114 protein-coding genes, 1 other RNA gene, 1 pseudogene and 1 riboswitch (1 of these 117 running past the window's edge) are annotated in these 115,343 nt (G+C 40.1%); of the genes and pseudogenes, 26 read left to right on the top strand and 90 right to left on the bottom strand.

The features are described from left to right. Window positions 1-605, bottom strand: the 5' end (the start) of a protein-coding gene (locus H7U01_RS06105) for a glycoside hydrolase family 68 protein (RefSeq protein WP_201041285.1). The gene continues 2,311 nt to the left of window position 1, outside the view; the window shows 605 of its 2,916 coding nt (coding positions 1-605); it begins with the start codon at window positions 603-605; its stop codon lies beyond the left edge, outside the window. Between the two features lie 160 nt (window positions 606-765). Here H7U01_RS06105 and H7U01_RS06100 point away from each other — a divergent pair, with 160 nt between their 5' ends. Continuing rightward, on the top strand, window positions 766-2,487 hold the full coding sequence (locus H7U01_RS06100; RefSeq protein WP_201041284.1) for a glycoside hydrolase family 32 protein: 1,722 nt from the start codon (window positions 766-768) through the stop codon (window positions 2,485-2,487). A 35-nt stretch (window positions 2,488-2,522) separates the two neighbouring features. Here H7U01_RS06100 and H7U01_RS06095 read toward each other — a convergent pair whose 3' ends face one another. The 4 genes from H7U01_RS06095 to H7U01_RS06080 all read right to left on the bottom strand — a co-directional run bounded on the left by H7U01_RS06095 (window position 2,523) and on the right by H7U01_RS06080 (window position 9,612). Next, window positions 2,523-3,686: a MalY/PatB family protein gene (locus H7U01_RS06095; protein WP_201041283.1), complete on the bottom strand. Its 1,164-nt coding sequence runs from the start codon at window positions 3,684-3,686 to the stop codon at window positions 2,523-2,525. A gap of 10 nt (window positions 3,687-3,696) precedes the next feature. Beyond that, window positions 3,697-4,791 (bottom strand): cystathionine gamma-synthase, encoded by a 1,095-nt coding sequence (locus tag H7U01_RS06090; RefSeq protein WP_002890005.1) that lies wholly within the window; start codon window positions 4,789-4,791, stop codon window positions 3,697-3,699. A 293-nt stretch (window positions 4,792-5,084) separates the two neighbouring features. Then, window positions 5,085-7,865, bottom strand: a complete 2,781-nt coding sequence (locus H7U01_RS06085) for a cation-translocating P-type ATPase (protein WP_201041282.1) — start codon at window positions 7,863-7,865, stop codon at window positions 5,085-5,087. A gap of 115 nt (window positions 7,866-7,980) precedes the next feature. Next, window positions 7,981-9,612 carry a polysaccharide biosynthesis protein gene (locus H7U01_RS06080; protein ID WP_037610593.1) on the bottom strand — a complete coding sequence of 544 codons (1,632 nt, stop codon included), beginning with the start codon at window positions 9,610-9,612 and terminating at the stop codon, window positions 7,981-7,983. A 94-nt stretch (window positions 9,613-9,706) separates the two neighbouring features. Here H7U01_RS06080 and H7U01_RS06075 point away from each other — a divergent pair, with 94 nt between their 5' ends. Further along, window positions 9,707-11,152 (top strand): UDP-N-acetylmuramoyl-L-alanyl-D-glutamate--L-lysine ligase, encoded by a 1,446-nt coding sequence (locus H7U01_RS06075; protein WP_107372545.1) that lies wholly within the window; start codon window positions 9,707-9,709, stop codon window positions 11,150-11,152. A gap of 61 nt (window positions 11,153-11,213) precedes the next feature. Here H7U01_RS06075 and H7U01_RS06070 read toward each other — a convergent pair whose 3' ends face one another. The 12 genes from H7U01_RS06070 to H7U01_RS06015 all read right to left on the bottom strand — a co-directional run bounded on the left by H7U01_RS06070 (window position 11,214) and on the right by H7U01_RS06015 (window position 23,076). After that, window positions 11,214-12,446 carry a lipid II:glycine glycyltransferase FemX gene (locus H7U01_RS06070; protein WP_139724628.1) on the bottom strand — a complete coding sequence of 411 codons (1,233 nt, stop codon included), beginning with the start codon at window positions 12,444-12,446 and terminating at the stop codon, window positions 11,214-11,216. Window positions 12,447-12,748: 302 nt separating this feature from the next. Next, the gene (locus H7U01_RS06065; protein ID WP_107372543.1) at window positions 12,749-13,312 is read right to left on the bottom strand and encodes a TIGR00730 family Rossman fold protein; all 564 of its coding nucleotides are present in this window, start codon (window positions 13,310-13,312) and stop codon (window positions 12,749-12,751) included. Window positions 13,313-13,376: 64 nt separating this feature from the next. Continuing rightward, entirely contained in the window at window positions 13,377-13,730 is a 354-nt protein-coding gene (gene rbfA, locus H7U01_RS06060; protein ID WP_002883798.1) for a 30S ribosome-binding factor RbfA, read from the bottom strand. A 93-nt stretch (window positions 13,731-13,823) separates the two neighbouring features. Further along, window positions 13,824-16,640: a translation initiation factor IF-2 gene (gene infB, locus H7U01_RS06055; RefSeq protein ID WP_201041281.1), complete on the bottom strand. Its 2,817-nt coding sequence runs from the start codon at window positions 16,638-16,640 to the stop codon at window positions 13,824-13,826. An 18-nt stretch (window positions 16,641-16,658) separates the two neighbouring features. Further along, on the bottom strand, window positions 16,659-16,961 hold the full coding sequence (locus tag H7U01_RS06050) for a YlxQ-related RNA-binding protein (RefSeq protein ID WP_002947460.1): 303 nt from the start codon (window positions 16,959-16,961) through the stop codon (window positions 16,659-16,661). After that, on the bottom strand, window positions 16,954-17,250 hold the full coding sequence (gene rnpM, locus H7U01_RS06045; RefSeq protein ID WP_014633911.1) for an RNase P modulator RnpM: 297 nt from the start codon (window positions 17,248-17,250) through the stop codon (window positions 16,954-16,956). The genes H7U01_RS06050 and rnpM overlap by 8 nt, the downstream gene beginning before the upstream one ends. A 20-nt stretch (window positions 17,251-17,270) precedes the next feature. Further along, window positions 17,271-18,470, bottom strand: coding sequence for a transcription termination factor NusA (nusA, locus tag H7U01_RS06040; RefSeq protein ID WP_002883755.1), 1,200 nt, complete (start codon window positions 18,468-18,470; stop codon window positions 17,271-17,273). A 65-nt stretch (window positions 18,471-18,535) separates the two neighbouring features. Next, a complete protein-coding gene (rimP, locus tag H7U01_RS06035; RefSeq protein ID WP_002883745.1) occupies window positions 18,536-19,009 on the bottom strand; it encodes a ribosome maturation factor RimP in 474 nt (157 codons plus the stop codon). Window positions 19,010-19,161: 152 nt separating this feature from the next. Then, window positions 19,162-20,415, bottom strand: coding sequence for a biofilm formation/cell division transcriptional regulator BrpA (gene brpA / locus H7U01_RS06030; protein WP_014633909.1), 1,254 nt, complete (start codon window positions 20,413-20,415; stop codon window positions 19,162-19,164). A gap of 8 nt (window positions 20,416-20,423) precedes the next feature. Continuing rightward, window positions 20,424-20,945 (bottom strand): GNAT family N-acetyltransferase, encoded by a 522-nt coding sequence (locus H7U01_RS06025; protein ID WP_021143570.1) that lies wholly within the window; start codon window positions 20,943-20,945, stop codon window positions 20,424-20,426. Next, window positions 20,938-21,381 carry a tRNA (adenosine(37)-N6)-threonylcarbamoyltransferase complex ATPase subunit type 1 TsaE gene (gene tsaE / locus H7U01_RS06020; RefSeq protein WP_002889989.1) on the bottom strand — a complete coding sequence of 148 codons (444 nt, stop codon included), beginning with the start codon at window positions 21,379-21,381 and terminating at the stop codon, window positions 20,938-20,940. Before tsaE ends, H7U01_RS06025 begins: the two co-directional genes overlap by 8 nt. A gap of 273 nt (window positions 21,382-21,654) precedes the next feature. Further along, the gene (locus H7U01_RS06015) at window positions 21,655-23,076 is read right to left on the bottom strand and encodes an NCS2 family permease (RefSeq protein ID WP_002883789.1); all 1,422 of its coding nucleotides are present in this window, start codon (window positions 23,074-23,076) and stop codon (window positions 21,655-21,657) included. Between the two features lie 208 nt (window positions 23,077-23,284). Here H7U01_RS06015 and H7U01_RS06010 point away from each other — a divergent pair, with 208 nt between their 5' ends. Beyond that, on the top strand, window positions 23,285-24,097 hold the full coding sequence (locus H7U01_RS06010) for a Cof-type HAD-IIB family hydrolase (protein WP_014633905.1): 813 nt from the start codon (window positions 23,285-23,287) through the stop codon (window positions 24,095-24,097). Window positions 24,098-24,141: 44 nt separating this feature from the next. Here the strand turns inward: H7U01_RS06010 and H7U01_RS06005 are convergent, their stop codons facing one another. Next, window positions 24,142-24,873, bottom strand: a complete 732-nt coding sequence (locus H7U01_RS06005) for a cyclase family protein (RefSeq protein WP_110980904.1) — start codon at window positions 24,871-24,873, stop codon at window positions 24,142-24,144. 378 nt (window positions 24,874-25,251) lie between these two features. On the opposite strand from H7U01_RS06005, the gene H7U01_RS06000 reads away from it, so the two are divergent. The 9 genes from H7U01_RS06000 (at window position 25,252) to serS (ending at window position 33,414) form a co-directional block, all read left to right on the top strand. Next, entirely contained in the window at window positions 25,252-26,259 is a 1,008-nt protein-coding gene (locus tag H7U01_RS06000; protein ID WP_021143568.1) for a PTS sugar transporter subunit IIB, read from the top strand. Window positions 26,260-26,276: 17 nt separating this feature from the next. Continuing rightward, a complete protein-coding gene (locus H7U01_RS05995) occupies window positions 26,277-27,077 on the top strand; it encodes a PTS mannose/fructose/sorbose transporter subunit IIC (protein WP_002886606.1) in 801 nt (266 codons plus the stop codon). A gap of 15 nt (window positions 27,078-27,092) precedes the next feature. Continuing rightward, the gene (locus H7U01_RS05990; protein ID WP_002889984.1) at window positions 27,093-28,007 is read left to right on the top strand and encodes a PTS system mannose/fructose/sorbose family transporter subunit IID; all 915 of its coding nucleotides are present in this window, start codon (window positions 27,093-27,095) and stop codon (window positions 28,005-28,007) included. A gap of 12 nt (window positions 28,008-28,019) precedes the next feature. After that, window positions 28,020-28,406 carry a DUF956 family protein gene (locus H7U01_RS05985; RefSeq protein ID WP_201041280.1) on the top strand — a complete coding sequence of 129 codons (387 nt, stop codon included), beginning with the start codon at window positions 28,020-28,022 and terminating at the stop codon, window positions 28,404-28,406. Window positions 28,407-28,672: 266 nt separating this feature from the next. After that, the gene (locus tag H7U01_RS05980; RefSeq protein ID WP_201041279.1) at window positions 28,673-29,665 is read left to right on the top strand and encodes a PTS sugar transporter subunit IIB; all 993 of its coding nucleotides are present in this window, start codon (window positions 28,673-28,675) and stop codon (window positions 29,663-29,665) included. Between the two features lie 67 nt (window positions 29,666-29,732). Further along, on the top strand, window positions 29,733-30,548 hold the full coding sequence (locus H7U01_RS05975; RefSeq protein WP_107372540.1) for a PTS mannose/fructose/sorbose transporter subunit IIC: 816 nt from the start codon (window positions 29,733-29,735) through the stop codon (window positions 30,546-30,548). Window positions 30,549-30,562: 14 nt separating this feature from the next. After that, a complete protein-coding gene (locus tag H7U01_RS05970; RefSeq protein ID WP_107372538.1) occupies window positions 30,563-31,474 on the top strand; it encodes a PTS system mannose/fructose/sorbose family transporter subunit IID in 912 nt (303 codons plus the stop codon). A gap of 78 nt (window positions 31,475-31,552) precedes the next feature. Further along, window positions 31,553-31,927 (top strand): DUF956 family protein, encoded by a 375-nt coding sequence (locus H7U01_RS05965; RefSeq protein WP_107372536.1) that lies wholly within the window; start codon window positions 31,553-31,555, stop codon window positions 31,925-31,927. Window positions 31,928-32,136: 209 nt separating this feature from the next. Then, a complete protein-coding gene (gene serS, locus H7U01_RS05960; RefSeq protein WP_021143565.1) occupies window positions 32,137-33,414 on the top strand; it encodes a serine--tRNA ligase in 1,278 nt (425 codons plus the stop codon). Between the two features lie 34 nt (window positions 33,415-33,448). Here serS and H7U01_RS05955 read toward each other — a convergent pair whose 3' ends face one another. From H7U01_RS05955 to H7U01_RS05920, 8 genes are all read right to left on the bottom strand, one after another. After that, window positions 33,449-34,078 carry a hypothetical protein gene (locus H7U01_RS05955; RefSeq protein ID WP_021143564.1) on the bottom strand — a complete coding sequence of 210 codons (630 nt, stop codon included), beginning with the start codon at window positions 34,076-34,078 and terminating at the stop codon, window positions 33,449-33,451. Between the two features lie 64 nt (window positions 34,079-34,142). Next, complete coding sequence (gene der / locus H7U01_RS05950) at window positions 34,143-35,453, bottom strand: ribosome biogenesis GTPase Der (RefSeq protein ID WP_002886596.1); 1,311 nt, start codon at window positions 35,451-35,453, stop codon at window positions 34,143-34,145. 104 nt (window positions 35,454-35,557) lie between these two features. Next, window positions 35,558-36,460 carry a primosomal protein DnaI gene (gene dnaI / locus H7U01_RS05945; protein WP_002883792.1) on the bottom strand — a complete coding sequence of 301 codons (903 nt, stop codon included), beginning with the start codon at window positions 36,458-36,460 and terminating at the stop codon, window positions 35,558-35,560. Window positions 36,461-36,463: 3 nt separating this feature from the next. Further along, complete coding sequence (locus H7U01_RS05940; RefSeq protein WP_045771723.1) at window positions 36,464-37,639, bottom strand: DnaD domain protein; 1,176 nt, start codon at window positions 37,637-37,639, stop codon at window positions 36,464-36,466. After that, complete coding sequence (nrdR, locus tag H7U01_RS05935) at window positions 37,636-38,115, bottom strand: transcriptional regulator NrdR (RefSeq protein WP_002883820.1); 480 nt, start codon at window positions 38,113-38,115, stop codon at window positions 37,636-37,638. The genes H7U01_RS05940 and nrdR overlap by 4 nt, the downstream gene beginning before the upstream one ends. Before the next feature lie 133 nt (window positions 38,116-38,248). After that, complete coding sequence (locus H7U01_RS05930; protein WP_201041278.1) at window positions 38,249-39,766, bottom strand: HAMP domain-containing histidine kinase; 1,518 nt, start codon at window positions 39,764-39,766, stop codon at window positions 38,249-38,251. After that, window positions 39,763-40,452 (bottom strand): response regulator transcription factor, encoded by a 690-nt coding sequence (locus H7U01_RS05925; protein WP_002883757.1) that lies wholly within the window; start codon window positions 40,450-40,452, stop codon window positions 39,763-39,765. Before H7U01_RS05925 ends, H7U01_RS05930 begins: the two co-directional genes overlap by 4 nt. A 155-nt stretch (window positions 40,453-40,607) precedes the next feature. Beyond that, on the bottom strand, window positions 40,608-41,144 hold the full coding sequence (locus H7U01_RS05920; protein WP_201041277.1) for a DUF177 domain-containing protein: 537 nt from the start codon (window positions 41,142-41,144) through the stop codon (window positions 40,608-40,610). 298 nt (window positions 41,145-41,442) lie between these two features. Between H7U01_RS05920 and rsmG the strand changes: the two genes are divergently transcribed. From rsmG to H7U01_RS05905, 3 genes are all read left to right on the top strand, one after another. Further along, window positions 41,443-42,156, top strand: coding sequence for a 16S rRNA (guanine(527)-N(7))-methyltransferase RsmG (gene rsmG / locus H7U01_RS05915; RefSeq protein WP_037599017.1), 714 nt, complete (start codon window positions 41,443-41,445; stop codon window positions 42,154-42,156). Window positions 42,157-42,224: 68 nt separating this feature from the next. Further along, window positions 42,225-43,589 (top strand): TrkH family potassium uptake protein, encoded by a 1,365-nt coding sequence (locus H7U01_RS05910; protein WP_104020637.1) that lies wholly within the window; start codon window positions 42,225-42,227, stop codon window positions 43,587-43,589. Between the two features lie 39 nt (window positions 43,590-43,628). Then, window positions 43,629-44,300: a potassium channel family protein gene (locus H7U01_RS05905; protein ID WP_073688679.1), complete on the top strand. Its 672-nt coding sequence runs from the start codon at window positions 43,629-43,631 to the stop codon at window positions 44,298-44,300. A gap of 88 nt (window positions 44,301-44,388) precedes the next feature. Here H7U01_RS05905 and H7U01_RS05900 read toward each other — a convergent pair whose 3' ends face one another. The 21 genes from H7U01_RS05900 to H7U01_RS05800 all read right to left on the bottom strand — a co-directional run bounded on the left by H7U01_RS05900 (window position 44,389) and on the right by H7U01_RS05800 (window position 63,258). Continuing rightward, window positions 44,389-45,219, bottom strand: coding sequence for an energy-coupling factor transporter transmembrane component T family protein (locus tag H7U01_RS05900; protein WP_064524920.1), 831 nt, complete (start codon window positions 45,217-45,219; stop codon window positions 44,389-44,391). Then, a complete protein-coding gene (locus H7U01_RS05895; RefSeq protein ID WP_201041276.1) occupies window positions 45,212-46,888 on the bottom strand; it encodes an ABC transporter ATP-binding protein in 1,677 nt (558 codons plus the stop codon). Before H7U01_RS05895 ends, H7U01_RS05900 begins: the two co-directional genes overlap by 8 nt. 65 nt (window positions 46,889-46,953) lie before the next feature. Continuing rightward, window positions 46,954-47,499: an ECF-type riboflavin transporter substrate-binding protein gene (locus tag H7U01_RS05890; protein ID WP_013990055.1), complete on the bottom strand. Its 546-nt coding sequence runs from the start codon at window positions 47,497-47,499 to the stop codon at window positions 46,954-46,956. A gap of 9 nt (window positions 47,500-47,508) precedes the next feature. Further along, window positions 47,509-48,357 (bottom strand): S-adenosyl-l-methionine hydroxide adenosyltransferase family protein, encoded by an 849-nt coding sequence (locus tag H7U01_RS05885; RefSeq protein WP_201041275.1) that lies wholly within the window; start codon window positions 48,355-48,357, stop codon window positions 47,509-47,511. 150 nt (window positions 48,358-48,507) lie between these two features. Continuing rightward, entirely contained in the window at window positions 48,508-49,716 is a 1,209-nt protein-coding gene (sstT, locus tag H7U01_RS05880) for a serine/threonine transporter SstT (RefSeq protein WP_084870043.1), read from the bottom strand. A 123-nt stretch (window positions 49,717-49,839) separates the two neighbouring features. After that, the gene (locus H7U01_RS05875; RefSeq protein ID WP_002883771.1) at window positions 49,840-50,532 is read right to left on the bottom strand and encodes a methionine ABC transporter permease; all 693 of its coding nucleotides are present in this window, start codon (window positions 50,530-50,532) and stop codon (window positions 49,840-49,842) included. Then, window positions 50,532-51,599 carry a methionine ABC transporter ATP-binding protein gene (locus tag H7U01_RS05870; protein ID WP_013990051.1) on the bottom strand — a complete coding sequence of 356 codons (1,068 nt, stop codon included), beginning with the start codon at window positions 51,597-51,599 and terminating at the stop codon, window positions 50,532-50,534. Before H7U01_RS05870 ends, H7U01_RS05875 begins: the two co-directional genes overlap by 1 nt. After that, window positions 51,592-52,965, bottom strand: coding sequence for a M20/M25/M40 family metallo-hydrolase (locus tag H7U01_RS05865; RefSeq protein WP_002883790.1), 1,374 nt, complete (start codon window positions 52,963-52,965; stop codon window positions 51,592-51,594). The genes H7U01_RS05870 and H7U01_RS05865 overlap by 8 nt, the downstream gene beginning before the upstream one ends. Before the next feature lie 60 nt (window positions 52,966-53,025). Next, on the bottom strand, window positions 53,026-53,928 hold the full coding sequence (locus H7U01_RS05860; RefSeq protein ID WP_014633605.1) for a MetQ/NlpA family ABC transporter substrate-binding protein: 903 nt from the start codon (window positions 53,926-53,928) through the stop codon (window positions 53,026-53,028). Between the two features lie 159 nt (window positions 53,929-54,087). Next, the gene (locus H7U01_RS05855; protein ID WP_014633886.1) at window positions 54,088-54,936 is read right to left on the bottom strand and encodes an amino acid ABC transporter substrate-binding protein; all 849 of its coding nucleotides are present in this window, start codon (window positions 54,934-54,936) and stop codon (window positions 54,088-54,090) included. 166 nt (window positions 54,937-55,102) lie between these two features. Further along, complete coding sequence (locus H7U01_RS05850; RefSeq protein WP_014633885.1) at window positions 55,103-55,819, bottom strand: ABC transporter ATP-binding protein; 717 nt, start codon at window positions 55,817-55,819, stop codon at window positions 55,103-55,105. A gap of 1 nt (window position 55,820) precedes the next feature. Then, the gene (locus H7U01_RS05845; protein ID WP_014633884.1) at window positions 55,821-56,600 is read right to left on the bottom strand and encodes an energy-coupling factor transporter transmembrane component T; all 780 of its coding nucleotides are present in this window, start codon (window positions 56,598-56,600) and stop codon (window positions 55,821-55,823) included. Then, window positions 56,597-57,574: a cobalt transporter CbiM gene (cbiM, locus tag H7U01_RS05840; RefSeq protein ID WP_014633883.1), complete on the bottom strand. Its 978-nt coding sequence runs from the start codon at window positions 57,572-57,574 to the stop codon at window positions 56,597-56,599. Before cbiM ends, H7U01_RS05845 begins: the two co-directional genes overlap by 4 nt. 3 nt (window positions 57,575-57,577) lie before the next feature. Next, the gene (locus H7U01_RS05835) at window positions 57,578-58,417 is read right to left on the bottom strand and encodes an urease accessory protein UreD (protein ID WP_014633882.1); all 840 of its coding nucleotides are present in this window, start codon (window positions 58,415-58,417) and stop codon (window positions 57,578-57,580) included. A gap of 1 nt (window position 58,418) precedes the next feature. Continuing rightward, the gene (gene ureG, locus H7U01_RS05830) at window positions 58,419-59,033 is read right to left on the bottom strand and encodes an urease accessory protein UreG (RefSeq protein WP_002889928.1); all 615 of its coding nucleotides are present in this window, start codon (window positions 59,031-59,033) and stop codon (window positions 58,419-58,421) included. A 29-nt stretch (window positions 59,034-59,062) separates the two neighbouring features. Next, complete coding sequence (locus tag H7U01_RS05825; protein WP_002886562.1) at window positions 59,063-59,776, bottom strand: urease accessory protein UreF; 714 nt, start codon at window positions 59,774-59,776, stop codon at window positions 59,063-59,065. Continuing rightward, window positions 59,766-60,218 carry an urease accessory protein UreE gene (ureE, locus tag H7U01_RS05820; RefSeq protein WP_002949549.1) on the bottom strand — a complete coding sequence of 151 codons (453 nt, stop codon included), beginning with the start codon at window positions 60,216-60,218 and terminating at the stop codon, window positions 59,766-59,768. Before ureE ends, H7U01_RS05825 begins: the two co-directional genes overlap by 11 nt. 140 nt (window positions 60,219-60,358) lie before the next feature. Continuing rightward, window positions 60,359-62,077 carry an urease subunit alpha gene (gene ureC, locus H7U01_RS05815; RefSeq protein ID WP_002886560.1) on the bottom strand — a complete coding sequence of 573 codons (1,719 nt, stop codon included), beginning with the start codon at window positions 62,075-62,077 and terminating at the stop codon, window positions 60,359-60,361. A 15-nt stretch (window positions 62,078-62,092) separates the two neighbouring features. Next, complete coding sequence (locus tag H7U01_RS05810; RefSeq protein WP_002886559.1) at window positions 62,093-62,404, bottom strand: urease subunit beta; 312 nt, start codon at window positions 62,402-62,404, stop codon at window positions 62,093-62,095. A gap of 11 nt (window positions 62,405-62,415) precedes the next feature. Next, a complete protein-coding gene (locus H7U01_RS05805; RefSeq protein ID WP_002886558.1) occupies window positions 62,416-62,718 on the bottom strand; it encodes an urease subunit gamma in 303 nt (100 codons plus the stop codon). A gap of 24 nt (window positions 62,719-62,742) precedes the next feature. After that, window positions 62,743-63,258, bottom strand: coding sequence for an AmiS/UreI family transporter (locus H7U01_RS05800; RefSeq protein ID WP_002886548.1), 516 nt, complete (start codon window positions 63,256-63,258; stop codon window positions 62,743-62,745). Window positions 63,259-63,663: 405 nt separating this feature from the next. Between H7U01_RS05800 and H7U01_RS05795 the strand changes: the two genes are divergently transcribed. Continuing rightward, window positions 63,664-65,058: a DUF4153 domain-containing protein gene (locus tag H7U01_RS05795; protein ID WP_260318082.1), complete on the top strand. Its 1,395-nt coding sequence runs from the start codon at window positions 63,664-63,666 to the stop codon at window positions 65,056-65,058. A gap of 51 nt (window positions 65,059-65,109) precedes the next feature. Here H7U01_RS05795 and H7U01_RS05790 read toward each other — a convergent pair whose 3' ends face one another. The 6 genes from H7U01_RS05790 to H7U01_RS05765 all read right to left on the bottom strand — a co-directional run bounded on the left by H7U01_RS05790 (window position 65,110) and on the right by H7U01_RS05765 (window position 70,930). Further along, window positions 65,110-65,442 (bottom strand): DUF805 domain-containing protein, encoded by a 333-nt coding sequence (locus tag H7U01_RS05790; protein WP_195187434.1) that lies wholly within the window; start codon window positions 65,440-65,442, stop codon window positions 65,110-65,112. 109 nt (window positions 65,443-65,551) lie between these two features. Continuing rightward, complete coding sequence (locus H7U01_RS05785) at window positions 65,552-67,648, bottom strand: peptide cleavage/export ABC transporter (protein WP_201041274.1); 2,097 nt, start codon at window positions 67,646-67,648, stop codon at window positions 65,552-65,554. Window positions 67,649-67,822: 174 nt separating this feature from the next. Continuing rightward, window positions 67,823-68,722 carry an XRE family transcriptional regulator gene (locus H7U01_RS05780; RefSeq protein WP_201041273.1) on the bottom strand — a complete coding sequence of 300 codons (900 nt, stop codon included), beginning with the start codon at window positions 68,720-68,722 and terminating at the stop codon, window positions 67,823-67,825. A 177-nt stretch (window positions 68,723-68,899) separates the two neighbouring features. Further along, window positions 68,900-69,550 carry a phosphatase PAP2 family protein gene (locus H7U01_RS05775; RefSeq protein ID WP_037598982.1) on the bottom strand — a complete coding sequence of 217 codons (651 nt, stop codon included), beginning with the start codon at window positions 69,548-69,550 and terminating at the stop codon, window positions 68,900-68,902. A gap of 2 nt (window positions 69,551-69,552) precedes the next feature. Further along, window positions 69,553-70,110 (bottom strand): ECF transporter S component, encoded by a 558-nt coding sequence (locus H7U01_RS05770; RefSeq protein ID WP_201041272.1) that lies wholly within the window; start codon window positions 70,108-70,110, stop codon window positions 69,553-69,555. A gap of 81 nt (window positions 70,111-70,191) precedes the next feature. Next, a riboswitch (FMN riboswitch) is annotated at window positions 70,192-70,314 on the bottom strand. Between the two features lie 106 nt (window positions 70,315-70,420). Further along, on the bottom strand, window positions 70,421-70,930 hold the full coding sequence (locus H7U01_RS05765; RefSeq protein WP_021143543.1) for a tRNA (cytidine(34)-2'-O)-methyltransferase: 510 nt from the start codon (window positions 70,928-70,930) through the stop codon (window positions 70,421-70,423). A 277-nt stretch (window positions 70,931-71,207) separates the two neighbouring features. On the opposite strand from H7U01_RS05765, the gene trkA reads away from it, so the two are divergent. After that, the gene (gene trkA, locus H7U01_RS05760) at window positions 71,208-72,557 is read left to right on the top strand and encodes a Trk system potassium transporter TrkA (RefSeq protein WP_201041271.1); all 1,350 of its coding nucleotides are present in this window, start codon (window positions 71,208-71,210) and stop codon (window positions 72,555-72,557) included. A gap of 6 nt (window positions 72,558-72,563) precedes the next feature. Next, window positions 72,564-74,003 (top strand): TrkH family potassium uptake protein, encoded by a 1,440-nt coding sequence (locus H7U01_RS05755; protein ID WP_201041270.1) that lies wholly within the window; start codon window positions 72,564-72,566, stop codon window positions 74,001-74,003. A gap of 22 nt (window positions 74,004-74,025) precedes the next feature. Here H7U01_RS05755 and yidD read toward each other — a convergent pair whose 3' ends face one another. The 10 genes from yidD to H7U01_RS05705 all read right to left on the bottom strand — a co-directional run bounded on the left by yidD (window position 74,026) and on the right by H7U01_RS05705 (window position 80,172). Continuing rightward, complete coding sequence (yidD, locus tag H7U01_RS05750) at window positions 74,026-74,274, bottom strand: membrane protein insertion efficiency factor YidD (protein WP_002886534.1); 249 nt, start codon at window positions 74,272-74,274, stop codon at window positions 74,026-74,028. Further along, entirely contained in the window at window positions 74,274-74,999 is a 726-nt protein-coding gene (locus tag H7U01_RS05745) for a pseudouridine synthase (RefSeq protein WP_002883686.1), read from the bottom strand. The genes yidD and H7U01_RS05745 overlap by 1 nt, the downstream gene beginning before the upstream one ends. A gap of 91 nt (window positions 75,000-75,090) precedes the next feature. Beyond that, window positions 75,091-75,672 carry an SMC-Scp complex subunit ScpB gene (gene scpB / locus H7U01_RS05740; protein ID WP_155198343.1) on the bottom strand — a complete coding sequence of 194 codons (582 nt, stop codon included), beginning with the start codon at window positions 75,670-75,672 and terminating at the stop codon, window positions 75,091-75,093. Further along, window positions 75,665-76,378, bottom strand: coding sequence for a segregation/condensation protein A (locus H7U01_RS05735; RefSeq protein WP_064525555.1), 714 nt, complete (start codon window positions 76,376-76,378; stop codon window positions 75,665-75,667). Before H7U01_RS05735 ends, scpB begins: the two co-directional genes overlap by 8 nt. Beyond that, the gene (xerD, locus tag H7U01_RS05730) at window positions 76,378-77,139 is read right to left on the bottom strand and encodes a site-specific tyrosine recombinase XerD (RefSeq protein WP_179969298.1); all 762 of its coding nucleotides are present in this window, start codon (window positions 77,137-77,139) and stop codon (window positions 76,378-76,380) included. The genes H7U01_RS05735 and xerD overlap by 1 nt, the downstream gene beginning before the upstream one ends. Further along, entirely contained in the window at window positions 77,093-77,575 is a 483-nt protein-coding gene (cbpB, locus tag H7U01_RS05725) for a cyclic-di-AMP-binding protein CbpB (RefSeq protein ID WP_037600258.1), read from the bottom strand. The genes xerD and cbpB overlap by 47 nt, the downstream gene beginning before the upstream one ends. Further along, on the bottom strand, window positions 77,572-78,093 hold the full coding sequence (locus H7U01_RS05720) for a metallophosphoesterase (RefSeq protein WP_064525548.1): 522 nt from the start codon (window positions 78,091-78,093) through the stop codon (window positions 77,572-77,574). The genes cbpB and H7U01_RS05720 overlap by 4 nt, the downstream gene beginning before the upstream one ends. Next, on the bottom strand, window positions 78,075-79,049 hold the full coding sequence (locus H7U01_RS05715; RefSeq protein WP_037598970.1) for a nucleoside-triphosphate diphosphatase: 975 nt from the start codon (window positions 79,047-79,049) through the stop codon (window positions 78,075-78,077). Before H7U01_RS05715 ends, H7U01_RS05720 begins: the two co-directional genes overlap by 19 nt. Continuing rightward, complete coding sequence (gene racE / locus H7U01_RS05710) at window positions 79,042-79,857, bottom strand: glutamate racemase (RefSeq protein ID WP_037598968.1); 816 nt, start codon at window positions 79,855-79,857, stop codon at window positions 79,042-79,044. Before racE ends, H7U01_RS05715 begins: the two co-directional genes overlap by 8 nt. A 63-nt stretch (window positions 79,858-79,920) precedes the next feature. Beyond that, window positions 79,921-80,172, bottom strand: coding sequence for a YneF family protein (locus H7U01_RS05705; RefSeq protein ID WP_201041269.1), 252 nt, complete (start codon window positions 80,170-80,172; stop codon window positions 79,921-79,923). Window positions 80,173-80,417: 245 nt separating this feature from the next. Between H7U01_RS05705 and H7U01_RS05700 the strand changes: the two genes are divergently transcribed. After that, window positions 80,418-80,960 carry a TetR/AcrR family transcriptional regulator gene (locus tag H7U01_RS05700; RefSeq protein WP_037598967.1) on the top strand — a complete coding sequence of 181 codons (543 nt, stop codon included), beginning with the start codon at window positions 80,418-80,420 and terminating at the stop codon, window positions 80,958-80,960. 32 nt (window positions 80,961-80,992) lie between these two features. On the opposite strand, the gene H7U01_RS05695 is transcribed toward H7U01_RS05700, so the two are convergent. After that, the gene (locus tag H7U01_RS05695) at window positions 80,993-82,246 is read right to left on the bottom strand and encodes a diaminopimelate decarboxylase (protein WP_037598966.1); all 1,254 of its coding nucleotides are present in this window, start codon (window positions 82,244-82,246) and stop codon (window positions 80,993-80,995) included. Window positions 82,247-82,383: 137 nt separating this feature from the next. On the opposite strand from H7U01_RS05695, the gene H7U01_RS05690 reads away from it, so the two are divergent. Further along, the gene (locus tag H7U01_RS05690; protein WP_051411988.1) at window positions 82,384-83,520 is read left to right on the top strand and encodes a DUF5105 domain-containing protein; all 1,137 of its coding nucleotides are present in this window, start codon (window positions 82,384-82,386) and stop codon (window positions 83,518-83,520) included. Between the two features lie 37 nt (window positions 83,521-83,557). On the opposite strand, the gene H7U01_RS05685 is transcribed toward H7U01_RS05690, so the two are convergent. The 3 genes from H7U01_RS05685 to H7U01_RS05675 form a co-directional block, all read right to left on the bottom strand. Next, on the bottom strand, window positions 83,558-84,247 hold the full coding sequence (locus H7U01_RS05685) for a Bax inhibitor-1/YccA family protein (RefSeq protein WP_037598964.1): 690 nt from the start codon (window positions 84,245-84,247) through the stop codon (window positions 83,558-83,560). Window positions 84,248-84,270: 23 nt separating this feature from the next. Next, window positions 84,271-84,774 (bottom strand): HD domain-containing protein, encoded by a 504-nt coding sequence (locus H7U01_RS05680; protein WP_002883682.1) that lies wholly within the window; start codon window positions 84,772-84,774, stop codon window positions 84,271-84,273. Window positions 84,775-84,875: 101 nt separating this feature from the next. Beyond that, entirely contained in the window at window positions 84,876-85,613 is a 738-nt protein-coding gene (locus H7U01_RS05675; protein ID WP_037598963.1) for a TrmH family RNA methyltransferase, read from the bottom strand. 102 nt (window positions 85,614-85,715) lie between these two features. On the opposite strand from H7U01_RS05675, the gene H7U01_RS05670 reads away from it, so the two are divergent. Both H7U01_RS05670 and yidC read left to right on the top strand, forming a co-directional pair. Then, window positions 85,716-85,994 (top strand): acylphosphatase, encoded by a 279-nt coding sequence (locus H7U01_RS05670; RefSeq protein ID WP_037597401.1) that lies wholly within the window; start codon window positions 85,716-85,718, stop codon window positions 85,992-85,994. A gap of 86 nt (window positions 85,995-86,080) precedes the next feature. Next, window positions 86,081-86,998, top strand: a complete 918-nt coding sequence (gene yidC, locus H7U01_RS05665) for a membrane protein insertase YidC (RefSeq protein WP_037598962.1) — start codon at window positions 86,081-86,083, stop codon at window positions 86,996-86,998. Window positions 86,999-87,165: 167 nt separating this feature from the next. Here the strand turns inward: yidC and greA are convergent, their stop codons facing one another. The 11 genes from greA to H7U01_RS05610 form a co-directional block, all read right to left on the bottom strand. Further along, a complete protein-coding gene (gene greA / locus H7U01_RS05660; RefSeq protein WP_002883697.1) occupies window positions 87,166-87,648 on the bottom strand; it encodes a transcription elongation factor GreA in 483 nt (160 codons plus the stop codon). An 84-nt stretch (window positions 87,649-87,732) separates the two neighbouring features. Next, window positions 87,733-89,709 carry an endolytic transglycosylase MltG gene (gene mltG, locus H7U01_RS05655; protein WP_049545703.1) on the bottom strand — a complete coding sequence of 659 codons (1,977 nt, stop codon included), beginning with the start codon at window positions 89,707-89,709 and terminating at the stop codon, window positions 87,733-87,735. Window positions 89,710-89,805: 96 nt separating this feature from the next. Continuing rightward, window positions 89,806-90,300, bottom strand: coding sequence for a GNAT family N-acetyltransferase (locus H7U01_RS05650; protein ID WP_014633862.1), 495 nt, complete (start codon window positions 90,298-90,300; stop codon window positions 89,806-89,808). A gap of 59 nt (window positions 90,301-90,359) precedes the next feature. Then, window positions 90,360-91,688: a UDP-N-acetylmuramate--L-alanine ligase gene (gene murC, locus H7U01_RS05645; protein ID WP_022496367.1), complete on the bottom strand. Its 1,329-nt coding sequence runs from the start codon at window positions 91,686-91,688 to the stop codon at window positions 90,360-90,362. A 26-nt stretch (window positions 91,689-91,714) separates the two neighbouring features. After that, window positions 91,715-92,431 carry a hypothetical protein gene (locus H7U01_RS05640; RefSeq protein ID WP_084869990.1) on the bottom strand — a complete coding sequence of 239 codons (717 nt, stop codon included), beginning with the start codon at window positions 92,429-92,431 and terminating at the stop codon, window positions 91,715-91,717. 155 nt (window positions 92,432-92,586) lie between these two features. Beyond that, window positions 92,587-95,682 carry a DEAD/DEAH box helicase gene (locus H7U01_RS05635; protein ID WP_201041268.1) on the bottom strand — a complete coding sequence of 1,032 codons (3,096 nt, stop codon included), beginning with the start codon at window positions 95,680-95,682 and terminating at the stop codon, window positions 92,587-92,589. 108 nt (window positions 95,683-95,790) lie between these two features. Next, window positions 95,791-97,791 (bottom strand): cell division site-positioning protein MapZ family protein, encoded by a 2,001-nt coding sequence (locus H7U01_RS05630; protein ID WP_201041267.1) that lies wholly within the window; start codon window positions 97,789-97,791, stop codon window positions 95,791-95,793. A gap of 2 nt (window positions 97,792-97,793) precedes the next feature. After that, a complete protein-coding gene (locus H7U01_RS05625) occupies window positions 97,794-98,960 on the bottom strand; it encodes a THUMP domain-containing class I SAM-dependent RNA methyltransferase (protein WP_201041266.1) in 1,167 nt (388 codons plus the stop codon). Between the two features lie 145 nt (window positions 98,961-99,105). Beyond that, window positions 99,106-99,473: RNase P RNA component class B (gene rnpB, locus H7U01_RS05620), an RNA gene on the bottom strand. A gap of 15 nt (window positions 99,474-99,488) precedes the next feature. Continuing rightward, the gene (gene gpsB, locus H7U01_RS05615; protein ID WP_021143525.1) at window positions 99,489-99,821 is read right to left on the bottom strand and encodes a cell division regulator GpsB; all 333 of its coding nucleotides are present in this window, start codon (window positions 99,819-99,821) and stop codon (window positions 99,489-99,491) included. Window positions 99,822-99,929: 108 nt separating this feature from the next. Continuing rightward, a complete protein-coding gene (locus tag H7U01_RS05610) occupies window positions 99,930-100,445 on the bottom strand; it encodes a DUF1273 domain-containing protein (RefSeq protein WP_021143524.1) in 516 nt (171 codons plus the stop codon). A 76-nt stretch (window positions 100,446-100,521) separates the two neighbouring features. Here H7U01_RS05610 and recU point away from each other — a divergent pair, with 76 nt between their 5' ends. Next, window positions 100,522-101,118 carry a Holliday junction resolvase RecU gene (recU, locus tag H7U01_RS05605; RefSeq protein WP_002886506.1) on the top strand — a complete coding sequence of 199 codons (597 nt, stop codon included), beginning with the start codon at window positions 100,522-100,524 and terminating at the stop codon, window positions 101,116-101,118. Continuing rightward, window positions 101,118-103,409, top strand: a complete 2,292-nt coding sequence (gene pbp1a / locus H7U01_RS05600) for a penicillin-binding protein PBP1A (RefSeq protein ID WP_201041265.1) — start codon at window positions 101,118-101,120, stop codon at window positions 103,407-103,409. The genes recU and pbp1a overlap by 1 nt, the downstream gene beginning before the upstream one ends. Before the next feature lie 103 nt (window positions 103,410-103,512). Here the strand turns inward: pbp1a and pepC are convergent, their stop codons facing one another. The 11 genes from pepC to H7U01_RS05545 all read right to left on the bottom strand — a co-directional run bounded on the left by pepC (window position 103,513) and on the right by H7U01_RS05545 (window position 113,466). Beyond that, on the bottom strand, window positions 103,513-104,850 hold the full coding sequence (pepC, locus tag H7U01_RS05595) for an aminopeptidase C (protein WP_201041264.1): 1,338 nt from the start codon (window positions 104,848-104,850) through the stop codon (window positions 103,513-103,515). 101 nt (window positions 104,851-104,951) lie between these two features. Continuing rightward, window positions 104,952-105,395: a DUF805 domain-containing protein gene (locus H7U01_RS05590; RefSeq protein ID WP_060973143.1), complete on the bottom strand. Its 444-nt coding sequence runs from the start codon at window positions 105,393-105,395 to the stop codon at window positions 104,952-104,954. Between the two features lie 15 nt (window positions 105,396-105,410). Further along, window positions 105,411-106,232, bottom strand: a complete 822-nt coding sequence (gene nadE, locus H7U01_RS05585) for an ammonia-dependent NAD(+) synthetase (RefSeq protein ID WP_201041263.1) — start codon at window positions 106,230-106,232, stop codon at window positions 105,411-105,413. 11 nt (window positions 106,233-106,243) lie between these two features. Then, window positions 106,244-107,698 (bottom strand): nicotinate phosphoribosyltransferase, encoded by a 1,455-nt coding sequence (locus tag H7U01_RS05580; RefSeq protein WP_201041262.1) that lies wholly within the window; start codon window positions 107,696-107,698, stop codon window positions 106,244-106,246. 183 nt (window positions 107,699-107,881) lie between these two features. Beyond that, on the bottom strand, window positions 107,882-109,183 hold the full coding sequence (locus H7U01_RS05575; RefSeq protein ID WP_201041261.1) for an ABC transporter permease: 1,302 nt from the start codon (window positions 109,181-109,183) through the stop codon (window positions 107,882-107,884). After that, complete coding sequence (locus tag H7U01_RS05570; protein ID WP_022496577.1) at window positions 109,152-109,835, bottom strand: ABC transporter ATP-binding protein; 684 nt, start codon at window positions 109,833-109,835, stop codon at window positions 109,152-109,154. Before H7U01_RS05570 ends, H7U01_RS05575 begins: the two co-directional genes overlap by 32 nt. A gap of 211 nt (window positions 109,836-110,046) precedes the next feature. Next, the gene (locus H7U01_RS05565; protein ID WP_201041260.1) at window positions 110,047-110,757 is read right to left on the bottom strand and encodes a MerR family transcriptional regulator; all 711 of its coding nucleotides are present in this window, start codon (window positions 110,755-110,757) and stop codon (window positions 110,047-110,049) included. A 91-nt stretch (window positions 110,758-110,848) separates the two neighbouring features. Continuing rightward, window positions 110,849-111,274, bottom strand: coding sequence for a DUF3021 family protein (locus H7U01_RS05560; protein ID WP_201041259.1), 426 nt, complete (start codon window positions 111,272-111,274; stop codon window positions 110,849-110,851). A 9-nt stretch (window positions 111,275-111,283) separates the two neighbouring features. Continuing rightward, on the bottom strand, window positions 111,284-111,739 hold the full coding sequence (locus tag H7U01_RS05555) for a LytTR family DNA-binding domain-containing protein (protein WP_002886486.1): 456 nt from the start codon (window positions 111,737-111,739) through the stop codon (window positions 111,284-111,286). A gap of 18 nt (window positions 111,740-111,757) precedes the next feature. Further along, window positions 111,758-112,600: an ABC transporter permease gene (locus tag H7U01_RS05550; RefSeq protein WP_201041258.1), complete on the bottom strand. Its 843-nt coding sequence runs from the start codon at window positions 112,598-112,600 to the stop codon at window positions 111,758-111,760. After that, window positions 112,600-113,466 (bottom strand): ATP-binding cassette domain-containing protein, encoded by an 867-nt coding sequence (locus H7U01_RS05545; RefSeq protein WP_129852180.1) that lies wholly within the window; start codon window positions 113,464-113,466, stop codon window positions 112,600-112,602. The genes H7U01_RS05550 and H7U01_RS05545 overlap by 1 nt, the downstream gene beginning before the upstream one ends. Before the next feature lie 101 nt (window positions 113,467-113,567). Between H7U01_RS05545 and H7U01_RS10055 the strand changes: the two are divergent. Then, window positions 113,568-113,720: pseudogene (locus tag H7U01_RS10055) on the top strand (GTP cyclohydrolase); the annotation flags it as partial. Between the two features lie 93 nt (window positions 113,721-113,813). Here the strand turns inward: H7U01_RS10055 and H7U01_RS05540 are convergent. After that, window positions 113,814-114,227: a YjdF family protein gene (locus tag H7U01_RS05540; RefSeq protein ID WP_201041257.1), complete on the bottom strand. Its 414-nt coding sequence runs from the start codon at window positions 114,225-114,227 to the stop codon at window positions 113,814-113,816. 262 nt (window positions 114,228-114,489) lie between these two features. Between H7U01_RS05540 and H7U01_RS05535 the strand changes: the two genes are divergently transcribed. Beyond that, the coding region (locus H7U01_RS05535; protein WP_201041256.1) for an ISL3 family transposase at window positions 114,490-115,343 on the top strand (854 nt) is incomplete at its 3' end.

Below are 115,343 nucleotides of genomic sequence, written 5' to 3'. Positions count from 1 at the left end.
ATATTATCTTCAACAATAGACTTGATACGACCATTAAGTTTGCTAAGGTTTGCATTAGCAGCGCTGTTTTCAGTAGGTTTAAGGGCTACTTCAGTGTGTGTATCAGCTGTTTCTGAGCTTGCTGTTGAAGTTGGTGCTTCTACTGCAGCCTCTGATGTATGAGCTGGAGCAGAAACCGCAGCAACTGTTGATGAAGGTGTTGTTGCATCTGATGAAGATGTCACTACTGTGCTAGACGCCTTTTCTTCGACTACTGATGGAGTTGTGTTGCTTGGTTGTGTCTCTGTAACTGGTGTAGTTGCAACCTCTGAATGTGCAACTGAAGATTCAACTGCTTCTGAAGTTGCCACACTTGTTGCTGTTTCACTGGCTACCGTTAGAGATGCTGTGCTTGTTTCTGGTGTTGCTGTCGCAGTAGCTACCGCTGGTGCTGTTTCTGTAACTTGATCAGCTTTTACCTGAGTGGCACCCAAAAATGCCAAGGTACCAACGAGCGCTGATGTTGCCCCTACTGTGGCAACCTTACGGATGCTATAACGCATCTTTTTGCACTCTGCTTGCTTTGGTGCTACTGTATTTGACTGTGAATTAACTGTACTATCCATATTAAACTCTCCTTTTAGGTTTTCACATGTTTTATTCTATCATTTTTTAATCTAAATTCCAATCTTTTTTTAATGACAAATTTATATTTTTTGTAAAAAACTATTTTTTTGTTAAAATAATAACTACAAAATAAGTAATTTTATCAGGAAATATCACTATATGGAATCAAAATATTCACCTCTAATTTTAGCTCTCGTTTTTTTAATCTTATTTTTTGTTTTTATAATAAAAAATGAGAGCGTTAACAATTCTTCCCCGAAAACAAATAAGGCTTCTGTGAGTCAAAACTTTCATCTAGCATCTCATAAAGGATGGTCTAACGACCTACAGACTATTGTGTGGAATCAAGAAGGAAACTACTATGATATCTATTTTCTACATTCTGTAGATGGGGCTACTGATCCTTTTGGACCTAACGGTCAAGATTGGACACATACAACGACTAAAGATTTTATCACCTATAGTAAACAAGAGACTGCTATACCAGCAAAGGGTGGTGACTCCAAAGAAGGATGGCATTCTGCTTGGACAGGGAGTGTAGTCACAGATAGTCAGGGGATTTCTGGTATCCAAAACGAAGAACCTGTCGCCTATTTTACTGGACTCATGGATGATGGAAGCCAGGCAATCTATGCTAGTGAGTCAAACGACAAGGGAGCTAGCTTTACTAAAGCTTTAAAAGATGGTAAACCTTTATTGACAAAGGAACACTCCTATAACGGTAAAGATTTCCGCGATCCTTATGTCTTCCACTTCAAAGACAAATTACTCATGTATGTCGCTGAAGGTGACGCCTTAGGTGTTTATCAATCTCAAGATGGTATCAACTGGACCAAAGCAGATAGCAAGGGAGACTCCAAAATCCTACCCGAAACATTTTTTAAGGGGCGTAACTGGCAGGACAACGCTCCTATCGAGTGTCCCATTCTCAAAACAATGACAACAACTGACGGTCAGGAAAAGCAAGTTCTCTTTTTTGGAGCTAAGGATACAGCTTCAGGCGAAACAACTGGAACCTACTATACTGTAGGGCATTTAGATGGTAACGGCTTATTTATTGTAGATACAGAAACAAAACGCTTAGATCAAGGCTCAGACTATTATGGCGCTAACTTCACTGGAAGCGATCGAATTGAAGAAAGCAACCATAACCTTATCAGTCTTGGCTGGGTTGGTAATTGGAACTACTTCACGTCAGGCATTCACAGTGACCAAGAGGCCAAGAGTGATTTTCTAAAAACTATCGGATTTTACGCTACACCCAGAAAGCTACAACTGGATAAAGACGGTATTATTCAGTCCGCCCCCCTCTATAAAAATGAACAATTAACCCTCAAAAATCAAAACGGCAACATTTCGAGTCAAAGGCCACTCACCAGTGACAATAGAAAACCTTGGATTGATAAAAGTCACAATCAGAATGCTAATGGCCTTCTTGATCTTGCTGGAAAAAATAGTGCAGGATATTACCAACTGCATTTTTCAAATATTAAGAAAGAAGGAGGCTATATCTACATTGATATCTGGCAAGGCTCTGATTACGTTAAAATCGCCTACCAAATAACAAGTGGTACCTATCAGGTCTCTGCTTATGCTGCTGAACTGAACAACAGCATGGATGGTAGCCAAACTGCCTCTTCTTACTATTACGATGGACTCTTGGGAAATGGTCAAGGTTATCAAGCTGACAGTCGCTATAAGGAAACTGATAATATTACTATAACGCTTATTACAGACAATCGTAGCTTGGAAATCTTCTTTCCAAATGGCCAAACCTACACTCTAGCTAGGTTTAATACTTCTGGCAAACAGGATGTCAAGGTCTTCTCCACTCAGAAAGACCTTCTACTAAACTTGAAAATCTACGATGTGCACTCATAAGAATAAGAAAAGTGATGCTATTTGCATCACTTTTCTTATTTTCCAAAGACAGAAACGAGGCGTTTCACCCCTTCTGCAACAACTGTAGTTGGCGTAGCTACGTTAAAGCGGAAATGTTTTTCTCCTTCAGAACCAAAAGTAATACCGTCATTTAGCACTACCTTGGCTTCTTCTTTAAGCAAACGCCCAAGTTCATTATGGTCTTGATCATAGGCTGAAAAATCAAGCCAAACCAAGTAAGTTCCCTCAGGTTTCATGACCTTGATATTGGTCTTTTCACTAAGTTCCTTGGTCAAAAGGTCAATATTAGTTTCAAAGACAGTTTTCAATTCCTCTAACCAAGGTTTCCCGTAGGTCAGAGCTACTTGGGTTGTAATCAAACCAATGGTTGGAATTTCATGTTGATTATTTGCCAATTGCTTTTGTTTAAAGGCTTTACGTAAGTCTTCATTTTCAATGATAGTAAAACTGTTTTTGGTACCAGCAATATTAAAGGTTTTAGTAGCCGAACTAAGCACCAAGGTAAAGTCCTTGTAAGCATCTGAAATGGTATTCATAGAGATGTGCTTATTTCCATATAGGGCTAAGTCTTGGTGGATTTCATCAGATACCAAGAGGACACCATGTTTCTGGCACAAATCTGCTACCTTAGTCAATTCTTCTTTGGTCCAGACACGCCCACCTGGGTTATGTGGACTACAGAAAACATAAAGTTTAACATCATTCTCGACGATATCACGTTCCAATTGTTCAAAATCAATTTCGAAATGGCCATTAACCTTAACAAGACTATTTTCAATCAACTGACGATTATTCAAACGGACAGAACGAGCAAAAGGCGGATAAACTGGTGTGTTGATGAGAACAGCATCGCCTTCTTTGGTAAAGGCTTGAATAGCTGTTGAAATGGCTGGGACAACACCTTCAATGAGAACAATACTCTCTTTATCAACGACGTAACCGTGTTGATTTTTTTCCCAATTAATGATGGACTGATAAAGCTCTTCACTTGGATAAGGATAACCAAAAATATGTGTCTCAGCATAGTTGATAACTGCATCCCTAATCTCAGGAACAGGTAGGAAGTCCATATCGGCAACCCAAAGCTCAAGTAGTTCTGGATTACTTTCGGCTTCGTGCCATTTCATGGTATTTTGATCCAAGCGATTTGGTTGTGTTGTAAAATCATAACGTGTCATAGATAACTCCTTAAAGACTAAGGGCATTTTCCAAGTCAGCAATCAAATCTTGTGCTGCTTCAATACCAATTGAAAGACGAAGCAAGTCGTCTGTCAAACCATAGGAAGCACGCACATCACCTGGAATATCTGCGTGGGTTTGTGTCGTTGGGTAGGTAATCAAGCTTTCGACACCACCTAGACTCTCCGCAAAGGTAAAGACCTTTAGGGAATTGATAATGGTAGGAATCTTGTCTTGATTAGCCACTTTGAAGGAAATCATACCACCCTTGCCTGGATAGAGAACTTCCTTAACAGCTGGTGACTTCTCTAAGAAAGCTACAACTTCTTGAGCATTAGCTGTTGATGCCTCCATACGAAGTTTTAAGGTCTTAAGACCACGCATAAGCATATAGCTATCAAATGGTGACAAGGTAGGACCAGTAGTATTGAGGTTATAATAGAGTTTATCGTAGAATTCTTGGTTACTAGTCACAACAACACCAGCCAAAACATCATTATGCCCTGATAGGTATTTAGTAGCTGAATGTACAACGATATCAGCACCTTGAGTAATCGGGGTTTGATAGATTGGGCTATAGAAAGTATTATCAACAATAACCACCGCACCCTTGTCATGAGCAATTTTTGCCACTTTTTCAATATCAAACTCAATCATAAGTGGGTTTGTCGGTGTTTCGATGTAAACAATATCGGTATCTTCTGTAATAGCCGCAATCATCTCGTCTTCTGTATTAGTGTATTCAAAAAAGAAACGCCCTTCTTTTTCCTTGTCATTAAACCAACGGAAAGAACCTCCGTAAAGGTCACGCGCAGCTACAACCTTACTGCCTACTGGGAAAATTTCAAAGGCCAAAACAATGGCGCTCATCCCTGAACTTGTCGCAATAGCATAATCTGCCTTTTCAATAGCTGCAAGTGTTTTTTCCACTGTTGCGCGTGTTGGATTTTTAGTTCGTGTATAGTCAAAACCAGTAGAATGGCCAAATTCTGGATGTTGGTAGGTTGTTGAAAAATGAATCGGTGAAGCCAAGGCTCCTGTTGCTTCATCTGAATTGATTCCTGCGTGTGCCAAAATGGTTTCTAATTGATATTCTTGTGTCATAATGTGCCCTTTCTACATGGTAAAGTGGATATACTCCATATCTATGACCTCTATTTTATCACTATTTTCTGAAAATAATGGTAAGTTCATCATACGGATTCTTGATAGTTAGTTATAGTTTATTTCTATAACCTGAAAATACAGATAGATGCTGTCTATAATTTAAAATAAGCCCAATTTTTGAGAATGTCGAAAATAAGTTTTCAAACGTCAAAAAGTGCCTAAAACATTATAGTTTCAAGCACTAAGAAATGATTTAAAAGTCTTGCTTCAATCTGAGCTTAGCCACTGACTTACTTTTTATCAAATAAGCGATATCTAATTTCTTCCAAAGCCATAATAACAAACGGACAAGCAAGTAAATAGAGCCAATCATCGAGTCCAATAGGCGCAGTGTTAAATAGCGTGTGGAAGAGAGGCATGTAAGACAGGATGATAAAGAGAACAATTTCTAAAACAATCCCTAAGCTAATAATCCGATTAGCAAATGGTTTAAGTTGGAAAATAGATCCCCTACCCTTACGGCTATTCATAGCCATACCAATTTGGGTAAAGATAATAGCACCTAAGGTCATTGTGGTTGCCTCTCGGTAGAGAGGACCTGAGCTAGCCAAATGGTTTAAGTTACCTTGATTAACCCAATAATTAAGGAAGAAAGCCCCCATAGCTAAGGCTGCTTCAATCAGTCCATACCAGACAAAAGCTTTAATCAATAGTTGGCGATTGAGTAAGCGGTCTGATAAACGTCTTGGTGGCTTATCCATCACTCCTTCTTCAGGTGGTTCAACCCCCAATCCCAAAGCAGGTACCATATCTGTCCCCAAGTCAATAGCTAGGATTTGCATAACCGTTAAGGGAAGAGGTATGCGTCCCAAAGAGAACAAGAAGAAAGCAGAGGGTACAGCTTCAGGTGTATTGGAATTAAAAATATAAGTCAGGAATTTTTGAATATTTCTATAAACCGCACGACCTTCTTCAACAGCATGTACAATCGAAACAAAATGATCATCTGTTAAAATCATATCCGCAGATTCCTTGGCAACATCGGTTCCCGATACCCCCATAGCTACACCGATATCGGCTTTTTTAAGGGCAGGGGCATCATTAACACCATCACCAGTAACAGCGACAACCTCACCAAGTTCCTGAAGTGCATTGACCACACGGTATTTCTGTTCAGGCGCTACACGAGCAAAAACAATTTCCCCTTTAAGCGCTTCTTTGAGCTGGTCGTCATCCATGGCAGCTAGTTCAAGTCCCGAAACAACACGCGCATCATCACCTTGTACAATTCCGATTTTCTTAGCAATACTAAGAGCTGTCAAACCATAGTCCCCTGTCACCATGATAATACGAATACTAGCTCTATGGCATTTTTCAATAGCCTCTCGCACCCCCTGACGTGGCGGATCACTCATGGCAACCAAGCCTAGAAAGACCATATTGTCCTCCAGGGTCTGCATGTCCCACCGGTCTTCTCCAATATGCTCGCTATCTAAAGGTCTATAGGCCACAGCTAAAACACGTAGACCATCACGGGCAAACTTATCGTTAGCCGCAAGGATAGCCTGACGCTCAGTAGCTGTCAATGATTTAATCATCCCTTGATTATCAAAGTAATCTGAGCAAAGCTCCATCACTTCTTTTGGAGCACCTTTGGTGATAGATATATGATAACTACCATCCAATCCTGACTCAAGCTTATGCACTGTTGTCATCCGTTTACGATCAGAATCAAAGGGAATTTCCTTGATGCGAGGGGCCCAAGTATGATTGTCATTTAAATTAATTCCTGCTTTTTCAGCGAGAACATTAAGACAAGCCTCCGTCGGATCACCTAAAATCGTATAATTGGGATTATCAGCACTAGGAGCTACAACTTGAGCATTGCTAGCCAAATGTGAGAATCTGACCAAACGATTAAGGAGCTCATTTTCTTCAAGAGAAACAGGTTGTCCTTCCTGCTCAATCTGCCCTTCCGGTGCGTAACCTAGCCCAGTTACCCCATAACTGTCTGACAAGGTCCACAGGTGGTTAACCGTCATAGCATTTTGCGTCAAAGTCCCTGTTTTATCCGAACAAATAACAGAAGTTGCTCCTAGTGTCTCTACCGAAGACAACTTCTTAACCAAAGCATGATCCTTAGCCATACGCTGAACTGCCATGGCTAGAGAGAGAGTAACTGTGGGAAGAAGTCCCTCTGGAATAAAGGCCACAATCATCCCCAATGCAAAAATAAAGGCTTGAGACAAAGGCTGATGGACAAATAGGGTCGCTGCCACCATAAAGAAGAGACCTACAGATACTGCGATGACCGAAATCTGTTTGGTCAAATGATCTAATTCTTTCTGAAGGGGACTCTTTTCCTGAGCTAGGTTTTGCGTCAAGTCTGCAATTTGTCCGAACTCAGTTTTCATACCGATAGCAGATACTATAAAATGTCCAGAACCAGAAGAGACTGTCGTCCCTGCAAATACCATATTGTCATATTCTAACTCAGTCTTATCGGGAGTCAAATCTGCTTGATCTGACTTATAAATGGGATTAGACTCACCAGTGAGGGCCGATTGATTAACCTGCAAATCTGTCACAGCGACCAAGCGTCCGTCTGCAGAAATACGGTCTCCTTCTTCAATGAAAACCAAGTCACCTGGCACCAAGTCTTGAGCTAGAATCTTGTCCTCCTTACCATCACGAAGAACTCGCGCATAGGATGGAAGAAGCTTGCTAAGAGCTGCCGTAGCCTGACTTGCTCTATATTCTTGAATAAAGCTAAAGAGACCATTAATAATGTTGACCAACCAAATTGCAATCCCCAACTCCAAGCTATGAGAGAGCATAGCGATAAAGCCACCAGCCCACAATAAGAGAGCCATGAGACTAGTAAAATGTCTGAAAAAGGTCAGCCAAATAGGCTCCGTCTTACTTTCCTTCAATTGGTTAGGGCCATACGTCGCCTGCCTCTCCTTAACCTCTTGTGAGCTCAAACCTTGATGGCTTGTCTGCAAGACTTGGTAAACTTGTTCAGGAGGATAGGTCCCTAATTTTATATTTTCTTGTCTAGAATCAGTCATAGTCCTTTCCTCGATTCTAAATCATTAAAACGATTTCATTTTTTCACCCCTATTATACTCCTTTTTCAGAAAATGTTGAAAAGAAAAAACCAAGCCACACGACTTGGTTTAAATCTTATTTGATATGTAATTTAGCACGTAGGCTAGCTGCTCGGGTGCCAAGCAATTGATCAGCCATACGAGTTACAAGAGCAAGAACGCCATAGACACCAATTCCAAGGCCTCCTCCAATGATCAAGTAAATCACACTGCCCACACGGCTTGTTGGTGAAAGTACAAACTGGAACACCCCATAGAAGACTGCAACTGGAATAGCCATGAGCACTGTAAGGATACAGATGAGTAAGGCTTTTCTAAACACTGTCTTACGACTAAAGTGCGTAACAGTGTGGAGGCGATTATACATCAGAGCAATTGGAACACCTAAGCCGATGGCTGTTGAAATAACTGGTCCAAGAGCTCCTAGGAAAATAATCAATGGTAACTGTAAGATTCCCTTAACTAAAACCCCAATCGCAAAATAATTGATAGCTTTACGGGTCTCAAATATGGCCTGAAGCATAGGTGCTAAAACGCTATACAAGGCCAAGAAAATAACTTGAATTAGACTGGCTACAAAGAGCAAGTGGGCCTGGCTATCTGGTGCCCCATAAAAAACTGTGTAGAGTGGTTTAGCCAGAATCACTGATCCTGCAATGGCAGGTACAATAAAGAGCAAGAGTAACTGAAGATTATTGATAATCAGTTTAGCCGCTCCCCTAAGATCCTTCTTAACCATATTTTCTGTCAAGAGGGGAATCCCAACTCCAGCAATAGAAATAGCTACGGCAATCAAAATCATAGTAATCTTACTTGGGTTTGAAGACAAGTAAGCATAGAGAACCTGAAGCTGACTGTTACTATAGCTTGTAAACTTCTCCATAGTACGGATAAAGGTCCATTGATCAATCAACTGAAACAGTTGAACCGCTGACCCAGTGATAATGAAAGGAATGGCTTCCTTAAAGGTTTCAATAACAATTGCAGTCGGATTGATATCTGGATGAACAGCCTGCTTGCCAAAAAGACTCTTGAGCTTGCCCTCCTTCCAAAGGTAGAAGAAAAGCACCCCATAACTAGCCAACATACCGATGAAAGCGGCAAAAGTCGATTGGACAACTGCTGTCACATAATCGCCTGTCCCAATTTTCATGATGAAGAAGGTCGCCAACAGCATCCAAATAACACGGATAATCTGCTCCGCAATCTGACTTAAAGCATAAGGCTTCATGTTGTTAAAGCCTTGGAAAAAGCCTCGTAAAACAGACATAGATGGGAAAATAACAACTGCCCAAGAAAGACTACGCATTACGCGAACCAGATCCTCGTCTCCCCCAGAAAGGTAAGACATCCACGGCGAAGCAAAGTACATGAAAACGCCAAAGATCAGTCCGAGACCAATCATGTAATACAAGATACGCTTGAGTAAGAAGAAACTCGTCTCCATCTTTCCAAGAGTGTTGTATTTAGACACCTGTTTGGCAATTGCGACTGGAATCCCTGCTGTAGAAATCAAAAGGAAAAGGGCATAAATGTTATACCCTTGACCAAAGAGGGCATTGGCTTGGTCGCCCTGTTTACCCATCCAAGCATACCAAGGAATAATGTAAAGTGCCCCTAATAGACGACTGATAATATTGGATGCTGTCATCCACGCCGTCCCTCTTAGCATCTGCTGCTGCTGTGTGTCAGTTTTAGTTTCAGTCATAACTTTCTTTCTAGAGAATAAAATATAATCTAGTTTATTATAAACTTTTGGCTGTGACTTGTAAAACAAGAACATTAAGGCTAAAATAGGAACTATGATTACTATTGAACAAGTTCTAGAGGTTCTCAAAAAGGACCGTAATTTTCGAGATATTATTGACCAAGACAACTACTACTATTCATGGACTGGAGTGACTTTTGATCATCTTTCTTACGACAGTCGTGATGTCACACCATCTTCCCTCTTTTTTGCCAAAGGGGCTGCCTTTAAGCCTGAATTTTTAGAGAATGCTGTCAAAGCTGGCTTGAGTTTCTACGTGGCTGAAAAAGATTATCAAGTGGGAATTCCTGTCATTATCGTAACAGATATCAAGCAGGCTATGAGCCTCGTTGCTCAGGCCTTCTACCAATACCCCCAAGACAAACTAAAATTGCTGGCTTTTACTGGGACAAAAGGGAAAACAACAGCAGCCTACTTTGCCTTCAATATTCTCAAGCAAAGTCATAAACCTGCTATGCTTTCAACCATGAACACGACACTAGACGGAAAAACTTTCTTCAAGTCTACCTTAACAACACCTGAGAGTTTGGACCTTTTCCGTATGATGGCTGAAGCTGTTGATAATGGCATGACCCATCTGATTATGGAAGTCTCAAGTCAAGCCTATCTGACTAAGCGTGTCTATGGACTGACTTTTGATGTAGGTGTCTTTCTTAACATCAGCCCAGACCATATTGGACCTATTGAACATCCAACCTTTGAAGACTACTTCTACCATAAGCGTCTTCTCTTGGAAAACAGTCGAGTTGTTATCGTCAATAGCGGTATGGATCACTTTGCTTTTGTCGCTGAGGAAGTTGCGGATAAAGAGCATGACTTCTATGGTAAAAACTCCGACAATGCTGTTAAACATGGCTCAGGTTTTAGCTTTAAGGCAAGTGGGAAATTAGCCGGCGACTATGATATCCAACTTATCGGTGATTTTAACCAGGACAATGCTATGGCTGCAGGTCTAGCCTGCCTACGTCTTGGAGCTAGCCTTCAAGACATCAAAGAAGGGATTGCTCAGACCTCTGTTCCAGGGCGTATGGAAGTTCTTACACAAACTAAAGGAGCCAAGGTTTTTGTGGACTATGCTCACAATGGAGATAGCCTAGATAAGCTCTTACAAGTCGTAACCAGCCATCAAGATGGCCATATTAGCCTAATTCTAGGGGCTCCTGGAAATAAAGGTGAAAGTCGTCGTAAAGACTTCGGACATGTCCTCAATACCTACCCTGATGTTGATGTCTTCCTAACAGCCGACGATCCTAACAAGGAGGATCCTCTTGCTATCTGTCAAGAAATTGCCAGTCACATCAACCGTGAGGTACGTATCATTGTTGATCGAGAAGAAGCAATCAAAACAGCAATGTCTGAGACTACAGACTCCAAAGACGCTGTGGTTATTGCCGGTAAAGGTGCTGATGCTTTCCAAATCGTAAATGGGAAACGTGATAACTATGCTGGCGATATTGAAGTCGCTAAGAAATATTTGTAAACAACAAAAAGTCAATTGAGGTATTACAATTAGCCTCAATTGACTTTTTTCTATATAGAAACTAGTCCTTACCTAGTGTTTTCTTAAAAATATCATAGAAAGGATTTAGGGTCTTATCAAAAGAGCCAACAAGTGTTTCTAACTGCCCTCCAAATTGACGTTTGAAATGGAAGTTCCCTTTTCCAGTACTAGCTGCTTCAGTTTCGATTGTCCCATAAAAATTAAACCGCTCTTTACCCTTACGCATAGCATATTGTAGCATTTCCCAATGGAGAAGAACTGCCCCACCAAAATTAAGGTAGGCTTCATCATTCCCGCCGTAAAAGCTGACGACTTCTGATCCATAATCCATAAAAAGATAAGCCGATAGAGGTAATTTGTCACCAGTGTTTTGATAGGTCTTAAATTGCTCTAAACGTTTATAGTAGCTTCTAAGCTGATCTTGGGCATCCGCAATCTGACCCTTGGTTCGTTTTTTCTGAGGACCATCTTTTAAAGCCTGAATCTTAGTTTCAAAAGATTTAATGTTCTCATCAAGATAAGCCAAATAAGCTGGGCAATCCAAATAAGCTAACATAAACTTTGCAGATTTTCCAAAGTTCCTCTTCAAATCTTGGAAATAGGTTAATGGATGAACTGAAAATCCTTTTCTCTCTGCTGTCCGAACTAGGATGTCATAAAACTGATCGAGATTATCCTCACTTAGCTCTTCAACTTTGACATTCAAAGCGGTAAATTTTTTTAAATCTCGCTTCAAGGATGGTGAGAAAGCTGCGAGCATCTCGTCAGAAGTAGTAAAGGTATCAATGGGTTTGACAAACATCTGATTAACAACTAGAGCCTGTTCTGGATCTAAATACTGCTCAAAACCTAATTTTTCAAATACCTTGGAGACTTCATCAGCCTTATCTTCTTTAAGGATTTCAAGTTCTTCATTCCTAATAAGATTGGTAAGATAGGGATGAATAGAAAGTGATGCAATATTTTTCTTTTTTAAATAGAGTATCAAGGCCTCAAGAAGGTCTGGCAAATCAGTTATAGAATTGTAATCTAGCAAGGGGCCATGCAATAAGAGTGCTTTCCTAAAGATACGAAAACTCCTCCTGTAAACGATAATGGTTTGCCCCACTATCAGGCCATCCCTTTCAAAAACCAGAGCCTCTACTTCACCGATATGATTACGGCTTAACTGAAGCTTAGCCATCTCAGCTGACTGTAAAAAATTAGTATCCTTATAGCTTGTCTGTGTCTTTTGATAATCATCAAAATTGACACTTTTAACCATAATAGACATTACTATCATCCCTTTCGTCTATCCTAAATCCCACATTTGCTGCTAAACGTTAAATTAGTCTAACGATTAGCAAAGTTTCCAGACCAAGAGGGGTATTAAGTATTCATGGATATTACTCACAGATGATGAGGAAAATTTGGTAAACGATTAAATTTACAAACACTATTATATACAAATTATTCATTTTTGTTAAGGGATTTTTAGTTAATTTTCTGAAATTTATAAGAAATACTAATTACTATCGTCTCTTCATCAAAAAAACTCTCCTCGTTTAAACTTAGAGAGCTGATCTATCATAAAAATTAGCGATAACGTCTCAATTGAGGAGGCGTGTAAGACTGGACGAAAGCTTCAATTTCTGAAAAATCATCTGTAAAGAGGAATTTTGCTGCTGTTTCAGCCTCTAAAAAGTCATGAGTAACCATGGTATCCAACATTGTTTTCATAGCATCATAATAGCCATTGAGATTGAAGAAAACACAGGGTTTGTCCAGCTTACCGACGCGAGCCGCTGCAATAGCTTCAGAAATTTCTTCCAGTGTTCCTAGACCTCCTGGAAGGGCGATAAAGAGGTCTCCTTGCTCTAGCATGGCAGTCTTTCGTTCTGCCATGGTTTCTACTATGGTCATTGAAGTCAATCCCTCATAAGCTATCTCCCTATCTTTGAGGAATTGCGGCATAATTCCATGAGCCTCTCCCCCATTTTCCAAAACAGTATCACCAAGAACTCCCATCAGCCCCATCTTACTACCACCATAGACTAGAGTATGCCCATTTTTAGCAATCCACTGGCCCAAGGCAATCGTTGCTTTCTTAAAGCTAGGATTGTCACCCATATTAGCTCCCAAATAGACTGTTACTTTCATTGAAGTCCTCCTTTTTATTCTATTATAACGCAAAATTCCTGCCATAACTGACAGGAATTTTTTCTTAGTCTTTACGCTCCAAATTACGAAGCATTTCATCAATTTTATTACCGTATTCGATAGATTCATCCTTAATGAAGGTTAAATCTGGAATCTTATACATGGTCAATTTTTTACCAAGTTCACGCTTGATTGTCCCAGTAGCCTTTTCAAGCCCAGTTTGTGCTTTTTGGTTATCTGAGGCCAAGGTTGAATGAATAGTGTAAAAAATCTTAGCAGCCGACAAATCACCTAGCATTTGTACATCTGTGATAGTGACATCTTGCACGCGTGGATCACGAACTTTCTTTTGAAGAATTTCATTGACCTCACGTTTGATTTCCATACCAACACGGTCTACACGAAATGAATTTCCCATAGTCTTATCCTTTCTCTCTTATTATGATGGAACAAAAGCCAGGCCAGATGACCTAGCTTTATCTCCTAAGTAAGCTTTTTAAAGCTAATAAAATTAACGTTTAATTTCTTCCATAATGTAAGCTTCGATAACGTCATCAACTTTAATATCGTTGTAGTTTTCAATCATCAAACCACCCTCTTGAGCGTTTCCGACTTCTTTAACGTCATCTTTAAAGTGTTTCAAGCTTGCCAATTTACCATCAAAAATAACGACACCATCACGAATGACACGGGCACTTGAATCACGAGTGATTTTACCACTAGTAACCATGAACCCACCGATTGTTCCGACTTTAGAAACTTTGAAGGTTTCACGGATAATAGCTTCACCAATGACTTTTTCTTCAAACTCAGGATCAAGCATCCCTTTCATGGCATCTTCGATTTCTTCGATAACCTTGTAGATGATGCTGTGAAGACGAATTTCAACTTCATCAGTTTCCGCTTGTTGACGTGCTTGTGGTGTAGGACGAACGTTAAATCCGATGACAACGGCATCTGAAGCTTCCGCAAGAGTAATATCAGATTCGTTGATAGCACCTACTGCTGAGTGAACAACATTAACGCGAACACCCTCAACATCAATCTTAAGAAGTGACGCTGCCAAGGCTTCAACAGAACCTTGTACATCGGCCTTGATGATAACATTAACAGTCTTCAATTCACCGGCTTTAAGGGTGTCAAAGAGGTTGTCAAGGCTAACACGATGTGTTTGTTGACGTTGTTTCATAAGGGCACGTTTGGCACGTTCTTCACCGGCTGCGCGAGCTGCTTTTTCATCTTCATAAACGGCAAAGTGGTCACCCGCCATAGGCGCTTCGTTCAAACCAGTAATTGAAACTGGTGTTGATGGTGCTGCAGTCTTAATACGACGACCAAGGTCATTGGTCATAGCACGGACACGTCCGAAGGTATTACCAACAACGATTGGGTCTTGAACATGCAAGGTACCTTGTTGAACAAGGAGGGTTGCGACCGCACCTTTACCTTTATCCAAACGAGCTTCAATAACGGTACCGATGGCACGAACACTTGGATCTGCTTTAAGCTCTTCCACTTCAGCCACAAGAAGAACCGTTTCAAGCAACTCTTCAATATTTTGACCAAATTTAGCTGAGATTTCAACGAATTCACTATCGCCACCCCATGCTGTTGAAATGACTCCATGCTCAGCCAATTCACCGATAACACGTTCTGGGTTAGCGCCTGGTTTATCAATCTTGTTAATCGCAACAATGATTGGAACACCCGCAGCCTTAGAGTGGTTGATGGCTTCAATAGTTTGTGGCATTACACCGTCATCCGCAGCTACAATCAAGATAGTAATATCTGTAACAGAAGCACCACGGGCGCGCATAGATGTAAAGGCCGCGTGTCCAGGAGTATCAAGGAAGGTAATTTTCTTACCACCCTCTTCAATTTGGTAGGCACCAATATGCTGTGTGATACCACCAGCTTCTCCAGTCGCAACACGTGAGTTACGAAGGGTATCAAGAAGGGTTGTTTTACCATGGTCAACGTGTCCCATGATAGTAACAACTGGTGCACGTTCTACCATAGCATCTTTGTTAAGGTAATCTTCGTCAACAAAGAAACGTTCGATATCAGCATTATCGACTTCTTCTTTCTTGGTTGCCTCAATACCATAGTCAACCATCAACAACTCAATGGTATCCCCGTCAAGAGATTGGTTTTGAGTTGCCATAACGCCCATCATGAAGAGTTTCTTAACGATTTCAGCTGGTTCGCGTTTAATACGTTTTGCGATTTCTGCAACCGTCATGCCTTCAGTGTATTCAAATTCTTTTGGTAATTCATGGAATTTACGCTCTGTTACTGGTTTTGGAGCTGAATTACCACGGTTATTTTTACCTTTTTTATTTTTGTTTTTGTTCCAGTTACTATTTCGTTGATTTCTCACTTGGTTTTGATTATTCCACTTATTATTTCTTGTTTGCTTAGGTCCATCTTCATTCTCGCGACGATTATCACGTGATTTATCTGGACGTGCCTTTTTACGACGTGTATCTTGTGCTTGTGCAGCCGGTGCTGGTTTTGGAGCTGGCTTAGCTTCAGCAACTGCTTTTTGAGCAGCGACTTCAGCCTGTTGTTTTTCTTTTCTTGCCTTTTCCTGCTCTTTCGCTCGGCGTTGCTCTGCAGCTTTTTCTTCACGGAAGCGTGTTTCACTTTGACGTGAATATTCTGCATTTTGCTCTGCTTTCAAGGCTGCTGCACGCGCTTTAAAGTCAATACGTGGACCTGCCTGATTGTTGCGGGCAGCATCGTTACGTTTATTTCGACCTTGATCATTGCGCTGTTTACCTTGGAAATTACGGTCACGATTACTATTGTTACCGCGGTTCCCATTATTACGGTTGCCTTGACCATTTCCATTTTGGTTGCGACGATCATTATTCTGACGTTTACCTTGATCGTTCCCTTGTTGATTTCGGTTACGATTACGGTTGTCACGGCCTCCGCCGTTTTGACGACGCTCTGCTTCTGCCTTGGCACGTGCTTCACGTTCTGCCTTAAAATTACGGCTTTGTGGTTTTTTCGGAGTCGCAGGGGCTTCTTTGACTTCAGCCTTTGATGTTTCTTTAGCTGGAGCTGATTTGGCAACAGGTACCTTATCAACCTTAGGCGCTACCTTTTCCTCTTTAGGAGTTGGTGTCGCTTTAGGAGCTGGCTTGCTTTCAGCCTTAGCTGTTCCCCCTTTTAAACTTGAAGTGATACGATTAGCATCAGCTTCTTCAACTGATGAGGAATGGCTCTTCACAGAAAGACCAAGTTCTTGAGCTTTTGCAACAACAACCTTGCTTTCTACACCAACCTCTTTTGCGATTTCATATAATCGTTTCTTTGACACGTGATGTCCTCCTATTCTTTATTCCATAAGAGTCCTCATTTTCTTTGAAAATCCAGCATCAACTACAGCAACCGTTTTTCTTGGTTTACCAATAGCCATGCTTAATTCCAGTGCGTTAAACACTGTGGAGACTTCTATATTATAGTAGTTACATTTATCAGTCGTCTTTTTAGTCACGTTACTACCAGCATCATTGGCAAGAAAAACTAGTCTCGCCTGCCCTGATTGAACTGCCTTGATGACAAGTTCTTCGCCAGAAATAAGTTTTCCAGCTCTTTGTGCCAGTCCTAACATATTTGACAATTTTTCTGTGTTATTCAAGACCTAACTCTCTTCTTTTGACCTTGTGATCCACATAAGCAATGAGTTCATCATAAAAACTTTCAGGAACATCCATTGAGAAACTATGGTTAAAAGCACGTTTCTTTTTGGCTTGGAGAGCTTCTTCATTATCTAGTTTAATGTAAGCACCTCTGCCATTTTGCTTTCCTGTTGGATCAATGAAAATCTCACCATCTTTAGTTTTTACGATGCGGAGCAAATCACGTTTATCAATGATTTCTCCTGAGACAACTGATTTGCGTAAAGGTATTTTTCGTGTTTTAGCCATCAAACACCTCTATGTTCTTCTTATTCTGCTTCTGTTGTTTCAATTACTTCTTCTGTTGTGACTTCAACAGGTGTAGCATCTTCTGCAACAATCTCGTCAACAACTTCCTCAGTAGCAGCCTCAGCTTTTTCAGCTTCGAGTGCTTCATATTCAGAAGCTGACTTGATGTCAATACGGTAACCAGTCAAATGAGCTGCCAAACGAACGTTTTGTCCACGACGACCAATTGCAAGAGATAATTTGTTATCTGGTACAACTACTGTCGCACGTTTGCTATCATCTTCGTCAAAGAGAACATAGTCCACTTCAGCCGGTGCAATAGCATTGTAGATAAATTCAGCTGGATCTTCAACCCATTGAATAACATCAATATTTTCCTCAACAGGAACTTCAATTCCTGTCTTAGCATCCAAACGTGTTGGGTGGAAACGGCTGACAACTTTCTTGATGTTACTTCCACCACGACCAACGATAGTACCAATAGCATCAACGTTAGGGTTATGACTGCGAACAGCAACTTTGGTACGATCACCAGCTTCACGAGACACGCTCATGATTTCTACAGTTCCATCAAATACTTCAGGAATTTCTTGTTCCATGATACGTTTGATGAATTCTGGATGGCTACGGCTTACAAAGACGTTAACACCCTTAGGGTTGTTTTCAACTTTATAAACATAAACATCGATGACGTCGTGTGACTTAAAGCTTTCGCCAGGAATTTGGTCTTGGCGTGACAATTGAGCTTCGAGCGTTCCAAGATTGACATAAATGAAACGTTGGTCAAAGCGTTCAACTGTTCCTTGCATGATTTCACCTTCATGTTGCTTATAGTCATTATAAGTGATTTCACGCATCTGCTTGCGCATCTTTTCCATAATGGTTTGTTTGGCAGATTGCGCTGCAACACGGCCAAATTCATCAACTGACTCTTCAAAACGAATCTTATCGCCAAGTTCGTAAGCAGAGCTGATAGCAAGGGCATCTTTCAAGCTAATTTCCAAACGACTATCAAAGACTTCGTCTACAACTTCACGAACGGTATAAACTTGAAAATCACCTGTTTTTTCATTGAATTCAACTACAGCTGATTCTGACTGACCATAACGACGCTTGTAGGCTGACTTAAGCGATTCAACCACGGCATCAATGATGTCTTCCTTGTTAATGTGTTTTTCTTCTTCCAAGACACGGAAGGCTTCTAGCATTTCTTTGCTCATATTCTTTGTTGTTTTAACCTCTAAAGGCCAAAACTGGCATCCTTTCTTTATTTACACTAATAGTTTTAGAGTTTGACTGCCAAACGAGCTTTAGCAACTGTTTGATAGGGAATCTCAACAGTTTTATGGCGAGTCTTATCAAGGTAATCAATTGTTAGGGTTTCCCCATCAAAGGCCACCAAGTCACCTTGGAAAATCTTGATCTTATCAATAGCCTTGTAAAGACTAACATTGATATACTGACCAACAGCATTTGTCAAAGCTTCTTTGGTTTTTAAGGGACGCTCTAACCCTGGACTAGAAACTTCCAGCATGTATTGATCCGGGAAAGGATCAGGCTGAATAGTATCCAAGAGGGGACTGATAATTTCAGTCAAGTCTGCAGTATCTTCTACAGTAATACCTCCTGGCTTATCAATCAAAACTGACAAGACATAGTCACCGCCAAGCTTTTCGTACTCGATATCGACCAGTTCGTATGGCTCAGGAATAGCTGGAGCTACGACTGCCGTCACGAGATCAATAATTTTTTGCGACATTATGACCTCCTTACACACACAAGAGACGAAGTTTCTACTCCGCCTCTCTTTCGTTATTTTCCTATATTATAGCATAGCTCAAAAGCCATTGCAAGGAATAACCATATTGCTATCATTTCATAACAAAAAGGTTGGGAATCACCCAACCTTATTTATTGCGTCGCTGGAACAGTGCTATAAGTAGTTACACCCGATCCATTATTATTGTATGTAGGGGTTGTCGTACCTTGTTCCTGAACATAATTACCTGTGTTTTCACTATAGTTATTGCTATAGGTAGTACCTCCATTGTAGGTACTTACCGATCCACCACCAGCTGCCTCAGATGTCCCAGCCTCATAATTTGAAGAAGCTTCACTCGAAGCCGCACTTCCTTTAGAATTAACGAAATCATCTGAGCCATAGTTAGAGCTACCAGAACCATAGAGAACCAAACTAGTCTTAAGATTAGATTCAGAAACTTTCTTCTTACCGACTTCCTTCTTAATACGGTTTTGTACCTTAAGAATATCCTCAGTTGAAGCTACTTGATAACTTCCACCATTGATCATGGCATCCGAACCAGCCAATTGGTAGGACTTAATATTTTTAAGGGCATCACTATAACCCATCAAGCTACGCAAAGTATTGGTATCACCAAGATCGATACTGGTTTGAACATTTGAACTTACAGCCGACAAAATTTTCTTGTAAGAACCAATAGAGTCCATCTTCAATAGCTTAGCTACAACCTTTTGAATAACCTCACGTTGACGTTTTTGACGACCATAGTCACCATCAGGGTCATCGTAACGCATACGTGAATAGACTAAAGCTTGCTCACCATTGATTTTATGGGTTCCGGGCTCAACTTTTGCCTGAAATTCAGGTTCATTTTCTGCAATCGAAATTGGAAAATCAAAATGATTCGTTACCTCAATACCACCAACAGCATCTACCAAATCAATCATACCCTGCATATTAATCAGTGCATAATAGTCAATATCAATATCTAAAACCTTTTGAATGGTTGAAATAGCCAAGTCAGCACCACCCTCAGCATATGCTGAATTTAGTTTTGCTTCACCCGACCCCTCAATATCTGTCAAAAGGTCACGTTCCAAACTGGTCATGGTTGTTTTCTTAGTCTTAGGGTTCACTGTTACCAAAATCATGGTATCAGAGTTTCCTTCCCAGGTTTCCTTACGTTCTTTGGATCCTGTATCTACCCCCATCAAGAGAATAGTTATAGGCTTAGTCTGTTGAATAGCCTTACTATTCCCTGAAGTTGCTTTAGAAGCCCTAAACGTTTTTGACAATTCGCCTGTGGCGTAATTATAAGTTGTCGTTAGGTAAATACCAGCAGCTACTACTGTCGTTGCAAAAATCGCCAACAACATCAATAAAATTTTTCGTCCAAGTTTCATGTTTTTTCCTAATCTATGAGTTTAGCCATAAGGTAAACATCTAGAAATTCTCCATTTTTAGTTCTTGCACCACGTTTCTTAGTGCCTTCAATGTCAAATCCGAATTTTTGATAGAGATGAACCGCCCGTTTATTACGTGCTTGAACCGTCAACTCTAAGCGGCGGATAGTTGGTGTATGATCTGCCCAGTCAATCATTGTTTCCATAAGAAACTGGCCAACACCATTCCCCCAGTAGGGTTTAGAAACCGCAATAAATACGTCGCCAATATGACTGGTCTTAGTATCTTGATCAGAGGTAACATTACAAACACCAATGACCTCATGACCCAATTTCGCCACCAAACAAATCTCATTAAGCCTATGCTGATGACTTTCAATATAAGTGGCTAACTGTTCAGCACTCAGTATAGAACTTCTATCATCTTGTGCTAGAAAATCCGATTCCAAGGCTACAGTCTCTAGTAAACGAGCTAGAGAGGCAGCATCCTCTCTTTGAGCTTCCTCAATGACTAATTCTTGCTCAGCCATTTATCATTTCCTCCTGAATCTCCTTACTTCTAGGACCGAAAGATTCAAAAAGCAACTGACGTCCATCTCCATGATGAGATATCGAAATTAGGAGATAATCCCCTAACAGACTCTCATCTAGGAGCTCACCCCACTCGATGATTGTCACACCTTCACCATACAGAAAATCATCTAAATCAATAGAATCTGGATCATCACCAATGCGGTAGACATCTAAATGATAGAGTGGCAGTCGCCCCTCATACTCCCTTACAATAGTATAGGTTGGACTCTTTATCATCTGTGAAATATCCAAACCTTTGGCAATTCCCTTAGTCAAGGTCGTTTTGCCAGCTCCCAGATCCCCTGAGAGAACAATTATATCTCCAGAATCGAGCAGTCGACCTAGCTTTTGGCCGATACTAATCAATTCTTCTTCATTTTGACTGTAAATCATGTTTTCATTATATCAAAAAATAAAAATATGGACTAGAATCCACTGTAAAAATACAGTAGAAACTTATAAATATTGAATCATTTAAGTAAGAAGTTAAGATATGTATTTTAATCTTCAATTTATTTTAACCACATCAATCACTCATAGATTAGAAATCGTTTTGTAAAACTTACTATAGATTTGAAAGTTAATCAAAAAAACTCTCTCACATTCCCCAGATAAAATCGCAAAAGAAAAAGCCTGACAAATATACAGACTTTTAACTTTCAAGCTTTAGAACACAGCCATACTGATGAAGTTAAGGATAAACAAGATATCCAAAATCCACATAATAAAGTGGACATCCTTAGCTTGACCTTTGACGATTTTGACCAAAGTATAAGTAAGGAAACCAGCTGCGATACCATAGGTAATACTATATGAGAATCCCATGAAAATAGAAGTGAAGAAGGCAGGAATAGCTTCAGACAAGTCTTCCCAATCGACACTCTTAAGGTTAGAGAGCATCATAACACCTACAATAATAAGAATAGGCGCTGTTGCCGCATTTGGAACGATTGACACCACTGGACTAAAGAAACTAGAAATGGCAAAGAGTACAGCAACCACAAGAGCTGTCAAACCAGTACGTCCACCAGCACCAATACCTGCTGCAGATTCAACGTAAGTTGTAACGTTTGAAGTCCCTGCAATGGCACCAATACTTGTACCAACAAGGTCAGAGTAAAGAGCACGGTCAAGAGCTTTTGATTCGTTGTTATCACCTGTTGAAGCAATGATACCAACCTTCTCACCAGTACCGATTAAGGTACCGATAGTATCGAAGATATCAGTCAATGAGAAGGCAAGGATAGCCATAAAGACACCAGGCAAACGAGAAACGTCTGCAAAGAGTGATCCCAATCCCTTAGATCCAAGCGCTGCACCAAAGACCTGACCAAGATCTTTAATAGATGATGTCAAGCTAGCTGCGTGCCAATCGATGCTTCCAAGATCAACGACACCAGCAAAAATAGCAATGATAGTCGTTACGAGGATTGAAAGAAGAACTCCACCACGAATACCTTTAACAATAAAGAAAATCGCAATCGCAAGACCAATCAAACCTACAATTACAGTTGGATTATTGAAGGCAACCAAACCTGGTGTAGCTGACGATGAAGCTGTAATTGACGCCTTGGCCATGTCAGCACCTTTACCTGCTACAGTGTAGGTATGTGGATTAATTGAGAATTTCAAGAAACCAGCATTTTTAATCCCAACATAGGCAAGGAAAACACCGATACCTGCTGAAATAGCAGATTTGAGAGCTGTTGGAATAGACTCAATAATCATCTTACGTACTTTAGTTACCGTGATGATCAATGAAATAACACCACATAGAAAGACCATTGCTAAGGCCTCTTGCCAAGTGTAACCCAAAGAAAAGACCACTGTGTAGGTGAAGAAGGCATTAAGCCCCATACCAGGCGCTTGAGCGTATGGTAGGTTGGCATAAAAGGCCATCATCAATGTCCCTGCAACCGCACCAATAATTGTTGCTAAGAAAACACCTTGTGCAGGCATTCCTGTTTGGGCCAACATCGCTGGGTTAACAAAGAGGATGTAAGACATGGCAAAGAAAGTTGTCAATCCGGCAGTCACTTCTGTACGGACATCAGTACCATGTTCTTTCAATTTGAAAAACTTTTCCATGAAAGTTTAGACTCCTTAATAAAAAATATTGTCAAAATCCGAATAATTTCGGAACATTCTCACGTAGAATGCAACATTACTATTCTACATGAAATTATTTGACGGTGCAAGGTTTATTTCCTGAGACTTTTCTTATGAAAAACCGAACGTTCTTAGAAAGCTCTTTCTTAATCACCAACAAAGGACAGATTTTTGCTATAATAGGAACATGACAAAAAAATTGATTGCACTAGATCTTGATGGAACGCTCTTGCGCCCAGATGGAACTATTTCAGAATTTACACAAAAAACGATTAAAGACGTACAAAACAAAGGACACCAAGTCGTTATCGCTACAGGTCGTCCTTATCGTATGGCTATTGACCATTACAAAACACTAGGGTTAGAAACACCACTCATTACCTTTAACGGCTCCTTGACCAATCTTCCAGACCAAAACTGGGCTTATGAGCATTCGGTTAAATTAGATAAGAAATATCTGATTAGCCTCTTACAACGCCATGATGAATTAGAGATGGATTTTCTGGCTAGTGAATATCGAAAACACTTCTATATCACTATGAATCACCCAGAGCGTATCCAACCACAACTCTTTGGTGTTGATAAAATTATTGAGGCTATGCGTTTAGAACCAACTAAAATCACGCGCAACCCTAACGCTCTCCTTATGCAAACTCGTCATGAGGATAAGTACCAACTTGCCGATGACATCAAGAAGGACTTCAAGGAAGAAATTGAAGTTGATTCTTGGGGTGGCCCGCTTAATATCTTGGAATTTTCGCCTAAAGGCATAAACAAGGCCTACGCCCTAAACTACTTACTTAAGGCCATGCGCAAATCAACGGATGATCTGATTGCTTTTGGAGACGAACACAACGACACAGAGATGTTGGAACTTGCTAAAACTGGTTATGCCATGAAGAATGCTAGCTCTGTTCTTCTCCCCCACGCTAACGAACAAATTGAGTGGACTAATGAAGAGGATGGCGTTGCTCGCAAACTCCAGGAACTCTTCTTATAAACAAGAAAAGACACTGAAAATTTCTTCGGTGTCTTTTGTTCTGATTAAGGTAAAATAGCCACTGCACGCACTGGGGAACCTGTCGCCTTGTCCCAGTGAGGAAATGCAATTGAAATCAAAGCACCAACAGCTGGAACTTGATCCAATTGATTCAAGACTTCTACCTGATAAATGTTTTGTTCCAAAAGGTAGTATTCGTTAACCAAGCCATGTTCTGCTGCTGGAATACCCGCATCGGTATCAAAGGTTTCATGACCGACAGCCTTAACATGGCGTTCATGAATCAAGAATTCTAGAGCTTCTCGGCTCCACCCTGGACTTTGTTGAATCCCATTTTCATCAAGGTTACGCATAGCATCTTGATTTGGCCAACGCTTCGACCAATCACTACGAAAAGCGACAAAAGCCCTTTCAGTAATTTTTCCATGCTCTGCTTCAAAGTCTAAGATATCTTGTTTGCTCAAGATAAAGTTTGGATTCGCAGCAACTTCTTTAGACTTGTCGATAACATAGAGTGGTAAAAGAAGATCTTTGAGAGCAATCTCATCCAACCAACGACCACCTTCTACAAAGTGAATCGGTGCATCAATATGCGTTCCGTATTGACCAACTACTGTAAATTTTTGAACATGGAAACCATCTTTTAATGTGAAAAGGTCTTCTTGTTTCAAAGCTGGGAGAGCTGGAAAGTGTGGACTTTCTGCATTAATTTTGTGGGTCAAGTCAACCCATTTCTTAGATTGCAATTCATTATAAATACTTAGTAAATCTGACATAAGGAGGTCCTCTTTTCTTATAGATTTAACCTTAAATAGCTAATTGAAGAAATTATAGCAGCCATTAATAGCTATTACAAGCATTTATCTCATTTTTTCTTAATCCCATTTCTTCTAGTTAGATATAGCTTCAAACTATATCTAACTCTTTTTGTCTGAAAAGAAAGTATATTTGCGATAATTTGATATTTTTTTCAATTTTATGACACTTTTGTTACGAAAAGCATTGACAAATCTATGATAACGTTTTACAATTAGATTGTTCTAATTTTCGAGGGACTAAAAAAATATTGTTGTCATTTTCATGTCATGAATGATAATACCAATAATCATTTTTCTATTCCTAAGAAGCAATATATAAAAGGAGGAAGAACACTAATGGGTATCGGTATTATTATTGCTAGCCATGGTAAATTCGCTGAAGGTATTCACCAATCAGGTTCTATGATTTTTGGTGAACAAGAGAAAGTTCAAGTGGTTACTTTCATGCCAAATGAAGGTCCTGACGACTTGTACGCTCACTTCAAAGATGCCATCGCTCAATTTGACGCTGACGACGAAATTCTTGTCCTTGCAGACCTTTGGTCTGGGTCACCATTTAACCAGGCAAGCCGTATCAAGGAAGAAAATCCTGATCGCAAGATGGTTATCGTGACAGGACTCAACTTGCCAATGCTTATCCAAGCATATACGGAACGTATGGTAGCTCCTGATGCTGGGGTTGAAGAGATTGTCGCTAACATTTATAAGGAAACAAAAGAAGGCGTTAAAGTCCTTCCAGAAGGCCTTATTCCTAAAGAAGACACTAAACCAGCCGACGCTAAGCCTTCTGTTCCTAAAGGTACCATTCCTGAAGGAACCGTTCTTGGTGATGGAAAAATCAAATACGTTTTGGCTCGTGTTGACACACGTCTCCTCCACGGTCAGGTTGCGACTGGTTGGACTCACTCAACTCACCCAGACCGTATCATCGTTGTTTCAGACACTGTTTGTCATGATAAACTTCGTACAAACATGATTAAACAAGCCGCTCCATCTGGTGTTCAAGTTCACGTTATCCCAATTAAAAACATGGTTAAAGCAAACAATGACCCACGTTTTGGTGATACACGTGCTATGCTTCTCTTTGAATCTGTTGAAGATGCTCTTGCTGCTGTTAAAGCAGGTGTTGATGTTAAAGAAATCAACCTTGGTTCTTCAGCTTATAAAGAAGGAAAAGTCAACGTTACTAAAGCTCTTTCATTTGACCAAACAGATGTGGATGCTATCAAAGAGTTGCAATCATTGGGTGTCAAATTTGACGTTCGTGGGGTACCAAGTGATAGCCCAGCAAACGTTGATGCCTTGATTAAGTCAGCTGAAACTAAATTAGCAGAGAAGAAATAATTTTGGAGGATGCATAAATGAGTTTAGTACAAATTATTTTAGTCGTAATTGTTGCTTTCATCATCGGTTGTAGCTCAGTTAACGACCAAATCGAAACATACCAGCCAGTTGTGGCTTGTTCCCTTATCGGTCTTGTTACTGGTCATCTCGAACTCGGCGTAATGTTGGGTGGTAGCTTACAGTTGATTACTATGGGATGGGCTAACGTTGGTGCTGCCATGGCACCAGATGCCTCACTTGCCGCTGTTGCTTCTACAATTATCCTTATCTTGGGTGGTCAAGGAACTAAAGGAATTGGTCCTGCCATCGCCCTTGCGGTGCCTTTGGCTGTTGCCGGTCTTGCCTTGACAATGGTTGTCCGTACAGCAACTGTCTTCATCGCTCATATTATGGATAGCCGTGCAGAAGCTGCTGATATCGCTGGTGTTGAAAGATGGCACTTTATCGGTATGGCCCTTCAAGGTCTCCGTGTTGCTATCCCTGCCCTCCTCTTGCTCTTGATTCCTGCACACCTCGTACAATCTGGTCTTGAAGCTATGCCTGAATGGTTAAAATCAGGTATGACAATCGGTGGTGGTATGGTTGTAGCCGTTGGTTATGCCATGGTTATCAACATGATGTCTAGTCGCGAAGTTTGGCCATTCTTCTTCCTTGGTTTTGCTTTGGCTGCCCTTAAAGAGTTGACCTTGATTAGTTTGGGTATCATCGGTCTCTGTCTTGCCGTTATGTACCTTGCACTTGAAGCTAGTGGTTCAAATGGTTCTTCAAATGATGGAGGATCAGGTGATCCCCTCGGTGAAATTCTGGAAGACTTTTAATTAGGAGGAAAGAAAATGGCTGATTCAAAAATTAAATTAACAAAAGCAGATCGTTTCAAAGCTTTCTTGCGCTCATACTTCCTTTTAGCTTCATTCAACTATGAACGTATGCAAAATGGTGGTGTGGCCTACACCCTTATTCCTGCAATCAAAAAACTTTATCAAACTAAAGAAGAACGTGCTGCTGCCCTTAAGCGTCACTTGGAATTCTTTAATACACAACCTTTCATGGCTAACCCAATCTTTGGGGTTACGCTTGCCTTGGAAGAAGAACGTGCCAACGGTGCTGAGATCGATGATGCGGCTATCTCAGGGGTTAAGGTCGGTATGATGGGACCTCTTGCAGGTGCCGGTGATCCTCTCTTCTGGTTTACCCTTCGTCCAATCTTCCTTTCACTAGGAGCAGGTTTGGCTGTTTCAGGTAACGTCCTAGGCCCAATCGTCTTCTTCGTTCTCTGGAACGTCATGGTTGCCGCCGTTAAATGGTATACTCAAGAATTCGGTTACCGTGCTGGTACTGCGATTACAGACGACTTGTCAGGTAACCTTCTTCAACAAGTAACTCGTGGCGCATCAATGATGGGGATGTTCGTTATCGGTTCTCTTATCCAACGTTGGGTAAGCATTACCTTCACACCAGTTGTCTCTGTTGTTAAACAACAAGAAGGTGCTTATATCGATTGGGATAAACTTCCAAAAGGTATTGCCGGTGTTAAAGCAGCCTTCCTAGAACAAGCTGCTGGTAAATCACTCGAAGCCAACAAGGTAACAACATTGCAAGATAACTTGAACCAATTGATTCCTGGTCTTGCTGCCCTTGGTTTGACTTTCCTCTGTATGTACCTTCTTAAGAGAAAAGTTTCTCCAATCGTTATCATCTTGGGTATCTTTGTTCTAGCTATTGTGCTCCACATTATTGGTGTACTCTAATCGGAGCAAGGTATGGTTAAATCGCTCAATACCGAAATGGCTCACACAACTAAGGGAACTTGGTTTCGTGAAGGGCCTATTTACGGAAATATTATGGTCGGTGATAAGGCCTTCGAATTTTACAACGATACGAAGTTACAAGATTACGTTCAAATTCCTTGGGATGAAGTCACTTATGTGATTGCCGATGTCTACTTCGGTGGTAAGTTCATCCCACGTTTTGAAATCCGTACTAAGCAAAATGGACGTTTCCGTTTTGCCAGTCGAAAAAGCCGAATAACTTTGAAAGAAATTCAAAAAAGAATTCCTCGAGAAAGTTTAAGAAAAGCACCTAGTTTTCTCTTTGTCCTCAAACAAGGATTTAAAAATCTTTTCCGACTCATTGTCAAGAAGAAATAATCTCCGAATATTATAAAAAGATTGTTCGATCTAATGGTTGGGCAATCTTTTTATAATATTTTGCTCATTTTTGAAAGAAATTGACTTCTTTTGAAATTTTATCTCACTAGCTATTGACATTTACTTGAAAGCGTTTTACAATATAATTGTTCTTGATTTCTTATGTTTAAAAAGATTGAGAGACGCTTTTTTTTAGCGTCTTGATAAAAATCGGAGATAGTCTTTTTAAGCCTAGGAAAAAATAATTTATAAGGAGGAGAACACGAATGGGTATCGGTATTATTATTGCCAGCCATGGTAAGTTCGCTGAAGGAATCCACCAATCAGGCTCTATGATTTTTGGAGACCAAGAGAAAGTTCAAGTCGTAACTTTCATGCCAAGTGAAGGTCCTGATGACTTGTACGCTCACTTCAACGACGCCATTGCACAATTCGATGCTGATGATGAAATTCTTGTTTTGGCTGACCTTTGGTCTGGTTCACCATTTAACCAAGCTAGCCGAATTGCTGGAGAAAATCCAGATCGCAAGATTGCTATCATCACAGGACTTAACTTGCCAATGCTAATCCAAGCATACACTGAACGTATGATGGATGCTAACGCTACTGCAGAGCAAGTTGCTGCTAATATCATCACGGAAGCTAAGGGTGGTATCAAGGCACTTCCAGAGGAGCTAAATCCAGTTGAGGAAACAACTGCAGCTCCTGTGGAAGCTGCAGCACCTCAAGGAGCTATCCCAGAAGGGACAGTTATCGGAGATGGTAAACTCAAGATTAACTTGGCACGTTTGGACACACGTCTCTTGCATGGTCAGGTAGCAACTAACTGGACACCTGCTTCTAAAGCAGACCGTATCATTGTTGCTTCAGACGACGTTGCTAAAGATGAGCTTCGTAAAGAATTGATCAAACAAGCAGCACCAAATGGGGTTAAAGCAAACGTTGTTCCAATTCAAAAATTGATTGATGCTTCTAAAGACCCACGTTTTGGTAACACACACGCGCTTATCTTGTTCGAAACTGTTCAAGACGCACTTCGTGCTATCGAAGGTGGCGTGCCAATCAAAGAACTTAACGTTGGTTCTATGGCTCACTCAACTGGTAAAACAATGGTTAACAACGTTTTGTCTATGGACAAAGACGATGTTGCTTGCTTCGAAAAATTACGTGACCTTGGTGTTGAATTTGACGTCCGTAAGGTTCCAAACGATTCTAAGAAAGACTTGTTTGACCTTATCAAGAAAGCTAACGTTCAATAATCTTCATCCGGATAAATTAGTTGATAAACTCAGCTAATCACAACTCAATAGAAAAGGAATTATTACCATGTCAGATATGTCAATTATTTCTGCAATTTTGGTCGTAGTTGTTGCCTTCCTTGCTGGTCTTGAAGGTATCCTTGACCAATTCCAATTCCACCAACCACTTGTTGCATGTACCCTTATCGGTGCTGCTACAGGTAACCTCACTGCAGGTATCATGCTTGGTGGTTCTCTTCAAATGATTGCCCTTGCTTGGGCTAATATCGGTGCCGCTGTCGCTCCTGACGCTGCCCTCGCCTCTGTTGCTGCTGCCATCATTTTGGTTAAAGGTGGTAACTTCACAACCGAAGGTATCGGTGTTGCGACTGCAACAGCTATCCCACTTGCGGTTGCCGGTCTCTTCCTAACTATGCTTGTTCGTACAGCATCAGTTGCCCTTGTTCACGCCGCAGATAAAGCTGCAGAAAACGGAAACATCGCTGGTGTTGAACGTGCACACTACCTAGCCCTCCTTCTTCAAGGTTTGCGTATTGCTATACCAGCAGCCCTTCTTCTTGCCATCCCAGCTCAAGCTGTTCAAGGTGCCCTTGACAAGATGCCTGACTGGCTCAACCACGGTATGGTTGTCGGTGGTGGTATGGTCGTAGCCGTTGGTTACGCCATGGTTATCAACATGATGGCTACTCGTGAAGTTTGGCCATTCTTCGCCATTGGTTTTGCGCTTGCAGCTATTAGTAATTTGACACTTATCGCTCTTGGTGCTATCGGTGTCGCTATTGCCTTCATCTACCTCAACCTTTCTAAACAAGGTGGCGGAAATGGTGGCGGAACTTCATCTGGTTCAGGCGACCCAATCGGCGATATCTTGGAAGACTATTAGGAAGGGGTGCTCTCATGGCTGAAAAAATTCAATTATCTCAAGCAGATCGTAAAAAGGTTTGGTGGCGCTCACAATTCTTGCAAGGTTCATGGAACTATGAACGTATGCAAAACTTGGGTTGGGCTTACTCACTCATTCCTGCTATCAAAAAACTTTATACTAACAAAGAAGACCAAGCCGCAGCTCTTAAACGTCACTTGGAATTCTTCAACACTCACCCTTACGTAGCTGCTCCTATCATGGGGGTTACCTTAGCTCTTGAAGAAGAAAAAGCCAATGGTACTGAAATCGAAGATGCAGCTATCCAAGGGGTTAAAATCGGTATGATGGGACCTCTTGCCGGTATCGGTGACCCTGTCTTCTGGTTCACGGTTCGTCCAATCCTTGGTGCCCTTGGTGCATCATTGGCGCAAGCTGGTAACATTGCTGGTCCACTTATCTTCTTCATCGGTTGGAACCTTATCCGTATGGCCTTCTTATGGTACACTCAAGAACTTGGTTACAAAGCAGGTTCAGAAATTACCAAAGACATGTCTGGTGGTATCTTGAAAGATATTACTAAAGGGGCTTCAATCCTTGGTATGTTCATCTTGGCTGTCTTGGTTGAACGTTGGGTTTCAATTAACTTCATCGTAACCCTTCCAGGTAAAGTTTTGTCTAAGGGTGCCTATATCGAGTGGCCTAAAGGAAATGTTAGTGGTGACCAACTTAAGACTATCCTCGGCCAAGTTAATGACAAACTTAGCTTCGATAAGATTCAAGTTGATACCCTTCAAAAACAATTGGATTCATTGATTCCAGGTTTGATGGGACTTCTCCTTACTTTCGCATGTATGTGGTTGCTTAAGAAGAAAGTTTCACCAATCACAATCATTATCGGACTCTTTGTAGTTGGTATCATTGCAAGCTTCTTCAAAATTATGTAAAAAGAGTAAGAGTTTAGCCAAGCTGAACTCTTTTCTTATGCTATAATAAAAGTATTACAATCGAAAAGCGAGATAGATATGGCACAATCATTAAACAAAACAGTTGAATTGCATACAACGGGTGTTTCCTACATGGCTATCGGAGGAAAGGTCGGTAAATTTCTAATCGGAGATGTGGCTCTTGAATTCTACCCAGATGTCAATGTCGAGCAATATATTCAAATTCCTTGGACCAGCATCACTCAAATTGGTGCTAATGTGTCAGGAAAGAGAATCGGCCGTCATTTTGAAATCTTAACAGACAAGAGCAAATTCCTCTTTGCTTCTAAAGATTCTGGAAAGATTCTAAAGATTGCTAGGGAACATCTTGGTAATGAAAAAGTCGTCAAGTTGCCAACTCTCATTCAAACTATCGGCACTCGACTCAAAGGTTTATTTGCCAAAAAATCATAATTTTTGTATAATATAACAGACGGATAAGTACTAGCTAGATCCTTTCAGAAAGCCTGCGGTTGCTGCGAGCAGGTAGGGTTAACCTACGAAATTCTACCGTTTCTAATAATTAAAAACATAAACAAGTGCACTCCTGTGAAGTTGGATGGAACCGTGGCCTATGTCACTCCAACACTTTCACTGGAGTGTTTTACTTTTTGGAGGAACTTATGTTAGATGTAAAACGTATTCGTAACGACTTCGATGCCCTTGCTGAAAAATTGGCTACACGTGGTGTCGCTGCTGAAACTTTAAATGAACTCAAAGAGCTTGATGTTAAACGTCGCGAACTTCTTATCAAATCTGAAGAACTCAAGGCTCAACGTAACATTGCTTCAGATGGTATCGCTCAAGCTAAGCGTAACAAAGAAGATGCTTCCGAACAAATCGCAGCAATGCAAAAAGTCTCTGCAGAAATTAAGGAAATTGATGCAGAACTTGCTGCTATCGATGAAAAGCTTAATGCCATCGTTGTGACACTTCCAAACACACCAAATGACTCTGTTCCAGTAGGTGCTGACGAAGATGAAAACGTAGAAGTTCGTCGTTGGGGAACACCTCGTGAATTTGATTTTGAAGTTAAAGCACACTGGGATCTTGGGGAAGACCTTGGTATCCTAGATTGGGAACGTGGTGCTAAAGTCACTGGTTCTCGCTTCCTCTTCTACAAAGGACTTGGAGCAAAATTGGAACGTGCAATCTACAACTTCATGTTGGATGAGCACGCTAAAGAAGGTTACACTGAGATGATCACACCTTACATGGTTAACCACGACTCAATGTTCGGTACTGGTCAATATCCAAAATTCAAAGAAGATACTTTCGAGCTTGACGGTACTGACTATGTCCTTATCCCAACAGCTGAAGTTCCTTTGACAAACTACTACCGTGGTGAAATCCTTGACGGTAAAGAATTGCCAATCTACTTCACAGCTATGAGCCCTTCATTCCGTTCAGAAGCTGGTTCAGCTGGTCGTGATACACGTGGTTTGATTCGTCTTCACCAATTCCACAAGGTTGAAATGGTCAAATTCTCAAAACCTGAGGACTCATATGATGAGTTGGAAAAAATGGTAGTTAACGCTGAAAACATCCTTCAAAAACTTAACTTGCCATACCGTGTCATCACTTTGTGTACTGGCGATATGGGATTCTCAGCTGCGAAAACTTACGACTTGGAAGTTTGGATTCCAGCACAAAACACTTACCGCGAAATTTCTTCATGTTCAAACACAGAAGATTTCCAAGCCCGTCGTGCACAAATCCGTTACCGTGACGAAGCTGATGGTAAGGTAAAACTTCTTCACACTCTTAACGGTTCAGGACTTGCTGTTGGACGTACAGTAGCCGCTATCCTTGAAAACTACCAAAACGAAGATGGTTCAGTAACTATCCCTGAAGTTCTTCGTCCTTACATGGGTGGTGCTGAAGTGATTTCACCAAAATAAATAAGAGAAATCTCCAGAAAAACTGGAGATTTTTTTAGTTTTGATTAGCTTCCTCGTAGTATGGTTTCAACTTATAGAATCCATCAGCGAGTTCTTCTACCAACTCTTCCATTGTTTCACTAGCAGTCACAGGGACATCATACTTGACCAAGACCTTACGAACACGACCATCTCTAACTGCTTCTTTAAGCATCTGGCGATTCTCTTCAGTTCCTTCCACACGATGACTAACACCATTTTCCTGGGCAAAATAGTATAGAGAGGGTGCAATCGGTAAGTCTAGGACCTTATGTTGCTTAGCTAGAGTGGTATCTGATTTTTTACGTTCGACAAAGCTAACTTCTACTGAAATCCCCCATTTTTCAGGCTGACCATAAAGTCGAATCGCCATGGCAACATCGTCTAAACTATCCTCAGGGGCCCTGTAATAGCACCAAAAGTGTGGCCGGCATATTTGTGCTTGATTAGCCCAATTACTGACACGATCCATCTTAAAGGGTGCCAAACGCTCCTCTAGAAGTTTTGCTAAAGCCTGCATCTCCTTACGAGCTGCTTGACCAAGTGCCTTGAGGTCTTCCATCTCTTCCTTATGTGGGCCCGCTTTTTCAGGTTTGATATACTTAACCCCTTGTTTAGATAAATAAGATTGAATATTTTCTAACATCGTTTTCTCCTTACAATGATAAAAGACCAACCCATAACGATTCTATTCCGGTTGGTCTCTTTTTTTATTTACGTTTACGAGCAATCAAATGGATTGGTGTTCCCTCAAAACCAAAGGCTTGACGAATTTGATTTTCCAAGAAACGCATGTATGAGAAGTGCATAAGCTCTTCTTCATTGACAAAGATAACAAATGTTGGTGGTTTAACCGAAACTTGTGTGCCATAGAAAATCTTAAGGCGTTTTCCTTTGTCAGTTGGTGTTGGGTTGATGGCAATGGCATCCATGATAACATCATTCAAAACAGCTGATGAAATACGACGGTTCTGACTCTCACTGATGCGTTTAATCATCTCTGGCAACTTGTTAAGACGTTGTTTCGTCTCAGCCGATACAAAGATAATTGGTGCATAGCTCAAAAATTGGAACTGATCACGGATATCTGCTTCCCAGTTAGCAACGGTATGATTGTCTTTCTTAATCGTATCCCATTTGTTAACTACGATGATAATCCCTTTACCAGCTTCATGGGCAAAACCAGCAATACGCTTATCATACTCACGGATACCTTCTTCGGCATTGATAACCATAAGGACGATATCAGAACGGTCAATGGCACGCATTGAACGCATGACAGAGTATTTTTCTGTGTTTTCATAAACCTTACCAGATTTACGCATACCAGCGGTGTCAATCATGGTATACTCTTGACCTTCACTGTCCACAAAGTTTGTATCAATGGCATCTCGAGTAGTACCAGCAATCGGGCTGGCAATCACTCGGTCCTCACCCAAAATGGCGTTAATCAAGCTTGATTTTCCGACGTTTGGACGTCCAATCAAACTAAAACGAATGATATCTGGATTTTCTTCTTCAACTTCTGTTGGGAGGTTTTCAACGATAGCATCGAGAACATCCCCTGTACCGATACCGTGAACAGATGAAACTGGATAAGGATCACCAAGTCCAAGAGAATAAAAATCATAGATATCTGCACGCATCTCAGGGTTATCCACTTTATTTACCGCCAAGATAACAGGCTTGTTGGTCTTATAGAGAATACGAGCAACGTACTCGTCCGCATCTGTCACGCCTTCCTTACCTGAAACGACAAAGACAATAACGTCAGCTTCAGTCATGGCAATGTCAGCTTGGTGCTTAATTTGTTCCATAAATGGTGCATCAACATCATCAATACCACCTGTATCAATTAAGCTAAACTGGCGATTAAGCCATTCAGCAGAGGTATAAATACGGTCACGTGTTACCCCTTCAACGTCTTCGACGATAGAGATACGTTCACCCGCAATTCGGTTAAATAGGGTCGATTTCCCAACGTTTGGGCGACCCACGATAGCAACTGTAGGTAATGTCATATGTTTAAGTCCCTGATTAAATAGGGATTCCTTTCTTCATTTAGCAGTCTCACTTCCACCAAGGAAAGCAAACTCTCTTATTCTTTATCATTATTAGGATCACCCTAACGGCGATTAACACCCTTCAAGTGAACCTCTTTGGCAAGAAAACGGATACGCTCCATCACACGTTTGGCCTGCCAAGTCTCGTCTCCTTGACGTCCATTGGATAGCTTAGCTTCTAAATCCGCAAAACTATAGTTAGACGTAAAGAAGGTAGGCAGCTCCTCAATCATGCGATGCTGGAGGATAACTTGCAAAACATCATCCCTAATCCAAGAAGAGAATTGTTCTGCACCAATATCATCTAGAACCAAAACTTCCGCCTGTTTGACAGCATCAATTTGCTCCTTGACAGAACCATCCTTGATTCCATTTTTAACATCAATAGTAAATGATGGGTAATGAATAATGGTCGTCGCAACCTTCTTGGTCTCTGAAAGTTCATGAGCCATAGCAGCCAACATGAAGGATTTTCCAACCCCCATGTCTCCGTAGATATAAAGGCCTTTCTGGTCTGGACTAGGGTAATTCGCCACAAAATCCACGAGACTCTCAAAGGTATCAACACGAGCCACATCATCTAGAGCAATGTCCGCAAAGGTAATCTTACGATAAGACTGAGGCAGACTCACCAAATTAATCCGTTTAGCAATAGCCTGCTGTTCTTGTTGCTCTTTGAGCTGACGCGTCTCCTTATAGGTGACATCAGCGTAGCCTTCATTCATGGTCAGAATCGGTTCATACCCTTTGGCAATATACGAGGCATCACCTTCCTTTACCTTACGGCATTCCACCAGGAATTGATTAAACTTAGGAAGACTACGCTTGATTTCATCCTGGCTTAGGCTATGCTCTTGAATAAAGCTAGCCACTCTTGGATCCGCTAAAATTTGCTTCGTTAAATCTGTTGCATTGCCAGACCCATGATGCCCTGTTCGGTTTAGGGTTTGTCCAACTCTTTCCATAGGCTACTCCTTTCCTTTTTCTAGTTTTGCCAAAGCTCGACGTCTAATTTCATCCAACTTGGCCTGATCAGCCTGACTGGTTTGATTATCATAATCTGGATTACTCCAGCTCGGCACATTTGTTTTCTTCTTAGAATCAGCTTTTGCTTGCTGTGATTTCTTATCGTAACCACTACGCAAAGCTAAAAGCCCCTGTTCAGCAGTGACGATATTCTTAAAGGCAAAATCGTTGGCAAGTTTAGAGATATACTCTCGATTTACATTCGTTGAACGTGTCCGTCCCAAACTGTAGGCAACCATGAGGTTAATTACCTCATCCATAAAGCCTCTTTGTGCCAAATCCGTGAGAATCTGCTTCTCAGAATTAGTCACAGTCCCGCTTGGGCCTTTAGCACTTTGCAAGTAATCTATAGGCTTTTCGGACCTAACCGCTTTAAGAATCTTTTTCTCCGTCTCCGTCAAAGCAGAATCACCACCCAATGTTTGAGCTTGAGCCTGTTCTAATTGCACCTGCATACGCTTGACAATAATCTGGTGGTTCACGGCTGTCTTTTTCGCTAAGAGATAGGTATCATACCAATTCATGCCATGAGTTTCAGACAATTTATAGATTTCTGGCACATCTGTCTTTTCATCTGTAAATACAAGTCCGTCAGCCTGCATACGATTCCTGAAACTGCTTAAATCAAACGAATTTTTAGGCTTGATTTCAGACACAGACTTTTGAGCCAAACGCTCATCGGTAAAGACATCCGAAAAACGTTTAGATAAATCTTGCAAGCCTTGTAGACCTGCCGGTTTCAAAGCATCTACTGCTGGTTCACTAATCTTTTGCTCGAGAAGTGAACTATAAACGGCATGTTTTAGAAACTGCTCAATTGATAAGGGAGACTTAAGCTCTATAACATAAAACCCTTGAGGTGACTGGTAAAAGGCCAAGAGATCTACTGCTGTCAGAACCGCCAGTGCTTCCTGAAGGGGCTGCATTCCAAAGTTAAGATGGTTCAGAATAGCCGCAAACTTATGGCGGTGATTACCATTGTCATAAAAAGCCACGAAATACTGGTAGAGAGCGTATCCTTCACTCCCAATAATGGGATAATAGCAACGCATCAAACTTGCCTGATCGGGAACGATAACCTGATTGCCAACATAGACAAATTCTTCAATAGGTCTCATTTTTTAGACTCTTTTTTCGCACGTACAGTTTTGGTGATCTCTTGAAGCAACTCTTCAATCTCATCAACATCTTTGAAAGAACGGTAGACACTGGCAAAACGTACATAAGTAATTTCATCAAGGTCAGCAAGTTCTTTCATCACTAAATTCCCAATGACATCACTATCAACCTCTCCATCATGGTTACGGCGAATGTTTTGCTCAATTCGGGTGATGGCATTTTCGATATCCTCACTAGAAACCGGACGCTTCTGAGCACTCATCAAGATACCATTGAAAATCTTATCGCGAGAGAATTGTTCACGAGTACCGTCTTTTTTGACAACCAAAAGTGGAACTTCTTCCACACGCTCAAATGTTGTAAAACGAGCATGACAAGAATCACACTCACGACGCCGACGAATGGTATTCCCATCCTCTGCCTGACGACTATCGATAACACTAGATTTATTATGTTGACATTTTGGACAACGCATGCACTTCACCACCAATCTTTGAAATTCGGTACTCTATTTTACCATAAAAACACATAAAAAGCACGCCCTAAACGAGGCGTGCTCATGACCAAAAATCACTCTAAGTCTCTTATAAATTGAATTAAAGCTCAAGTTAAGGTGTCGTCGTTTCTCCATCTGCAAATGGAATGTAAAGGTCGAAACGTGTTCCAACACCAAGTTCAGAACTAACATCGATACGGCAGCGATAAGCTTCCACAATTTGGTAAAGGATTGACAAACCAATACCAACACCAGATTGCGTTGTCGTACGATTACGTGCCTTATCTGAACGGTAGAAGCGCTCAAAGATATGCTCAATATCTTCTTTAGAGATTCCTTCACCATTATCTTGCACTTGGACCAACATCTCATCTTCCAGAGCCTTAATTGTAACCTGGATTTCCTTGTTAACAGGAGAATACTTGACCGCATTATCAATCAAAATAGTAATCGCCTGTTCAAAGTGTTGGCTGTAAATCTGTGCTGGACGCTCTGAGCTCTCAAAATCATTGAGATAGAATTGGTAATCTTCATGCAAGACACGGAAGTTACCAATAACCGTACGGATTGAAGAATTCAAATCACACGTATCATTTCTATGATTTTCAAATGATCCTTTGACACGGATAGAATCCAACATATCATTAATCATAATCGTCATACGGTTGGCCTCGTGACTTGCAGCCTCAAGACTCTCCTCAAGAATCTCAGGGTCATTTTTACCCCAACGTTGCAAGAGGTCCATATGGCCCTTGATAACCGCAATCGGCGTACGTAATTCATGACTGACGTCACTCAAGAAACGCATCTGCATCTGATTATTTTCTTGGATTTTATCCATCATACGGTTAAAGTTAACCGCCAAATCACCAATTTCATCGTGACTTTCAATCTTAGAACGAAGTTCCAAATCACTTGGCGAATCGGTGATAACTCCCATCGTTTCGTGCAACTGTCTCATCGGACGAAGAATAGATGTCAAGACAACCACAGTTGCTGCGATAACTAGAACCGTCATCCCCACTTCTAGGAAAATCAATAAGAAAATCAAACGCTCTTTCAGAGCATAGTAGAATTCCAAATCATGGAAAATCTGGGCATAACCAACGATGGTCTTTTTATCCTTACCGTAAATTGGAACTTGTAGTAAGAAACCTCGCTTTCCTTTATAGGACACTGACTTCAGTTTGTTTACTTCAGACATGCCTGGAGGAGAGTCTGTGTTTTCCTCAGAAGTAAAGATAAACGTTCCCTTTTTGTCATAAACAAAAACAGATTGGTTAGAAAATAATTTATTAGAAATTGCAACTTGACCATCCAAAGAGTGCTTTTCAGAAAGCACACCATTAATGATTGATGCATAGATATTTTTAGGCGAATAAAGGGCCGCTAAAAGCGGTTCTGGACTCAACTCTTCATCAGAATCCCAGTCCTTTTCGATATAAGTAACAACTTTCGAAATTGTGTTATTTACATTTTGACGTTCACGTTGCAAAAGAAGCGTATTGGCCGAGAAAACAACAACCAGAGTGAACATCGACAATACAAGAAAGAAGACCACAGCAGTTGTCATGGTCAACTTTTTTCTAATGGTTACTTTACCAAATAATTTATCTTGTAATTTACTCATTTTTCACGGATAACGTAACCCATTCCTCGCACTGTTTGAATGTATGATTCCTTACCTGGAACATCGATTTTTCCACGCAAGTAACGAATATAAACATCTACAACGTTTGTTTCGATTGCGTCATCATATTTCCAAACTTGAAGCAAGAGTTCCTCACGGGTCATCACTTGGTTCATATTGCTCAAAAGTGTGTTCAACAAATCAAACTCACGTTTTGTCAATGGAATTGCTTCATCACCACGAACAACTGTACGGTTTTGAACATCCAATTTCAAATCACGATAAGTTGACGCTTTAGCTGGTGCATTCTTAGCAGCTTCGATATCTTGGCGACGGAAGGTTGCACGAATACGTGCCAATAGTTCTTCAATCGCAAAAGGTTTTACAATATAGTCATCAGCACCACGGTCCAAACCAGCAACAATGTCCATGATTGAATCGCGGGCTGTCATCATCATAATATAAGTATCTTTTTCTTGTTGGAGACGACGTGTTACTTCAAAACCGTCCATCTCAGGCAACATAAGGTCCAAGAGAATAAGATCGAAATCTTTCTCGAGTGCCATTTCAAGTCCTTCACGTCCGTTGTCTGCTGTCACAACGTCGTATCCTTCGTGTTGAAGTTCAAGAGAGACAAAACGAGCAAGGTTTTTCTCATCTTCAACAATCAAAATGCGTTTGCTCATAATAAGTATTTACCACTTTCTTAAAATTTTTTGACTTCTATTTCCCTTAAAAAGTCTGTAGATTTACCCTATAAATAAATCCGAAAATTAACTTCTAATGATATAATAATACAGATTTTTAAAATTGTCAAACATTTTTAGTTTATTTTTTTGAATTAATTTTCGTCAAATAGACCGTTCAATTGGGCGAAGGGATTGCTTGCTTCTTTTTTCTCCTGTTGAAGTGCGGCAAAGTCCTCTTCTGACAAGACTTCCCAGTCATTACCTGAGAGCGAAATTTGTCCTGATTCTTCCTCAGGTGTTAATACTCTCAAAGGAATATTAAGAAGAATATTATCTAGAATACTCTCATCAAGATTAATGGTATCCCCATCCAAGATAAGAACTAGATTTTCTTCGACTAATTCCTTTTGAAGAGCAGCATCTGCCTCTTGTATAAAGGTTTCTGAAACCGGATAGTTAAAGCTAAGTGTCACAGGATCAAGTGAACGGCTAGATGGCAAGGTAATATCATAGCTAAGTTGATAGTCCAAAAGGTACAAGCCATTATCATAGGCTACCTGACCACTTGCTTGAATCTGTTCAAGATTTAAAACTTGATCATAGCGTTCTTTAATAGACTCCAACAAAGAAGGTGCTTCGGTAAAGGCGAGCCCCTCTGGAGACTTTCTAACTTCTGAAAGATAAATCATTCTTAATCCTCAAATTAAATTTCCCCATAGGGATCTATTTTCAATCCACAAGACCATAATCCCCTACATTCACTTTTCATTAGAGAGCATGATTATGATTTTAGACTTAATTAGTATTATATCAAATTTTTAAGAAAAAATAACACCTTTAATATTACATATTTCTTAAACTTAGAACTTTTTTCAAAGCTAATGAGAAACTTACTCAGACCCAGTTTCCATCTGTCCTATAGAGTTAGATGAAAGCTCTTAATTATGGTAAAATAAGAGCATTGAAACTAGATAAAAGGAATATATAATGACACCTGAAGATTTTTACAAGGCTCTGAAAGAACTGGGGTTCAATCTCAGCCAAAAACAAAAAGACCAATTCCAACGCTACTTTGAACTTTTGGTAGAATGGAACGAAAAGATCAACCTTACTGCAATCACAGAAAGAGACGAGGTCTACCTCAAACATTTCTATGATTCTTTGGCTCCTGTTCTTCAAGGGCATATTAAAAATCAAAGTATTCGACTTCTGGATATCGGAGCTGGAGCTGGATTTCCAAGTCTCCCTATGAAAATCCTTTGCCCTGAGCTTGATGTGACTATCATCGACTCTCTTAATAAACGCATCAATTTCCTCAATCTCTTGGCTGATGAACTTGAGCTCAGCGGTGTTCACTTCTATCATGGACGTGCAGAGGATTTTGGACAAGACAAGGCCTTCCGTGCTCAGTTTGATATTGTTACTGCCCGTGCCGTCGCACGCATGCAGGTTCTCTCAGAATTGACTATTCCTTTCTTGAAGGTTGGTGGACAACTTATTGCACTTAAAGCTGCAGCAGCTGATGAAGAGTTAGCCGATGCTAAAAATGCCTTGAACTCGCTTTTTGCAAAGCCTATTCTCAACGAGAACTACAGACTGCCAAATGGGGATGGACGTAATGTCACTATTGTCGATAAGAAAAAAGAAACCCCTAATAAGTACCCACGTCGTGCTGGAATTCCTAACAAGAAGCCGCTATAACGTTTATCCAAGGAGGTGTCTTACTCCTTGGATTATTATTTACTCTTATGATAACTCGGAGGTTTTCATTGATCAATCGTCTTTCTGTCACGCAAAAGCTGGTGCTCAGCTTTGTCTTTGTCATTATAGTGGGAAGTATTTTACTTAGCCTTCCCATAAGCCACTATGCTAATAGTCCAGAAACAAGCTACCTGGATCATCTCTTCAATACTGTGTCAATGGTCTGTGTAACTGGACTTTCTGTTGTCCCGGTCAGTAAGGCTTACAATGGTCTCGGTCAAATTTTCTCTATGCTTCTCATGCAGACGGGAGGACTTGGGCTCGTCTCTCTTATAGCCTTTAGCACCTATACCCTGAAAAATAAATTAGGACTGAGTGATCAAGATCTCCTTCAATCCGCACTTAGCAGGGATAACCAAAAAGATTTGAAAGCTTATCTTTTTAAGGTCTATAAAATTACATTTTCTATTGAAGCTTTGGCAGCACTTGTGATTATGACTGATTTCATTCCTCGTTTTGGACTTGGTCACGGCATTTTTAATAGTCTCTTTCTAGCTGTCTCTGCCTTTTGTAATGCTGGATTTGACAACTTAGGTTCTAACAGTTTACAGGATTATGCAACCAATCCAACCATTAACCTTGCTGTAGCTTTTCTCATTATGTCTGGAAGTTTGGGATTTGCAGTTTGGATTGATTTGATTCAACTAATAAGACGCTATATGACAGATCGTCCTAGGAACTGGAAATTAGCTTGTAGACCTTTCAGCAATCAAAGCCGTCTTGTTCTTATAAGTACAGGCTGTCTCCTCTTGGGAGGAACACTACTTGCTTGGTTACTGGAAATGGATAACTCTAAGACAATCGGTACTCTCAATGTCTGGCAACAACTTCTGGTGAGTTTCTTTCAGACTGTAACCATGCGTACCGCTGGCTTTGCAACTATTTCCTATACCAATGTCGATTTCTCCACAAATCTTCTTTTTATGATTCAAATGATTATTGGGGGTGGTCCTGGAGGAACTGCGGGTGGTATCAAGGTGACAACTGCCACTATCATGTTCCTGCTTTTTAAGTCAGAACTATCTGGTAACTCGAGCGTTGTTTTTCGAAATCGTATTATATCTAATAAGACTGTTTTGCAAGCATTCACAGTTATACTCTTTTTCCTAACAATGCTCTTTGTCGGCTATGTTATTTTGCTGGAGACTAATCCTACACTATCGCCCCTAGGCCTACTTTTTGAGAGTGTGTCAGCCATTGCTACCGTTGGTGTTTCAATGGATTTGACCCCTAATCTAAATACTCTAGGACGACTCATTATCATGTCTCTGATGTTCATTGGCCGTGTTGGACCTATCACTGTTCTCTTGAGCTTGATGACCAAAAAAGAAAAGCATGTCTCTTATGCCCCAACTGATATTTCAGTTGGCTAAACAATTTTATTCATTGCCAATATTCTGAAAGGATTTTATATGAAAACACAAATTATTGGGGTCCTCGGTTTGGGAATCTTTGGACAAACCATTGCAACCGAACTCTCCTCTTTTGGACAAGACGTTATTGCCTTAGATAATAACTCTACAACAATTAATTCCCTTGCTGATCAGGTGACTAAGGCCGCTGTTGGTGACATTACTGACATTGACTTTCTACGTTCTGCTGGTATTGATACTTGCGATACGGTCATTATTGCAACTGGAGAACACTTAGAATCTTCTGCACTGGCGCTCCTGCAATGTAAAAAGCTTGGCATTACAAATATTATCGCCAAAGCTATGAATAACAATTATGAGGAAGTCCTTTACGGAATGGGGGCCAACTGGGTCATCACTCCTGAGCGTAGCACAGCAAAAGAATTGGCTTCAAATATCCTCCGTTATAACATTTCAAATGTTTTTCATTTAGAGGACGACGTGGCTTTAATTGAACTTAAAATTCCAAAGGAATGGGCTGGAAAGTCTTTGCATACATTAAATCTAAGACAAAATTATAACGTCAACGTTATTGGTTTTAGAGATGAGCAAAATGGCAAGTTAAACACTCACTTTGACCCAAGTAAGAAACTACCTGACGAAGGAATCATCCTAGTTGTCGCCGACAATCGGACACTAGAAAAATTTGATTATTTAGGCTATTTGAAATAACAAAAAAACGTTCCAATCTCGTTCATCTGGACAAGACGGGAACGTTTTTTATTATGCTTAATGACAGATTTTCTCTGTGCTAAGAGCATTATCCCCATGGATTATAAAAACGACCATGATTGAAGAAAATTAATCCAATACTAATCCCCAATATAAGGATAGCTGATAGGATGACAAGGTAATCTTGTTTCATCAAAGATTTATGAACATACCATGTACGTTTTTTGTAGCGACCAAATCGTCGTAATTCCATAGCTGTCGATATGGTATCAATACGTTCGAGTGAAGAAAAAATCAGTGGAAGAACAATTTGAAGATTCCCGCGAATGCGTTTGACCAATCCCACCTTTTGCGACAAATCCAAACCACGAGCCTCCTGAGCCTTTCGAATCGTAAAGAATTCTTCTTGAACATCTGGAATATAACGCAAGGTTAAACTCACGGAATAGGCAAATTTATAAGGAACCCCAATTTGATTTAGGCTAGCCGCAAACTGACTCGGATGAGTGGTCATAAGAAAAAGAATGGCAAGAGGGACCGTTGAAAAATACTTGAGCAATAGATTTGCAAGGTAAAAAAGCTCCTGACTGGTTAGATAGAAACGCCACCAGCCTTCAATAATAACTGTCTTAGCCCCATAAATTTCTTCACCATAGCCAGGTGCGAAAAGGTAGACCATAAGTAAATTAAAGAGAGCAATCGATCCAATAATCTTAACAACGAATGAAATATCTCGCCAACGAATCTTGGCCAAATAAAAGAGATAAATAGAAAGTAAGCCTACTGCTAGAATAAAACGTGGGTCATAGGTTGCCATACAAGCAACTGAAACCAAGATAAAGAAAAGCATCTTACTTGCCCCAGACAAATCATAGAGGAAACCTTGACCTGACTGATAACCAATTAAACGATTAGACATTAGGGCCTCCTTTTTCGATATAATACTGGGTTACTTCTACTGGATCACTTGACAATTTCTGACCCAAAGTATAAAGAGATGTCTGCTTGAGATTAGCTGACTCAAGTAAATCCTTCTGATTAAGAATTGTAACAGGATTGTCGTCTGCAATGATTTTCCCCTCAACCACAACGAGACAACGATCACTATATTCCAACATGAGCTGCATGTCATGGGTAATCATCACAATGGTATGGCCTTGCTTCTGAAGACTGTCCAAGAAATTCATGATATCCGTGTAAGTCTTGTAATCTTGACCAGCTGTTGGCTCATCCAAGATAATGATTTCAGGTTTCAAGACCAAGATAGACGCAATGGTCACACGCTTTTTCTGACCAAAGGAAAGCGCAGAAATAGGCCATTTACGAAAACTATAGAGGCCACAAGTCTTCAGGACCTCATGAACACGCTCTTCAACCTCAGTTTCTTCGATTCCTCGCAAGCGTAAACCTAGAGCCACTTCATCAAAAATCATAGTTTGGCTAATCATCTGATTAGGGTTTTGCAAAACAAAGCCTATACGCTCTGAACGCTCAGCAATGCTATCCTGACTGATATCCTGACCCTTGTAAGTTAATTTCCCTTGACTAGGGACAAAACCGCATAGAGCTTTGGCAAGCGTCGACTTTCCAGCCCCATTTTTACCGACAATCGCTAGTCGCTCACCTTTTTTCAAGCTAAAAGACATATCCTCTATAATCGCTGGATTATCCCCATAGGAAACGCTAAGCCCCTCAACCTTCAAAATAGAATCACTTGAACTGTCTCTTTTATCTTTCAAAACTCTATCTGGCAGAACAAGGTCAGATAAGTCTAAAGCATCCAATTGACTAAGATTTTGTGCACTCCTTGTGTCAAATCCCAACTGACGTAAAACCGTCACATATAGAGGTTCGCGAATCCCATTTTCCAGTAAGAGAGTACTTGATAAAAGCTCATCTGGGCTACCGTTAAAGAGGAGGGTGCCATCATTGACCAGTAAAATCCGGTCAACAGGACGATAAAGAACATCTTCTAGACGATGCTCAATAATAATTGTTGTAGCTCCCTCCTCTTTGTGGATTTTATCAATGAGGTCAATGGTTTCCTGTCCTGATTTAGGATCTAAATTTGCTAGAGGCTCATCAAATAGAAGAATAGGACTCTCATCAATCAAGACACCAGCCAAACTAACTCGTTGTTTTTGGCCACCTGATAAGTCTTGAGGGCGGTGATTCAAAAGAGAAGTCAAGTCTAGACGTTCAGCCCAGAGAGCTACCTTATCCTTCATCTCACTTCGATTAGCACAATCATTTTCCAAGGCAAAAGCCAAATCCTCGGCTACTGTTAAGCCAATAAACTGACCATCTGGATCCTGCAATACCGTAGATACTAACTGTGACTTATCATAGATAGATTGCTTGAAAATATCCTGACCATCTATCCTTACCTGGCCTTTTGCCTGACCTTTATGAATATTAGGTATGATACCATTGAGACACTGAGCCAGGGTCGACTTTCCGCTACCAGAAGGGCCTAAAATGAGCACTTTCTCGCCTTTGACAATATCAAAGCTGATATCTTTAAGCGTCGCTTCTGCTTGCGCATCATATTGAAATGTAAACTGATTAAAACTAATGTATTTATCCATGTTTCTACTAAAAAAGAGAGAAGGTATCAAAACAAACTGACAGTCCCACTCTCCTATGATTCATGCTAGTCTTTTGTAAGACTACCAGATTGTGTACGTGAGCTAGCATAGATTGCGAGAAGGAGGGTTCCTCCAATTGCAATTGTAATAAAGTTAGCTACGCCAGCTACAAAACTTTGTGCATAAAGGTATGACCAGGCTTGTGCAAATTGGAGTCTATCACCAATGGGAGTAACGATACCATAGGCAATAAGGAGGGCCAATGCTTGTACTAGGTTAAACCAAATCATACTCATCAAAGAAAACTTGCCAGTTGTCACATCATATTTTTTGTTGAATAGACCAATTACAAGACCTGTAATAGCACTTGCAAGTACCCAAGCCCATGAGATATTTCCGTATTGGATGCCATCTTTAAGCGCATGGCCAATGAAGCCCATAAAGAAACCTGTAATAGGCCCAAAAATCACTGAGAATAGGGCTTGAACAGCATACTGAAGTTGGATGCTAGTATTCCCAAAAATAGGGATATTAACAAACATACCAATGATAATAAAGAGTGCTGCACCAATACCTGTCGCAACTACTGTACGAATTGAATTATTTTTCATAATCTTACTTTAATCTCCTAAACGTTTAATTTCAATGTGCCAGTTAGACCCTACACCAACATTATAGGCCTTGGCAAAAGATCCTTGGTTAATGGCTAAGCCAACACGATAGAGGGAATTGATATAAATAATTGGCTGACCGATACGAACATCCGCAAAAGATTTCCCATAGGTAACTTGGTTTTGGTAGACCAACATATCATTGTTAAAGATAGTCACTTCGAATCGATCACCAAAGTTTGGTTCCAACGCGTAAAAGTCATCACGTGTGATAGAGGTCCACAGAGAGCCGAAACGGACGTCCAAAATGTCAATCGCCCCACGAACCAAACTATCCTCTATGATGGTTTCAACCACTGGAAGTTCTAGAATTTTATCCACAGGTAACTCAGGACCAACTTCTTCAAAACTGATATGACCAGAAGCTAATTTGGCACCTGTATAGGCATAAACATCACGACCATGGAAGGTATAAGAAAGCTCTGTATTACTACGACGATTCTCAACCTCGGAAATCTCACGAACAGCCTCGATACCAACAACCTTCTTGATATAAGAAAGTGTCCCGTTATCTGGTGTGACGATATATTGCCCCGTCTTTGTTAAGGCAACCACACTTTTACGTGAGGAACCTACACCCGGATCAACTACCGAAACAAAGGTTGTCCCCTCAGGCCAGTATTCAACGGTCTGAAACAGACGATAGGAAGCCTCAAAAGTGTTGTAGGGAGTAATATCATGTGTCAGGTGATGAACTCCCAAACTAGGTTCTTCCTGAAGGGCCACACCAATCATGGCCGAAACAGCACCGTCAACCAAACCAAAGTCTGATTGAAGCACCAATAAATTATTAGTCATAAATGTTTTACCTTTTCTCTTTGAACGGTTTATTTTACCATATTTTAAGGGCTTTTTAAAGATGATAGATTCTTGAGCTAGCTATAGTCTTTGACTATGTTTTCTCTAAAATCAAAAAGCCAGCCAAATAGGCCGACCTTATACAATTAGCTATGCTTTCTTCCAACGGCTCTTTTCTGCTACTGCTGTAAAGAGAACATCTGTTGAAGAGTTAAGGGCTGTTTCACAAGAGTCTTGGATGACACCTACGATAAAGCCGACACCGACAACTTGCATGGCCAAATCATTTGAGATACCAAAGAGGCTACATGCTACTGGCACTAATAGGAGGGATCCTCCAGCAATACCTGAGGCACCACAAGCAGAAATAGCTGAAACCACACTAAGAATGAGTGCTGTCGCAAAGTCGACCTGAATTCCCAAAGTTGTTACTGCAGCAAGCGTTAAGACATTGATTGTCACGGCTGCTCCAGCCATATTAATAGTTGACCCCAAAGGGATAGAAACCGAATAGGTATCAGGATTCAAACCAAGATCCTTACAAAGTTGAAGGTTAACTGGAATATTGGCTGCTGACGAGCGAGTAAAGAAGGCTGTAATCCCAGAGTCTTTCAAACAACGGAAAACCAGTGGGAAAGGATTTTTGCCCATCATCACAAAAGCAATGATTGGATTAACAACCAAGGCAACAAAGGCCATTGTTCCCACTAAAACAAGGATTAGGACACCATAATCTGCCAAAACACCGACACCATTCTCAGAAATAGTATTAAAGACAAGACCAAGGATACCAAATGGGGCCAAGTTGATAATCCAACGAACGATTTGCGAAGTCACTTCTGCCAAGGTATTAAGCAAATCCTTCGTGTGATTGCTAGCTGTTCGCATGGCGAAACCAAAGACAACTGCCCATACCAAAACACCAATATAATTGGCTTGAGCCAAGGCATTGACAGGGTTATCTACCATCTTAAGCAATAAATCTTTAAAAACTTCTCCCACACCTTGAGGTGCCGTTGCTTTAGTCGCCGCCGCTGCTCCCAACTTCAGAGAAATTGGAAAAATATAGTGAGAAATAACAGCCGTCAAAGCAGCCGCAAAGGTCCCAAAGAGATAAAGAACAATAACTGTTTTCATATTGCTTTGTTGACCTTCTCGCGTTTGGGAAAGGGCGTTGGCAACCAAGGCAAAGACCAAAAGTGGAGCAATTGCCTTCAAGCCACCAACAAACATGTCTCCCAAGAGACCAATAACCGTAAACTTAGGAACAAGCAAACCAAGCACAGCACCCACTACCACACCAATGGCAATACGCTTAATTAGACTGGTTCTATTCCAAGTTGAAATAAAACGTTTCATAACTCATTAACTCCTTTTTTATGGTTAGCTCAACCATAAAGCATTCGATAGCTTCCATACTATGATAAATATCTGAAATCGTCAAGACATGAGAAAAGCCTGTAGCAAACAGGCTCTCAAATCCTATTTATGACTCAATTTACGAGTCAAGAAATCACCCAAGAATTGGATAAGGAAAATCAAAATCAAAATCAAGAAAGTTGCCAAAATGGTAACTGATGTACTTGAACGGTTATATCCATAGTAGATGGCGATGTAACCTAGACCACCTGCACCGATAGCACCGGCCATTGCAGTCTCACCGACTAGGGAAATCAGAGTTACGGTTGATACACGAACCAACTCAGGTAGACCTTCACCAAGGTAAACCTTAATCGTATCCCAAAGTGTTGCACCACTTGCTTGTGCTGCTTCAATAACGCCACGGTCAAGATCTGCAAGCACCACCTGTACTTGACGTGCAAAGAATGGGAAGGTTGCAGCTGACAATGGAACCAAGGCCGCTGTCATACCGAGGTTAGTCCCCACGATAAAGTAAGTGAATCCTTTCAAAATCGCCAAGAGGATAATGAAAGGAATGGCACGGAAGATTGAAGTGATTTTATCCAAGATTTGGAAAACAAATTTATTTTCAATAACTCCACGAGGACCTGTCAATACCAAGAAGAGCCCCATAACAAGACCAAGAAGTCCCCCAATGATGAAGGAAATAACCGTCATGTAGAGAGTCGCATAGATGGCGTCTGGCCAAGAGTTAACCCCCTGCATACCGATACGATAAATATCTGGAAAGTTTTGTTGAATCCAATCTGCCATTATTGGGCTCCTTTCTTAAGTACTTGCAAGCTGACACCTGCATTTTCAATCGCTTTTTGAGCAGCAAGAACCTGATCCGCTTCACCATCCAAGACAACGACCAATTCACCAACAGGAGTATCACCTAGAATCTCAACGTTACCATAAAGGATGTTACTTGAAACTCCGTACTCTTTGAAAAGTTCGGTCAAGAGTGGCTCATCTGTTGAAGAACCAGCATATTTAAGTTGAACGAGGAGGGCTGAGCTTGGTAAGTTTTTCACCAAAGGTTGTGCATTAATCTTAGCCAAGGCATCTTCAATCCCTGCTGCAGTTTCAATAAATTCTTGTGTCAAATCTTCTTGAGGATTTGAGAAGATATCAAGAACACTGCCCTCTTCCAAAAGTTGACCATTTTGCATAACGGCAACACGGTTACAAATATCTTTAACAATTTGCATTTCGTGGGTGATCATAACCACTGTCAAACCAAGTTTTTTATTCAAATCCTGCAAAAGTGAAAGAATTTGCTTAGTTGTTTTAGGGTCAAGGGCTGATGTAGACTCATCTGAAATCAAGATTTCAGGATCATTAGCCAAGGCACGCGCAATCGCTACACGTTGTTTTTGACCACCTGACAATTGTGCAGGATAGTTTTCCGCACGATCAGCCAAATCAACCAATTCCAAAAGACCACGAATTTTTTTGTCTTTCTCTTCATTACTTAGTTTAGAATGACGAAGAGCAAAGGCTACATTTTCATAAGCCGTCTTTTGAGCCATAAGGTTAAAGTGTTGGAAAATCATCCCAATCGTTTGACGTTTCTGACGCAATTCTTTTGTCGACAATTGGACCTTACCATCTGCAAAAGTCACATCTTTACCGATAGTGATTTTACCAGCTGTAGGCACTTGCAAAAGATTGATTGCACGCACAAGGGTAGATTTACCAGCCCCTGAATAACCAACAATTCCGTAAATATCACCTTTTTCAATCTGGATAGACACATCCTTAACCGCTTGAATAGTGCGGCGTTTCTGCGTAAAGGTGATATCAATATTTTTCAAATCAATAATGACATTACTCATAACTTGCAATTAACTCCTTAATTAGTTCAATGTGGGTGTAGTAATCTGCTAAGCTAACATTTTCATCCCCACCATGGTCACGACTGTTAGCATTCCCTATACCAAAGGCTGCCATAGGAACACCCAAAGCTTGATGAATCATATGCATAGGCCCTGTACCTGCTGCCGTTGGAAGCACAGCAACGCCCTCTTCATAAAAGCCTTTTGCTAACTCAATAACATTAACAATAGCTGGATCAGACATATCACTACGATAACTTTCTTCACCAAGAGTGAAGGTCACCTTGATACGGTCAAATCCTTCTTTTTTGAGGTGTGCCTTGATACACTCCAAAACGTACTCAGGCGTCAAGCCAGGGACCAAACGCATCTCCATCTTAGCTCTGGCTTGAGCTGGTAAGATAGTCTTAACCCCTTGCCCCTGATAACCTGTTGAAATGCCTTCAATGGAAAGGGCAGGTTCAAAATAGTAAGTTTTTAAGAAAGCTCGGCGGTCACTTTCTAAAATGGGTAGTTTTAAGCCGTAAATCTTACGGAGACTATCTGCATTTTCAATGGCATAAGTTTCAATAAGATCCATCTCTCGTTCGTTTGGTTGGACAATCTTTTCATAGATGCCGTCGATAAGGATACGTCCCTGGTCATCTCTCATGCTTGAGATAGCATTGAGCAAGTACCATGAGGCCGATTCAATCACGGCACCAAATTTAGAATGAATATCAACATCAGCACTCTCGACAGACAAGTCAAAGGTAATAATTCCCTTGTTGCCCCCTGTGATTTCCAATTGACCTTTGCTATTTCGATTTCCTTGCTCCCAAACCAATAGGTCTGCTGGAAGCAGGTCATCTCGGTATTTTTCCAAATACTTTTCAAGATCGGTTGATGCAGATTCTTCAGCCCCTTCCATCATAAACGTAATATTTACAGGAAGGTCGCCAACTTCTCGAATATATTTCCGAAGGGCTGTCAGACGAGCTGTAATATGCCCCTTATCATCATCAACACCACGACCATACATGTAGCCCTTACGAACAGTCAGACGGAAAGGTTCATCTGTCCATGGCTGATCATTATCCGCAGGAACCGTATCATAGTGTTGATAGAAAATAATTGTTTTCGCATCTGGATTTGGACTCTTGAATTTCGCCAAGACAAAAGGTGCCGTATAGGTCTCATCAATTGTCACCTCTGCGCCAACACCAGAGAAAATCTCACCAAGGTAAGCAGCCACATCATAGAGACCAATATTTTGAGCAAAAATAGATTTTTTAGAAATCAAAGTCCGCAAAACTTCAAAATAGTGCTGAGCAATTTCATCGTTACGAAATTTTCGTAACTGCTCTTCTTCACTTGAAAATGCCATCAAATCGTCTCCTTCATACACGACAAAATGGCGTGCTCTCACACGCCCTCTGTCCTTAGCTTATTTCTTTGAATTAGCTTTCAATTGATCTTGTGTTGGGGCACCTTTCCATGCTGGAAGGTCAACCTTGTTAGATGCATCATAGATGATTTGTGCTACTTCATCGTTTTGGTAGGCTTTAATCAAAGTCTTGATAGCATCAGCTTTATTTGATTTTTCCCAATCTTTATTAGCTGCAATGATGTTGACCCAATCTTTCAAATCTTGACTTGGTTCTTCTTGGAAGAGAGTTGTATCATAGTTAACGTTTTGTTGTTGTGCGTATGAGTTATTAACAACCGCTGCATCTACTGATGAAAGCGTTTGGGCAGCTTGTTCAGCTGAGATTTCTTTGATGTCCAATTTCTTTGGATTCTCAGAAATGTTCTTGATAGTTGCCAATTCACCATCTTTAACATCCAATTTAATCAAACCAGCTGTTTGAAGAAGTGTCAAAGCACGGCTTTCGTTTGTACCATCGTTAGGTACTGAGATTGTAGCTCCTTCTGGAAGCTCTTTAACATCTTTATACTTAGCTTTTCCGTTTTCAGTACCTGAGAAAAGGTGGATTGGGCTAAGAAGTGTGTCAGCTGCCGCAACAACATCACCTTTATTTTCTTTGTTCCAGTTGTTCAAGAAATAAATGTGTTGGAAAGCATTAACATCGATTTCGCCGTTTTTAAGAGCTTCATTTGGTTGGTTGTAGTCTGTGAACTCTTTCAACTCGATAGTAACACCCTTGTCTTTAGCCAATTCTTTGACTTTATCCCATAATGGCTCAGTTGTATCATCCAAAGTCATGATACCAACTGTCAAAGTTTTATCATCTTTAGCTGATTTATTACCACCAGCACCACAAGCAGCCAAAGCTACTGTTGAAGCGACTGCCAATCCTGTAATTCCGAGAATTTTTTTAAGTTTCATAACGAACTCCCTTTAATTGTTTTAAGTATAAAATTATTATCCCATAGGATGAGAATTGTAGCAAATTGTTTATAATTGTATATCTCTATAGTTTTTAACTATAACGTGTCCTAGATTTTAATTATATGAAAAAGCTGAGAATCATTCCCAGCTCCTTTCTTATTTTTTGCTTGGAACTTTCAAAGCGTCTTTAGTTGGAATATAGTCTTTATTTCCAAGGAATTTTTCAGCCAACTTAGCCAAAGTACCATCTTTTTGGAGTTCTTCCAAACGTTTGTTTACAAATTTTTGAAGGTCTTTTTGGTTATCTGCGAACAAGAAGTAGATGTATGGTTGTTCATCAGATTTAAGCTCAATAGTCTTCAAGTTGCTCAATTTATTATTTTTGATGATTGCATTAACAGTTGGTGCATCAAAGATCTTGAAGTCGTACTTGCCTTCATTCAAACTTGTCAACATTTGTGTAATATTTTCATTTGTGTAGTTAAGTTCAACTGGCTTGTCTGAATGTTTATCATTAAACTCAGTCAATTGTGTCGCTGTCGATGTCCCTTGAACAACCTGCGTTGAGTGTCCAGCGATATCATCATATTTCTTAATATTACTATCTTTTGGAACAGTCAAAACAGCTGGTGTGGTACCAATTGGATATGAGAAGAGGTATTTTTGGTCACGTTCTTCTGAGTAAGAGATATTATTACCAGCCATTTGGTATTTAGCTGAGTCAAGACCTGTGAAGACTGAAGACCATTCTGTTTTTTGGAATTTCACTTCATATTTGTCAGAGTCTTTGAATACAGCTTTAGCCACTTCCACATCGTAACCAGTCAATTCACCGTTTTCTTCATATGAGAATGGTGCTGTTGTCCCAACAGTGGCAAAGTTAATTGTTTCTTTAGCACCTGAAGATTTAGAGACTTCTTTTGATGATTTAGATGAACATGCAGCAAGCAAAGCTACTGAAGCAATGGCTACACCCGTAATTCCAAGAATTTTTTTAAGTTTCATAATTTTCTCCTTTGAGATTGATTGTTTTTATTGTAACAGAATTCACTAAGCTTAACTAATACTTAAACATAATCAAGGTGATAAGAAAATACTATCACCTAAAAATATCAATTGTTTGACAAGAAAAAAGCAGAAAACCAATAACGATTTTCTACCTTATTCCTAATTAATAATGTGACAAACGCTCAATTACTTGCTGATTATTGAGCACTTCCTGGGCAGGAAAGAAATCAGCTTTGCCATCTTCAAAAAGAAGAACATCAGCCTTTTCATGATGAAGGTGCTTAAAGTGATGAGCAGACATGATAATGGTTTTCCCAGCTGAATGAAGCTCATGTAGAAGTTCCCTAAAAAATTCTTCATATTCTTTAGAAAGATTATTGAAGGGTTCATCAAGAATATAGACATCTGGATTCGTTACCATGATACTGGCAAAGGCCACTTTCTTCTTTTCTCCACCAGACAGTTGATAGGGAACGCGATCCCGTAAATCTTCAATTTTCAGTAGGGATAGTGTGTCTTGGACCCGCTGTGAGACTTCTTCTTCGGTCAGACCTAGCTGACGAGGTCCAAAAGCAATCTCATCATAGACAGTACTATTAAATAATTGGCTATCCACATCCTGAAAGAGGATTCCGAGGCGGCTATAAAAATCTCGTTTTTGACGTTTGTCCTTCAGCCATTCTTTGAGGTCCTTCCCTAAGAAAAGAATGCGTCCAGATTCTTCCTGCTTGAAGCCGGTTAATAAACTGATAAGACTTGATTTCCCAGTCCCATTTTCTCCCATCAACATCACATATTGTCCTTGTCTAATCTCCAAATCAAGACCAGTAAAGACCTTTTTTTGTTCATAGGCACAGGCCACTTGATTCAATTGAAACATCTCATCCTCCTAACAGAATCTGTCCTAAAATCACTGCTACTAGACTTATCAAGGCCAGCCAATCCTTCCATGTGAATGACTGTGATGACTTGACATACTCACCGACAAAGCAACGTGCTTCCATGGCTTGAGTCAGTTCCTCACCATAGCGTATGGCTTTAAGGTATAAAATTCCCCAGATATTACTTCCAATCCGGAAACGATGATTGCCACCAAAGCTTCGCGCTTCAATCCCTTTGAGCAAATCCATCAATTGTTTTCCAAAGACATCGATATATTTTATGGTGATATCTAACTGGAGCAGAACAAGATCAGGAAAATGCAACCCTTTTAATGCCGCTAACATCTCACTTATTGTACTCGTCTCTGAATAATAAGCAATGGCTACGGCAATCAAAGGAAGTCTAAAAAGAAAGAGCGATTGACCTCCGCTAAGTAAGAGATGCGGTAGATAAAGAACTAAAGGAAAAATCAACAACACTACAGTCTTTTTCAAGGTTCTTACTAAAACAGAATGTGGTAGAAAAGCCACCCCAGCTCCTAAAAACAAAGCCAGAATCCACAAAACCGTGAGATTGCGGCTAATTCCTACTGAAATAAGTAAGAAAAAGAGCAGTAAAACCTTAGCTGTTGGATGAAAGACTGATGCTACTTTTAAAGGATGCGTTTCAAACTTTTGAAGCAGAGCTTCCAGATGGTGACGATTCCGGATAAGAAAGTTATTTCTACCGACTTTAGTGACTACCGGGCGCTCTTCCGACATCCATTCTGGCAGAATCATTTTTCAACCTTTCTACCGAAAATCAAGCGATAGAGGATGAAGAAAATCAAAACAGCAGAAGCAGCGCTCAGAATATAACCCAAGACTTCTGGAACACCTGCGATACTATAATCTGGGAAGAGGGCATTGAATGAGAAACCATTCAACATTCCTTTTGGCGCTTGGGCTTCCACATGATAATGAGCCAATTTTTCTACCAACTCTTTGACATCCCATTCCGCAAAAGCTGTTCCCGTCGCCAATAAACCAAGTGGTGTTAGGATAATCAAGGCTAGGATAAAGAGCAATAAAGGACGTAGTTTTTTAGTCGTTAGTTCCTGAGCATTATCAATATTCAAACGTTCAATGAATTCTTGAACACCAGCTGTGAAGAATCCTTCTACCAGACCGATGAGGAGGTGAGTCAAGCCCATTACTGGAAGTGTCACTCTCAAAGGGTATGGGTTGTAAAGCGGATTACCACTACTATCTTTAAAGAGAATAGGCTGAATTCCTAATAAAACTGCAACAGTCAGGGCCGCAGCTACAATCCCAATATAACCTCCAAAAAAGCTGGCAATTATCCTGTTCTTTGTCCACTTATTCAAGAGTTTATAAACAGCATAACCTACAAATGGCATAACAACGGCCATACAAAAGGCGTTTGCGCCAAAGGCCAAGATTCCACCATCACCAAAGAGTAAGGCCTGCATAGCTAGGGCCACACTAACTGCTAAACAGGAAGCCCAAGGTCCTAACAATATAGCAATTAACACTGCTCCAACAGCATGGGCACTCGTTCCACCTGGGGCTGGAAGATTAAACATCATGATAAGGAAGGACAAGGAAGTCCCGATTCCCAACATAGGAATCGTTTTTTTATCCGTATCAACTTTAACCTTTACCTCCTTGACAGCCTTATACCAAATAGGCAACATAACTGCCCCCATTGCCGCACAAGTCGTAGGGCTTAGGTAATTTTCAGGAATATGCATTTTTTATCTCCTCATATCATTTTTTCTTAAATTCAAAGGGGTTAATCCATGTATTTCTTGTCTAAAATAGTCTGCACAGGCATAAATGACGCGACGATTATCCTCAGCAGTTTTTCCTAAGATACGTAACACCAGACCTGGGATATCTAAGGATGAAATAGCAAAATCAGACTCTAAATCCAGATCTTCTAAGCGCTTCTGCAAAGCCTTAACAAAAGCCTCGTCAATATTTGGTGACACCATTACCAAACTATTATAATTACGCCAGCCTTCAAAATAACCAAGTTTAAACATATCTTGTTTCTGAGGCTCTAAGAGGGTCTGATCGCTATAAACAAGCTCATCATCTTGGTAGATTTGTGTCAAATTACGAAAATAATGGTATTGAAACGGCAAATCCTCATGAGACCAACCTGCCGTCACACCATCTGAATAAATCAAGTGGGCAGACTTATCCATATCAATACGACTTGTTTGGAAATAGCGTGATTTTAAATAGGGAATGACTTCATCAGCCATGTACTCCAAATAGCTATTTTCTTCAAGTGTGATGGACGTATTCTGATGTGTCAACTGTCCTTTCTCACACTTGTAAACATAGGTAGGTGTTTGGGTTGTTACCAAGGCATGAGCATCTTTATTAACATCAATGGTCACTTGATACTGCTCACCCTCGACAAATCCCCCACCCATATTAATGAGGAAATAGTAAGGAACACCGTTGGCATCTGAATTATCCGCCGATACTCGAGAGTTGCCTTCTTGGTATTTCTTGTGGGAAATTGTACGACCATTTCGGTTTGAAAATCCAAGATGGACAAAGCCATCGTATGCTTGTGTCATCTTACAAGTCCTCTAGTAGGAAATTCTTACGAATCCATTCTTCCACTTCCTTAACATTGTCATCATTATTCAAATTTGTGAAAATGAAAGAATCTTCGTTACGGAAATGAAGGGTATCTTCACGCATACGGTCTAGGTTGGCTCCAACATAAGGAGCAAGGTCAGTCTTATTGATCAAGAACAAATCACTCTTAATCATCCCTTGACCAGCCTTACGTGGGATTTTTTCACCCTGAGCAACGTCAATAATATAAATGGTGAAATCAACCAAATCAGGACTGAAGGTCGCAGCCAAGTTATCCCCACCACTTTCAAGGAAAATAACATCCAAATCATGGTTAAAGCGCTCTTGAAGAGTTTCAATCGCTTCAAAGTTCATAGAGGCATCTTCACGAATAGCAGTATGAGGACATCCACCAGTTTCTACACCAATGATACGGTCTTCATCTAAGCTTGAATTTTTAGCCAAGAAAAGAGCATCTTCTTTTGTATAGATATCGTTAGTAATAACTGCTAAATTTAAGTCGGACATACGTCGTGTAAGACGCTCAAGCAAAAGGGTTTTACCTGAACCAACAGGTCCACCAACTCCAATAATTACAGTACGTTTTGTCATTGTTTTTTCCTCTCAACCTTGTTGATATTTTAGGACATGAATAGGCGGAATACCTGTGTTTCATGTTTCATCTGAGCTAATTCAAGACCAGGCGTATTGGCCCCAAGGTAGGACGCATCCAGTTCTTGAATTTCTTGTGTCATTTTTTCTAATTGTGAAAAGCTACGTAAAACAATCTCTTGTCCAGCAAACTGTCCAAGTGGAATGGCACGAACAGCATTTTGAACCATCGTCGAAATCACGCTATAGCCATAAAGTGCAATAGCTTCACTACATCCCAAGCCCTTGTTAAACACATAGAGTGCAAAGACAATAGCTGGATTGCCGAAGACCTCACCCTTACGTATTTTGGACTGATAGTCATCCAATACCGGAATAGCATGGAGCCTTTGAATAAGTCGAAGCATTTGTTTAGCAATCATTTTAGTCCCCTGTCTTGTTTCACGCGCTTGCGTCGAAACTGTCAAGACCTTATCATAATGCCAAACCTGCTCTAAGTTGTCTGTAGCCATAGCATCATAAACCAATTTGATTACAAGACCTTCACCATATTTAAACTGACTAGCTAAATAGGCTTCTTGCCACTCCTCGTAACCTTTATCATCTGTTACAGTGTCTTCGCGCAGATAATTTTCCATCCCAAAAGAGTGGTTAAACGATCCAATTGGAAAGGTTGAATCGACAATTTGCACAATTTCAAGATAATCTTGCAAAGACACATTAGCAAAGGGATTAATGTTCATGGGCAGTTAAATTCACATGGCGTAGGGGCTTATCAAGGACCACTTCTTCAATCGTGTAGGCAATCTCTTTTTGAGTCAAGACTTGCTCTACAACTGGGTCAACCTCTAAATAAATCTTGGCGTCTTTCACCTCAATCGGTTTATGAGTATTTCCAAGAATATGAGCTGTGATTCCCATTTCATCCATATCTTTAGGTGAAATGACAATCAAATCCTGTGACTCAACACCAATAGCTAGGACATGGTGATCATCGATAAAAAAGGCAGAGCCATTTTGCAATTTTTGTCCCTTATCAAGACGAATACCAAATTCATTCCCATGATCACTCTTCACACGAATAATTTTTTTGTTAAGGTCATCGCTCGAAAGAATGACTGTTTCAATATGGTATTTGTCCACATCGATATCTTTAACAAGAGCGTCTACTTTTGTAAAAATCATACTTTTTCCTTTTCTATTACATTTTAAAAATCTAGCATCAAACTCATATAGCAACTTAATAAAGCACTAAAAACGTTATGGCTATAAAACACAAAAGAGGTTGGAGGAAAAATTCCAGCCTCATTTATATAGCGTCTTCCTTAGAACAAGAAATAACGTTGAGACAATGATGTCGTATGGATTGGTTCACAAGTAACCAACTCATCATCAATAAAGACATCAAAGGTCTGTGGATCGATACGGATTGTTTTTGGAGCGTAGTCATTAAGCTTCATATCACGCTTAGTCAAGTTACGCGTATTCTTAACAGGAAGAACAATCTTATTCAAACCAATTTCTTCTTTGATACCGTGATCATAAGCATATTGAGAGACAAATGTAAGATTTGTTTCATGAACCGCTTGACCGTAAGCACCATATAATTTACGCATGATACGTGGTTGAGGCGTTGGAAGACTTGAACCAGCGTCACCCATAACACCATAAGTTAACATACCACCCTTAAGCACCAACTTAGGTTTTGCACCAAATTGTGCTGGTTCCCAGATAACCAAATCTGCAAATTTACCAACTTCTACAGAACCGATATAGTCTGCAATACCGTTAGTGATGGCAGGGTTAATTGTATATTTAGCCACGTAACGTTTGATACGGTTATTATCGTTAAACTCTGAATCCCCTTCAAGTGGACCACGCTGAGCCTTCATCTTATCAGCTAGTTGCCAACAACGCATGGCTACTTCACCGACACGTCCCATTGCCATGGCATCTGAAGTCATGATACTAAGGGCACCCATATCGTGAAGAACGTCTTCTGCAGCCACAGTTTGTTTACGTACACGTGATTCAGCAAATGAGACGTCTTCTGGGATTTTTGGATCCAAGTGGTGACAAACCATAACCATATCTAACAACTCACCAATGGCATTTGTAGTGTATGGGTTAGTTGGATTAGTTGATGATGGCAAAATATTTTCCTTACCAGCAAAGACCATGATATCTGGAGCATGTCCACCACCTGAACCTTCGGTGTGGAAGGTATGAACGGTACGACCTTGGAAGGATTCCAAAGTATTTTCCATAAATCCACCTTCATTCAAAGAGTCAGTGTGGACCGCAAAAGAAACATCGTATTTATCCGCAACTTTAAGGGAATTATCAATACCTGCGTAAGTCGCACCCCAGTCCTCGTGTGTCTTAATTCCTGCTGCACCAGCTTTAATTTGCTCTTCAACCACTTCAGTCTCAGAACCAACACCTTTAGCAAGGAAACCAAAGTTAGCAGGCATATCATCAACAGCTTGCAACATACGAGTAATATGGAATTTACCTGGTGTACATGTTGTTGCATTACTTCCGTCAGCAGGACCAGTACCACCACCAAAGAGGGTAGTAATCCCGTTATCCAAACCAAATTCTGGAAGGTCGGCAGAAATATAGTGCACGTGAAGGTCAATACCACCAGCAGTCACAATCAAACCTTCAGCAGCAATGGCTTCTGTACTAGCACCCACAACAAAGTCCACATTGTCCATTGTATCTGGGTTACCACCGCGACCGATAGCAACAATCTTACCATCACGAATACCGATATCCGCTTTAATAATACCTGTATAGTCAATGATGGTTGCACCTGTAATAATGGTATCAACAACTGATGGATTGTCACGCGTTTCCGTAGCACTAACACCCATACCATCACGCAAAACTTTACCGCCACCGAACTTAGATTCCTGTCCATAAACAGTAAAGTCTTTTTCAATGGCTGCAAAAAGATTGGTATCTCCAAGACGTACGCTATCACCTACAGTTGGTCCGTAGTGTTGAGCATACTCTTCACGATCCATTTTAAAACTCATCGATTTGTCCTCTTTCTAGTCTAAGAAACCATTGACCTTGTTATTGAAACCAAAAATACGACGTTTCCCTCCAAAGTCAATAAGTTGTACTGTTTTCGTTTCACCTGGCTCAAAACGAATGGCTGTACCTGCTGGAATATCTAGACGTTTGCCTCGCGCCTTTTCACGATCAAATTGAAGACCAGCTTCGTTTGCTTCATAAAAATGGTAGTGAGAGCCCACTTGAGCAGCACGGTCACCCACATTTTTCACTTCAAGACTAATGGCTTCGTAACCACCGTTATAATCAATTGGCTCACTCGCCACATGGTATTCACCTGGAATCATTACATTTCTCCTTACTGAATAGGATCATGAACAGTAACCAGTTTTGTACTGTCCGTAAAAGTAGCTTCAACTTGAATCATTGGAATCATTTCCGCAATACCTTCCATAACATCTTCACGTGTTAAAAGATTGCGAGCTTCATCCATCAATTGGGCAACAGTTTTACCTTCTCTTGCACCTTCAAGCACATAGTCTGTAATCAAAGCAACCGCTTCTGGATGATTCAATTTGATTCCTTTATCTTTACGTCGTTGAGCAATCATAGCCGCAAGGCTAATCATCATTTTTTCCTGCTCACGCATTGTCAATTGCATCGTTTTTCCTCCTTAAATCAATGCTTACCACTTGCCCCAAAGCATCAAAAGCCCTGGAATCCAAGCTGTTACAATTCCTTCAAAAATAGCTAGGTAAGGGACAAATTTTCCTAGGTTCTTCTTAAGGTTAATTTCAATAAAGGCAGTTAGCCATAGAATACCCCACAAGAACCAAATAATACCATACCAAGCATTACCACCGTATCCAGATGTTAAGCAAAGAATCCCTGCTGGTAGCGTATTAATTGCCACAAATAAACTAAACCACCCATACAAACGTTGATCAAAATCGAAAATCGTATTGATAGCTGAGTAAAGGTAGGTGAAGGCAAATAAAAGACCAGTGGCGCTACCATAAAACCATTCAGCGCCTTGCCCTGTACAAGCTCCATAAGCAATGACAATAATGTTGAGAATCAAACCCAAACCACCCGTAAAGATATTCATGACAACATTTGATTTATCAGGAATACCCTCTAAACGATGGAGTCCATTACTCATCAAAACCATACCAACATAGAGTAGGATGACACCTAACATAAGAACCTCCTAAGTTTCTTTTATGTTAATATCATACTACTTTGACAACACATGTCAACGAATTTTCAGAAATTTTGCAACATTTACATGTTAATCAAGCTAACATGTGGTGTCAAAAAATCACATTACAGTTGGTAATTCTCAATAGGAGTCCTTTGCTTAATCCCAGATAAATAAACAGTTAATCTATAAAAAGCTTCCTTTAGTATTTGACTGTTTCTGACAATATAGTCCGTACAATCTATCATCCAATGTGAGCATTATATTTTTTTCTCGCCTATTTTTCCAACTCATTCTCCAGACCTAAGTCCATAGACCTATTTTTAGTAATTTTACAGTTGGGTAACAAAGTCAAACGTTTTTTATGATAAAGTCTTTTTTGGACAAAAATCCAAAAGGAGAATTATGATGGAAACAAATAACTACACTACTGATTTACAGCTAGTCTCCCAGGAATATTCCGACGAAAAGACTAGTCTTCAAACCAAAACCAAGAAATTCTTGGAACATTTTTCACCAAAAGACATTTGGAAAATTAAGGGACTGATTGTCGCCTGTCTTGTGTCCTGCTTCCTGTATGTCACTTACTTGACCCATTTTTCCTTTGCCTTTCCAGCAACCCTTGTCTTGATCAGTACGATTGAGCTAGGCTGTCGCCTATTAGGTGGAAAAGCAAAGGGAATGCGACTTGAATCGGGAATATTTATGGTCACTAGTCTCCTCCAAAGTTTACAAATTAGTCTCTGGGGTCTGCACGACAACTGGGGGAGCACTCAGATTCTTTGCCTTCATGCGAGTATCCTCCTTTACTTAATGGCACGCACTGGACAAAGTAGTCAAGACCGTTTGGGAATTATGGTTTGGCTAGACCTCATATACACCAGCTGCATCTTCCCGCTAAAATATTTCTTTATCGGAGCCTGGACACTCCTATATAAAACAGCACCTAAACAAGAACTCTCCGAAGAAGAAAAACACGCAGTTCATAACCACAAATGGATGATTTTCATTAGTATCATGATAGCCTTGGTACTGACTGTATTCGCTGCTAGTCAGCTTAGTCAGGTCTTGCCTGCTTTCGGAGATCTTTGGCGACACTTCTTCCAGACACTAACTTCTCTACTTGATTTCACCCTCACCTTCAAGGACAACGGATTATTGTTCTCTCGTTTAATAAGCAGTATCCCTCTGGCTCTAGGACTTTTTGCTCAACTCGCTGCAACCTATTTGGCAAAAGAAAAGCCACTCAGTCAAAAACGATTTGAAGGCCATCTTAAAGCGACCCGTCAGTTCCCAAAAGTAGCAGCTTATATCGTACTCGGAAGCCTCTGCTTCACTTATGCCCTATTCATATTAACTGCCACTAGTCAAATGGGAGAACTCCTTTCTCTCAACCAAGCCAGCATTCCAGCCCATCAAGCCTCACATATTGCGGTTCAAGGCTTCTGGCAATTGGTTCGAGTTTCTACCCTCAACTTAGGAATCCTAGCTGGACTTTACATTTTTTCTAAAGAAAATTTCTTCACCCACAAAGGGCTTCGTTTCTTAAGCACCCTACTCTTTACTTTTGCTAGCCTCTTTGCCCTTATCGCTGGCTGGAAACTCTTTGGCGTTTATATGGCACTCTATGGTGTGACGCCACGTCGCTTATTGTCAGGTTGGTTTGTCACAGTACTCTTTATTTGGTGTGTCCTAACACTTATTCGACTCTATAAACCTATTCAGGCAACTCGTCTCGCTATATTTTATGCAACTATCAGCTTTACCCTCATTAGCCTCTTAGGTAGCTTTATTTTATAAGAAAAAAAGAGTGGAACTAGATTAACTAGTTTCACCCTTTTTATATTGGAGTTATTTTGAATTTCTTGTAGGAAAGGCATACATCACCCAAAGCACTACTAGTAGTGGTGTCGCTTTTAATACAATCCACGCAACATTGAAATTGGCATCACGTAGACGACGAATCTGAATAGAAATTGTAGGAAGCGCCGTTGCTGCTATAAATAAAATGAAAGCTGTTAATGTAAAGCCAGCAGCCTTTGTTTCTCCAAGGAAGTCCATCAGTAGGAAAATTAAAGTACCAATAACTCCATTAATCAAGACAACCCACCAATAGTCTGATCGTTTTGTACGACCATAAAAATCAATATAGCCTAACCAAAAATTTTTATATGCCTCTAACATGTTTACACCTCTTAATAGTATGCTACCAGTATACTATATTAAGGAGATAGGTGCAAGATGTGAATATTTAGACTTCTTAAGTTTTATCATATATAATAGGAAGATTATTTTAAATAAACTGGAATGGATTGAAATTAGGACTGTCTGACTCAATCTGGCCACTCACCATGGTCACCACACGACTGACATGTTGACGGACACTATTGCGGTGAGCAATAAAAATCATTGTTCGTTTAATCTTAGCAAGATTAGCCATGACCCTGCTTTCAGTATCACTATCGAGACCACTGGTAGCTTCGTCAAAAATCAAGATAGGCTGCTGGGACAAGAGGGCCCTCGCTATCGCCAAGCGTTGTTTTTGACCACCAGATAGACCACCATCTTCAGATACTTGGGTCTGAAAACCTTGTGGCATTTTTTGAATATCCTCTAAGATATCAGCTTGTTGGCAAACTTTAAGAAGCTTTTTCTCGTCAACTTCTCCTTCAAATCCTAATAGCAGATTTTCTAAAATGGTGCCTGTAAACACATAGGTCTGCTGGGGAACGTAAGTCACCATTTGACGCAGCTCCGCATGGCTAATAGCATCTTTATCTAGGGTTACATGACCACTAGATTTTGTGTAATAACCCGACAACATTTTAGCCAAGGTCGTTTTCCCAGATCCACTTTTACCCATGAGGGCGATTTTCTCACCCTTATGGATTGTTAAATCAATCTTACTAAGCGTCTCTTGCTGATAACTAAAACGGTGACTGACCCCCTTAAGAGCAAGTTGTTTAAAGGATAACTCTTTAAGTTTTCCTTTTTCTTCCTTATCCACAACATAAACTTCTTGAAGACGATTATTGGCTACTTTGGCTTGCTGAATTTTGGATTGGAGATTGATAATATTAATTAAAGGAGTTGTAAAATAATTCAGCAACATATTATAGGTAATCAACTGACCTGCAGATAGCTGTCCTTCCATGACTAATTGTGCCCCATACCAGAGGATAAAGACATTGGAAACTAACTGAACCCCTGTCTTTAAACCATCCTGCGTTAATTGCCACTTGGCCTTAGACAAAGACTTCTTCAAATAGTCATGGAATTTCACCTCAATTTCCTGATAGCGTCTCTCTTCAACTCTCAAGGATTTTAAGGTTTCAATGCCTCGCAAATCATCAATAACAGCGGTATTGACCTGACTATTTGCCTCCATCAATTGATAATTTTCCTTTTCAAAAAGCTTATAGAATGCCAGAATGATTAAAACATAAAGAGGAACTACCGTGAGAGTCATCAAAAAAAGTGACTGATTTTGTACAATAAGAGCCACAGCTAGAGTCATCACAATGGTCACATCTAGAAAAATCGATAAAATCGTTGAAGCTAGAGCATCGATAATGGTGTTGGCATCTCCAAAACGTGACGTGATTTCACCAGTACGACGTGAACTAAAGAAACTAATAGGCAGGGAAAGGACATGCTTGATATATGGAAGAATGACAGCAATGGACAGGTAATTACCCAATCGATGTAGAAGATAATCTTTGAAAAAAGTAAAAACTTGTTGAGCAAGATAAGAGATACATAAGCCTAGTGAAATCATGGTCAGAAGATTATAGGCCCCCTGAGGAATCAAGCGGTCGATAATAGCTTGCAAATAATAAGAACCAATAATATTAACAAGGGTCACTAGAAAACTCAGCAAGACAATAACTGCAATCAAACCCTTACGACGAAACAAAATTGGTAAAAATGAAAGAAGTCCAGGTACATCTTCTTTGTATTTAGTGTAGGTTTCTCCTGGAACAAAAAAGAGAGAAACTCCCGTCCACTCTTTGGCAAATTCCTCTAAGGGTATTTTAATGACCTTCTTGCTAGGATCTGGATCACCAATAATAAGCTGCCCCTTAATTTGACCAAACACCGTATAATAATGTTGCAGCCCACCTTCTTTAACCACATGTACAATAAAAGGATAAGATAGTTTTTTTTGTTTAAACAAGTCTAAATCCGCACGAATAGCCTGAGTTTCAAGACCCAACTGCTTGGCCGCTTCCACCAAACCAAGCGCAGAAGTACCTTCACGAGAAGTCTGAGCCAACTCTCGCAAATAAGCTAAACTATAAGATGAACCATAGTGTTTGAGAATCATGGCCAAGGCAGCGACACCACAATCACGCTGATCAACCTGTGAAATATATGGATATTTTGACATGGTGACTCCTTATTAAAGACAACCTGCAAAATAAGGCAAGATAGTGATAAGTAGTGAGAATAGTGTAAATAATTTTAGTTTTTTCAAAATAAAACTCCTTTTAACTGTTAGTTATGTTTCTATAGTAAACATTTAACCATTAAAAAAGTAGTGACATTTATGTCACCACCATTTCTATAAACCATCTGCCGCTTTACCTGCCTTTATACTTTCTTCTAGCACCGAGTCTTCTAAAACGGAAGCAAACATTATGGCCTTATTGTAATTTTCTGCAGCCTCTTTCTTGTTTCCTTTATGAAGAAGTTCATATTTGGCTTTGAGAACAAAAACACTAGGTTTATAACTATAAAATTGTGATTTTTCTATAACAGCTAAGGCTTTATCCACAACTGTTAAGAAGTCTGAGAAGGAATTGTGAAAAATCTTCAAAGCAGCGATAGCCATCAAATCATTAAACAAAACAATATTATAGACATCATCTGTCCAAATTTCCTGATTTAATACTCTCTTTACGATTCTTTCAAAAAGTTTTTTATCATACTGTTTTCTTCCATAAAGATGGAAGAAATAGTAGTCAATAACTAATAAATCGTTAGTTGAGAATTTCCTCTTCCTTTTGACTTGTTCAAATAAGTCTTCATATATCTCCTCAACTTTAGGACTCTCTTCCCAACTAGTAAAACTCAAAATATTTTCCAAAATATCTAGAGTTAACAATTCTTCTTCTGGGAGAAGTTCAAAGAATTTCTCATAAACCTCCTCAATTAAGGCAAGTTTAGCCTTTATTCTTTCTGGATTTCTATACGTTGGAAACTTAATCAGACGATTCTTCATCTCGTAGTATTCGTCAGGGATAGTAATATTATCATGATCCAATAAATCGGTCATATTTTTTCCTAGACGTTTTGCAATATAAGATAATTTATCCAAAGACGGGAGCGACTCCCCTTTTTCAATGCGAATTAACTGACGAACAGTCAATTCCGCACCATCTAAACATAGCACTTCACGTGACATCTGCTGACATTCACGCTCAGTTTTGATTCTTAGTCCAATGCTGTCTTTTATGTTCAAGAGACTCTCCTTTATTTCAAAATTTTAAAAACATTATATCATAATTGTAATATAATTAATATATAGTTAATGCATTTTTAACAGAATAATAGTGAAAATAAGCTATTTTTATACATTTTATATAGGAAGGACCTTCCTTTGTATCAAAAAACATGCAGTTCAAAACTACATGTTTTTTTATTTCTGTTTACTTTGGAATCGCCATTCAAAGCGAATGCGGTCATAAGTTGGATAAATCGCATTAAGCAACCCAAAGGCTAAGGTAAAGCCAGCTAAAACATCTGTTGGATAATGCACACCCACATAAATACGCGAAAGTCCAACAAGGAAAATAAGAAGTCCAGTAATAGCATAAACTACTATTTTAGATTCTTTTTTCTCCAAACGCTGAGCAAGGACAATGGCAATTGCTCCAAGAATCATAAAAGTTCCCAAAGAATGACCACTAGGGAAAGAATAACCACTAGCATGCACTAAATGCGTAATTGATGGGCGCTGACGCTGATAAATATACTTCAAACTTACAATCAAGATACTAGCGAGAAGCCCACTGGCTCCCACAAAGATAGCTTCTGATTTATACTGACGTAGATAAAGCCAGATGACTGCTACGATTGCAATAATAGCCTGTACAGGCGTATTCCCAAGCATGGTAATAGTTTTAAAAAAGCGTGTCAATCCTGCTGGTAAGCCTCCTCGAACCCAAGTTTGAATGTTGCTATCAAATCCTGTCAAGGCTTCAGGATAGAACTTAACCATATAACCGAGAGCAACAAATAACAATAAGGCAAAAGAAGCATAAGTATAATGTGTGTGTTTGTGTTTCATATTTATAATTTTACTAGAATAGACTTAAGTGGAGCATAAATCAAAGCAAAGGCTACTGCAAAAATCAAACCTTCAAGTAAATTGAAAGGTACTACCATAGCGAAAAGGTATTTATAGAGACCTATAAATTGCGCAATATCAAAGTTGGCAAATTTAGCATAGAGTGGTAATGCATAAATATAGTTAAGAATAACCATAACAACTGTAAGCAAGACAGTTCCTAAAACAGAACCAAGAATATAATTCTTGCTTGTTTGATTTTTCTTCCAAAAATAGCTTAGGCCCCAAACAAAGACGCCTAGAGCAACAAAATTCATAGGAAGTCCAATCATTGATCCTGGTCCACCATTGTTTAGCAAGAGCTTCAACAATGAACGAAGCAAGAGAACACCGATGGCACTCTTAAAATCAAAGATGACCAAGGCAATAAGAACAGGAAGGATTGAAAAATCAACCTTCAAAAAATCTGCTGCTGGAATCAATGGAAATGAAAAATAAAGCAACAAGAATGAAACTGCAGATAAAATGGCAATGTAAGCCAATTTACGTGTGTTTATCATAAAAAAATTCCTCCAAATTTTAACAATTTGAAAGAAGTTCCCAATGGATTTGCCCATGCCAAAAAAAGCCTACGCAAAAAGACTGGTCTTCTTCCATCCAGACTATACTGTCGGTTGAGGAATCACACCTCATCAGCTTGCGCTCGCGGACTTATCCAAAGAATCACCGCCGGTCGGGAGTTTCACCCTGCCCTGAAGACCTTTTAAGGATAACATAAAAAAACCTTGGTGACAAGGTTTTCAAATTATGGATTTCTAATCTGTTGATAGTCAATGACTATAATTATTCTTTTAAAACAAAATGAAGTATCTATTTTAATTTATCGTGTTGATAACGGTGACTCAGCTCTAGCCCCTCAAATTGTTGCTGACGAAGCGCTTCGTAAACAATCATACAAACAGTATTGGACACATTTAGACTACGCACATGTTCATCATTCATCGGAATACGAATAGCTTTTTCAGGATGCTCACGCATAAAATCTTCAGGTAGGCCTGTATCTTCACGACCAAACATAAAATAGTGGTCTTCACCATCGGCATAGGCCTCTTCTGAATAAGTCTTATCCGCAAATTTCGTGACTAAATGCAAACGACCCTCTTGATTTTTAGACATGAAATCTGCCAAATTGTCATAATAAGTGATGTCAAGCTTATCCCAGTAGTCTAAACCTGCACGTTTCATTTTCTTGTCATCAATTGGAAAGCCCATAGGACGGATGATATGAAGAGGGCTATTAGTCGCTGCACAGGTACGTGCAATATTTCCGGTGTTTTGTGGAATACGAGGTTCAAACAAGACAATATGATTACGTGACATCTCAATTCTCCTAGACATAAAAAATACCATGTCGCCCGGAGTCAAGCTCAGCAGACGACATGGTTGTGGACGTTCATTAGCTTAAATCATGACAGGTTAGATTTAAAATAACGAATCTTTGAATATATTTTAGCACTTCTGGTCTAAAAGTCAATACTATTTAAAGAAAAATTTCACCTTTATTTACTTAAATAGGAATGGTTGATAAAGCTAGCTGAAAAGGATGATTTTTCCGCTAAAATAGAGTATCATAGTAATGATTATTTGGAGGTAACTCATGCGTATTATTGTCGTAGGTGCCGGTAAGGTCGGTACCGCACTCTGTCGTTCTCTTGTTGAAGAGAAGCACGATGTTATTTTAATTGAAGAAAAGGAAGAGGTCCTCAAACGCCTCAGCAAACGCTATGATGTTATGGGCTTTGCTGGAAATGGGGCTAATTTTAAAATTTTGGAACAAGCCGAGGTTAGCAACTGTGACGTCTTTATCGCAATGACCGATAAAGATGAAGTGAACATGATTTCAGCGGTTCTGGCTAAACAAATGGGTGCCAAAGAAACTATTGTTCGCGTACGTAACCCAGAATACTCTAATGCTTATTTCAAAGACAAAAACTTTCTTGGATTCTCATTAGTAGTTAACCCTGAACTTTTAACAGCTCGCTATATTGCCAATACAGTTGAATTTCCAAACGCCCTATCAGTTGAAACTTTTGCTAATGGACGCGTTATTCTTATGGCATTTAAAGTTACTGAAAATAGCCAATTATCTGGTATGACAATGGAACAATTCCGTAGGAAATTCGGCAATATTCTAGTTTGTACGATTCACCGTCAGGGTGAACTCATCATTCCAGATGGAAATGCTACCATGCAAATTGGGGATAAGATTTATGTCACTGGTAAACGTGTTGATATGGCACTTTTCCACAGTTACATTAAGCCAAAAAGCATCAAAAAACTTTTGTTGATTGGTGCTGGGCGCATCTCCTACTACTTGCTCAATATCTTGAAAAACAATCGTATTAAGGTCAAATTGATTGAGCAAAAAATGGACCGTGCGCAAACCTTTAGTCAGGTCTTCCCTGAAGTTTCTGTGATCTTAGGTGACGGTACTGCTAAAGACCTTCTTCTCGAGGAAAGTGCAGCCAGTTATGATGCCGTAGCTACCCTAACCGGAGTAGATGAGGAAAATATCATTACCTCTATGTTCCTCGAAAGCCTTGGTATTCACAAGAATATTACTAAGGTTAACCGTACTAGTCTCTTAGAGATTATCGATCCACGTGAGACAACAACAATTGTCACTCCTAAGAGTATCGCTGTTGACACTGTAATGCACTTTGTACGCGGGCGTTTTAATGCCAAAGACTCTAGTCTTGATGCCCTTCACCATGTGGCTAATGGTCGTATCGAAACCTTGCAATTCCAAATTAAGGAAAATAACAAAATCGCCGGAAAGAAACTTTCTGAGCTTGAACTTGCTAACGGTGTCCTTATCGCTGCTATTATCCGCAATGGAAAATCTATTTTCCCAACAGGAGAAGACAGGCTCGCTATCGGGGATAAAATCGTGGTTGTTACACTCTTACAAAATGTAACTCACATTTACGACTTGTTGAAGAGGTAAGCTGCCATGAATCGTTCTATTGTCCGTTTTCTTATTGCCAAGCTCCTGCTGATTGAGGCTGCTCTCTTGGTTGTGCCACTTATCGTCGCTCTTATTTATCAAGAAAATGCTAAAGTATTTGCCAGCATCTTGGGTACGATGGGGATTCTCCTCTTTCTCGGGGTGCTTGGTACTCTCTTTAAACCGAAGAACTACCATATTTACACCAAAGAAGGAATGCTTATTGTAGCCCTCTGTTGGGTACTCTGGTCTTTCTTTGGAGGATTGCCCTTCGTCTTTGCTGGTCAGATTCCAAGTGTCATTGATGCCTTTTTTGAGATGAGCTCTGGTTTCACAACCACGGGGGCTACTATTCTCACAGATACTGGAGTACTTACCCACTCCCTACTTTTCTGGCGAAGCTTCGCCCACTTGATTGGAGGGATGGGGGTATTGGTTTTTGCCCTAGCCATCATGAACAACAGTAAAAATGGTCACCATGAGGTTATGCGTGCAGAGGTGCCTGGTCCAGTATTTGGTAAAGTCGTTGCCAAGCTCAAAAATACAGCTCAGATTCTTTACATCATCTATCTGACTATGTTTGTTATTTTTGCTGTTATTCTCTGGCTTTGCGGTATGCCAATCTTTGATAGTATCATCACTGCTATGGGGGGCGCAGGTACTGGGGGATTTGCTGTCTATAATGACTCTATTGCCCACTACCACAGCGATCTGATTACCTATGTAGTTACTGTTGGTACCCTACTCTTTGGGGTTAACTTCAACCTTTATTTCTATATTCTCCTTCGTAAAATCAAGTTTTTCTTCCAAGATGAAGAACTACGTACCTACTTTGCGATTGTGGCTATTTCAACTGGTTTGATTATCCTCAATATTTTTGGGATTTACCACAATTTGGCTGACTCTTTCAAATACTCATTTTTCGAAGTGTCAACTATCATCACAACAACCGGTTTTGGTCTAACGGATATTACCAAATGGCCACTCTTTTCTCAGTATATCCTACTCCTCCTGATGTTTATCGGGGGATCAGCAGGTTCTACTGCCGGTGGTTTCAAGGTTATCCGTGCTATGATTATTGCTAAGATTGCACGAAATCAGACCCTGGCTAGTCTCTATCCTAATCGTATCCTGTCACTTCATATCAATGGAAGTGTTCTCGATAAAGAAACTCAGCACAGTGTTCTTAAATATTTAGCTGTATATGTACTCATTATACTAAGTTTAGTCACTGTTTTATCACTGGATAATCAAGACCTCTTGATTGTGACAAGCGCTGCTGCTTCAACCTTTAACAATATTGGACCTTTACTTGGAACGAGTGATAGCTTTGCTATTTTCAGTCCTTTGTCTAAGCTTATCATGGGATTTGCTATGATTGCAGGACGTTTGGAAATTTATCCTTTACTACTCCTCTTCCTGCCAAAAACTTGGTCAAAAACTTAAGCATAGAAAAACTCCTTTGGATTCATTTATCCAAAGGAGTTTTATTACGTTTTAGACTAAAATAATCTGGCACCGGATCATCGCCAGTCTCTGATAAAGGGTGACATCTTAAGATACGGGCAACTCCCATAAGAACTCCCTTTAAACCGTGCATTTCTATTGCTTGGATCATATAAACCGAACAAGTTGGACGAAAACGGCAAGAGGGTGGAAATAGGGGAGAAATCCATCTCTGATAAGCCCTTACTAAAGCAATCAGAAATCTTTTCATTATTTAACCTTATTGACAGCAGCGTTATGAAGCTGACTGATTTCTTTCTTATTCAGACGGCGTGATTCACCTGGGCGAAGCCCTGTTAAATCAAGGGTACCAAAACGCGTACGTGACAACTTATCAACAAGCAAGCCCACTGATTCAAACATTTTCTTAACCTGGTGGTTACGCCCTTCATGAATTGTCAATTCAACAACTGAACGGTTCTTTTCATGGTCTACTTTGATAATATTGTAACGTGCTGGTTTTGTTTTCTTACCATCAATGACCACACCACGAGTCAAAGGACGAAGGTTCTCCTTGGTCGCAATACCTTTGACACGCGCCAAATAAACCTTGTCAATCTCATTACGTGGGTGAATCATCTTATCGGTAAAGTCACCATCATTAGTCAAAATAAGAAGACCTGTCGTATCCCAGTCAAGACGACCAACAGGGTAGATACGTTCCTTAACGTGGGGCATGAGGTCAATCACCGTCTTACGATTTTTCTCATCAGATACCGAAGAAATAACCCCTCGTGGTTTATTAAGAAGATAATAGACCTTCTCTTCATTATAAATTGGGCTACCATTTACCTCAACAATATCACCATTTTTGACAATTGTTGCCAATTCCGTAACGGTCTTACCATTTAGGGTCACACGACCCTCTTTAATCAGTTCCTCAGCCTTACGACGGCTAGCCACACCAGCGTGGGCAATATATTTATTAATTCGCATTCTTTTTCTACAGCTTAAGCTATATCCTTTCTACCTAGCATCTCTGCTATGTTTCTTTATTTTTAATGATTAGTTTCAACAAGGTTTACTATTAATTGTCCAAGTCCTCAAGCTCCTCTGAAGCATCTTCCCTAAAGAGACTCGTTTCTTGATCTTCAAGTTCTAGTTGATCAATCGCCACAAGCTCGTCTAAACTGTTAATGCCCATATAGTCTAGGAAATAATCAGTAGTCGCATATAGGTTAGGACGACCGACAGCATCCTTTTTACCAGCCTCTTGAATAAGATCAAAGGCCTGAAGTTTAGCAATAGCACCACTAGAATTAACACCTCTAATGTCATCGACTTCAGCACGTGTAATAGGCTGTTTATACGCAACTATAGAGAGGACCTCAAGACTCGCTCGTGATAAACTCTGGTTAATAGGCGTTTTAGAATAGTCACGAAGGAGACTTGCAAAATCTGGTTTAGTCACTAACTTATAGGTGTTTGATGATTCCAATAAACACAGAGCTGAATCCTCATCTGCCTCGTACTTAGCTTGCAATTTCTCCAAAGACTGAGTCATACCCGTCACTGGCATTTCCAAAAGCTGTGCCATAGTACGTAGACTAAGACCATCTTCACCAGCCACAAAAAGTAAAGCTTCTAATCGTGCTAAGTGACTACTCATTCGTCCATTCCTTTCTTAGTGTGATTGTGCCAAAAATTGTTTCCTGTTGTACTGATATGCGATGTACCTTAATCAATTCAAGAGTTGCCAAAAAGAGGGTGATTACTTGATTCATATCTTTAGCATCTGTGAAAAGTTCATCCAGATATAGCTCATTTTTTGAGCCAAATGCTTCCTCAATAATCAGCATCATGTCTTCAATTTTATAATCGTCACGTGCAATGGTCGTGTGGTTTCGCCGAATTTCTTCTTGCTTTTCAGTCATGATTTTTGAAAAAGCCAAGAAAATGTCTTGAATGGTCTTATCCTGATTCAGCGTCACATCTTCATAAACTAATTCAACTTTTGGTTTTGAAAAATACTGAGCCCGCACTTCATGCTGCTTAGCCAACTCTTGACTAGCTGCTTTGAAGCGTGCATATTCTTCCAACTGACTCAAGAGCTCTAGTTCTGGATCATCTGCTTCTGGCTCAGCTTCCACCACTGTCGGCAGAAGCTTACGACTCTTAATCAGCATGAGCTGACTAGCCATAAGCATATATTCCCCAGCAACTTCAAGCTTCATGGCTTGCAAGGTTGCCAAATAAGCCAAGTATTGCTCAATAACCTCAACAATGGGGACATCGTAAATATCTACCTCATACTTAGAAACCAGATGGAGCAACAAATCCAGTGGCCCCTCAAAATCTTTTAACTTAATATCCATTAGATTTTATAGTATTTCTCCAAGGTCACTGGACTTTTTAGTCCCAGTAAACGAGCAAGTTCAAAGGCGCCCGTTCCCTTTTCAATTTGTCTAAGAATAAATTGCTGACGCAAGACTTGAGCAGTTACATTCGATAAGCCACAGCCACTAACATAAGTCTGGATTTGCTTATACAGCCATTGTCGAGTATAGACCTTACCCAAAAGCAATCCCTGACTGTTCACATCTTTAATAGCCAACAAATACTGTTTCAAATCTGCTTCAAGTCTAAGAACACGCTTAGTCGTTCCCTTGGCCACAGTTAAAACACCAAAATCCAAGTCGATATCGGACCAGTTCAACTCCAAAATCTCTGAAGGCAAGAGCCCCAACTCTAGAATCAGCAGACAGGCCAGTTTCCCAGCCCCTTCACGTCCCTCGTAAAGCGACGAAAGATCCAGTATCTGCAACTTATCCTCCTGAGAAGGTAGCGTTACCATCTCTGATAGTTTGAAAAATTTCGCTAATTCACCCTTTTGATAGAGATATAGTAAAAATTGATTGACCGCAGAGCGCTTACGTTTTTGTACGGATGGTTTCCATTCCTTGAGTTGGTTTTCATAGAGCTTTAAAGTGGTTTGATCAATTTGTCCTGAAATCAAAGTTGTAAACTGCTTAAGATCATAAGCATAAGCTTGCTTTGAACTCTCTGAAATGACCTTAGTAGACAGAAAATCAGTGATCTGAGTTGTCAGTTGTTTTTGGAATGATGATATAGTCATGTGTAAAGTCATGTAAGAGGCTATTAACCGCCTTTAGAATCGATTTTCGTGTGATAATTCCTTTGAAAATACCTTGGCTATCAACCACAGGAAGGAAAGGATTATCAACTAGCTTATGCATTACCTCGTTTAGATTAGCATTATCTTCCACTGTTTCCACGACATCTGATGTCATCGGCCCGATATCATGGTTAACCATCTCCCACTCTTGCAAGTTATGTTCATCTTGATAACGCTTAATATCTGTCAAAGATATGGTCCCAAGATAATGCTTATCCTTAGTCAAAACGGGAACGCGCGAATAACCGTTACTCGTCAAAAGCAAAACCACATGATTAGCGTTATGACTATCAATAAAAATAGCAACCTGATCTGATGGAATTAAATAATTATCTAAACGAGCCAACAAAAAATCTTCAAATTCTTTAGCAATCATCGTTCAAATTCCTGTGTAAGTTCTGAATAAAGTTCATGGTCACGTGTGTAATATTCCACACGAATTTTTGCATCGTTTATAATCACCTTTGCATAAAGTTTCTCATGTATAGGCCCACGTGGCTGTAAAACAGAACCTGGATTGATAAACACTGTTTTACCATTTCGCCAAGCTGTTGCCGCATGCAAGTGGCCATAAAGACAAATATCAGCATCCTCTTGTTGCGCCCAAAGATCTAACTTGTCCCAGGTAAAATTAATGCCATAGAGATGACCATGTGTTTGTGCAATAATCACATCTCCAAGTTTAACGACCAAACGTTCTGGATAACCTGAATCATAATCACAGTTTCCTCGAACTACATAGATACCTTTCCAAACAGGATCACTTGATTCTAACTCCGAATCTCCGTTGTGGAAAATGGCATCCACCTTTCCTTGATAACGATTTTTTATATCTGCTACAATATCACGATCCCCATGGGAGTCGCTCATTACGATTATTGTTTGTTCTGCCATGCTGGGAAGACCTCCATAAGTTTCTTAACAGCTTGTCCACGGTGAGATTGTTCATTTTTCTCTTCTGCAGAAAGCTCTGCTGCTGTTTTACCCGTATTACCAACTAAAAAGAGAGGATCATAACCAAAACCATTGTCACCTTTAGGTTCTCGGCCAATATAACCCTTCCAGTCGGCATCAACAACCAAACTATCACGTCCAGGTGCTGCAACAACTAGGGTTGTATGGAAGTTCGCCGTACGTTTGCTATCATCAAGCACCATAGCGAGCTCGTGCAATAATTTAGCATTATTTTCAGCATCTGTGGCATCAGGGCCTGCAAAGCGCGCAGACCAAACACCTGGTAAGCCTCCAAGAACATCTACCTGCAAACCAGAGTCATCTGAAAGGACCATTTTACCAGTTAATTCAGAAATGGTCTCCGCCTTCAAGCGTGCATTTTCCTCAAAGGTCATACCTGTTTCAGCAACTTCAGGAAGGTCTGGATAATCATTAAGATTCTCTACCTTAATGCCTAGTTTTCCAAATAGTTTACGAAATTCCTTAGTTTTTCCTTCATTGCGTGTCGCAATCAATAGGATATCACCAAAATCTGATTTGTTATCAGAACCAAAGAAATCACTCAAGGTGACACCTTCTCTAGGCACATGAACATAGACAAGCTTATCTCCTTCACTAACTACCAAGGCCCCTTGATGTGGCGTAACAGCTAGGTCTCGACCAGTTTGCTCTTTCAAGCAATCCAAAATAAAGGATACCAAGCGAAGGTCTGAAGAATGTTTAGCAATATGTAACTGGAAACCACTAACAGCCAAAACGTTAGTCAAGGCTTGGAAAAGGTCAACAAATTGTTCATAGGCCTCATCACCACCAAAACAAGTCAAGTGATTGTAGCTTCCAAAACTAGCCAAATACCAGTCTTGTTCGTCTTTATATTCTAAAATTGATTTAGTCATTTTCTAACTCCTTGTCCAAATCGACATGTTGGACAGCAACTTCTTCACCCAGCCATTGTTCTGCGATTTCTTTAAAACCAAGCACACTAGCTGTGGTGTAATATTCTTCCGTCTTGTCTTCGACTTCACGGCTACGATTAATTTCAAAATAATTGAGCAAAACGGAAACATCACGAACTGTTTCAGCTCCGCTATCAATTAGCTTGACACTTGGCCCCATAACATTCTGGATGATAGGACGTAAAAGTGGGTAATGGGTGCAGCCCAAAACCAAGGTATCTACCTTGCCGACTAAAGGTGCCATGCTCTCATAAACAATCTTTTTAGCCACACTTGAGTTAATTTCATTGGATTCAACAATAGGGGCAAAGCGAGGACAAGATAAACTCAAGACATTCATTTGTGGTGCCAGATGCTTAATTTTTTGTTCATAGATGTTAGAGGCAATCGTCATAGGAGTCCCAATGACGCCAATATGACCCGATTGACTAGACTTAATGGCAGCACTAGAACCAGGCAAAACCACACCTAGCACTGGGATATCCAAGGCTCCTTTGATTTCCTCCCAAACTACTGCTGTTGCCGTATTACAAGCAATAACGATCATTTTTACATCTTTGGTCAGAAGAAATTTAACCAACTGCCAGGTATACTCTCTGATTTGTTCTGCTGGTCTAGGACCATACGGCGCCCTAGCAGAGTCACCAATATAAACAATAGACTCGTGAGGCAACTGACGTTTAAGTTCACGTACCACCGTCAGTCCTCCGACACCAGAATCTAAAAATCCTATAGGTCGATTATCCATCTTGCCTCCTTATCCCCTAGGTTACATGTAAAAAGCTGAGATTCACGTCCCAGCTCCCCACCATTATTTTTTCTTTTTCTTGCTATCTGCAAGTGCTTGTTTTTGTTGTTTGATAATTTGGTTATATGTTTGACGCACTTTTGCTTCATTTGGCTTTTGACCCGCAGCCGACATCATGGTACGAACAGCGTCCACATTCAAACGAGGATTTTCAGCCAATTCTTTCTCCATTTGTTTGCGGGCAAAGTATGCGCCTCCATAAAAACCACCCAAAAGGGCTACAAAAACAAGAATAATCCAAAAGACGGTGTTCATAAATTTAATTCTCCTATAACGTTGATTTACCTTATATTATAGCAAAAATGGACCCTACTGACAAATAAGACGTTGGTTCTTAAAAACGTATAGAAAAAAAGTTTTTTCGTTTAAAATATCGATAAAATGAGAGTTTCAGTATTTTTCACTTACAACTGTAAAGGACTTGTAAGATTTCTAGAAAAAAAATAGGTTATTATATAAGTTGTGGAATTATTATTATGTTTATATAAAGGGGTTTATTTATGCTCAAGGAAGCAACTATTTCCGAACGAAAAATTGTCAACGCATTTATTGAACTCTTAGAAGAGAGTTCACTCGAACAAATCAGCATCACAGACATCATCAAGAAGGCAAATCTCAGCAGACCAACTTTCTACTACTACTATTCAAATAAAGAAGATTTGGTTGAAACAACCTTCTCAAAGATTTTAGATAAAGTTTCAAGTATTCTTCAGGAAGACATGACCTACCAAGAGGGTGTTGTTACTGAAATGCTAAGATATCTTAAGGAAAATCAAAAGCTCTGTCTCACCTTAATGACACACATTCCAAACATCAATGAGATGATTCGTGAATTCATTATCGAGACCATCCTTAACTCTGATATCGAAAATGTTACAGAGCTCATGGAACAAAGCTATCATATTCCTGCCAAATATTCATTGGAAATTTATGTTAGCACTATTGTTACCATTTTAACACTCTGGCTCAAAGAAGGCTGTGTCGAATCCCCTGAGGAGTTAGCCGATATCATTCTTGAAGCTGTAATCATTAAAGTAAAATAAGCTAGGGCCTTTAAGGCCTAGCTTATTTTTTGTTAAATGTCAAAATCAAAACCATCAAGAGTAGCAAAGTAATCATTCATCGTCTCTGCACGGCGGATCATACGAGCCGTTCCATCTTCTTGGTAGAGAATTTCTGCAGAACGAAGACGTCCATTATAGTTGTAGCCCATTGAGAAACCATGTGCACCTGTGTCGTGGATAACCAAGGTATCTCCAATACGAGCTTCTGGCAATTCACGGTTCTTAGCAAACTTATCATTATTTTCACAAAGAGAACCTGTCACATCAACTACTTGAGTGTCACCATCTGGATTAGTCATATTCGTGATGTGGTGGTAGGCATCGTACATAGCTGGACGAAGCAAGTTAACCGCAGAAGCATCTACACCAACGTAACGACGATAAGTGTCCTTAATATGAAGAACCTTAGTAACAACAAGGCCATGAGGTGCTGTCATGAAACGTCCAAGTTCAGTGTAAATACTAATGTGTCCAAGATCATTCGGAACAAGAATCTCATCAAATTTAGCATGAACCCCTTCACCGATAACAGCAATGTCATTTTGCTTATTAGCCGGTGTGTAGTCTACCCCAACACCACCTGATAAATTGATAAAGTCAAGACTAACTCCAAGTTCATTCTTGATTTCTACCGCCAATTCAAAGAGTTGAGCAGCCAAGGTTGGGTAATACTCATTCGTTACTGTATTTGACGCTAGGAAAGCATGCAAACCGAATGATTTCACTCCTTTTTCTTTAAGGTAGGCATAACCTTTGAAGAGTTGTTCCTTAGTCATCCCAAATTTTGATTCTTCAGGATGATCCATGATATCAGTACCAAGAGAGAAGACACCTCCTGGGTTAAAGCGCAAAGAAAGGGTTTCAGGAAGCCCTGCAGCCTCTTCCAAGAAAAAGATATCTTCGTAAGCATCAAGGTTAATTGTCGCATTAATATCACGCGCGTAAACAAACTCTTCTGCACGTGTATCATTAGATGTAAAGCTAATCGCGCTACTATCAAAACCAATTTTCTTACTCATGACAAGCTCTGTATCGGTCGCACAATCGACACCACACCCTTCTTCTTTCAAAATTTTGAGGATTGCTGGATTAGGTGTGGCCTTTACAGCAAAGAATTCTTTAAAACCTGGATTCCACGAAAAAGCTGCATTAACTGCACGTGCTGTTTCACGAATCCCTTTTTCATCGTAAAGATGGAAAGGTGTGGGAAATTCTGCAGTGATTTGTTCAAGTTTATCAGCTGTAATAAAAGGTGTTTTTGTCATTTTATTCTCCATTTTTTTACAATAGTAATCCTATTATAGCATAAGAAAAGGCTTGAAACCCAATTTTCTAATAATCTCAAGGCATATTTCATGATACAATAGACCTATAACCTAAATAAAATAACGGGGGATTATTTATGAAAAAATATCTTTACTCTGGGGCTCTTGCTCTAGCAGCCATCTTAACACTCTCAGCATGTGCCAAGCCAAAACTTGATGCCAAGCTTTCTGTTAACGATATTGTCTATATGTCAGGAAGCGACCTCAAGCTCAAGGATGACCAAACCCTAGTCGAAGTCTCATTCAAACTCGAGAATACTTCGGAAGATATGGAAAATGAGCTCAACACATCTGCTAAACAATTCTACCTCAAAGATAAAGATGGTAAAAAAGTCACAGCAAGCAAGATCGACAAAGGTGATCTCCCTACTCTCTTCAACAAAAATAAGAACGTAGAGGATGCTACAGATGACTTTGGAAAGCTTGAAGCTGACGACTACAAAACTGTCTCACTCTTTTTCGAAGTTAACAACGACGAAAGCTATAAACTCTATTTTGAATCAAAGGATGAGAAGACAGAAGGACAAACTGTTTCTACTAACCTAAAAGATTTCGATGGTAAAACAACTACCAATGTTAAAAAGGCTGTTGATGCTTATTTCAACGCAGTTCTTCTAGGTGGCGAAAGCAAAGACTACAGCAAATTTGTTTCTAACGACTTGGACAAAGCTAAGGGCGAACTTAACCAATATTTCTCAGATAGCCTTCAATACAGCTATGATGCAACTGATAACATCAAACCAACCGGTGATGAAGTTCCAAAAGTTTTTGGTTGGGTTCAAACAGCTAACCGTGAACGCGGCAGCTACACTGTTGACAACATTATCGTCGCTAAAGATAAGGCAGAATTCAATGTCAGCATGTCAACTATCAGTATGAAAGCTGCAGACGATGCCTATGGTGCTAATCACCCAAATCTCACAGACGAACTTAAAAACTACCTACAAAGCAATGGTGCTAACGCTGGAAATGTCGACCAACTGACAAGACAATTCTACATGGAAACTTACCTACCGAATTCAATCAAAGAAGTAAGTCCATCAGCACCAAAGACTGAAGGTACAAATATCTTTGATAATTACTCAGTCGAGCTTACTAAAAAAGACGACAAGTGGGCTTTCCCAGATAAAGATAGCTATGTGGGAAAATGGGATTACTATCCACTCTTCTACGCTTACACAGGTCAGCAAGGAACACTCACAAAAAACTATTAGACAGTAAAAAAATCAGCCATCTGGCTGATTTTTTTTACTAATTACGTCTAGCAAAGAGTCGCAAGATATTCAAGAATAAGTTAATGAAATCCAAGTAAAGACTAAGTGCCATAGAAACTGCCCATCCATCTGTGACCTGACCATTGGTACCATAATAAACCTTCTTAATCATCTGGTTATCGTAGGCAATTAAACCTGAGAAAATAAGAATTGATACAATACTAATCACAAAACTCATCATGCTACTTGCAAAGAAAAAATTAATCAAGCTAGCCACAATAATCCCAATCAAGGCTGCCATAAGGAACTTGGCCATGCCTGATAGATCTCGCTTAATGGTAACTCCGATAAGTGCCATGATAAAGAAAACAATGGCAGTGCTAAGGAAAGCTTGGAAAACAATGGCTTGCGTATATTGTACGATGATAAAGCTAAGTGTAAATCCATTCAGAGCAGAATAAACCAAAAATAAAGGTAGAGCCGCAGGTGTATTCCTTCTTGCAGCACCGCTAGCCAAAAAGACCAAACCAAACTCTAAAAAGAGTGCCGCCATGTAAACCCAAGAATAATTCATGAGAATATTGACAAAAAGATGCGAAAGAGGGAAGAGCATCAGATAAGAGATGACTGCTGAAAGTCCCACTCCCATACCGACAAGACCATAAATCTTTCCGAAAAAGCGGTTCAAACCCGCATCACTAGTTGTATAAATTGCATTTGATTCCATAGTTATCTCCTAAAAATAATGAATTATTGGTGGTGGCTTTGTAGAGTCTTGCGACGGAAAAACTTACGATTTTTGATTCGGTTTCGTAAGGGTGTCGCTGCTTCTTTAACCGCCCAATACTTATCCACCATAGTAACAATATAAGATTCCTTATACTTCGGCGGCGCAATCGTTGCTCCCCACATATGCTTGAGAATAATATCCTCTTCTTTTTTGTTCAGATTAACAAGCTTTCTGGCATTACGAACAGCAATACGTGGATGTACCCAAGCATGACTCTTGTTAAATTTAGTCACTCGCCAATCATAATAGAAAAAGTCATGTAAGAGACCACCTCGAGCTGTACTCTTGGCATCCCAGCCAAATTTTTTAGCAATCTTATAGCTGGTGTAACTAACATTAACCGAGTGTTCTAAACGTGTCGAATGATGGTGCTGTACAATCCCATCCAATTTTTGAAAACGTGGATGAGAAATCAAATGTCCCACAACTTCCATGAATTCTTTATCATCTTCTGGTCGTTTCATAATAATACCTCATTAATGTTTCTAATGCTTCTTCATTATACCACTAGTACTTAAAATTACTTTAAAAGTCAGTTGTTTTCTCCTAAAATCATCCTTGAGACCTAGAGACTAAACATGAGAATTCCTGCTGCAACAGCAACATTCAGACTCTCCGCCTGACCTGGCATGCTAATATGTACGAGTTGATCAGCAGACTCAGCCATTTCCTGACTAATTCCCTGACCCTCATTTCCCATTACTAGGGCAAAATTGCCATCTGTCTTAACTGCTTTATAGTCAACGGAAACATCGGAAAGAGTCGTTGCTAAGACGGGTATACCTTGTTTTCTGCAAGCCTCAACCATGTCAAGAATTGGTCCACGATAGATTGGAAGGTGGAAATGACTTCCCTGCATAGAACGCAAGGTCTTCTGATTATAAATATCAGCTGATTTATCCGACAAAAAGACTCCGTCATAACCTGCGGCATCTGCTGTTCGAATCATTGTTCCTACATTACCAGGGTCCTGAACATCCTCCAAGAGCAGATATTTCCCTGAGAGAGACTTTGGCAAGGCTTGAGATTGTTTAGCAACTTCTACCACAATCCCTTGAGGTGTCTGAGTTTCACAGAGTTCCTTAAGCACCTCTGGACTAACCAACTTGACCTTAGACATATTAGCCACACGATCAGCCATTTCCTCAAGTACGAAAACTTGAAGAATCTCGGCACCGCTTGCCTTTGCTTCCTCAAAAAGATGCCATCCTTCTAAAAGATAGCTAGTTTTACGGTGCTTACGCTGCAATAATTTTCTAGCAGACTTAATGCTAGCATTTTGCTTTGATTGAATGATTTCCATACACTCATTATAGCAGAAATCCCCTGATAAATCTTGGACTTGACCGACTTTATAGCAAGGATTATACTAAAAGAAAGAGCTTTCAAAAGGAGGTCATGGACCATGCAAAAAGTACGATTATTAGTCTCAGGAAGAGTCCAAGGTGTTGGTTTTCGTTATTCAACCTATGCTCTAGCACTAGATATTGGAGATATATGCGGTCGGGTTTGGAATAACGACGACGGTACTGTTGAAATTCTAGCTCAGTCAGATAACCCTTCTAAGTTAGCTAAATTTATTCAAGAAGTTCGAAAGGGACCTTCAAAATGGTCTAAAGTAACCTATGTCGATGTGACCATGGCTAACTTCCCTAATTACAGCGATTTTCGCATGGCTAATTAAGGTTGGAGCTCCGTTTTTAACTTGTTCTCTTCCTTAAAAAAAGGTAAAATAGACAGGTATAACTAAAAAACAAAAGGAATGATATTGTGAATAAAAATCAAAAACGTCTAGCCCTGATGGGGCTTGCTGCCAGCATGCTTCTCTTTCTATCAGGATGTGTGAGCCTTGATAAGTCTGGTAATCCTACTGGTTGGGTTTGGAACCTACTTGGTCGCCCTATGAGCCACGTCATCACCTACTTCGCACATAATTTAAATCTGGGATTTGGTCTTGGCATTATCTTCGTAACCATCATTGTTCGTTTGATTATCTTGCCACTTGGTCTTCACCAATCTCGTAGCGCAGCCTACCAAGCAGCAAAACGTGAATACCTTGCGCCTATCTTAGAACCAATTAACGAACGTTTGCGCAACGCTGAAACTCAAGAAGAAAAAATGGCTGCCCAGTCTGAACTCATGCAAGCTCAGCGTGAAAACGGTCTAAGCTTGATGGGCGGTGTCGGCTGTCTTCCTCTATTGATTCAGTTCCCATTCTTCTCAGCACTCTACTATGCAGCACGTTACACTCCTGGTGTACTCAAGGATAACTTCCTCTGGTTTAACCTTGGTCACCGTGACTTCCCATTGATTATCATCATCGCAGCGCTTTACTACTTCCAATCTTGGTTGTCTATTCAACAAGTTCCTGAAGAACAACGTAAACAAATGGCAGCGACGATGTACAGTATGCCAATCATGATGATCTTCTTTGGTATTAGCTCACCTGCAGCTGTAATCCTCTACTGGTTCGTTGGTGGTATCTTCTCTATTATCCAACAGTTGATTACCAACTACATCATCAAACCTCGCTTAAAAGAAAAAGTTGCTGAAGAGTTTAAAAAGAACCCTCCAAAAGCACCTCGTACAACACCAAGCAAGCGTAAAGATGTGACACCAAAAAATACTCAAGCAATTGCGAGCAAACCAAAGAAAAACCGTAACGCCGGTAAGCAAAATCGTAAATAAGCTACAAAGCACTCTTGGAATTTTCCAAAAGTGCTTTTCTTATAAACTAATCCAGACTAACCTAATTCCTGATAGCGCCAACAACCAAAAAAGGAGTGCGACAGAACAACTGTTTTGTCTCACTCCCACTAGTTTCAAATATTGAACACCTTAATTCCAACAGTCGCTTAGGCTGTTTTTTCTACACTAAGGATTTCCACAGAGTAGCTACCTGCTGGTGATTCGATAGCGACTTTGTCGCCAACTTTCTTACCAATCAAGGCTTGAGCAATCGGGCTTTCATTTGAAATCTTACCTGAGAAGATATCAGCACCGGCTGCACCAACGATATGATAAGTATCTTTGTCGTTTGTACCAACTTCTTGAACAACAACAGTTTTACCAATTGCAACCTCGTCATTAGCAACAGCATCACTATCAACGATTTCCGCATAACGAATTTTTGTTTCAAGAATCTGAATTTGTCCTTCAACAAAGGCTTGTTCGTCTTTGGCTGCTTCATACTCAGAGTTTTCTGAAAGGTCACCATAAGAACGAGCAATCTTAATACGTTCTACAACTTCTGGACGACGGACGAGTTTGTATTCCTCCAATTCCGCTTCAAGTTGTTCTTTCTCCGCTTGTGTCATTACATATGTTTTTTCTGCCATTTTTTTCTCTTTCCTATTTTTTGAGCCCTTGGCTTTATTTTCAAAATCACTCTTTGTTTGCTTGATTTTAATGAGCCAATCAGACTATTTATCTTTTAGTTTGCTATTAATGTAAGTTTCAACGTTATGCTGATGCTCTTCATAGCTTTCAGCAAAATAGACATTACCAGTAGTTACATCTGCAACAAAGTACATGTACTTGGTAGATGATGGATTGATAACCGCTTCAATTGCAGACAGACTAGGGCTGTCCACAGGACCTGGCATCAACCCCTTATGAACATAATCATTATAAGGGGAGTCAATATTTGTGTCAATAGTTGCATCTTCTTTCAAGGTCGTTTCCTGACCAAGTTTTCCAAGAGCATAAAGAACTGCAATATTACTTTGTAGAGCCATGTCTGAGTTTAGACGATTATAGAAGACGCTCGCAATGTTTTTACGGTCGTCATCTGTAGCTCCTTCTTTTTCAACAAGAGAAGCTAGGGTCAAAATCTCATTAACATTATGTCCACTAGATGAAATCGTTGCATAGTAAGGTGATAGGTAGGTATCCATCGTTGACAACATTTCCTCTGCCAAAGACTCCACCGTCGTATCATCATGAATGTTATAAGTCGCTGGGAACAGATAACCCTCTAGGACATACTTAGCATCCGTAGAATTCGGAAGGTTTGCCAACAAGGTTGGATACTTCGCTTTCATCTTAGTAATGAAAGCATCATCCTTCATCAATTTCAAGAAATCTTTCGCCTTAAGTCCAGTTGATGTTTTTTTGCCTTTTTTAGCTGACGAATTAACCTCAACTGCCTTGGCAATTTGATCGATGGTATATCCTTCTTTGACTAAGACCGTACCAAGAGATGGCTCCTGAGGTTTATCACTACCTTTTTTCTGAAGTGCCTCAATAATTTCATCCATGGTCATGCTAGCCTGAAGGTTGTAGTAACCACTTTTCAGGTTTGAGATGTTTTTAAACTTGGTATAGTAATTAAAGACCTTACCAGACTTAATAACACCAGCTGATTCCAAGAGTTGGCCGATATAACTGCTACCTGAATTTTCAGGAATTTCAACACTAACAAACTTAGTTGAATTAACATCTTTTGCGCCAACAGCATCACTAACATAGCGATAACCAAAGAATGTAGCTACTGACAAGATAAGTAGCAAGAAGATGATAATGTTTCTTGCAATTTTACCAGCACGACGGTTATTTTTATTGCGTTTGTGATTTCGGTTAGAACGCGAAATCGGCTCTTCGTCGACAATGTCAGCCTGTTTACCATCTTTTGGCGAAGACTTTTTCTTCTTCACTTTCTTGCCTTTCTTTTTCTTAGGTTTTCCAGAGGGTTCTAGAGAAATACTCTCATCATCCTCATTACCATCAGCTACTAGCTCTGATTGAACCTTTTCTTGCGACGCTTGGTCACTTGTTGCATGATGTTCCTGCAAGAATGCTTCTTTTTGACGTTCTGAGGTCAATTTGGCCTCCAATTCTTTAGGGTCTGTATAAATAGCTTCGTTAGACTTAGCTTCAATGAGCTCCTTGGCAACATCTGCAGGAATATACTCCTCTTCAGATGCTTCGTTAAGGCTAGTTTCCCAAACTGGACGTTTAAAACGACGTTTCGACGTTTCAGTCTCCTGAGGATTATTTACCTTTTTCTCCTCCTCAATTGGCTCTTTAGGAATAGACGCTAGATTTGAATGAGCATCAGATACTAAAGACTCCGCTTGAGAATCTGAAAACAAGCTAAGACTATCTTGTTGAGAATCTCTGGCTGTCTCAGAAGTCATAGATTTAGCAAAGGCACTGTGAGAAACAGAATGTGAACTAAAATCTTGGTTACTTACTTTATTAGACACTGAATCACTACGAGTTGTAGCGCTCTCAGCTGACGTTGAAAGTGGTGTCTCGGGCATAGTTGCACTTTTATTATGCTCCTCCTCACGAAGAGAACGGAGCTGTGTCGCTTCTTGTAAGTCTCGGAGAATCTGATCTTTGAAGCTTAGGCTATCTTCAGAAGCTTCCGAGTGTTCATTAAACTTGTCCGTCAAGGCATACCTCCTCTATAGTAACAAACGCCATTATATCTTAAAAAGTCAGTTAATGCAAATCAATTGGTCCTTTGTCACAGTAACGTAACACTGAAATCAATGGGTTTCTGGGTTCTCCCAGACCATATTATACCAAGAGCTTCCACCATGATTTGATTCTGATTCTCCCTCATCAGTAAAACCATTCATCTCATAGTAGGCAATCAAATAATCATGACAAGTCAAGCTAATACCTTGGCGTTTTTGAGCAATAGCCAGATCTTTAAGCGCTGCAATCAAGGCTGTTCCAATACCTTGCCCTTTAAAGTCTTTGGAGATAGACAAACTAGTCACTGCAATAAAGCCTCCTTGACTAGCATTAGGAGCCACTTTATGGAACAGGTCATCTGTGAGATAACGTTCCGCAATCACAGGTCCTTCGATGTAACCAGCTACAACGCCATCAATTTCAGCAATTAGAAAGGTATCACAAATCGTCTCTAAACGCTCTGCAATAGCCTCTGGAGTTGCAGCCTCTTCAGGCGAAAAATTTTCTTGTTCGATACGAACAACATCAGCCCAATCATCCTCTCGGGCATGTCGAATAAGCATATCAAATTCCTTTCTATTAAGAGAAAGAGCTGAGCGAAATCGCTACAGCCCTTAATATATTACATGTGTGTTTGCAAGCTTGCTAGGAGCTCTTCGAACGAGCGTTCGTAAAGTTGGATGTCCCCAGCTCCCATAAAGACATAAACAGCATTGTCATGGTCAAGGAGAGGTGAGACATTTTCAACTGTAACCACTTTGGCAGGTTTATTGATCTTAGCAGCAAGATCTTCAACCTTAACATCACCATGGTCAACCTCACGCGCTGAACCGTAAATTTGCGCCAAATAAACAGCATCTGCTTCACTCAAAGCTTCAGCAAATTCATCAAGAAGGGCGATGGTACGTGTGAAGGTATGTGGTTGGAAAATAGCAACAATCTCTTTAGATGGGTACTTTTGACGTGCTGCATCAAGCGTTGCAATAATTTCAGTTGGATGGTGGGCAAAGTCATCGATGACAACAGTACCACTGATAATTTTCTCTGTGAAACGGCGTTTAACACCTGAGAAAGTTTTAAGGTGTTCCGCAACCAAGTCCATGTCAAAACCAGCTACATAGAGGTTCCCAATAACCGCAGTTGCATTCAAGATATTGTGACGACCATAGGCTGGCACATGGAATTCTCCAAGGATTTGTCCATCATGTTTCACCTTGAAATTAGACCCTGTCGTTGTACGCACAATGTCTGTTGCTATAAAGTCATCATTTTCTTCGAAACCATAGTAATAGATTGGCGCATTGGCTGTAATCTTACGAAGGTGTGGATCCTCACCGTAAACAAAGAGTCCTTTTTGCACTTGCTTAGCATAATCATCAAAGGCAGAGAACACATCATCGATACTTGTAAAGTAATCAGGATGGTCAAAGTCAATGTTAGTGATGATTGAGTATGCTGGGTGGTATGGCATGAAATGACGTTCATATTCATCAGACTCAAAGACAAAGTATTGCGCATTAGCAGAACCTCGTCCAGTTCCGTCACCAATAAGATATGACGTGTCTGTGATATTTTTCATAACATGTGACAAGAGACCTGTTGTAGAAGTCTTACCATGTGCACCTGCCACACCAAAGCTAGTGAATTGATCCATGAAGTGACCCAAGAACTCGTGGTAACGCTTAAAGCTGTAGCCATTTTTAATCGCATAAGCAACTTCAACGTTGTTATCTTCACGAAAGGCATTTCCAGCAATCAATTCAACATCTTCTGTGATGTTTTTTTCATCGAAAGGAAGAATAGGGATACCTGCTTGCTCAAGACCACGTTGAGTGAAGTAATATTTTTCCACATCTGAACCTTGAACCTTGTGTCCCATTTGGTGGAGCATCAAAGCCAAAGCTGACATACCAGATCCTTTAATTCCAATAAAATGATAAGTTTTTGACATAGTTTCTCCTTACAATCGCACTGCGATTAGTTTGCGTCTTCTAAATGCGTCAAATTTAATTCTTGAGCAACTCGGTGTTCACGGTAAGTTTGACGTTCTGGGTAATTATAAACCTGGCTACGTTTCAAGAAGTCATAGCTATTTTTCTTGACGTTCTTACGAGATGGGTTACTAGGCTGTTGATAGGTTGGAGCCACTTCTGCCAAGATGTAAGAATCTTGTTGCAGACGATTTGCCAAGTGATGGATCTTTGAGTGCTTCCCATTAGGTGCTAAAGTTCGCTTGATAGCACTTACAGGAGCTCCCAAGATAGAGGCTGTCACTGGTCCTTTATCCGTTGTTACAGCAGCTGGCTCAACAGTGGCCTCAAAGCTTGGTTTAGCTTCTACCTTAGGCTTAGCAGTCAGTTGACGGCTATTAGTATGTTTGGTTTGTTGAACTTCTTGGCGGAGGAATTTTTGGCGTTTCTCACGTACATCACGCTTAGCCTTTTCGCGGGCTTCCTCAGCATAAGTCATGCCAGCTCCTTGTGTCTCCACTCGTTTTGGAGCCTGCTTACGATTGCTAGGCTTAGCTGACAAGAAATCATAGTTCGGCAACAAATCATTGTAGTCCTTATCTTGGTAAGGGCCACGGATATTTGTGATTAAATCTTCATTTTCGTATAGGCGCATAGAGACCGGTTCTTGCAAGCAAGGTTCCCCGTCTGGAATCAGCGGAAATTGTCGTCTTTGGCGATGCATAAAAGACTTCCTTTCATTTTCGAGATGATGCGTATCTTAATATAAATAATCGGGAATGGGGAGATACGTCTTGCAATATCCTATTATAGCCTAATTCAAAAGATTTGCCTAGTAGCATTTTTATATTTTAGTATTCCAATATTAAATATAACAAATTAAGATATTGCAATACCAAGAATTTCTTTAATATCCTCTACTGTCATGCTGGCACGGCTTTCATTGCCATCCAATACTGTTGTGACGAGGTTTTTCTTACCTTCTTGAAGCTCAAGAATTTTCTCTTCAATAGTCCCTCTTGTAATCAAACGGTAAACTTCGACATTTTGTTCCTGACCTATACGGTGAGCACGACTAATAGCCTGCATTTCTACCGCTGGATTCCACCAAAGGTCAATCAGAATTACCGTATCAGCACCAGTTAGATTCAGTCCCACTCCTCCTGCTTTCAGAGAAATCAAAAAGGCATCTCGACTTCCTTGATTGAAGGCTCTGGTCATCTCTTGACGACTATCAGATGGCGTTGACCCTGTTAGCTTATATGAGGAAATCCCTAATTCTTGTAAGAGCCCCTCTGTAATATCTAACATTCCACGAAATTGTGAGAAGATAAGGACACGATGGTCTGATTCCTTAATTTGGCTAAGCAACTCTCTAAGGCTATCTAATTTTCCGCTATCTCCCGCATAGTCCATAAAGAGAGCTGGGGTATCACAGATTTGTCGTAAGCGGGTAATTCCTGACAAGATTTCCACCTTACGACGGTTGATTTCCTGATCACTTGCTGAAATTAATCCTTGTTGCATCTGTTGTAATTGTGCTAAATAGATAGCTTTTTGAGCATCTGACAATTCACTTTGGTGAGTGATTTCAATCAAATCTGGGAGATCAGGAAGGACCTCTTCTTTTTTACGTCTTAGAATAAAGGGAGAAATATACCTAGCCACTTCCTTAGGTGTTAACTTAAGGAAAGTTTTTTTAGCTGGTAAAAGTCCTGGTAGAATAATCTGGAAAATAGACCAAATCTCCAACAAATGATTTTCAATAGGCGTTCCAGATAGTGCTAAGCAATGTGGAACAGAAAAATCACGTAGATATTGGGCAATCTTTGTCTGTGTATTCTTCATGACCTGAGCTTCATCGAGAATGAGATAGTCATATTTACCAGCCTTGTAGGCATCAAAATCCTGACGGAAGGAAGCGTAGCTTGTAATGATAATCTGGTGGTCTTCGGCAATGATGTCATCACGTTTTGGCTTGAGTCCATAAGAAACCGCTACATCTAACTGAGGGGCAAACTTTTTAAACTCATCCTGCCAATTGTAAATCAGACTTGATGGTGACAAAACCAAAACTCGTTGTCCTTCTTCTAAATGTGCAGAGAGGTAGGCAATAGTTTGCAAGGTTTTCCCCAACCCCATATCGTCGGCCAAGATACCGCCAAAACCATAGTGATGCAACATCGATAGCCACTGAACACCTTTTTCCTGGTAGGGACGAAGGCCAGCTTCTACCTTATAGGTTGGCAAATCAAAGGTCTCTGGCTTACTCAAATGTTGCGTTAAGAGTTGGAAATCTTTTGAAAAACGAACAGAATCACTTTCTGAAAGAGCATCCATCAATTGATAGGCAGTTAATTGATTGAGTTCTAGGTGACCTTTTCCTGAGTAACGAGCTCTCAGAGTTTTGAGACTCTCACTAATACGATGCGTCGCTTCATCAAAAACAATCAACTGACCACTACGATTGATAAAATAGGGCGAGCTTTCCATCAAGGCTGCTAAAGCATGATCCACATCTTCGTCGTCAAGACTTGAAAAATCAAAGGAAATATCTAATAAATTTCCCTGACGCTCTACCTGAACCTGTGGACTCTGCTCAACCCGTAAGTCACGTAACTCCTGTCCAATCAGAACTGTTCCTGCATTTTCAAAATCTGGTAGAGTATTTGTAAAGAAATCATAGAGCTCTTGACTGCTACTTAATCGTTTAGATGACTGAAAATCAGGGGTGAATCCATGCTTAGACATCAAACGAAAAACAGCCTGCTCATGACGATAGTTACTGGTAAATCCTAAATGACTCAACTCTTGGCGATCATGTACCAAGAAACCATCAAAATCAAAGGCTAATGTAAGAATAATCTCACTGTCACCTTTCAGATCAAAGCGAAATCTCGGTGTGAAATCCTTGATATTAAAAGCTTTTGGTGCCTTAACTGGCCCCATAGTCCTAAAATCAAAAAGACTAGCAGCCAAGATGGCTTGTTCATCGAGATTAAAGCTGACGTGCTTATTCAAATCGCTTCCGATTGGAAGAGAGCGTAAGCCAACCAAAAGTTTTTGTTGTTTTCGATTCAGACGATAAAAAACACCTTGATAAAAGAGAATACGATTATTAAAAAAGGCCTGACTATTCTTCTCAGCGACAGTCAATTCAATCATCTTGGGCTCGACACAAATATCAAACGAGAAGAGCTGAGCATCAGCAATCAAATCCTCGACCAAAAGTTGGCGATATTCGGCTCCTTCCCATTCAAACCTAAAGCCATCCAAATCTTGCATCCGTCTCAAACCTTCTTCAAAAAAACCGTAAGGGAGACAAAGGTGACGTGCATTATTCGGTAAAATAAAATCTAAATTAGTCTTGGCTTCATCTGGAATCATCCGTCCTAAGAAGTCTAAAAATGCCTGTGAAGCCTGGTCAAATTGAATAAGTGATAGGGGTTCATAGTAGTTCTTACCTATCTGATAATAACCCTCAGCCTCTACAAGTTTGAGAAAGGCAGGAATATCTCGAATAACATAAGAACGTTCATCTGGTAAGCGACGTAAACGTATACTCCACCAAATCTCTGAACCAAAGGTAGATTCCTCTCCCTCTACCATCAAGCTATATCTAACGGTATCATCTTCATTCAGGGAAAGCCCTTCTAAAAATAAACCACCAAAAGAGTGACCTCGCTCTTGGCCTTGAGAGGATTCTTGTTCCTCTTCCAGTTCTGCCAAGAGACGCTGGCCTTCTTTATCATTTTTTAGATAATACTCAACCGCTGCCAAATGGGGACAATAGCCTTTTTGAGCGAAATAATCACAGTCACACGTGATTTCAGAATCATTGAGTGCATAAATTAAATGATGTTGGTCAACTGTTGTATCCAACTGAGTTTCTGAGACCTGATGAATGGTAATGAGATCCTTTTCAAAAAGTTCAATACCCTCATTACGGACTCTACCCGGCATCAATTTTGCCATAGTATTCACCCCTATCTTATCCCTCTATTATAGCACAAAATCCTTATAAACTAGGCCTTCACCAAGATAAAACAAAAAACACTCCCTAGGGAGTGTCGCAGATTATTATTAATAATCAAGTTTATCTGAGTGACCTGAACCATTACCAACATAGTAACCTGTCTTACAGTTGATACTGAAGAGGTAAGTTCCATCTGGAAGGTACAAGTTGTAGTAACCATTACCATTGATGATGTTAACTGGTTCAAGGATGAAGTTATCTCCTGAGAAGTAACCACGTGAGTGTGATGTTTCAATAATCTTATCAAGAACACCATCAGCCCAAGTCCAAGCTGGGTTACTTGTATCTGCTACTACATTTGCATTATAAGGCACACGTGAGCGGTCACGTTGAAGGATTGATGGGTTATAATTTGTGATTCCGCGTGTTACAACTGTTGAAGCTGCAGCTGAGCCACCAGTAGTTCCTCCAGTCGCACCAGTTGAACCAGTTGCACCTGAGTTAGCTGATCCATTTTGCGCTCCAGAAGTATTTGATGCGGCCGCACCACCACCAGTAGAAGCTGCTCCAGACGTGTTATCACCTGAAGGTGCAGCAGGACTAGCAGTATTGGCGCTATCAGCAGCTGTCGCTGCAGATGTTGCGCTCGCAGCCTTAGCTTTTTCTTCAAGCTGAGTCTTACCACCCTTAATCGCTTCTTGGATAGTGCTATCAAGACTCGCATTTCCAGTTGTTGTTACACTTTCTGGCAGATTATTAAAGTTGGCATCGGATTTAACAGCGATAGAGGCATTATAGCTACCATCTACCAGAGCATCTGACTCAAACTGACTGTTAATCTTTTGTACAGCTTCAATTTGTTTCTTCAAGTTATCATATTTTTTCTTAGCTGCATCATAATACTTGGTTTTCTCCAATTTCTTGAGCAGTTTTTCCAAATCTGATAGCTTACCAAATTGATCATTAGCGAGTTTTGTTTGCTCGTCATCTGTGAAGAAATTCTTATACATTTCTTCGAAGGCCTTATTATCAGCAGTTGCCGTGTCCTTGCTTGATGATGATGTCACTGCTGAAGAAGCTGTGCTTGTTGGTTTTGCTGATTGGCTATGTGTTCCTTTATAAAGAGCATAGCTACCACCAATAATAGCTAAAGCAAGAACTGCTAGAGCACCGATAACAACACCTTTACGACGGTAAACTGGAATATCACCATCAAAGGCACTCTTATGCGATGGTGAAATAGACTCTGAAGAGATTCTGTCTTCTGCAGATGGGCGATTAACTGCCATAGACACTTTTGGTGTTGTCTTTTCTTCGTCAGCTTTTGCTCCAGTTACCCCTGCCACTGTTGAGGCAATAGCCGCCAAATCGATAGTGTCTGAGATAACAACATCATCCAACAATGGTTTTGAAGCTTGCGGCTCAGTATCGTCAATATTGGCAACAACAGGATTTTGTGGTTCTGGATCATCGATGTTAGCAATCAAAGGATTGTTATCATCAATATTATCTACCAATGCATCGTTATAGGCTGGCGTTGGCTGATTAGTTGAAGTAGCTGAATCTGCAAGTGCATCACCAAGGTCAAATTTTTCTGTTTCTGACGTGATGAAACGATCAGCATTCGTTGACGTAATGATAACTTCAGAACTTTGACTTTCTGGTTCTGCAATAACCTCAGGTTCAACAGGAGCATTTGGCAACTGCTTGTCAATATGAGATTGAGTTTCATCAACCTTGTTATCTGTAGCACCAAAACCAAATGTGACCGGTGTTACTTCTTCAGTAGCTGTTGTTGAGTTGATTGACTCATTAGCCATTGATTGACCAATCAAACCTGAATCCGCAAACTCCTGACGTTGCTTTTGAATAAAAGCATCCAAAGGTGATGTGTCGCCATCAGCTTCAATTTTCTTTGAAAATTTTTGTGAGGCAACTTCTTCGCGGTGTTGCTTGATATACTTATCCAAAATGCTATCTGTTTCTGTTACACCAGCATTAATCTCAGCTTCTTTGCGGACAGCCTCACCGACTGTCATTTCCTTGGCATCTTGGAAATCTAGCTCTTGGCTACCTTCATAGCCATTTTGTGTTTTATCTTCTGACACGTTTAATTTACCTTTCTAGCCTCAGAACGGCGAACACGCTCACCAAAATATTGATACAAATCAACACGGAGGGTCCCGTTATAAAGCTTACGTTTTTTATCGGCTTTCATACCGTATTTGCTTTCAAATTGTTCATCGCTGGTCAAGATAAACTTGCTCCAAGTTTTAAGTGGCGCAAAAGTTTGACCCATTTCATTATACAAGATATCCACAGCCTTGTCATCCAACAAACGCTCACCATAAGGAGGGTTTGAAATAATGACACCATTGATTTTATCTGTTTTCAGGTCCTGTAAACGCATTTGTTTCAATTTAATAACATCTTCAAGACCTGCCTCACGAGCATTGGCTTTTGCGATCTCAACCATACGGCCATCAATATCACAACCCATAATGTCTAATTCAACATCATAGTTTGCCTTGCTATCTGCTTCATCACGTACCAACTGTACTAAATCTTTATCCACCCAATTCCATGCTTCAAAAGCAAAATCACGATTAAATCCTGGCGCAATGTTCATACCAATCATTGCAGCCTCAATACAGAAGGTCCCTGAACCACAAGTCGGGTCAATCAACGGTTTATCCGGATACCAGTTACTAAGTTCAAGGATAGCAGCCGCCATATTTTCCTTAATAGGTGCCCCACCTTTATCAGTACGATAGCCACGCTTAAAGAGACTAGCACCTGTGGTATCAATCAAAACTGTAGCCTTATCCTTTAAAATAGAAACTTCAATCTTAAATTCTGCTCCTGTTTCTTGAAGAGGCACTCCTTCTGGACGGTGGAAATACTTCTGCAATTTCTTAACGACAGCTTTTTTGGAAATCGCCTGAACAGAAGGCTCGTTGTGAAGCTTTGATTTAACGCATTTAGCTTTTGAAATCGGAAACTTTGCACCTAGTGGAAGATAGTTTTCCCAGTCCAAGGCAAAAACTCCCTGAAAGAGTTCTTCAAAGGTGCGTGCTGGGAATTCACCCACCACAATCTTTATACGGTCTGCGGCTCTCAACCAAATGTTGGTTTCAGCAATTGCACGAACATCACCTTGGAAACGCACCTTACCATTTTCAACCTGAGTGTCATAACCTAACTCACGCAATTCACGTCCAACCACAGCCTCAAGACCCGCTGCTGCAGTTGCTACTAATGTAAATGTTTCTTTCATTGTTATCCTTTTATCTCATTATTATAAGTACAAACGTTCTTAACCTATGGCCTATTACTCAACGTCCCTTTATATAGTTAAAAAAGAGAGAATTCTTGCTAAAAGAAGGCTGAGACATGTGTCCCAGCCTCACCTATATGCAATTTTCTATAAGCCATGTTTTGTTCCAGAAGTGACTAGGTACCACTTCCTTCGATAATCATCTGTCTACTGCTAAGCAGTCAGGATGGTCCGTTCGTTTCCAGCCATCCCATGCCCCTACCAAAGTTTGGGTTGCTAGCTTGAGGGGTTTACCGCGTTCCACTTTCTAGGTTTCCCTAAAAACTCCGTCACTGTGGCACTTTCAGAGCTACTAAAACTTATCCGAAGACTTAGCCAGTTCGCTCGCCGTAACTTGAAAATCAAGTCCCTAGGCTTATTAATTCACCTAGCACAAACACTACTGGCATCACAGCCAGTGCTAGCATGGACTTTCCTCATGGAAGACAAGCAACCATGCGATTATCCAAAAATTGCACTAAATCAGATTTATTCGACGATTTGTTTGCCAAAGACCTCTTTTTCCAAACGACTGATACGTTTTAAAATATCGTAGTTCGAAGCCGAAGCAACATTAGCATTCGCACGTGATGGTTCACTTGTCGCACTCGCATAAGTTGGGCGACTTGTAGGTGCTGATGAAGCCTTAGCCTTCAGTTTTGCATTTTCCTCTTGCAATTCCTTAACCAAAGCAATGTAGACACCGTAATCCTTGATAACGTCATCTAAAAACTCATCAACTTCTTTTTTATCGTATCCACGCATGCTCGTTTTAAATTCTTGTTCGTAGATTTTCTTGGGCGTTAAATTAATCTTAGCCATTATTATTCTCCAATACTTGTCTTTTCTAACTTACTAATACTTTACTGTCTAATGTTTTTATGATACAGAAAAAATGATAAAAATGCAAGTTTAAAATTCAACTAAATCCTATTCTGACATAACCTCATTGAGGTCATCAAAAGTCAAACGTGATACAGGATAATCACTTGCTTCTATCATCATATCGTAAAAATATTTCAGATTTGTTTCATTTTCAGGTTCATAAAATAAATAAGCTTGATCCGTATTATCAATGAGAAACTGATTAAATTGTTTAAACTGAGCTGGAGATTGGTAAGCGGGAAAGCTATACTTGACAAAATCAACCTGCTTAAAAGCTGCTAGTTTCGTTTGATTCGCTTCATTCCAATTCTGACCGTGCGTTTCAAAAGGGAAGAGTGTCGCTAACTTCAAAGGATAGTCTTGCTGAAGTTCTTTGGCCACTTCTAGTGCCCAAAATTCAAAACCGAGGTTGCCGGTAAAAATCATCCAATCCACACCATCATCCAAGAAACGCTTAAAATCACGTTTAATTGCTTTCTTGATAATAGTTACTTTAGGGTCCTTGTCTTTAAAAATACCGAGTTCAAAGCTCTTATAACCAGTTACCAGTAGTGATGTCATTTATTGTTTTCCTCGTTCATTTTATGGTATAATAAAATAGTCTTTATGCATATCTTATAAAGAAGAAGGGAAAGAAATGGTAAACTATCCCCATCAGATATCTCGTAAGATAGCACAAGTACGTCCTAAAAAATCAAATAGAGTTGACTTTGCCAATCGGGGGATGAGCTTTGAATCTGCTATTAATGCGACTAATGATTACTATTTGTCGCGTGGTTTAGCCGTTATTCATAAAAAACCTACCCCTGTTCAAATTGTCAAAGTCGATTATCCCAAACGCTCACGGGCAAAGATTGTAGAAGCTTACTTTAGACAAGCTTCTACTACCGACTACTCCGGCGTTTACAAAGGATACTACATTGATTTTGAAGCCAAAGAGACACGACAAAAGACATCCATGCCTATGAAAAACTTTCATGCGCATCAAATTGAGCACATGTCTCAGGTCATCAGTCAAGATGGGATCTGCTTCGTGCTACTTCACTTCTCGACGCTTAAGGAAACCTACCTTCTGCCTGCCAAAGACTTAATCGCTTTTTATCAGATTGATAAAGGGACGAAATCAATGCCTCTTGATTATATCAAAAAAAGAGGCTATGCAATTGCAGAAGCAGCTTATCCTCAAGTTCCTTACTTAGAAATCATTGAAAAATTATTAGGTGGTAACACATAATGGCTAAATTTAATTTCAGCAACTTTAAAGAATCACTTAACGGTTTGACTAAACGTGCTAAAAACATCAAGGTCAAGCGTTCAGATTCTTCTCGCTATGGCAAAGGAAAACGCTCTGCCGCTTCAGACCAAAGTTTGGGCTGGCGTATTGCAAAATACGGATTTATTGGACTTCTTACTTTCTTTGTAGTCTGTGTCATCGCTGGTGGTAGCCTCTTTGCCTACTATGTTAGCAGTGTTCCTAAACTTACCGAGAACAAACTGCAATCAACAAACTCAAGTAAGATTTACGACGCTAATGGTAGTCTTGTTGCCGACTTGGGAGCTGAGAAACGTGAGAGTGCATCAACAGATGAAATTCCAACAACTCTAGTTAATGCCATCACCTCTATCGAGGATAAACGTTTCTTCACTCACCGTGGGATTGACGTCTACCGTATCATGGGGGCAGCTGTTAACAACCTTCGTCGTAGCAGCACCCAAGGGGGATCTACGCTCGACCAACAGTTGATTAAGTTGGCTTACTTCTCAACTAACACTTCTGACCAAACCCTTAAACGTAAGTCACAAGAAATCTGGTTGTCACTCCAAATGGAGCGTCAATTCACTAAACAAGAAATCTTGACCTTCTATATTAATAAGGTTTATATGGGTAATGGTTACTACGGTATGAAGACTGCAGCTAAATCTTACTTTGGTAAGGACTTGAGCGACCTCTCTGTTGCCCAAGCAGCTCTTCTTGCTGGTATTCCACAAGCACCAACACAATATGACCCTTATGCTAATCCAGATGCTGCCAAAGAACGTCGTAACACTGTTCTTGACGAAATGTATGAAGACAAGAATATTTCTAAAGAAGAGTACGAGCAAGCTAAAGCAACTGATGTATCAGATGGCCTTCTTCCACTTACGAAGAAAGCTAGCTATGAGCCATACTTAGATAACTACATCAAACAAGTTATTGAACAGGTATCTACCGATGCCAACGCTGATATTTACTCAGCAGGTCTCGACGTCTACACTAACCTTAATCCAGATATTCAAAAATATATCTGGAACGTCTATAATACTAACGACTACGTATACTATCCAAACGATAGTCTCCAAGTTGCTTCTACTATTATTGATGTTACTAATGGTCGTGTCGTTGCCCAATTGGGTTCACGTCACCAAGACGAAAACATTGCACTTGGTACCAACCAAGCTGTTCAAACAGACCGTGACTGGGGTTCTACAATGAAACCAATCACTGACTATGCTCCTGCTATTGAAAAAGGTGTTTATACAAACACTGGTACGACTGTTTACGATAATCCTTACAATTTCCCAGGTTCTTCAACACCAGTTTACAACTGGGACCGTAAGTATTACGGAAGCATTTCATTGACTTATGCACTTCAACAATCACGTAACGTTACAGCCGTTAAAGCTCTCCAAGCTGCCGGTTTGGAATATGCTCAATCCTTCTTGAAGGATTTGGGTATCGAGTATCCAGAAATGTACTACTCAAATGCCATCTCATCTTCAACATCATCATCAGATTCTAAGTATGGTGCATCAAGTGAGAAGATGGCCGCAGCTTATGCAGCCTTTGCAAATGGTGGTACTTACTATAAACCATCTTACATTAAATCAATCAAATTTGAAGATGGTTCAACTAAATCATTTGATTCTAAAGGTGTCGAAGCCATGTCACCGCAAACAGCCTACATGATGTCAAGTATGTTGAAACAAGTATTGACAGGTGGTACAGCAACTGAAGCTTATGTTCCTGGTACAATCAATGCTGGTAAGACTGGTACATCTAACTACGGTGACGATGAGTACTATAAAGTACAAAAAGAAAGTGGTGTCTATGCTGACCTTATGGTTCCGGATGAAACTTTCGTTGGTTATAATACTAAGTATGCAATGGCGATTTGGACAGGTTACAAAAACCGTAAAACACCACTTTATGGTTCAGACCTTGATATCGCTAAACAAATCTACGGTGTAACAAGTAGCTACCTTAACCAGATGTATGGTGCTGGTTCTGAAGATTTTGAAATGCCTAGTGGTGTTTATAACAATGGTAGCTATGTCTTCCTTACTGGTTCTTCAACATCAAATGTTTACACAGGATCACTAGGAACATCTAGCTCATCATCAAGTTCGGACTCCAGCCAAAGCAGTGACTCATCAAGTTCACAAGATAGTCAACAGTATGGGCCTGATGCTTCAACAAATCCATCGACATCGGCCTCTAACGGCTCTGAGCATTCGAATTCAAACACTGCTACAGCAGAAGAATAAGAAATAAGAAGGGTTATCCGATTGGATAACTCTTTTTTTACCGATAAATTTTAAAGAAACTATAAAAAACACTGGAAAATTTCCAGTGTTTTCATGTATTATCTTATTTTGAAGCAAGGGCTCCCATTGGATCCCAAGGAGCAAGTACTTGTGGCTCTGCTTCATAGGCTGCCAATTCTTCAGCTGTAAGGAAGTCTTTGCGGACAACGATTTGATAAGTGTATTCATCCATCCAGGCATCAGAAGCGACAAAGTAACCTTTTTGTCCAACCTTGTCTCCCCAAGAGTTTTCAACCTTCCATTTAACAGGTTTGCCATCGGCATCCAAATCAACCCCAGTCAATACCATTGCATGAGTCATGAGAGATTCACTGTAGTCCAAACGTCCTGCCTTATCTTGAGTCAAGTTAATATCCATGCTAGCTGTAAAGTCATAAACATTAGTTGCAAGAATACCTTTTTGACGGTCTGAAACTTGACCAACATCTGAACCAAACCAAACAGTTTCTCCAGACTTCATCTGTGCAATAGCAAGCTCTTTGAAACGGTCCATTGTGAGGTTGATATAACGAACACTTGGTGCACCTACAACATTACCTAACATCTCAACAGTATAAGATTTTCCGTAAGGTTTATCAGTTGTTGGAGCGTTGATAACTGACACATAGTCGCTGAGTTTGAGACCCACATACTTTTCAAAGAATGCTTGTGGTGTGATATTTTTCTCAGATTGATAGTTGTCATCCTTATCTCGGTAGGCAAAATCAAACTGACGTGGTGGTAAACCGAGAGTCATAGCAAGATAATTGAAAATTTCTTGAAGAAGCTCTTCCTTCTTAGCTTGAACAGTAGCCTGATCAGCACCACCTGCAATTAGGTCACGTAAGATTTGAGCATCTTGACGAAGGAGCTTATTGAGATATTGGTTAAGCTCACGACTATTGCTTGAAGCTACAGATTCTGGATAAACCGATTTTGGTACAACACCGTATTTTTCAAAAAGTGATACGACCATATCCCATTGTCCACCATCTTGTTGAGGGGTATCCAAAAGGAATTTAACCTTACGACTGCCAATCTCTTGATCTGCTGTAGCAATGATTTGTTCCAAGAACCAGTTTGATTTTTCATACTTGTCCCAGAAGAAAGTGTGCGCTTGAGAAAGTTCGAAACTTTCCAATTTAAAGTCTGAGATTAATTTGTGACGGAAAGTATTTAGTGCCGCAAACATCCAGCAACGTCCTGAAGCTTTCTGATTAGACACCTCATCTTTAGTCAAATCGATTGAGAAAACATGGTCGTTTTCAACTTCTGATTGACGTGTTTCGATGGATTTGAGCAAGCCATTATGAGTTACAGCATTCTCAATAGCACTGTACTTGGCATTGGCCTCATATTCTGCAAATAGTTTATCTGTGAAATCTGTTGATAGTGAAGTCATAAGATTCCTCCTTTTAAGCCTTATTCTTCTCTATTTTATCACTAATTTCTGAAAATTCAATTTAAAAATACCCCTAGGTTAAACCTAGGGGTACGACAATCTTATTCAACTTTATCAAACTGCGTTTCAGGTGCTGGTTTCGTTGGTTGACAAGACATGATAAGGAGGACAATGCTTCCAATCAATGAGAAGATAACCAAGATTGGTACAAGCCCTATATAACTTAGAAGTACCCAAGCCGGATGAAAGCCTGCATCTCTTAAACGACGGATTTGTAGAGACAATTGAGGGATAAGTTCAATTAAGCTAAAAAGCATTAGTGGCCAAGCATAGGTAATAATTATTTTTTGCAGTTCAGTCTGATTATTCAACAGAGCTGGGTCACTAAGGTCAACATTACTGAAGAAAGGAATAAGAACACAAAAAACAGTAAGAATAGTAATAATAATGACATTAACCAAGTAAGCCCACCAGTAGTCTGGACGAGTCGAACGTCCGCTAAAATCAAAGGCACGTTTCCAAAAATCAATATAAGCTTTGATCATAATTCATTTCTCCTCTTATTTCCAAAACTCATCAAAAATAGTGATTGGCAAGTGACGTTTGTGTTGACCTTTACGCCACCAAGCCTCAATAGTTTCCTGGGCTTTGGCTGATACTTCCTTGCCTTCAAGGTAATCATCAATTTCACGGTAGGTCACACCAAGTGCCACTTCATCAGCGATTCCTGGTTTGTCCTCTTCCAAGTCAGCTGTTGGCACTTTTTCATATAGGGCCTTGTCCGCACCAAGGGCTGCAAGAAGGGCTGCACCTTGACGCTTGTTTAGACGAAAGAGTGGCAAGATATCTGCACCACCATCACCAAATTTTGTGAAAAAGCCTGTAAGGTTTTCAGCGGCGTGGTCTGTTCCGATAACTGCCCCACTATTTTCACCAGCAACCGCGTATTGGGTAATCATACGTTGACGGGCCTTGATATTTCCCTTGTTGAAGTCCGAAACGGTGACACCTGCCTTGGCAAGTTCAGCAACCTGACCATCTACAGCTTCTTTGATATTAACCGCAAGACTCACATCTGGCTTGATAAAAGCAAGAGCACGTTGGGCATCATCTTCATCTGCTTGGACTCCGTATGGCAATCGAATGGCGATAAACTGATAGTCTTTTCCTGTCTCTGCACGGAGCTCTTCAACCGCAAGTTGTGCCAGACGGCCAGCCAATGTAGAATCTTGACCTCCTGAGATTCCCAAAACATATGTTTTAAGGAATGGATGTTTGAGCATGTAGGCCTTCAAAAAATCAACAGATTTTCGAATTTCTTCTTTTGGATCAATGTTAGGTTTAACCCCTAGTTGATCAATAATTGTTTCTTGCAAAGTCATAATGTCTCCTTTTACTCTGGCAAGTTATGGGCTTTCTTTCGTACATTGTCAATAAGGGTCATCTTGTTATCCCATACGTCTTTGGCCAAGTCAACTGGATAATCTTGAGGGTTTAGCACGCGCTTGTACTCATTCCAAAGCTCATCCAATTCCTTAGTCGCATAAGCCTTGATTTCATTAAGACTAGGCAAGTCATAGATGAGTTGCCCCTTATCGTAGATAGGTACTAAAAGTGGTACCGCATCAAAATCACGAACAGTCTTATTAATGTAGGTGTAGGTCGGGTGGAACATATTAATTTCTTCTAAAGCATTAACATCTGTGTCCGCAAAGGTGATATAGTCACCTTCTGATTTACCCTTAGCACGACTTGTAATACGCCAGACTTGCTTCTTACCTGGTGTCGAAACCTTCTCAGCATTGTTGGACAATTTGATAGTATCATGCATGACTCCTTGATCATCTTCCATTGAGACAATCTTGTAGACAGCACCCAAGGCTGGTTGATCATAGGCAGTGATAAGCTTAGTACCCACTCCCCAGACATCAATTTTGGCCTTTTGCATCTTCAAGTTGAGGATGGTATTTTCATCAAGGTCATTTGAAGCATAAATTTTGGCATCAGGGAAACCGGCAGCATCCAACTGCTTACGGACTTGCTTCGATAGATAAGCCAAGTCACCTGAATCAAGACGAACACCCAAGAAATTGATTTTATCACCTAGCTCTTTAGCTACACGAATAGCATTCGGAACACCAATCTTAAGGGTGTCATAGGTATCCACAAGGAATACACAGTCCTTATGAGTTGATGCATAGGCTTTAAAGGCATCGTAATCATTGCCATAGGCTTGAACGAGAGCATGAGCGTGAGTACCAGAAACTGGAATGCCGAAAATCTTACCGGCACGAACATTTGATGTCGCATCCGCACCACCAATCACAGCTGCACGGGTACCCCAAATTGCTGCATCCATCTCTTGTGCACGACGTGTCCCAAACTCCAATAAAGGAGCATCTTCAATGACAGAGCGAATGCGAGCCGCCTTGGTAGCAATAAGAATCTGGTAATTGAGGATATTTAGCAAGGCAGTCTCTACTAACTGACACTGAGCCAAGGGACCTTCCACTTGGAAAATCGGTTCATTAGCAAATACCAAATCACCCTCAAGGGCTGAATTGATAGTCAACTCGAGTTTTAGGTTGGCTAGATAGTCTAGAAAATCCTCAGGATAGCCTAACTCTTTTAGATAAGCAATATCAGTTTCTGAGAAAGTCAGATTTTCAAGATAGTTGACAATACGTTCCAGACCTGCGAACACAGCAAAGCCATTTTTAAACGGAAGTTGACGGAAATAAACTTCGAAAACGGCCTTTTTATTATGAATACCTTGGTTGAAGTAGACTTGCATCATATTGATTTGATACAAGTCAGTGTGCAAGGTTAAACTGTCATCTTTATACATGGAATTCCTCCAATCGAATAGGTACTTATTTTTTGTTACTAATAGCTTGTATATGTTGACTATTATAGCATTTTTGGGCAATTGTCTCCACTTTTCAGAAAGTTAATTATTGTTTGGATTTTCCGATTATTCTAATGGTTGTTTTGACAAAAAAGAGTAGCCTGGTGAGACTACTCTTCATTTCTATTCATATCTTAGGGACTCGACAGGGTCCATTTTACTGATTTTACGGGCTGGAAGGTAGGCTGATACATAGCCCATCAAGAGCGAGAAGCCAAACATGATGAAAATTGATGTCAGATTTAGATCAAATACCTTGCTGACACTTGGGTAGAGATGTGAAACAATCATGTTGGCCAAGCTTCCAATTCCCTGCGATACAAGGAGAGCAAGAGCTAGTGAGATACCCGTAATCCAGAGGGCCTCATAAACAAAGATAGCTTTCACGTCACGATTAAGGTAACCGACGGCCTTCATAACACCAATCTCTTTTGAGCGTTGCATGATGTTAATATAGATGATAATTCCAATCATGACAGCTGAAACTAGGATAGCTTGTGACGAAAGGATAATCAAGAGTGCTTGGATCACACGGATGAATTTAATAATGACATCTAGGATGGCCTGCTGTGAAAGAACCAGATACTTCTTGTTTTTCTGCAATTTTTTAGTGACTTCCTTAGTCTTGGCTGGATCCTTGAGCTCCAAAAGCATGTAAGAGACTGTTTTGGTAAAGCCATTTTCTTTAAGCAATTCTTCCAATTGTTTGGCTGGCATATAGCTATTGCTCTCTTCAGCATTCTCGCTGTCATCAACAATACGGACAATCTTAGTCTTGATATCTGCTACTTTAGTTCCATCAGCAGTATTTTCAACAATCTGAGCTGAAATTTCTTTACCGATAAATTCTTTAGCCTTGAGCTTCTTCCCTGTTTCTTGGTTGTAGCGTTTGACAAAACTCATCGGAAGGGTTAAGCCCTTTTCATCTGCAGATTTAAAAGGCTTCCCAGCTGAAATCTTATCCTTATCATTGCGAGATGTAGAGATTTTTGTGTTCTTGTAAAGACTGATAACCTGAGAATAGTTAGGAAGGTCCTTACTGAAGTCCATGGTCTTGCCATCAAGGGTAAGACTTGCCATGTTCATTCCGAAGGGACTCTCCAAATACTTAATGTCATCACTCTTAATCTGGCTACGAATAAACTTCTCGTCATCCGCATTTAGAACCCCTCTGGCTGCTGATTTAGCACTAAGACTAATCTGAATTTGGGATGGAATGTTGCCACCATCGGTACTGTCATTAATCATACCAACAATAGCATTTCCCAAACCAAAGGAAATTAGGACACCGATAAAACCAATGGAAGTTGCCGTCGCAATCAAAAGATTACGCCACTTACGTTCCATAAAGTTGTTCAATGACAATTTGAGCTTGTTCTTGAGGGTCAACCCCTTATTTTTCGATTGTTTCAACGACTTCACCATCCTTCATTTTAATGACAACATCCGCATAATCCGCCACTTCAGGGTTATGGGTTACGATAATCACAGTTTTACCTGCCTCGGCTAGCTCTTTAAAAATTTCGAGAACATTTTCCTGAGACTGAGAATCAAGAGAACCTGTTGGTTCATCAGCCACAATCATTTCTGGATTATTGACTAGGGCACGGGCAATGGCCACACGTTGTTTTTGCCCACCAGAAAGCTGCTTAACATTTTTCTTGATAAAGTCTCCGATTCCAAGACGGCTAAGCTCCCTTTCCGCAATCTCGGCCATCTCTTTATCAGTCATATTTTTAACGTAAAGAGGCATCTTGACATTTTCAAGGACTGATTGATGAGAGATAAGATTGAAATTTTGAAAGACAAAGCCAATGTGAGCCTTTCTAAAATAGGTCAAGTCACGCTCTGAAAAATCTCGCATGTTTTGATTTTTGAAATAAAGATTTCCTTGATACTGACTATCCAAGCCACTAATAATACTAAGCAGACTGGTCTTACCACAGCCAGATGGACCGTAGATAGCAGTGATCTTTCCTGGTGCAATCTCAAGCGTAACATCATTCAAAGCGCGCTCTTGATTCGTACCGTCGAGATTATAGTACTTTGAGATGTGGTCGATGGTTAAAATGGACATGATTTCCTCCGTAAATTTGATTTAGATTAGAATTTGATTAACTTTCCTCCGCTTATCTGCAAGAAAATTTCAAGCAAAATAGCAGAAACACTTAACTAATCGCCTTCTAAAACGATATATTAATTATAAGCATTAAATGATTATAAAAATAGTGACATAAATGTCACTATGGCATGAAAAAAGCCAAAGTCCCTAAGACTTTGGCTTTAGTTTATTGACAATAAATACGAATAGCTTCTGCGAGAAAAGTGGCAGTCCCTGCTCCTCCAACTTTATCAATAAAACTAGAAAAGCGATTATCTGTTTGATACATCTGACCTAGACCAGCTAATACCGTTTGGTCACATGGATAAAAATGCTGACTAATATAATCTTGTAACGCCTTTACTTGCTCCTGAACACTATCATCACCAGGATTATACTCCTTGAGCTGTCCAAAGGTAGACATGATTGCAGTCATCTCCTTTGTAACTTCAGGGAAGGACTCCTCTTCCTTAGCCGCAAAAGCTTGATAAGCTTCTGTCTGACCCCATCTAGCCTGAGCTTCTTCCTGAAAGACTTTTACAGCTTTTTGATCAAATGCTTCAAATGACATTTCTTCTTCCTCCATTTGTAAGGCCTTGGCATGAGCTATGACAGCTTCCAACCGGGACTTTTTCAGCTCTAAGAGCTTAATCTGATCCCTAAGCGCTTGAACTTTGTCATAACCTGGTTGACCTACGATTTCTTTAATTTTTTTGAGAGGAAAGTCTAACTCACGGTAAAGCAATATTTCCTGCAAACGGACAACCGCATCGCGATTATAGTAACGGTAACCATTTTCAGCCACAACTGACGGTTTCAGCAAATCAATTTCGTCATAATAATGAAGGGTGCGCACACTGACACCTGATAGTTGGCTCACTTCTTTTACAGATTTCATTAGAACTCCTCTCTGATTAAGAGTATAGGCTATGACGTGGCGTGAGGGTCAAGAGGAAAAAGAGTATTTTTTTGAAGTTTACTATAATTTATTACTTTTCTTTCTTTTTCTGGCTTCGACGATGCAGTAAAGCTTGATTAATACGCTGTGTTCTCATATGCATTTGCCAAATGAGATAAAGCCAGATAATAATATAAACAAAAATGAAAACAATCCAGATAGCAGGGTTCGTTAAAGCCTCATACCAGCCTGATATCAGACAAGTCACTGTAAGTACAATCGCCGTCAACAAGAAATGCAAGATTACTCTAAATCTGTACGACATGCGGTCAAGCTCTTCCAAAATCCACGAGAGCATTCCCATCAAACCGCTCATCATAAAGAGGGCTAAAATATTACCTACATTAACTTTGGGATAGATAAGCTGGGGAAATAATTGACCAAGTAAAAGGAATGCAAGGTAAAAGAACGATCCCGTTCTCACGCCGGATACAAAATAAGCAATTAAACGTTTCATTGGTTCCTCCTAGACCCCTAAATAATCCATCAAAGATTTGACATATTTTCGGCTGACACTGGACTTAACTCCACCTGTCATTTTAGCCATCATATTGCCAGAAAAACTATCCGATAGGGATTCCAAATGATCTATATTCATAACAGCATGACGTGATATCTGTAAAAAACTTCGACGATTGATGCGATGCTGAAAGTTTGTCAGTGTCTCTCTCATCGTATAGGTATTGTTTACAGTATAAATCGTTAACACATTCTTATCAATCTCAGCTAGGATAATGTCATCAATTTTTACCATAACCAAATGATCATCCGTTTTAATAGGAATCACCACTTGATTTACAACTGAAAATTGTTCGAGATAATCCATTACCTCTCGTGCTTGATCAGACAATCGCTCTGCTTGGATGACCACACAGGGATCCTTTGCCGAAATATCTGATTTTTCTTCAAAACGAAGTTTCATTCCTATTCCAACTCTCACTTATTTTTTCTGGCTAGTTCTTTTCACTAAAACAATCCAAAGAATACTTGCTAGAAGAATACCTCCTAACACTATAAGGTAAGTATTTTCCTTTGTCAACAAACCCTGCCACTTGAGTTGAATACCCATTTTTTCTTGAAACTCTTGAAGAAGATTATCGTGACCTTTAAAGGTCTCACTTAATGTTTCTTTCATGAGGACTTGCCGATAAAGTGCAGCAATATAAGTTGCTGGAGTACATTTCATTAGTAGTTGTGCAAAATCAGGTAGAACGCCCAAAGGTACATAAGTTCCTACCAAAAAACCAGAAGCTGTACCCACTATGGTCGCAAACTTCCCAAGACTATCTACGGATTGGAAAAAGTAAACAAAAATGGCATTCACTAAGCTAGAAAGCAGGCTACTAAGCAGCATAATGAGGAGAAGTTCGGGTAGTATGGATAATTTTGGCACTTCTCTAAAATAGCCACACATCAGCACATACATAAGGACCTGCATGGCAAAAGAGATGATGATTGCACTCGCTAGATACGAAAATGGTAACCGCCATTTCCCATGATTCGATAAATAAAGATCCTTATCTACTTGATGTTCACGGTCCTTTACCAACTGAGTCAGGGCAGCCAGACTCGTCGTAATCCCTGTCACAGCTAGCGTCCCACTCATTAACCAATTATTTAATAAAGGACCACTATTGGGGAGTTCAGCCCAAGCATCTGTTAGATTTTTTTGAAGAAAAATAATATAGAGAATAAAGGAAATCAAGGCTCCCAACAAGGAGAAGAAAACTCCTGAACGATTCCTGAAGTACAATAAAAAATTTCGCTTTAGTAAGGCTAGCATTAACGAACCTCCCTTCCTGTAAGTGCAATAAAGGCATCATCCATGGTCCCTGGACGAAACTCAAAATGGGCTATTCTATCTCTAACTTGTGCCAGGTAATCAATGGCTTCCCTTTCACTCTTGGGTTGAAAAATATACTCCAATTGACTTTGTTGCTCTACTGACATTCCCGAAGATTTGAGACTTTCTATCTGCTGCATCTCCTTGAAACGAATCTTCAAGATGTTTTTTGCATACTGGCTCTTAATATCTAATGCCGATCCCTGAGCAATCACTTCCCCATGGTCTACAATATAAATTTGATCAGCTTCATCTGCTTCGTCAAGATAATGCGTGGTCAATACAACGGTCATTCCCTCTTCTCTCTGCAATTGATAGAGCAAATCCCAAATAGACTTCCGAGTTTGGATATCTAAACCTGTCGTTGGCTCATCTAAGAACAGAATATCTGGTTGTGAGAGTAGAGCACGCGCAATGTCAACCCGACGCTTTTGGCCACCTGAAAGCGTCCCGTATCTCTGTTTTTGGAAAGCTGATAGGCCTAGCCGACCAATGAGATCAGATACACGATCGGGTTTTAAGCCTTTATACTGTTTCGCACGAATGGTCAGATTTTCCCTAACCGTCAGCATCTCATCTAAAACACTGGTTTGGAAGACCACACCAATTTTAGTATCTGGTTCATAGATGATTTCACCTTGCGTTAGTTGTTTCAAACCAATCAACATGGAAATTGTCGTTGATTTCCCCGCTCCATTTGGTCCTAGAATCGCATTAAATGTTCCCTTTTCAAACTGTAAGTGAATATTGTTTACGGCTAAATGATTTCCATATCGTTTACTTATGTTTTTAGCTTGTAATATCATGTTCTCTCTCCTTTTGATAGAACCAGTCTAGCAAAAAAGCCGTTTAAAAAACGGCTTTTGAGGATAAGTGGTTAAAATGAGAGTCTAAGTGGAGGGATGGAAGAGCTAAAAATAAAGAAGCTGTTCAAGAAATCATTACACACGATCCATTCTATCAAAATGAGATTGCCCAATATGATGTCATTGAATTTGAGGCAAGTAAGTATTGTCCTGAATTTGAAACTATCATCAGTAAAACTTTTGACGATAAGTAACTAGATTTAGAAACAGTTAAAATCTATTCTTCAATACTAGTAAAACAGCTCCTTTCTATTTAGAAAAGAGCTGTTTCTTTAAAGAGAAACACATTAATGTCCTTTATGCTTCTCTCTTCGTTTTTGCTGTTTGCGTTCAAATTTCTCTTGTTTGAGCAATTGCTTTTGGACACTAGATTGATGTTTTGAAATCTTTTTCCCTGCCTCATACTGCAACTGTAACAGTTCTTTCGACTTAGAAGAAACTTTCTGCTTTACTTGTTTCTTCACAGCTCGCTGTAATCGTTTAGGATTCTTAATTTTTACATGTTGCTTAACTGTAGTCTCTGGACTAAAAGATAATTGAGTAAACTGAGTCTGTAAAATCTCTAGAATTTCATCATCTTTTGGCTCCTGACCAAATGTCACACGACAAACTTTATAAGTTTCTCGATACACTTGTTCGAACAAACCATGCCAAAATCCATCTTCAAAATAAACTGTCAATCCAATTGAAATTGTTTCCACGACAGCACCTCCTTAAATCTATCCCTAAGAATGGACAACCAAGGAGGAAGGTTACTGATAGGCTTGCCTACGTCTGGACTACCAACCAGAACTGTGTTTTTATCTTAGTTGGGACTATTATAGCATATAGCAATACAAAAAGGCTCTATAATTTCTGTAGTGGGTAAAACCACTGTAGAGATTATGGAGCTTTTTCAATGTACACAAAAAGTCCCATAAGAACTATAATGAAAAGCGACCAAACCATCATTAGGAAGAACTCATGAGACTTATTAAGAATACCACAGAATTAATTGGAATTAAAGACCCTAACATCATTATTTCTCTTGTTTTGGAAACTAATACTCATATCGAGATTCATGCAAAACTTGATTATTCTGCACCACCATGCCCTCATTGTCAAGGAATAACGATCAAATATGACTTTCAAAAATCTTCTAAAATCCCTCTTCTCGAACAAGCTGGAACTCCAACACTACTACGTCTGAAGAAACGTCGCTTCCAGTGTAAAGTGTGTAAGAGAGTAACGGTGGCTGAAACCTCAATCGTTGAGAAAAACCACCAAATCTCCAACCTTGTCCGACAAAAGGTTGCACAACTTCTAACTGAGAAGGTATCACTAACGGATATTGCCAGAAGACTTCGTGTATCGACGTCCACTGTCTATCGTAAACTTGACCAGTTTACTTTCCAGGAACATTATGACAAACTCCCAGCTGTTATGTCCTGGGATGAGTTTGGGTTCAAGAAAGGTGAACTAGCTTTTGTGGCTCAAAACTATGAGACCAACAAACTCATAACCATCCTTGATAATCGCCGTCAAACCACTATTCGAAACTACTTTTTGAAGTATCCATTGAAAGTACGACAAAAGGTACGGTTTATCACGATGGACATGTCAGGAGCCTATATGCCACTAGCTCGAAGACTTTTTCCAAATGCCGAAATCATTATTGATCGTTTCCACATCATCCAGCACTTTGGACGTGCCTTTTTAAAGACAAGAATTGCGATTATGAACCAGTTTGATAAGAAGTCACTACCTTATCGAGCTTTAAAAAATCACTGGAGACTCTTCCAAAAGGACAGCCGTAAGTTATCTCTCAACCCTTTTTA

Source organism: Streptococcus sp. 21.1 (assembly GCF_016648635.1).
In the GTDB taxonomy this organism is placed as follows: Bacteria; Bacillota; Bacilli; order Lactobacillales; family Streptococcaceae; genus Streptococcus.
This window is presented reverse-complemented; position numbering and strand designations above follow the sequence as displayed.

What these genes read in the sequence shown, in the direction of transcription:
- H7U01_RS05690 (WP_051411988.1), top strand. Translation starts at nt 82,384, where the DNA reads ATGAAAAAATATCTTTACTCTGGGGCTCTTGCTCTAGCAGCCATCTTA.
- H7U01_RS05965 (WP_107372536.1), top strand. Translation starts at nt 31,553, where the DNA reads ATGGCACAATCATTAAACAAAACAGTTGAATTGCATACAACGGGTGTT.
- H7U01_RS06005 (WP_110980904.1), bottom strand. Translation starts at nt 24,873, where the DNA reads ATGTCAGATTTACTAAGTATTTATAATGAATTGCAATCTAAGAAATGG.
- H7U01_RS06010 (WP_014633905.1), top strand. Translation starts at nt 23,285, where the DNA reads ATGACAAAAAAATTGATTGCACTAGATCTTGATGGAACGCTCTTGCGC.
- brpA (WP_014633909.1), bottom strand. Translation starts at nt 20,415, where the DNA reads ATGAAACTTGGACGAAAAATTTTATTGATGTTGTTGGCGATTTTTGCA.
- H7U01_RS05790 (WP_195187434.1), bottom strand. Translation starts at nt 65,442, where the DNA reads ATGTTAGAGGCATATAAAAATTTTTGGTTAGGCTATATTGATTTTTAT.
- H7U01_RS05650 (WP_014633862.1), bottom strand. Translation starts at nt 90,300, where the DNA reads ATGCTTATTCGACATGCCCGAGAGGATGATTGGGCTGATGTTGTTCGT.
- H7U01_RS05810 (WP_002886559.1), bottom strand. Translation starts at nt 62,404, where the DNA reads ATGATTCCAGGTGAATACCATGTGGCGAGTGAGCCAATTGATTATAAC.
- H7U01_RS05930 (WP_201041278.1), bottom strand. Translation starts at nt 39,766, where the DNA reads ATGAGTAAATTACAAGATAAATTATTTGGTAAAGTAACCATTAGAAAA.
- H7U01_RS05695 (WP_037598966.1), bottom strand. Translation starts at nt 82,246, where the DNA reads ATGACAAAAACACCTTTTATTACAGCTGATAAACTTGAACAAATCACT.
- H7U01_RS05635 (WP_201041268.1), bottom strand. Translation starts at nt 95,682, where the DNA reads ATGGCAAAATTGATGCCGGGTAGAGTCCGTAATGAGGGTATTGAACTT.
- ureG (WP_002889928.1), bottom strand. Translation starts at nt 59,033, where the DNA reads ATGACAAAACGTACTGTAATTATTGGAGTTGGTGGACCTGTTGGTTCA.
- yidD (WP_002886534.1), bottom strand. Translation starts at nt 74,274, where the DNA reads ATGAAAAGATTTCTGATTGCTTTAGTAAGGGCTTATCAGAGATGGATT.
- murC (WP_022496367.1), bottom strand. Translation starts at nt 91,688, where the DNA reads ATGTCAAAAACTTATCATTTTATTGGAATTAAAGGATCTGGTATGTCA.
- rimP (WP_002883745.1), bottom strand. Translation starts at nt 19,009, where the DNA reads ATGTCGCAAAAAATTATTGATCTCGTGACGGCAGTCGTAGCTCCAGCT.
- H7U01_RS05625 (WP_201041266.1), bottom strand. Translation starts at nt 98,960, where the DNA reads ATGAAAGAAACATTTACATTAGTAGCAACTGCAGCAGCGGGTCTTGAG.
- H7U01_RS06025 (WP_021143570.1), bottom strand. Translation starts at nt 20,945, where the DNA reads ATGGCTGAGCAAGAATTAGTCATTGAGGAAGCTCAAAGAGAGGATGCT.
- H7U01_RS05905 (WP_073688679.1), top strand. Translation starts at nt 43,629, where the DNA reads ATGAAAACACAAATTATTGGGGTCCTCGGTTTGGGAATCTTTGGACAA.
- H7U01_RS05860 (WP_014633605.1), bottom strand. Translation starts at nt 53,928, where the DNA reads ATGAAACTTAAAAAAATTCTCGGAATTACAGGATTGGCAGTCGCTTCA.
- H7U01_RS05735 (WP_064525555.1), bottom strand. Translation starts at nt 76,378, where the DNA reads ATGGATATTAAGTTAAAAGATTTTGAGGGGCCACTGGATTTGTTGCTC.
- H7U01_RS05795 (WP_260318082.1), top strand. Translation starts at nt 63,664, where the DNA reads ATGATGGAAACAAATAACTACACTACTGATTTACAGCTAGTCTCCCAG.
- cbiM (WP_014633883.1), bottom strand. Translation starts at nt 57,574, where the DNA reads ATGCATATTCCTGAAAATTACCTAAGCCCTACGACTTGTGCGGCAATG.
- H7U01_RS06015 (WP_002883789.1), bottom strand. Translation starts at nt 23,076, where the DNA reads ATGGAAAAGTTTTTCAAATTGAAAGAACATGGTACTGATGTCCGTACA.
- H7U01_RS05980 (WP_201041279.1), top strand. Translation starts at nt 28,673, where the DNA reads ATGGGTATCGGTATTATTATTGCCAGCCATGGTAAGTTCGCTGAAGGA.
- H7U01_RS05560 (WP_201041259.1), bottom strand. Translation starts at nt 111,274, where the DNA reads ATGAAACGTTTAATTGCTTATTTTGTATCCGGCGTGAGAACGGGATCG.
- trkA (WP_201041271.1), top strand. Translation starts at nt 71,208, where the DNA reads ATGCGTATTATTGTCGTAGGTGCCGGTAAGGTCGGTACCGCACTCTGT.
- H7U01_RS05755 (WP_201041270.1), top strand. Translation starts at nt 72,564, where the DNA reads ATGAATCGTTCTATTGTCCGTTTTCTTATTGCCAAGCTCCTGCTGATT.
- H7U01_RS05970 (WP_107372538.1), top strand. Translation starts at nt 30,563, where the DNA reads ATGGCTGAAAAAATTCAATTATCTCAAGCAGATCGTAAAAAGGTTTGG.
- H7U01_RS05990 (WP_002889984.1), top strand. Translation starts at nt 27,093, where the DNA reads ATGGCTGATTCAAAAATTAAATTAACAAAAGCAGATCGTTTCAAAGCT.
- H7U01_RS05850 (WP_014633885.1), bottom strand. Translation starts at nt 55,819, where the DNA reads ATGTTTCAATTGAATCAAGTGGCCTGTGCCTATGAACAAAAAAAGGTC.
- H7U01_RS05715 (WP_037598970.1), bottom strand. Translation starts at nt 79,049, where the DNA reads ATGACTAAATCAATTTTAGAATATAAAGACGAACAAGACTGGTATTTG.
- greA (WP_002883697.1), bottom strand. Translation starts at nt 87,648, where the DNA reads ATGGCAGAAAAAACATATGTAATGACACAAGCGGAGAAAGAACAACTT.
- H7U01_RS06095 (WP_201041283.1), bottom strand. Translation starts at nt 3,686, where the DNA reads ATGACACGTTATGATTTTACAACACAACCAAATCGCTTGGATCAAAAT.
- H7U01_RS05855 (WP_014633886.1), bottom strand. Translation starts at nt 54,936, where the DNA reads ATGAAACTTAAAAAAATTCTTGGAATTACGGGTGTAGCCATTGCTTCA.
- H7U01_RS05720 (WP_064525548.1), bottom strand. Translation starts at nt 78,093, where the DNA reads ATGGCAGAACAAACAATAATCGTAATGAGCGACTCCCATGGGGATCGT.
- H7U01_RS05670 (WP_037597401.1), top strand. Translation starts at nt 85,716, where the DNA reads ATGCAAAAAGTACGATTATTAGTCTCAGGAAGAGTCCAAGGTGTTGGT.
- rnpM (WP_014633911.1), bottom strand. Translation starts at nt 17,250, where the DNA reads ATGGCTAAAACACGAAAAATACCTTTACGCAAATCAGTTGTCTCAGGA.
- H7U01_RS06090 (WP_002890005.1), bottom strand. Translation starts at nt 4,791, where the DNA reads ATGACACAAGAATATCAATTAGAAACCATTTTGGCACACGCAGGAATC.
- ureE (WP_002949549.1), bottom strand. Translation starts at nt 60,218, where the DNA reads ATGATTTTTACAAAAGTAGACGCTCTTGTTAAAGATATCGATGTGGAC.
- serS (WP_021143565.1), top strand. Translation starts at nt 32,137, where the DNA reads ATGTTAGATGTAAAACGTATTCGTAACGACTTCGATGCCCTTGCTGAA.
- H7U01_RS05895 (WP_201041276.1), bottom strand. Translation starts at nt 46,888, where the DNA reads ATGGATAAATACATTAGTTTTAATCAGTTTACATTTCAATATGATGCG.
- nadE (WP_201041263.1), bottom strand. Translation starts at nt 106,232, where the DNA reads ATGACTTTGCAAGAAACAATTATTGATCAACTAGGGGTTAAACCTAAC.
- H7U01_RS05835 (WP_014633882.1), bottom strand. Translation starts at nt 58,417, where the DNA reads ATGACACAAGCATACGATGGCTTTGTCCATCTTGGATTTTCAAACCGA.
- ureC (WP_002886560.1), bottom strand. Translation starts at nt 62,077, where the DNA reads ATGAGTTTTAAAATGGATCGTGAAGAGTATGCTCAACACTACGGACCA.
- H7U01_RS05955 (WP_021143564.1), bottom strand. Translation starts at nt 34,078, where the DNA reads ATGTTAGAAAATATTCAATCTTATTTATCTAAACAAGGGGTTAAGTAT.
- pepC (WP_201041264.1), bottom strand. Translation starts at nt 104,850, where the DNA reads ATGACTTCACTATCAACAGATTTCACAGATAAACTATTTGCAGAATAT.
- nusA (WP_002883755.1), bottom strand. Translation starts at nt 18,470, where the DNA reads ATGAGCAAAGAAATGCTAGAAGCCTTCCGTGTCTTGGAAGAAGAAAAA.
- gpsB (WP_021143525.1), bottom strand. Translation starts at nt 99,821, where the DNA reads ATGGCTAAGATTAATTTAACGCCCAAGAAAATCTACGAACAAGAATTT.
- dnaI (WP_002883792.1), bottom strand. Translation starts at nt 36,460, where the DNA reads ATGGAAAGAGTTGGACAAACCCTAAACCGAACAGGGCATCATGGGTCT.
- H7U01_RS05800 (WP_002886548.1), bottom strand. Translation starts at nt 63,258, where the DNA reads ATGTTAGGTGTCATCCTACTCTATGTTGGTATGGTTTTGATGAGTAAT.
- xerD (WP_179969298.1), bottom strand. Translation starts at nt 77,139, where the DNA reads ATGACTATATCATCATTCCAAAAACAACTGACAACTCAGATCACTGAT.
- H7U01_RS05845 (WP_014633884.1), bottom strand. Translation starts at nt 56,600, where the DNA reads ATGATTCTGCCAGAATGGATGTCGGAAGAGCGCCCGGTAGTCACTAAA.
- H7U01_RS06100 (WP_201041284.1), top strand. Translation starts at nt 766, where the DNA reads ATGGAATCAAAATATTCACCTCTAATTTTAGCTCTCGTTTTTTTAATC.
- H7U01_RS05995 (WP_002886606.1), top strand. Translation starts at nt 26,277, where the DNA reads ATGAGTTTAGTACAAATTATTTTAGTCGTAATTGTTGCTTTCATCATC.
- cbpB (WP_037600258.1), bottom strand. Translation starts at nt 77,575, where the DNA reads ATGATTGCTAAAGAATTTGAAGATTTTTTGTTGGCTCGTTTAGATAAT.
- H7U01_RS05865 (WP_002883790.1), bottom strand. Translation starts at nt 52,965, where the DNA reads ATGGCATTTTCAAGTGAAGAAGAGCAGTTACGAAAATTTCGTAACGAT.
- H7U01_RS05570 (WP_022496577.1), bottom strand. Translation starts at nt 109,835, where the DNA reads ATGTCCATTTTAACCATCGACCACATCTCAAAGTACTATAATCTCGAC.
- H7U01_RS05885 (WP_201041275.1), bottom strand. Translation starts at nt 48,357, where the DNA reads ATGACTAATAATTTATTGGTGCTTCAATCAGACTTTGGTTTGGTTGAC.
- H7U01_RS05765 (WP_021143543.1), bottom strand. Translation starts at nt 70,930, where the DNA reads ATGTCACGTAATCATATTGTCTTGTTTGAACCTCGTATTCCACAAAAC.
- pbp1a (WP_201041265.1), top strand. Translation starts at nt 101,118, where the DNA reads ATGGCTAAATTTAATTTCAGCAACTTTAAAGAATCACTTAACGGTTTG.
- H7U01_RS05785 (WP_201041274.1), bottom strand. Translation starts at nt 67,648, where the DNA reads ATGTCAAAATATCCATATATTTCACAGGTTGATCAGCGTGATTGTGGT.
- nrdR (WP_002883820.1), bottom strand. Translation starts at nt 38,115, where the DNA reads ATGCGTTGTCCAAAATGTCAACATAATAAATCTAGTGTTATCGATAGT.
- rsmG (WP_037599017.1), top strand. Translation starts at nt 41,443, where the DNA reads ATGACACCTGAAGATTTTTACAAGGCTCTGAAAGAACTGGGGTTCAAT.
- H7U01_RS05590 (WP_060973143.1), bottom strand. Translation starts at nt 105,395, where the DNA reads ATGATCAAAGCTTATATTGATTTTTGGAAACGTGCCTTTGATTTTAGC.
- tsaE (WP_002889989.1), bottom strand. Translation starts at nt 21,381, where the DNA reads ATGATTTACAGTCAAAATGAAGAAGAATTGATTAGTATCGGCCAAAAG.
- H7U01_RS06070 (WP_139724628.1), bottom strand. Translation starts at nt 12,446, where the DNA reads ATGTCTATTATGGTTAAAAGTGTCAATTTTGATGATTATCAAAAGACA.
- recU (WP_002886506.1), top strand. Translation starts at nt 100,522, where the DNA reads ATGGTAAACTATCCCCATCAGATATCTCGTAAGATAGCACAAGTACGT.
- H7U01_RS05900 (WP_064524920.1), bottom strand. Translation starts at nt 45,219, where the DNA reads ATGTCTAATCGTTTAATTGGTTATCAGTCAGGTCAAGGTTTCCTCTAT.
- H7U01_RS06075 (WP_107372545.1), top strand. Translation starts at nt 9,707, where the DNA reads ATGATTACTATTGAACAAGTTCTAGAGGTTCTCAAAAAGGACCGTAAT.
- scpB (WP_155198343.1), bottom strand. Translation starts at nt 75,672, where the DNA reads ATGAGTAGTCACTTAGCACGATTAGAAGCTTTACTTTTTGTGGCTGGT.
- H7U01_RS05700 (WP_037598967.1), top strand. Translation starts at nt 80,418, where the DNA reads ATGCTCAAGGAAGCAACTATTTCCGAACGAAAAATTGTCAACGCATTT.
- sstT (WP_084870043.1), bottom strand. Translation starts at nt 49,716, where the DNA reads ATGAAACGTTTTATTTCAACTTGGAATAGAACCAGTCTAATTAAGCGT.
- H7U01_RS05685 (WP_037598964.1), bottom strand. Translation starts at nt 84,247, where the DNA reads ATGGAATCAAATGCAATTTATACAACTAGTGATGCGGGTTTGAACCGC.
- H7U01_RS05985 (WP_201041280.1), top strand. Translation starts at nt 28,020, where the DNA reads ATGGTTAAATCGCTCAATACCGAAATGGCTCACACAACTAAGGGAACT.
- H7U01_RS05575 (WP_201041261.1), bottom strand. Translation starts at nt 109,183, where the DNA reads ATGGTGAAGTCGTTGAAACAATCGAAAAATAAGGGGTTGACCCTCAAG.
- H7U01_RS05775 (WP_037598982.1), bottom strand. Translation starts at nt 69,550, where the DNA reads ATGAAACACAAACACACACATTATACTTATGCTTCTTTTGCCTTATTG.
- H7U01_RS05805 (WP_002886558.1), bottom strand. Translation starts at nt 62,718, where the DNA reads ATGCAATTGACAATGCGTGAGCAGGAAAAAATGATGATTAGCCTTGCG.
- H7U01_RS05925 (WP_002883757.1), bottom strand. Translation starts at nt 40,452, where the DNA reads ATGAGCAAACGCATTTTGATTGTTGAAGATGAGAAAAACCTTGCTCGT.
- H7U01_RS05675 (WP_037598963.1), bottom strand. Translation starts at nt 85,613, where the DNA reads ATGGAAATCATTCAATCAAAGCAAAATGCTAGCATTAAGTCTGCTAGA.
- H7U01_RS05770 (WP_201041272.1), bottom strand. Translation starts at nt 70,110, where the DNA reads ATGATAAACACACGTAAATTGGCTTACATTGCCATTTTATCTGCAGTT.
- H7U01_RS05870 (WP_013990051.1), bottom strand. Translation starts at nt 51,599, where the DNA reads ATGAGTAATGTCATTATTGATTTGAAAAATATTGATATCACCTTTACG.
- H7U01_RS05640 (WP_084869990.1), bottom strand. Translation starts at nt 92,431, where the DNA reads ATGCATCGCCAAAGACGACAATTTCCGCTGATTCCAGACGGGGAACCT.
- H7U01_RS05875 (WP_002883771.1), bottom strand. Translation starts at nt 50,532, where the DNA reads ATGGCAGATTGGATTCAACAAAACTTTCCAGATATTTATCGTATCGGT.
- H7U01_RS05920 (WP_201041277.1), bottom strand. Translation starts at nt 41,144, where the DNA reads ATGATTTATCTTTCAGAAGTTAGAAAGTCTCCAGAGGGGCTCGCCTTT.
- H7U01_RS06085 (WP_201041282.1), bottom strand. Translation starts at nt 7,865, where the DNA reads ATGACTGATTCTAGACAAGAAAATATAAAATTAGGGACCTATCCTCCT.
- H7U01_RS05610 (WP_021143524.1), bottom strand. Translation starts at nt 100,445, where the DNA reads ATGACATCACTACTGGTAACTGGTTATAAGAGCTTTGAACTCGGTATT.
- H7U01_RS05890 (WP_013990055.1), bottom strand. Translation starts at nt 47,499, where the DNA reads ATGAAAAATAATTCAATTCGTACAGTAGTTGCGACAGGTATTGGTGCA.
- H7U01_RS06000 (WP_021143568.1), top strand. Translation starts at nt 25,252, where the DNA reads ATGGGTATCGGTATTATTATTGCTAGCCATGGTAAATTCGCTGAAGGT.
- H7U01_RS06065 (WP_107372543.1), bottom strand. Translation starts at nt 13,312, where the DNA reads ATGAAAGTAACAGTCTATTTGGGAGCTAATATGGGTGACAATCCTAGC.
- H7U01_RS05975 (WP_107372540.1), top strand. Translation starts at nt 29,733, where the DNA reads ATGTCAGATATGTCAATTATTTCTGCAATTTTGGTCGTAGTTGTTGCC.
- H7U01_RS06080 (WP_037610593.1), bottom strand. Translation starts at nt 9,612, where the DNA reads ATGACTGAAACTAAAACTGACACACAGCAGCAGCAGATGCTAAGAGGG.
- der (WP_002886596.1), bottom strand. Translation starts at nt 35,453, where the DNA reads ATGACATTACCTACAGTTGCTATCGTGGGTCGCCCAAACGTTGGGAAA.
- H7U01_RS05580 (WP_201041262.1), bottom strand. Translation starts at nt 107,698, where the DNA reads ATGTATAAAGATGACAGTTTAACCTTGCACACTGACTTGTATCAAATC.
- H7U01_RS05680 (WP_002883682.1), bottom strand. Translation starts at nt 84,774, where the DNA reads ATGAAACGACCAGAAGATGATAAAGAATTCATGGAAGTTGTGGGACAT.
- H7U01_RS05940 (WP_045771723.1), bottom strand. Translation starts at nt 37,639, where the DNA reads ATGAGACCTATTGAAGAATTTGTCTATGTTGGCAATCAGGTTATCGTT.
- H7U01_RS05550 (WP_201041258.1), bottom strand. Translation starts at nt 112,600, where the DNA reads ATGCTAGCCTTACTAAAGCGAAATTTTTTATTGTACTTCAGGAATCGT.
- rbfA (WP_002883798.1), bottom strand. Translation starts at nt 13,730, where the DNA reads ATGGGAAATTCATTTCGTGTAGACCGTGTTGGTATGGAAATCAAACGT.
- H7U01_RS05825 (WP_002886562.1), bottom strand. Translation starts at nt 59,776, where the DNA reads ATGAACATTAATCCCTTTGCTAATGTGTCTTTGCAAGATTATCTTGAA.
- H7U01_RS05555 (WP_002886486.1), bottom strand. Translation starts at nt 111,739, where the DNA reads ATGAAACTTCGTTTTGAAGAAAAATCAGATATTTCGGCAAAGGATCCC.
- H7U01_RS05545 (WP_129852180.1), bottom strand. Translation starts at nt 113,466, where the DNA reads ATGATATTACAAGCTAAAAACATAAGTAAACGATATGGAAATCATTTA.
- H7U01_RS05745 (WP_002883686.1), bottom strand. Translation starts at nt 74,999, where the DNA reads ATGCGAATTAATAAATATATTGCCCACGCTGGTGTGGCTAGCCGTCGT.
- racE (WP_037598968.1), bottom strand. Translation starts at nt 79,857, where the DNA reads ATGGATAATCGACCTATAGGATTTTTAGATTCTGGTGTCGGAGGACTG.
- H7U01_RS05705 (WP_201041269.1), bottom strand. Translation starts at nt 80,172, where the DNA reads ATGAACACCGTCTTTTGGATTATTCTTGTTTTTGTAGCCCTTTTGGGT.
- H7U01_RS05565 (WP_201041260.1), bottom strand. Translation starts at nt 110,757, where the DNA reads ATGAAATCTGTAAAAGAAGTGAGCCAACTATCAGGTGTCAGTGTGCGC.